We start from the raw sequence: 111,126 nt of genomic DNA, 5'->3' as shown, positions 1-111,126 counted from the left end.
TTCGCGTCCTACGCCTACTGGTACTTCAAGCTCTACGGCCACGAGAACGTCAAGCTCCTCGACGGCGGCCGCAAGAAGTGGGAGCTGGACGCCCGCGAGCTGGTCGAGGAGGTCCCGGAGCGCACCGAGACCACCTACAAGGCCAAGCCGCAGAACACCGCGATCCGTGCCTTCCGCGACGACGTCGTGGCGGCCATCGGCTCGCAGAACCTCGTCGACGTCCGTTCGCCCGACGAGTTCAGTGGCAAGCTGCTCGCGCCGGCCCACCTGCCGCAGGAGCAGTCGCAGCGTCCGGGTCACGTCCCGTCCGCCCGCAACATCCCGTGGTCGAAGAACGCCAACGACGACGGCACCTTCAAGTCGGACGACGAGCTCAAGGAGCTCTACGCCGCGGAGCAGGTCGACCTCGCCAAGGACACCATCGCGTACTGCCGCATCGGCGAGCGCTCGGCCCTGACCTGGTTCGTCCTGCACGAGCTGCTCGGTGTCGAGAACGTCAAGAACTACGACGGCTCCTGGACCGAGTACGGCAGCCTCGTCGGCGTCCCGATCGAGCTCGGCGCCAACAAGTAAGACCCGGCAGGACCCGGCAACACCCTCAGACCGACCTTTCAGGACCCATCCTCAGGAGTACGACATGTGTGGAGCGAAGGCCGGCGGCCCGGACCCCTCGACGATCAAGCCCGGTGAGACCACGATCCAGGGTCAGGTGACCAAGGACGGCGAGCCCGTGGTCGGCTACGTCCGCCTGCTCGACTCGACCGGCGAGTTCACCGCGGAGGTCCCCACCTCCGCCACCGGACAGTTCCGCTTCTACGCGGCGGAGGGCACCTGGACCGTCCGCGCCCTCGTCCCCGGCGCCACCGCCGACCGCACGGTCGTCGCCCAGCAGGGCGGCCTGGCCGAGGTCGCGATCGCGGTCTGAGCAGAGCACCGACACGACGGCCGAGGGCCGCGCCTCCGGATCATCCCCGGAGGGCGCGGCCCTCGGCCGTTCCCTTCCTGACGTGTCCCTCGCACTGCTTGGCGGGCTTCGCTCGGGGCGCCGCGTCGGACTCCCCGCCCGCCGGGCCTGCCAGGGGAGCGAGGCAGTGTTCTCCGCCGTGGCGCCGGACCGGGCGTGCCGACCTACCCTGGATTCATGCTGGCCCGTCGCCGCCGCGTCTACTTCGTCATGATGGGGATCTGCATCGGTCTCTTCGTCCTGGCGTGGGGGGTGGTGCGCATCTGGTCGGTCCCCGCCGCCGTGGGGATGTGCCTGGTGGCCATGGTCATCCCGCCCGTCGCCGCGATGGTCGCCAACCGCCGGGGGCCCGACGACCGCTGGTGGGACGACCCCTCCGGCGATCCGCAGTCCGACGAGTGGTGGGACGAGCTGGACGGGAAGAAGCGGCCGAGGTCCTGAGCGGGTGGGGTTCGGCAGCGCCCTGAGGGGGCGCGGGGCCGTATCCGATACGCGGCTCCGCCGCGCGGGCGCGGCCGGCCACGACGGCGCCGCAGTCGACAGACTTCATGTCCCCCGGACTTCATGTCGCCGCACCTCCGGCGGAGCGCTCAGTCCGCCCGCGCGCTCGCCGTGTTCGCGGCGCCGATGCGCTGGGTGAGGAAGAGGGCCGCGCGGTCCAGCGCCTCGTCGGCCTCGTCGAGGACGCCGGCGTACGCCTGGAACACGTGCGGCACGTCGGCGGTGACGTCGAGGACGACGTCCACTCCGGCGGCTCGCGCCCGTTCGGCCATGCGGGTGGAGTCGTCGAGGAGGACTTCGTTGGTGCCTGCCTGGAGCAGCAGGGGCGGCAGGCCGGTCGGGTCGGCGAAGACGGCCGGGCTGAGCAGCGGGTGGCGAGGATCCTGCCCCGCCAGGTACATGGCCCCGGTGTGTTCCAGGGCCTCCCGTGTGAGGAACGGGTCGGCACCGGCCTTGGTCTCCATGCTCTCGCCGGTCCGGGTGGCGTCGAGTCCGGGCGAGAACGCCACGATCGCCGCCGGCATCGGGAGGCCCGCGTCACGGGCGGCGAGGCAGGTGGTGAGGGACAGGCCACCTCCGGCGGAGTCCCCGGCGAACGCCACACCCGACGGGTCCGCGCCGCTGTCGAGCAGGGCGCGGTAGGCGCTCAGCCCGTCCTCGACGGCGGCCGGGAACGGGTGCTCGGGGGCCAGCCGGTAGTCCAGCGAGAGGGCCCTGAAGCCGGTTCTGGCCACGAGATTGCCCGTCAGTGACAGCGCGGTCTCGGGGGAGCCGAACACGAAGCTCCCGCCGTGGAAGTACAGGAGCGTCCCGGCCCGTCGCCCCGCGGCGGGTTCGACGAGCAGCGCGGGGCGCGGGCCCAGCGTCGTGGCCGTGGTGCGGATCCCCTCCGGGACGATCATTTCGGCCATCAGCGCCCTGAACCCGGCCCGGATCCCCTCGACCGACGGGTCCCCGGCGGGATGCGGCTGCCGCAGCCTCGCGTCGAGCAGCGCACGTTGTTCCTTGCTCATCCCTGCTCCCCTCCGAAGTACATGCCGCTACACTATATGCCATGGCATATAGATGGGGTGACGACAGTACCGGCCTCCTGGGGCTCTTCGACGACCTCGTGCGGTGCGAGACGCGTCTGTACAACGCCCTCAACGACCGTCTCCGGGAGCGGCACGGGATCGTCACGTCACAGTTCGAGGTGCTGCGTCACGTGCGGGACCACCCCGGGTCCCGGGTGGGGGACATCGCCGCCGCGTTCGCCATCGGCATCGGGGCGACCAGCAAGGGCGTCGACCGCCTGGAGAAACGTGGCTGGGTCGTCCGGCAGGCCAATCCCTCGGACCGCAGGTCGTCACTGCTGGCGCTCACCGAGGACGGCACGACGCTCGTCGGCGCGGCGGAGGCCACCGCCGGCGAGCGGCTCGCCGAACTGCTCGCGGAGACCTTCGGGGAGTACCCGCTGCCGGCCGTCGCGCAGGCCCTGTCGAACCTCCGCTCCGCACTGGAACGCGACGACGTCGGCACCCCCACCGGCTGACCCGCGCCCCGGCGCGCACTAGTACACGAGCGCCTGGGTCCCGTCCGTCATCGCCTCCTGGACGAAGACCTGGGCGCCCGCGATGCGTACGCCCTCGATGACGTCCTTCTCCGTGATGTCGCGGCGGGCCGCGCACTGGGTGCAGAGGGTGACGCGGCCGCCCGCGAGGAGGGAGTCGAGGAGGTCCGGCAGGGGGGCCGCGTGCGGGAGTTCGAACTCGGCGGCGCGGCCCGGCAGGGCGAACCACGCGGACTCGCCGGTCAGCCACAGCGACACCTCGACGCCACTGGCCACGGCCACCGCCGCCACCGTGAACGCCTGCGAGCACCGCTCAGGGGCGTCCGCCCCCGCCGTCACCTTGATCACCAGCTTCTTCGCCATGCCGGAAGCGTAACCACCGCCCGGGTCAGTATCCGATCGCCTCCCGGACCAGCAGCACGGTTCCGCGCCCCGGACGGGGCTCCGCGTTGATGACGAGCAGGCGGCTGACGGCGCTGGGCGACCCGTACACCGCCCGGGCGCGGGCGTCCTCCAGCGGGAGGGCGTGCTCCTCGACGCGGCGCAGCGCCGTGCCCAGATCGGGCACCACCTTCTGCGTGCCGACGATCCAGACCGCCTGAGCGGCCCCGCCCGCGTTGGCGGGGAGCCGGCTGCCACTGCCCGGGGCGAGCACGAGCGAGCCGGTCTCGGTGACCGCGGCGACGCTGTTGACGACCGCATCGGGGACGGTGAGCAGCCTGCGGATCTCGTCGGCGCCGGTGGCCCGGTCGATGGCCAGGACGCGCGGTCTGATGGCGTCGTACCGGTCGCCGGTGTTGACGGCGTCGTCGATGCCGGACAGCCGGAGCGTCTCGCTGGCTCCGGTGGGCACGCCGGCGCCCGCGGGGATCAGGTCACGGACACGGGCGCGCGCGGCCGCCGCGTCGTCCAGGATCTCGGCGGCGAAGCCGTTGGCACGCAGCGCGGCGGCCGCCCGCTCCGGTCGTTCGGCCGACGCCGGGTCGGCGAAGGAGGCGGCGGGGGCGGCGGGGGCAGCGGCAGGGGCCGTTCGGGGTGCGGCGCCCGCCGGCGGGGAGGTGTCGAGGTACCTGACCTCGTACACCCGCTCGGCGAACTTCCAGCCCTCCCCGGTGCGCTGGTAACGGCCGTGGTGGACGGCGTAGTTGAGCCCCTGGCGGCCGTCGAGAGTGCGCGTGAGCTCCTGGATGTGGGCGCGGCCGGTCACCGTGTCGCCGTCGAGCACGATCGTGCCGGGACGGGTGTTCTGCACGAAGAAGTCCCACCGGCTCTGCAACCGCTCGCCCCCGGTGATGATCTCCTCGCGGCCGATCTGCTCGGCGGGGATGTCCGGCATGCGCAGCGTGCCGACCGGGGTGAACGGCGAGGCCAGGCGAGGCCGGTCGCGCATCATGGGTCACGGCCGGTGCTCCGCGCGCTGGTGCTTGCGCAGCAGCACGTTCGCGTCGGTGGCCGCGCTGTGGTCGTCGGCGGCCCACGCGGTCTCCCGGCGGCCGTCGAGATCCGTGCACTCCGTGCAGCCGGGGACGGGCCGGGGCGGGCGGCTCAGGTCGCCGGGGGGCGTCGGTAAGGCCCACATGCTGCGGTCGTTCGCCGCGCGGACGCCCGCGCTGATCCGCTCTCTGTCGGTAGCGGGGCGTAGCGCCGCCGGATCGGCCTGCCACTCTCTGCCGCCTCCGACGGGACGCAGTATCGCGTACGGCCCCGACCGGTCCCGGTACTCGCCGACCTGGTCGGTGGCGGTGTCGTAGAGCAGCGTTCCCGGCTCCATGGCATTCGCTCCTTTCATCCAACATCTATACGAAATGCGCGAGTTGGACTACTCTGCGTATTGAGGCTGCTACGAGGACGGCCAGGAAGTGGGGGCGGCGCGCCGATGAGGGGCGGTTCTTCCCCGTCTGGCGGCGCTGATTCCGCAAAGTCCACGGGGAATCGGGGAGGGCTGCGGTGCCGCGGAGGCGGGTGGTGCCGGGGCGGAGCCAGGAGCCCGGGCAGCGGTTCGCGGAGGAGTCGCGGTTGCTGAGGGCGGAGAAGGAGTTGGCGGTTGGGGATCCGCCGCAGTTCAAGCCGCCGAGCGCCCGAGCATCACGCTTCAGGTGTTGCCGTTCAGCGCGGGACCCCACGGCCTGATGAACACCTCGGTGAAGTTGCTGCGATTGCCGGATGGCCGTGCGGTCGCCTGCACCGAGAACGACGTGCGTGGTGAACTGGTGGTGGAAAACGCCTCAGTTGAGCTGCTGCTGCGTAGGTGAGATGCGCTGCGCGACCTGGCGCTGTCACCGGCAGGGTCGCGCAGGTGCAGCCTGCTGATGCCGGAGAAATGGCCGTGCCGGCCGTCGACCTGAGTGGCGTCACCTGGCGCGAGAGCACCCCTCCCTCGTCCCCGTCCGTGACAGCAAGGCCCCCTCGCACGGAGCGCGCCTCCTCGGAGCGCCCGCCTGAGGGACCTTCGTCGTGGCGGTCAAGGCGGACGGGGTCCGAGACGCCGTCCGCCGGCCTGCCGGGCGCCGAGTCGCCGCGCCCTCCTGAACCCGTCAGGAGTTCTTGAGGTACTCGGCCAGCTTGCCGATGAGGCGGGCCGCGTCGTCCAGGCCGCGGGCCGTGTCGCCGAGGTCGCCGGCGAGCAGTTTTGCCGGGGCCTGTCCCGCTTCCGGCTCCTCCTGTCCGCCGGGGACGGTCGTGCCCCGGTATCCGACCGGCGCGTCCCCGCGCGGTGCGCGGTAGCCGGTGAAGTCGGCGGCGCGCGCCGGACCGGCGGCCGGGGCCGCGTGGGCGAGGAACTGGACCCGGGAGAGCTGGATCTGGTCGGAGCCGTGGTTCTCGGTGATGCTCAGGCGATAGCGGGCGTAGGGCGCGGGGGAGGCGACGGAGTACTCCTTCGTCTCGTGGCGCTCCCGGAAGCGTTCGCCGGTGCGGGAGTCGACGGTCGTCCAGTGACCGCCGTCGTGCGAGCCCTGCAGCAGCCAGCCCTCCGGATCCCGGTCGGGCGCGTCGTTCGCCGAGGTCAGCCGGTATCCGGCGACGGCGACGGGGTGGTCGAAGGTGAACTCCAGCTCGGCGGTGTCGTCGTTCGCCAGCCACTTGCTGCGGGACTTGCTGAGCAGGTTCTCCGCGACCTCGCCCACCATCTCGAACTCGTCGCTCGCCTCGACCCCGGTCACCGCGCGGGTGATGTCGCGCAGTTCCCCCGCGGCCTCCTGCACGGCCGGCGCGCCGCCGGAGCTCAGCACGACCGAGGCGGTGGTGCCCCGCCGGTCGGTCCAGGTCACCCGTTCCACGGGCGCCCCGCCGTCGTCCAGCAGCAGCCGCAGCTCGCCGGAGGGGGACCAGGTGCCGTCGATCCCGTCCTCGGTGGAGAACCGGTGCAGGGGCGCTCCTGCCGTGCCCTCGGGGTAGGCCCAGCGGTCGGCGAGCGTGCCGCGGTACTCGGTGACCGCGCCGTCGGCGGTCCTGCGGTGGCCCAGGAAACCGGACAGGTCCGCGCGCAGCCCGATCGCCGCCTCCGCCCCGTCCGTCCCGCGCCAGGAGAGGTGGGCGGGCAGGGCCCGCTCGCCGCCGTCGATGTGGAAGAGCAGCCGGGGAGCGGTCTGCCAGACGGTGGAGCCGGCGGTGCGCACCTCGGTGCCGAAGGCGACGACGGACCGCCTGGCCGACCGGGCCGCCAGGGCGCGCTCCGAGCGGTCCCGGTCGTGCGCGGGGGCCACGGTGACCGCCCGGAGCCGCAGCAGCCCTTCCGCGCCCTCCGGGTTGCGCACCTCCAGCAGGTTGTCGCCCGTGGTGAGGAGTTCCCCCGGCACACCGAGCACGGTGACCTGCGGGTCGCTGTGCTCCCCGGCTCCCGGTATCGCCAACTGCTCCGCGAGGGATTTGCCGTTGAGCAGGACGTCCATCGGGGCGCTCGCACCCAGCACGGTCACCGCCACGACGGCCTCCGCGATCTCCTCCCGCTCGTCCACCGTGAAGTCCAGCCTGATGTGGCCGCCGGCACCCAGCGCGAGGTGCGAGGGGGCGATGCCACAACGGTGGTGGGCGACCACGGCGTTCGACAACTGGGCCGGGTCGGTGGAGAAGTCGGCGAATACGGGTTCCATGCGTGTCCCTACGTCGTTCGGGGCATGCCGGTCCTGCCGGCAGCGACATGCGCGGCCTGACGGCCGGCGACACCGCAGAACATAGTGGGGGCCACTGACAACGGCCCCTGGAACCAACAGACTTGGGAATACACCGCCGCGCCGCCCGGGCCGGACGGCGGTGCGGTACCGGTCCCCGTCCGGCCCGCGGCGGTGTCCTGATCGTGATTAATCCTTGTACAACTCATTGAGCTGACCATGAGTCTCCTGTGGCGCGCGGATCAAGGAATCCGCGCTCCCGTTGTGCACAGGGGGACGAAATGGACGCATCAGAAACACCGCCGGAACCCCGGCCGGAAACGCCGCCGGGGACGCCGCAGGCCACCCCGCCGGAAACGCTTCCGCAAGCCATGCCCGGAAGCGGGCGAAAGAGGCGCCGTACCGCCGCGCTGATCGCCGGTGCCGCCGTGCTCGGTGTCGTGGCCGGTACCTGTGCCGGTTATCTCGTCCAGGCCGATCGCGAGCCCACCGCGCTGCCGCCGCTCTCCCAGCCGTCGCTCACCCAGGCGAAGGGTGCCGCACCGGAGCCGCTGTCGGCCGCCCAGGACCGGAAGGTCAAGGTCGACGGCGATCTGCGCAAGCTGTTGCTGAAGAAGCCGCGCGGGGCGCGCAAGGGGCTGGTCGAGGCGGGCGAGAACGGGTGGATGGACCTCGCCGAGTACGCGGACACGTTCAAGTACCCGGCCGGTGCCTTCCGGAGGCTGACCGAGGACGACGAGTTCCGCCGGGCCGCCGTCACCGACTGGCGTGAGGGCAGCACGTACAGCGTGCAGATCCAGCTGATCCAGTTCCGCCAGGAGGAGAAGGGCACGGAGGCCGCCGACGCGGCGAGCGACGGCTACTACTACGCCCAGCCGTCGGACGACTACGACACCCAGAGCTGGCCGATACCCGGCACCGGCGACGGCATGGCGTACGTCCACCCCAAGCCCGACACCTCCTACGGCGTGAGCCTGTACACGGCGGAGGCGCACGCGTGGCGCGGGGACATCGAGATGCAGGTCTGGATCTACGACACGAAGCCGATCCCGAAGGCGAAGGTGCTGGACCTGGCGAAGCGGCAGATGGAGCAGCTGTGAGCGAGAACCCGAAAACCACCGAAAACCCCGAGCCGACGCCCGCCGCCCGGGCGGCTGCCGAGCCGGCGGCTGTCGAGCCGACGCCCGTTGAGGCTGTTGAGCCGACCTCCGCTGAGTCGATGTCTGTCGAGTCGGCGGCTGCCGAGCCGACCTCCGCCGAGCGGACGCCCGCTGCCCCGGCGGCTGTTGAGCCGGCGCCCGCTGAGCCGACGGCTGCCGAGCCGATGCCCGCTGAGCCGGCGCCCGCTGAGCCGACGGCTGCCGAGTCGACGCCCGTCGAGTCGGCGGCTGCCGAGCCGACGCCTGTCGAGCTGGCGGCTGTCGAGCCGACCTCCGCCGAGTCGACGCCCGCTGAGTCGACCCCCGCTGAGTCGACCCCCGCCGCCCCGGCAGCCGTCGACCCCGGCCCCGTGGTTCCCGTCGTCCCCGTCGACCCCGCTCCGAAGCGCCCGCGCGACCCCCGCCGTGTCGCCGGCCTCGTCGCCTCCGGCGTTCTCGCCGTGGCCGTGCTCGCCGCCGGTGCCGTCACCGTCGTCACCGTGCACGACGCCGACCGCGACCCCGGCGCCCCGGTCTGGAGCCTTCCGAAGGCCGACAAGGAGACGAAGGCGGCCGCGGCCACCGGTCTCCAGGGGATGCTGCTGCCCTACAAGGCCGACACGTACGGGCGGGGCCCGGACATGGCCGAGTTCGGGTCGGACGCCGCGCTGACCGGTGCGCAGGCGACCCTGCTGCGCAAGGAGTCGATCAAGGACCTGCCGCGTTCGCAGCGGCGGGAGCTGGAGCGGCGGATCGACCGCGACCCGGTCAAGGGCATGGCGATGCGCAGCTACGTGAGCACGGACACGGCACTCGGCGCCCCCTACACGATGGAGATCGTGCTGGCGCGGATGGGCAACCAGCGGACCGTCCGCTCCATGGCGGGCGCCCAGAAGGAGCTCTTCGACGTGCTCAAGGTGTTCCGCAAGGGCCCGGAGATCGAGGGCTACAAGAACTCGACCGCGTGCTTCCTGACACCGGCCGACAAGGACGTGAAGCTCGACACGATGTTCTGCTCCGGGTACGTCGGCGACATCCTGGTCACCGCGACCGCCACCGCGGCCAAGCCGCTGGACAAGCAGAGCGCGGCGGACATGCTCCGCGCACAGCTCGACCGCATCAAGGAGCCGGGGGCGGCCGTATGACCATGGAAGCGAACCAGCAGCCGGAGCCCGTCGTCGTCGCCGACGCCCCCGGGACCGGTGAGACCGGTGAGACCGGCGTCGAGCCCCCTCAGCAGGGGCACAAGGACCGGCGGCTGCTGCGGGCCGCGCTCCGCTGGGGCTGCGCGGTGGCCGTCTTCGCCGTCGTCGGCTGCGGGACGGCGTACGGCATCACCCGCCTCGACCGCACCGACGTCCCCGGTCTCGCCACCCACTCCGACGGCCGCTGGGCGTACCCCGTGCTCGTGAAGCCCCCGCTGCCCTCCGGCAGCCCCGGCCCGAACGACGACGCCCGCAACCCGGCCGGCGCCCACTACGCCGACCTGCGCGCACTCGTGCTGCCCGCGCCGAAGGGCGCCACCGCCGACGCGTCGCTCAAGGGGACGGACGGCTGGCTGCCGACGAAGACGTTCCTCAAGGAGTTCGCGCTCGCGCCGGACCGTGCGGACGTGGCCCAGCGGCTCACCGACAACGGCCTGCGGCACATCACGGCCCGCGGCTGGACCACCGCCGACGGCACGCACACCCGCGTCTACCTGATGCAGTTCGACACCGGGGCGGTCGCGGACCACGTCTTCGGCGACGAGCTCACGGTGAACGCGGCGCCGATCTACCGGGTCCGCGGCGGCGACGCGTACGAGATGGACGACTCCCTCCCGAAGGCGGCCCAGGTGCCGGACGTGGACACGGTCCCGGTCCGCGAGACCAGGCCGTACGGTGCCGAGCAGGTCCGCGTGGCCTATCTCGCCTCCGGGGACACCGTCGCCGTGATCGTCCAGTCGAGGAAGGGCAGCGCGCTCGCCGTCCCCTTCGACCAGACGGTGACGCTGCAGGGCGAGCTGCTGAGCTGACCCCGTGCAGGCGTACCTCGCCAAGAGGGCCGGGTCCGGGCCGCGTAAGCTGGGGCCCGGCTCTTGTACGTCCGCCTGTCCTCGCTCAAGGAGCACCCGTGGAAGCCTTCTACGAAACCCTGCTGGTCCTGGTCTGCGTCGGCGTCGTCGCCTTCGCCTGGCTGACCGTGAAGAAGCTGTACCAGGGCCAGCGCTGACCCCGGTCCGAGTCTAGGAACCGCCACTCATGATCGAGATTCCGTCCGACCTGCACAAGGACCTGGTCCCGCTCGCCTTCCTGCTCGGCAGCTGGGCCGGCGCGGGTGTCCACGACTTCCCGGGCTCGGAGAAGTGCAACTTCGGCCAGGAGGTCACCTTCAGCCACGACGGGCGGGACTTCCTGGAGTACCACTCCCAGACCTGGGTGCTGGACCACGACGGGAACAAGGTCCGCGCGCTGGAGACCGAGCACGGCTTCTGGCGCATCGAGGCCGACCGCAAGGTCGAGGTCACCATGGTCCGCGACGACGGCGTGATCGAGATCTGGTACGGCGAGATGGCCGACAAGAAGCCCCAGATCGACCTGGTCACCGACGCCGTGGCCCGTACGGCCGCCTCCGCTCCCTACAGCGGCGGCAAGCGCCTGTACGGCTACGTCAAGAGCGACCTCATGTGGGTCGGCGAGAAGCAGACCCCCGAGGTCGAGCTGCGTCCCTACATGTCCGCGCACCTGAAGAAGGTCGTCACCCCGGAGGACGTCGAACGCTGGGCCAAGGCCCTCCCCGACGACCTGCCGGACGACGGGATCGCGTTCTTCAAATAGTTCTGGATTTCGGAAGTAGTCCTAGACTTTCGGTGTGGTGAGCACCGACTGGAAGAGCGACCTCAGGCAGCGCGGCTATCGGCTGACGCCGCAGCGGCAACTCGTGCTCGAAGCCGTGGACACCCTTGAGCACGCGACCCCCGACGACATCCTCGGTGAGGTGAGGAAGACGGCGTCGGGGGTCAACATCTCCACGGTCTACCGGACCCTGGAGCTCCTGGAGGAGCTGGGGCTGGTCAGCCACGCCCATCTCGGGCACGGCGCGCCGACGTATCACCTCGCCGACCGGCACCACCACATCCACCTGGTCTGCCGCGACTGCGAGAACGTGATCGAGGCGGACGTGGCGGTGGCCGCGGAGTTCACGGCCAAGCTGCGCCGGGAGTTCGGCTTCGAGACGGACATGAAGCACTTCGCGATCTTCGGGCGGTGCAAGGACTGCACGCTGAAGAGAGCCAGGGCCGCATCCGTCCAGACTTCAATTACCGAGTCGTAGGCTTACGTACATGAAGAGCCCCCTGCTGTCTCTGTCCGGCGCGGTGCCCGCCGAGGGTGTGGACGAAGGCGTCGCCGCGCACTACGGCGACCTCTTCCGCGAGCAGCGTGCCCTCGCCGGCGGCGCCGGTTTCGTCGACCTCTCCCACCGGGGGGTGGTGGCCGTCACCGGTGAGGACCGCCTCAGCTGGCTGCACCTGCTCCTCACTCAGCACGTCAGCGAACTGCCCGTCGGCGAGGCCACCGAGGCGCTGATCCTCTCCGCGCACGGCCACATCGAGCACGCGCTGTACCTGGTCGACGACGGCACGACCGTCTGGGCCCACGTCGAGCCGGGCACCCAGGAGGCGCTGATCGCCTACCTGGAGTCGATGAAGTTCTTCTACCGGGTGGAGGTCGCCGACCGCACCGCCGACTTCGCCGTCGTCCACCTGCCCGCCGGCTCCATCGCCGAGACCCCGGAGGGTGTCGTCGTACGCGAGACGGCGTACGGCCGCGATCTCTTCCTGCCCCGCGCCGACCTGGAGCCGTACGCCGCGAAGGCGGGCCCGGCCGCCGGGCTGCTCGCCTACGAGGCGCTGCGCGTCGAGCACCACCGGCCCCGGCTCGGCTTCGAGACCGACCACCGGACCATCCCGCACGAGCTGGGCTGGATCGGCACCGCCGTCCACCTCCAGAAGGGCTGCTACCGGGGCCAGGAGACGGTGGCCCGGGTGCAGAACCTCGGCAAGCCGCCGCGCCGCCTGGTCTTCCTCCACCTGGACGGCAGCGAGGTGCACCTGCCGCCGCACGGCACCGAGATCCGCGTGGCCGACGAGGGCGCGGACGGCCGGAAGATCGGCGTCGTGACGACGTCGGTGCGCCACTTCGAACTGGGGCCGGTGGCCCTGGCGGTGATCAAGCGCAACGTGCCGGCGGACGCCCGGCTGGTCGCGGGGGAGACCGCCGCGGCACAGGAAGTGATCGTCGAGCCGTAGCCCGGCCGCGGGGCCCGGTCCACAGGCTGTGGATCTCCGTGAGCCCGCCGCGGGATATGCCGTTGGCACGCCGAGTTGGCAACGGACGGCAGCCACTTGGCCACGGTGTGCACGTGTTCGACTCGGTCGGCGGCGGCGCCCTCGCGGGGAGCCGCCGTGCCACCTCAGGAGGAGTTCACATCTCCAGCAGGACGGTGAACGGGCCGTCGTTCGTCAGCGACACCCGCATCCGCGCCCCGAACCGCCCGGTCGCCACGGTCGCCCCGAGCGACCGCAACTGCGCGACCACCTCGTCCACCAGAGGCTCGGCCACCTCGCCGGGCGCCGCCGCGTTCCAGGTCGGCCGCCGGCCCTTGCGCGCGTCGCCGTACAGCGTGAACTGGCTGATGACGAGCAGCGGCGCGTCGACGTCACTGCACGACCTCTCGTCCGCCAGCATGCGGATCGACCAGAGTTTCCGGGCGAGTTGGGCCGCCTTCTCCTTCGTGTCGTCGTGGGTCACGCCGACGAGCACGCACAGCCCCTCGCCCTCGATCGCGCCCACCGTCTCGCCGTCCACGACGACGCTCGCGCCGTCCACCCGCTGTACCACCGCTCGCATGCGCACCATCATGCCCTGTGGTCCTGTGGCTTCACAGGGGCCCATTATTGATCCTTAACGGCCCAACCAGGGCCGTTCGGGGGCACTCGGTCACATTGCGGCCACTTGGGGTGGCACCATGCTTCCACACGCCGGTCGAGGGGACGGTAGAGGCGTATGAGCACACCCAGTACCGGGCAACTGGAGGCGCAGGGCACGCCGAGCGTGCAGAGCCTGCCCCGGCCGCCCGCACAGCGCGGCGAGGACATCCCGCTGCCCGCGGAACCACCGGAGTACGACCTGACCCGCCTGAGCCTGGCCGAACTGCGCGTGCTGCGCCGGGACGCGCAGCGCGACGAGGCCGACCTGAGCTATGTACGACGGCTGTTGCAGGGCCGTATCGACATCCTGCGGGCGGAACTGGCCCGCCGCTCCCCGGCGGGCGCGGCCTCCGTCGTGGACCGCCTCCCGGAGATCCTCACGGACGCCCCGGCCCGCCATCGCTCCTCCGCCCGCCACGTCACCCTGGGCACCCCGCACAACGAGGAGTACGGCAGGCTGGCCGCCGACATGCTGTCCGAGGTCGAACTCTCCGACCTGGAGGCCCGCACGGACACCGAACTGACGACGGCGATGGGCCGCCTCGTGCGCTACGAACAGGAGGTGTCGAGGCGCAGGCAGAGCCTTCAGCGGACGGCGGACGACTCCAGCGGGGAGATCACCCGCCGCTACCGGGAAGGCGAAGCACAGGTCGACGATCTGCTGACCTGAGGGCGGCTGCCGGGGCGCGCGGGGCTGTATGAGGATGCGGCTCCGCCGCGTGGGCGGGCTCGGCCCTCACGCACCCGCGGCCGAAAATCAATCGGCACCGCCCGTGAAACACACCTACCGTGCTGTCATGACCAACCCCGTCGAAGTCCGCGCCATCACCGAATCCGAGTTCCAGGACTGGCACCGGGCCCTGGCCACCGGCTTCCTCCAGCCCCCCACCCTTTCCGCCGGCCAACTCGACGCCCGCCGACAGCAGTTCGTCGCGGGCAGACTTCTCGGCGCCTTCGACGGCCCCCGCTGCGTGGCGACGTTCCGCTCCTTCGAGCAGGAGCTGACCGCCGTCGGCGGAGCGACCGTCCCCGCCGACGCCGTCACGAACGTCACCGTGACCGCCACCCACCGCCGCCGCGGCCTGCTCACCCGCATGATGAGCCAGGACCTGGCCGCGGCGAAGGAGCGCGGGGACGTGGTCGCGACCCTGATCGCCGCCGAGTACCCGATCTACGGCCGCTACGGCTTCGGCCCGGCGACCACGGTGACGGAGTGGACGATCGAGGTCCCGCGAGCCGGCCTGGACCCGCGCTGGTCGGGTCCCGAGGACGGCGGCCGCATCGACCTCGTCGACGGCGAGGACATCCGCAAGCTCGGCCCCGACCTGCACGAACGCGTCCGCCGCAGCACCGCGGGCGCGGTCAGCCGCAGGGACCTGTGGTGGCAGTCGCGCACCGGGGCGGTCCGCTTCGACGAGGAGTGGAAGGAGCCCTACTTCGCGGTGTACCGCTCGGCGGCCGGCGAGGTGGAGGGCATGGTGTCCTACGAGTCGGACGACAACTGGCAGGGCAAGCAGCCGTACAACACCGCCGACGTGCACTGGCTGCTCGGCGCCGGACCGGCGGCCGAGCGCGCGCTGTGGCACTACCTGTGCTCGATCGACTGGATCACCCGGGTGAAGAGCGGCTGGCGGTCGCCGGACGACCTGCTGCCGTACTACCTGCCCGACCCGCGCGCCGCGCGGATCACCACCCAGGCGGACTGGCTGTGGGTGCGGATCCTGGACGTCGTACGGGCCCTGGAGGCGCGGACCTACGACGTGGCGGGGTCGCTGGTCCTCGAAGTGGCGGACCGGCAGGGGCTGGCCGGCGGCCGGTTCCGGCTGGACGCCTCCCCCGATGGGGCGTCCTGCACCCCGACCACCGACACCCCCGACCTCGCGCTCGACATCGCCGAGCTGGCGAGTGTCTGGCTCGGTGACCAGTCCGTGGCGCGGTTGCACGCCCTGGGACGGGTCCAGGAAGAGCGAGTGGGCGCCGCCCGGGAGGCCGACGCCCTGCTGCGCGCGTCCGGGCGGCCTTGGTGCCCGGACATCTTCTGAGGCGGGCCTCCTTCCTCCCGGGGACGGGTGCCTGAATCACCTGTGTTCACTTGTGGCTGTGCGGTTCTGTGCTGCTCATCCGTAGCGAGCTGTGAAGTTGTGGCTGTGCGGGTCTGCCTGTGTTCGGTTGTCGGTGTTCAGTTGTGACTGTGCTGGCTGTGCCGGCTGTGCTGACGGCACTGGTCGTGCGCCCCGGCAGCCGGCCTGATCGACCGGGCTCCCGGCTCCCCTCCGGAAGGGAACCCGGACGGCCAACCGCCGAGGAAGTATGACCATGTTGCATGAGTTGGTGACCAACTCCACAGTACTTATCTCCACTTGGATGCGGCTCATAACCACCTTCCCGTGAACTGCCGGAAGATGGCGGGAAGTTGTACTGTTTGTCCGTGGACCCGGAACTCGCCTCCGTCAATGGACGGAAGAGGTCACAGCGGCCTCAGGCGTCACACCACAAGGTGGCCGACGAACTGCGCACCCGGATCAGGTCCGGGGAGCTGCGGCCGGGTCAGCGCATGCCCACGCAGGCCAAACTGGCCGACGAGTTCGGCGTCGAGCGCGGGGCGGTACGGCAGGCACTGCGCATCCTTCAGTCGGAGCACCTGCTCACCAACGTCTCGAAGGGCGCTCCGGCGACGGTGGCAACAGGTCCGGGCCCGGCGCGGCTGGCCGTGGGTCCGCAGGTGCCCCCGCAGCCGACCATGGTGGCCCTCACCCCCCGGATAGAGGCGGCCTTCGCGGCCTCGCACGTGCGGATCGACGCGCTCTGCCTGACCTCGGTCTCGCTCAACCTCGCGCTCGGCGGGCCGCTGCGGCTCATCCACGCGGGGCGCCTGGAACCGGCCAAGATCGACGTCCGGGTGCTGCTGCCGAGCCGGAACATCGACCTCGCGTTCCCGACGGCTGTCGCGGCCGACGCCTCGGCCGAGGACGCGGTGCACGACCGCTGGCTGGCCCAGCGCAACGCGCAGGGCCAGGTGCTGCGGCACAACCTGCTGGCGCTGCGCGCCACGCACGGCATCGACGTGCACGTCACCTTCCGGGCCCTGCCGTTCACCCCGCCGGTCAAGCTGTACCTGCTCAACGGGGCGGAGGCGCTGTTCGCGTACTACACGCTGGGGCGCCACGAGCGGGAGATCGACCACGAGCACCTGCAGACGTACGACGCCGAGGGCACGCGGTCGATGCTCTTCGCCTTCGAACAGGGCGCGGGGCTGCGGGACACCACGTTCGTGGACCAGTCCACCCGGTGGTTCGACGCCCTGTGGGAGACGATCAGTTCCGAGCTGCAGCTGACGTCCTAGGCAGCCCGTCGGTCTTCACAGGGCGGGCCCGGCGAGCAGCAGGGCGAGCAGGACGGCGCCGGCGGAGCTGAACGCCGGGTTCTTGGCCTTGATGCCCACGGTGAGCAGCAGCAGACCGATAATGCCAGTGGCACCGTACTTCGACTGGACGATCTGTTCGAAGCCGACGACGAAGGCGGCGGCGAGGAGAGCGAGGGCGGCGGGCATGGTGGTTCCCCCCATCAGTCGGGAAGCAAGGCTTCCGCCAACTTAACCAAGTTGGTAACCAACTCTGATTAAGTTGTCCCCAGTTGGCTGCTACTTATAAACAACCTTCAAACAACTCCCGTTAGATGGATCAAAGTTATAGCGTTTGGTCGTGACTCAGGAGAACGTGGCAGTGAACGCCGGCAGCACACCTCAGGAGATCGCCGACACCCTGCGGGAGCGCATCCGCTCGGGCGACCTCAAGGTGGGCGACCGCCTGCCCACCCAGGCCGAGCTGGCCGAGGAGTTCGGCGTGGAGCGGGGGACCGTGCGCCAGGCCGTGCGGGTACTCCAGGACGACGGTTTCCTCGTCGACGTCGGCAAGGGCAGCCCGCCGCGCATCGCCGAGCCGCGGCCCCAGGCGCTCGACGAGCCCCAGCCGACGATGGTCGGCCTCGGCCCCCGCATGACGGAGGCGTTCGGCGCCGCGCACGTCCGCATCGACGCGGCCTGCCTCACCGCCCAGAGCCTGCTGCCGGCGCTCGCCGAGCCGCTGCGCATGATCCACGAGGGCCGGATCCGCCCCGAGCGCATCGACGTCCGCGTCCTGCTCCCCAGCCGGGACATCCCGCTCGCCTTCCCGACGGCGGTCGACGGCGACGACGCCGCGGTCCACAACCGCTGGCTCGGTATGCGCAACGCCCAGGGCCAGGTCCTCCAGTACAACCTCCAGGGCCTGCGCTCCACCCACAAGATCGACGTGAACGTCACCTTCCGGGCCCTCCCGTTCACCCCGCCGATCAAGCTGTACCTGCTCAACGGCGCGGAAGCGCTGTTCGCCTACTACACGGTCACCCGCCGCGAGGAGCAGACGGAGGACGGGCCGCTCGACATGTACGACGCCGTCGGCTCGGAGTCCCTCCTCTTCTCCTTCGAGAAGAGCGCCGGGCACCGCGACGCCGCGTTCGTGGAGCAGTCGCAGAAGTGGTTCAACGCCCTCTGGGAAACCATCACGACGGACCTGACACTCTTCTAGTGACTTCTGATACGACGCAGACTGAACCGGCGGCAGCCAAGAGCGAGAACGCGACCGAAGAACTCACGGAACTGGTCAGAAGCGCCCGTTTCGTCCTCTGGGACTTCGACGGGCCGATCTGCCGGCTGTTCGCGGGACACTCGGCGGCGGGCGTGGCCGGCGAACTGGTCGACTGGCTGGCGAGCCGGGGCCTGCACGGCCTGGTCACGGACACCGAGCGGGACTCCCTCGACCCGCACCTCGTCCTGCGCGCCGTGGACCGCCGGCACCCCGGCAGCGACCTGGTCGCGGAGCTGGAGGAACGTCTCACCAAGGAGGAGCTACGGGCCACGTCGACGGCGATGCCCACGGCGTTCGCGGACATCCTCATCCAGACGTGGCGAGCGCGGGGCGCCCGCATGGCGGTCACCACCAACAACTCCCCCCGGGTGGTCCGCGCCTACCTCGACGACCGCGGCCTGACCCCCTGCTTCGCCCCGCACATCTACGGCCGCACCCGGGACCTGCACCGCCTCAAGCCCGACCCGCACTGCCTCAACCGCGCCCTCAACGCGATGGGCGCCGCCCCCGGCGCGGCCCTGATGATCGGCGACTCGCCCTCGGACTTCCAGGCCGCCCGGACGGCCGGGGTCCCGTTTCTGGGCTACGCGCGTAACGAACGGAAAGCCAGGCTTTTGACCGCGGCCGGCGCGGTGCACGTGGTGGGGTCCCTGTGGCCGCTGCTGGAGATGCTCCGGCATCAGGCGGCACCGGGCGGGTCCGGTGGGTGACGGGCGGTCGGCGGGCGGCGCGCCTGCGGCGCCGGGGCCGTGTTTGCGTGGCGGCTGGGAGAGGAACGTTCGCTGCATGGCGGCCAGGCAGGTACGCAACGGTGGTGGCAAGGCGTTCCAGCAGGTTGCGGAGGCGCTGCGGACCCGGATGGTCGACGGAACGTACCAGTTGGGTGCCGAACTGCCCGCACAGGGCAGGCTCGCCCGGGAATTCGGGGTGTCCCGTGACACCGTGCAGCGGGTGGTGCGGGAACTGGGCAACGAGGGGTGGATCGAATCCCGTCAGGGCAGCCCGGCGCGGGTCGTCAAGGTCCAGCGCGTGCAGTCCACCACGGCCAAGGCCAGCAGGTCACGGCAGGTGATGATGGTGGGGCCGCTGATCAGCGAGGCCTTCGAGCAGTCCGAAGTCTCGCTGGACGTCTTCACGTTCACCTCGGAGTCCCTCGACACCCACATCCGGCTCCAGGCCGAGCGGATCCGGGCCGGCGCCATCGCCCCGGGCAGTATCACCGTACGGCTGCTGCTGCCCGACCCCGGGCTCGACCTGCCGTACCCCGTGATCAGGCAGGACAAGGAAGATCCGCGCCTGCGGGAGCGGCTGCGCGCCATCACCGACCGGCATACGGAATCGCTCCGTACCGCCCTGCGGGACCTGCGGGCCGAGCGGTTCGTGCCGTCCGTCGACGTGCAGATCAGGCATGTGCGGCTGGTGCCGACCTTCAAGCTCTACGTCATCAACAGGACAGAGGTGCTGCACGCCCTCTACGAGGTCATCGAACGGCCCATCATCCTGGACACCGGCGAGGAGATCGACGCACTCGACGTGCTGGGACTGGGCGCGATGCTGACGCACCACATCGAGGACACCGACCCGAACGCGCCGGGATCTGTCTTCGTCCAAGGGATGCGGTCCTGGTTCGAGTCGGTGTGGAACCTGCTCGCCGAGTAGCTCTGCGGGGACCAAAGGTAAGGGACAAGCCTGGTGCGCTAGCATGCCCGCATTGTGTGAGCAACCGCTCCGGTTCCTACGTATGAGAAGGCCAAGCACACCGTTCTCAGAACGACCCGACGCAGCGGGGTACCAAACCCACCCGTTGTGGCTACTCGATTGCGCCTCTGGTCGTGCGGGCAGTCAGCCGCGTTTACCGTTTGCCGTACTTTCCAGCCAGCGCTAGCAATCCCGGAGCGGCCAGTGGGCGCATCTTCTGTTCCCTCTATTTCCTTTGAGGGACGCGCCAAACCCGGCGCAGGTCATGCGCTTTACCAGCACATCACGCTTCTTGCCATGAAACATGGCAAAAAACGCAGCGGATACCACAACAGGATCTACGTCCTGCCGTTGGCCGGTCCCATGGCGCAGCTGCTGGGCCGTGAGTCCGGCGCGTCGGTGATGGTGCGCATGAGGCGTGCCGACGCGCTGCCCGTGGTGATCAGGACCTGGCAGAACGAGGCGGACATCCTCCGGGCCGTCAGGACCGCGCTGCCGAAAGTGCCGGAGTGCCTCTTCGAGGGAAACGGGTCCGCCCTCCACAGCTATGTGGAGGGAGTGCCGCTGTCCAGCGTCTGTGGCAACGGCAAGCCCCTGGACAGACTGCTCATCGAGGAGATCGCCGAGCTCCTCGCGCTGGTGACCCAGGTGCGCCGGGGTACGCTGCCGGGCTTGCCGGCCTCCTGGCCCAGCAACGGCCAGGGGTTTCTGCAGACGCTGGCGCACTGCGCGGACCAGCAGATCCGGCGGGCCAACCTGCAGGCCTTCGGCGGGCTGTTCGCGGCGCTGGGTATCCCGGAGGACGCACTCACCCGGTTCGCGGAGCGGGTGCCGGTGATGGCGCGGCGGCCGTACAGCCTGCTCCACGCGGACCTGCACCGGGACAACCTGATTGTCCCCTACGGCGGTCACCCCTCACTCGTCTGCGTCGACTGGGAACTTGCCACCTACGGTGACCCCCTCCACGACCTGGCGACCCACCTGGTGCGCATGCAGTACCCGGGCGACCAGTGGTCCGAGGTGATCGAGGCCTGGGTCCGGGCCATGGAAGGGATCCGGCCCGGAGCCGTCAACGGCGTGCACAAGGACCTGCACCACTACGTCGCCTTCGAGCAGGCGCAGTCCGTCTATCCGGACGTGATGCGGGCCGCGGCATCCCTGGACGAATCGTTCGACCAGAAGGGCCTGGACGAGGCCACGGCCGCGGTGAGCCGTGCGCTGCGCGCGGCCCAGGCGCCGCTGGGGTTGCGGAGCCTGCCCGGCGAAGCCGAGATCGAGCGCGTTCTGTTCCGGTGGCGGATTTCCCGGGGAGGGGCACGCGAGGGGCTTTTCTCCAGTTTCGTCACCGTGCCCTGGGCACCGGACAAACGTGTTCCCGAACGCCGGGACTTTCCTTATCTGGCTGTGCAGGGAGCGCTGCATGCCGAGGGCGCCGCCCCGGCCGGCCGGGTGTTCAAGGGAACCGGTCACCTGAATTCCGTGGTGCGGGTCCCCGGAATCGAATTTCCTGTCGTGGTGCGGCGCAAGGTGAAAAAGGTATTCCGTCGCGAACGCAGCTTTCTCAGTGAGCATGCCGTGCTCAGGGCCATCGAGTCCTCGGGGGTTTCGGTAGCGGCACCGAGAGTCCTGGCCCTCGGTGAGAGTTACCCGGAGAAGTACGAGAAAGACCGCTTTGCCATTCACACCTACGAAGGGCCGCTCGACATCGACCGGCCGCCCAACCATCCGGTGCACGGCCTGCTGCCGCACGAGGCGGATCGGCTCATCGACCAACTCGGCGCGCTGAAGGACGTCGACTACGCCAACCTGGACCCGGCCGCCGGCGTGGCGGGCTACAGCTTCTACAGCTATCTGAGCGACCAACTCGTCCTGCTGGTGGAGAACCTGCCCAAGCAGTCGCAGCAACTCGCCAGGCAACTCGGCCTGCCGGACGCCTCACGGCTGCAGCAGATACTGGCCAGGCACCAGGTGACTGATCGCAGACCGATCCTCCTGCACGGTGACCTGAACCCCTGGAACCTGGTGCGTCGGGACGACGCCATGGCGCTGACCATCATCGACTGGGAGATGGCGGTCGTCGGCGACCCCCTGTACGACCTGGTGCGGCACATGCATCTCACCCCGACCCGGCCGGAGATCAGGGACCGGATGTTCCACCGCTGGGAGCGTTTGCTGCCGGACGCCTACACCACCGCCTGGCGGCAGGACTGGAGGGTCTACCGGTGGATCGAGATCATCCGTTCCGCCTATGTGGACCTGGACCGGCTGGTCACCGGAGTGAGCCTGGACGCCCCCAACGTCCGCCGGGCCGTGGACTCGTACGCCATGACGCTGGCTGCGGCCAAGGCCTCCCTGGGCCTGCCCACCCGGGCGACGGCGAACCCCCATCTTGCTCGTGCTCTGGCTTAGCGGGAACATGAGTGCTCCGAATACCCGTTTGCCCATGGGGCTGCACGGCCGGCCGGGCAGCGCTGCGCGGAGGGGGCGTGCATGTCCGGGCGGAGCGGTGGTTCGGCGGGTGAGGACGGGGTATCGCGGCTGAGGCGTTTTCAGGAACGCGTCGAACCGGTGGTGACCCGTGTCCTGCTGCTCGGCATCTTCGTCACCGGCCTCACGGCCCAGTTCGTGAAGCCGGTCGGTGATGCCCTGGAGGGCAAGGCCTATCTCGGCGGTGCCCTGCTGAGCCTGGTCGGCTATGTCCTGTACGACCAGATGAAGGAACTGAACTCGTCGGTCCGGGATCCAGCCCGGGCACTCGTGAACTCCAGTCAGCTGGGCGGCTTCGTCAGTGAGGCCTTCGAGGCGCGAAGAGTGGAGATCAGCTTTCTCGGCTACACCGGGGAGACGCTGTACCACACCCTGTATCACCGTCTGGAAGACCTCTTCGACCATCCCGGCCCCACCCGCAGGGTGCTGATCCGCATGCTGGTCCCGGACTTCGGCCAGTCGATGACGGTTCCGTCCAGGGTGGGGGAGAGGGATGCGCCCGTGGACGACCCCGACTTCCGCAAGCGCATGGAGCAGCGGTGCCGTGAGTACGACGGCATACTCTCCGAGCTCGCGGAACGGCTCACGGCCGCCGGCCGGGTGCATGTCGAGTGCGAGTACCGCCTCTATCCCGGTATCCCGCGCGACAAGATCTGCATCTTCAACCGGCAACAGGTGCTGCACGGGCTGTACGACCTGTCCGTGCGGATGCGGCTGCACCACATGGGCGACGAGTACTACGACCCCAAGGGCTACCGGACCGACCTGAACGTGTGGTCCCGGGAGGGCGCGGCAGAGGCGGCCGTGGCGACCTGGACCAAACACTTCGACGATCTGTGGCGCCTGGCGAAGCGCCCGCACTGGCGACAGGGGACCTCGGTCTGACCGCCGCTGCGTAGGCTCGCCCCATGGGTGAGATGGGCCTGCGTGAGCGCAAGAAGCGGCGGATGTACGAGGACGTGTCGGACATCGCCGTGCGGCTGTTCCTGGCGAAGGGGTTCGACGCGGTGTCGGTGGCCGAGGTGGCCGCCGCGGCCGGGATCTCCAAGCCGACGCTGTTCCGGTACTTCCCGGCCAAGGAGGACCTGGTCCTGCACCGGATCGCCGACCACGAGACGGAGGCGGCCCGGCTGGTCGCGGGCGCCGGGTCGCCCGTCGGCGTGCTGCGGGCGCACTTCCTCGACGGGCTGCGGCGGGGCGACCCGATCACCGGGCTCAACGACCACCCCCAGGTGCTCGCCTTCCACACCCTGCTCAACAGCACCCCGACCCTGGTCGCCCGCCAGCACGCCTACCTGGAGCGGTCGGAGGCCGCGCTCGCCGAGGCCCTCGGCGGCACCCTGGACGCCAGGCTCGCCGCCGGCCAGATCATCGCCGTACAGCGGATCCTCGCGCAGGACAACTGGCGGCGGATCGCGGCCGGGGAGCGGGCCGAGGACGTGCGGGAGGACGCGGTGCGGGCGGCGGAGCGGGCGTTCGGACGGCTGGAGCGGGCCCTGACGGACCACTGATGAGTACGGGTTAAAAAATTAACCTGGTTACGAGTTTTCGCCTACGCTGTCTCCATGCAGCAGGAACTCGACCGTGAACGCGCCTACCACGACACCTGCCGAGCCGCCCTCGCCCGCATGGTCGAAGGCGCCGTCGAGCACGTCGTCACCGGCGAGGACGTCTCCGCGTCCGGTGCCGACGCCGAGGTGCTCGGGTACCGGCTGCGCAGCCGGGCCAAGGAGATGCGCGAGCTGCCTGAGGGGCCCCTGTTCTTCGGCAAGCTCGACTTCGAGGCAGGCGAGCACGCCGGGCAGAGCTACCGCGTCGGCCGCCTCCGCATCAGCGAGGAGCCGACCGCCCCGCCCCTCGTCGTCGACTGGCGCGCCCCCGTCTCCCGCGCCTTCTACCAGGCCGGCCCCGACGACCCGCAGGGCGTGGCGGTACGGCGGCGGTTCGGCTGGGCGCCCGGCAGCCGCGGCGACTCCGCCGACCTGACGGGGCTGGAGGACGAGCATCTGGGCAAGGGGGAGTCCGGGACCGGGAGCACCCTGCTCACCCGCGAGATCGAACGGCCGCGCGTCGGCCCCATGCGGGACATCGCCGCCACCATCCAGCCCGACCAGGACGACCTGGTCCGCGCCGGTCTCACCGACTCCGTCTGCGTCCAGGGCGCCCCGGGCACCGGCAAGACCGCCGTCGGCCTGCACCGCGCCGCCTACCTCCTCTACACCCACCCGCAGCGCATCCGCCGCTCCGGCCTCCTGATCCTCGGCCCCAACCGCACCTTCCTCTCCTACATCTCCGAGGTCCTCCCGGCCCTGGGCGAGACCGGCGTCCGGCAGACGACCCTGCCGGAGGAGATCGGCCGCCACCCCGTCACCGCTACCGACCCCGACCGCACCGCCGCGCTCAAGCACGACCCGCGGATGGCCGAGGTCCTGCGCCGCGCCCTGTACGCCCGCGTCCGCACGGACGCCGTCACCCCCCTCTCGCTCTCCGACGGCACCTACACCTGGCGGGTGCCCGCCGCCGCGCTCACGGAGATCGTCGCGGGGGTGCGGGACGAGGAACCGCCGTACGCCGTCGGTCGGGAGCGGGTGCGGGGGCGGGCGATGCGGGCCGTACAGCTCCAGGCCGAACGGCGGGCGGGCCCGCAGCCCGCCGCCTGGACCCGGCGTCTGGAACGCTCCCGGGCGATGAGCGGCTACCTCGACACCGTGTGGCCGAAGGTGCGCCCGGAGGAGGTGGTGGCCGAACTCCTCACGGACGGCGAGGCGCTGGCGGCGGCCGCCGCGGGGCTGCTGACCCCCGGCGAACAGCGGGACCTGCGCTGGGCCCGCCCGCCCCGCTCGTACCGGTCCGCCCGCTGGTCGGCCGCCGACCTGGTCCTCCTCGACGAGGTCGCGGGCCTCGTCGACCACCCCGAGGGCTACGGCCACATCGTCGTGGACGAGGCCCAGGACCTGTCTCCCATGGAGTGCAGGGCGATCGCCCGCCGCGCGGTCTTCGGCTCCCTCACCGTCCTCGGCGACCTCGCCCAGGCCACCACGCCCTGGGCGGCGCGGAGCTGGGACGCCGCACTGGGCCATCTGGGCAAGCCGGACGCGGCCGTCGTCCCGCTCACCACCGGTTTCCGTGTCCCGGCGGCGGTCGTGGCCCTGACCAACCGGCTGCTGCGCCGCCTGGGCACGGACGTACCGCCGGCCAGGTCCTACCGCGGCGACGGGGAGGTGCGGATCCGCCCGGCGGACGACGTGCGCGCGGCGACGGTCACCGCGGTCCGGGAGGCGCTGGCCCACGAGGGATCGGTGGGGGTGGTGGCGGCGGACGCGCAGGTGACCGCCGTACGCGAGGCGCTGACGGCCGCGGGCCTCGAACCGGCGGGACCGGACGAACCGGGCGCGCGGGTGGCCGTGGTCCCGGCGAGCGTGGTCAAGGGCCTGGAGTACGACCACGTGGTGGCCGTGGAACCGGCGGCGGTGGCGGAGGGGGAGGAACGAGGGCTGCACAGGCTGTACGTGGTCCTGACACGGGCGGTGTCGAGACTGGACGTGGTGCATGCGAGGCCGTTGCCGTTCTGAGAAGTCCGCGATCCTGTCCCGCGGTGCTTCTCTTCCTGGACATCGTCGGCACCCTCATCCCCTTCGGTGCCCCCGCCGACCGCCCCTACCCCGTGTACGACACCGGCGTCGCCCCGGCCCATCCGCTGCTGAACCGTGTCGACCCCGCCCTCGGCCCCCGCCTGTAGTCCCTCCGCCGCGACCTCGCCTGGGCCACCACCCGGATGGACGACGCCAACACCTGCGTCGCCCCCTGACTGGGCCCGCCCCGCGCTCCAGCTCGCGGGCCTGTGCCACGCGTGCTACGGCACCGACGGCTTCCCCACCGTCCTGCGGCCCCTGGACCGCCGCGCCGAACTCGCGGCCGTGATCGGCACGGAGGCCGAGGAGATCGTGTATCTCTACGCCTCGTGCGACCGCAAGGCCACCTACCCGGCCCTCGCCGACCCCGACGCGACCTTCCACGACCGCTTCACCGGCCGTGCCGACGTTCCCGCGCCGCGGCTGCGCCGGGACTTCGCCGAGCTCTCCGCCGCCAACGAACTCGATCTCGCCCGCATCGACCCGTCCTTCCGCGAGAAGTGGGGAGCCGAACTCCTCGCCCTGTTCACCCGCTCGCGCTCCCTGCTGAGCCGGCCCGCCTGGTCCGGCTGCCGCGCCGTTCTCGCTCCGGCGCCCCACCGTCGGCAGGACTGAGAGCAGGGGGACCAGGCGCTTCCGGGACAAGGCGCTTCCGGGACAAGGCGCCTCCGGGGCAGGGCACGGCAGGGCAGGGCTCATGGGCCGGCCGGCGCTGCGCGGGGACGGGACGGTGCGGAGGAGCGGCGCAGTTCCGCCGTGGTGGCGGCCACCCAGGCGACCGCGCCGAGGCACAGCAGGCCGCCGCTGACGAGGGCTGTCGTGCCCGAGGTCGCGTCTGCGACGAGGCCGCCGCGCATGTTGCCGATGTCGGGTCCGGCCTGTCCGACGATCTGTTCGGCGGCGCTGACCCGGCCGAGCAGTTCGTCCGGGGTGTGCGTCTGGACGACGGTGCTCCGGGAGACGACGGAGACGGTGTCGGCGGCGCCGGCCAGCACGAGGCAGCCCATTCCGCCCCATGGGCCGGGCGCCATGCCGAACAGGGTCAACGCCGCGCCCCAGGCGGCGGATCCGCAGAGCATGACCAGGCCGGGGCGGGGGAGCCGGGTGAAGGTTCCGGAGAAGACCGACGCCACGACGCCGCCGACGGCGACAGCCGTGAGGAACAGCCCGAGGGTGCGGGGGTCGTCGCCGAACCGTTCGGCGTTGAGCAGGGGGAACAGGCTGACGGGCATCGACAGTACGGTGGCGGCCAGGTCGGTGAGCAGGGCCCCGCGGATGGCAGGAGTGCGGCCCAGGAAGGCCAGGCCGTCCAGCACTCCGCGCAGGCCGGGCCGCGCGGTGGCCTCCTGGCGGGGCAGCTTCGGCAGACCGAACGCCCCGTAGAGCGCGGCGACGAAGGTCAGGGCGTCGATCAGGTAGCAGGCGCCGATCCCCGGTCCGCCCGCGAGCAGTCCGCTCAGCGCGGGACCGAGCAGCAGGGCGCCCTGGAAGGCGACGCGCCGCAGCGCCAGGCCCGCGGCCAGCTGGTGCGCGGGCAGCAGGTGCGGGATGAAGGTGCGCGACGCCGGGCCGCCGCCCGCGCCGAAGCAGGACTGGAGCGCGACCAGTCCCAGCACGCCGGCCGCGGGAACATGTCCGAGAAAGCCCTGCAGTGCCAGCAGGAGCGAACACACGGCCTGTCCACCGGTGGTGAGCAGGTAGAACTTCCGCCGGTCCACTCGGTCGACGAGCGATCCGGCGAACAGCCCGAGTGCGACGAGGGGGATCGCCTGGGCGAGCCCGACGGCACCAGTCCACGTGGTGCTTTCCGTCATCCGCCAGATCTGGAACATCACCGCGACGAGTGTCATCTGGCTGCCGAAACCCGACAGCGTCTGGCCGGTCCACAGCCGCCGGAACGGTGGTGACGACCGTAACGGGGCCACGTCGATCAGTGCGCGGCGCATTCCCCTGCGCATCCCCCTGCTCATTCCCATGCGGGATCCTCGGCCAGTTTCCCGGCGATCCGGTCGTGGAAGCTCCTGCGCGCCAGAGCCTGCTCGATGTCGGTGACGACCCGGGAGAGCGGGTAGGGAATCTCCTCCTCCAGTTCGGCGACGGCGGCCTCGGTGGCCCGCCATTCCGCCGCCAGGCGACCGATGACACCGCGGGCCCTGTCGGTGAGCGTCACCTTTCTGGTGCGCGCATCGTCGCCCACGACGGTCTCGACCCAGCCTGCCTTGCGCATCGCGGCGACCTTCTGACTGAGCGCCGAATGCGTGCGCTGAACCGACTCGGCGAGTTCCGCGATGGTCATGGGGCCGTGCGAGTGGAGCCGGAGCAGCTCCATGACGAAGCTGGGCTTGAGCCCGTCGATCCGCTGTTCGGAGTAGAGCCGGGCGATGTCGGCGTCCATGGACGCCTGGAGCAGGCGCAGGGGCCGCCAGAGGCTCTGCTGGGAGGGGTCGAGTGCGTCGGGGTCGGCCATGAGCCGCATCGTAACAGTGGTTATATAAGTGCTGTTACTTTTCCGTGCCGCCGCGCGGGTATGACGCGGCACACTTTTGCAAGCAGGTGCTTGCAATTGTTAGCGAGGGTGGGGCAGGGTGGAGGTATGGCATCGCTGAACGTCGGCAATCTCGGTGAGTATCTGCGTGAACAGCGGCGCAACGCGCAGCTGTCGCTCAGGCAGCTCGCCGATGCCGCCGGGGTGTCCAATCCGTACCTGAGCCAGATCGAGCGCGGGCTGCGCAAGCCGAGCGCGGAGGTGTTGCAGCAGGTCGCCAAGGCCCTGCGGATCTCCGCCGAGACGCTGTACGTCCGCGCCGGAATCCTCGACGCCGAGCGGGATCTGAACGAGGTGGAGACCCGTGCGGTCATCCTCGCCGACCCCACCCTGGACGAGCGGCAGAAGCAGGTGCTGCTGCAGATCTACGAGTCGTTCAGGAAAGAGAACGGCTTCGGGCCGGGCCTGGAGCGCGCGAGTGGCACGGACACCGTCGGCGCCGAGAACCACGACGGCGACGGCGGCCCCGGCGGCAGTGGGACCGGCGACAGCGAGACCGATCCGCGGCGGACGGCCGGATGAGCCGGCCAAGCGCGCCGGCCGCCGCGCCGCGGACCACAAAACCCTCAGCCGAACTTTAATACGGGAGGACCATCACCATGGCCATCGCCGACGACCTGCGCAAGACCCTCAGCGACCCGACTCCGCTCTACTTCGCCGCCGGCACCGCCGACCTGGCCCTCCAGCAGGCCAAGAAGGTCCCAGGCCTGGTCGAGCAGCTGCGCGCCGAGGCCCCGGCCCGCATCGAGGCGGTCCGCAACACCGACCCGAAGGCCGTCCAGGAGAAGGCCGCCGCCCGCGCCAAGGAGGCCGGAGCCAAGGCCAAGGAGGCCCAGGTCAGCCTCCAGTCCAAGGTCAACGACTTCATCGTCTCCCTCGACGGCGACCTCAAGAAGCTCGGCGAGTCCGCCCAGGACTTCGCGCTGCGCCAGGTCGGCGTGGCCGCCGAGTACGCCGTCAAGGCCCGCGAGACCTACGAGAAGGTCGCCGAGCACGGCGAGCAGGCCGTGAAGGTCTGGCGCGGCGAGGCCGCCGACGAGATCGAGGACCTGGCCATCGCCGTCGAGGGCAAGCCCGAGCCGGTCACGGTCAAGGCGGACGAGAAGAAGGCGGACGAGCCGAAGGCCGCCGAGGCCAAGCCGGCCGCGGTGAAGAAGGCCCCGGCCGCCAAGAAGACCCCGGCCCCCCGCAAGGCCACCCCGGTCAAGAAGACCACCCCGCCGGCCAAGTAACCGGCGCCCGCGTCAGCGGAACGTACGGGCCGGGCACCTTGGGGGTGCCCGGCCCGTTCTACGGGTACGGTGGCCGCGTAGGGATCGGGAGAGAACGGGTGGTGGCAGCATGCTGATGCTGGGGTTCGCGGGGTTCCTGGGACTGTTGAAGATCGTCCTGATGGCCCTGGCCGCGTTCGGGCTGGTCGACGCCGTGTTCCGGCGCGAGGACGCCTTCCGCGCGGCCGACAAGCAGAACAAGATGTTCTGGCTGATCATCCTGGCCATCGCCCTGGTCGTCAGCTACCTCTTCTCGATCCTCTCCATCCTGCCGATCGCGGGCGTGGTGGCGAGCATCGTCTACATCGTCGACGTCCGCCCCGCGGTCAAGCAGGTGTCGGGCGGTGGCGGCGGCTGGCGAGGCCGCCGCGGCGGCAGCAGCAGCGACGGCCCGTACGGCCCGTACAACGGCGGCCGCTGATCCCTTTCAAGGGGCGCCCGCCGAGGCGCCCCGTCAGGGGCGCGGGGCTGTCCTGATAAGCGGCTCCGCCGCGTGGGCGCGACAGGCCGCGCCCTGCCCGCCCCCGGCGCACTGCACCCCCGCAACGGCGCGTTGCCGGTCAAACCCCCCGATCCAGCAGCACAACGGCCACGTCGTCCGTCAGCTCGCCCCCGTTGAGCTGCCGCACCTCATTGACGGCCGCGCGCAGCAACGCCTCCCCGGTCAGGCCGGAGGCCAGCTGCCGTCGGACCATCTCGACCATTCCCTCCTGCCCCAGCCGCTCGCCGCCCGAGCCCACCCGGCCCTCGATCAGCCCGTCGGTGTAGAGCATCAGGCTCCACTCGGAGCCCAGCTCCACCTGCATCCGCGGCCACCGGGCCCCCTTCAGCAGCCCCAGCGCCGGCCCGTTGTTCTCGTACGGCAGCAGTTGGGCCGGCCGTCCGGGCCGGGCGACCAGCGGCGCCGGATGCCCGGCCAGGCACAGCCCGGCCTGACGCCCGTCCGGCGCTATGTCGACGGTGCAGAGCGTCGCGAAGATCTCCTCGTCGGCGCGCTCGTGCTCCAGCACCTCCTGAAGCGTGGACAGCAGCTCGTCGCCGCACAGCCCCGCCAGGGTCAGCGCCCGCCAGGCGATCCGCAGCTCCACGCCGAGCGCGGCCTCGTCCGGGCCGTGCCCGCAGACGTCGCCGATCATCGCGTGCACGGTCCCGTCGGGCGTGCGCACGGTGTCGTAGAAGTCACCGCCGAGCAGCGCCCGGGAGCGGCCGGGGCGGTAGCGGGCGGCGAAGCGCAGCGAGGAGCCCTCCAGCAGGGGCGTGGGCAGCAGGCCCCGCTCCAGACGGCGGTTCTCCTGCGCCCGCAGCCGCCCCTCCGCGAGCTTGCGCTCGGTCGTCAGGGAGCGTTTGCGCTCGACGGCGTACCGGATGGCGCGGCTCAGCAGCCGTCCGTCCAGCTCGTCGCGGAAGAGGTAGTCCTGCGCGCCGACGCGCACGGCCTCGGTGCCGCGCTCGGCGTCACCGGAGGCGGTGAGCGCCAGCACGGCGTGCCGGGGCGCGAGCTCCAGCACGTGCTTGAGCACGGCCAGCTCGCCCCCCGTCTCCTTGTCGCCCGGCGCCGGGAGCGCCAGGTCCAGCAGGATGCAGTGGACGTCGTCGGTCAGCAGCCGCTCGGCCTCGGTGAGGTTGCGGGCGGTGCGGACGCGGATCGAGTTGCCGGACGCGTCCCGCAACTCGGGCAGGACCGGTGAACCGGCCGGATCGTCCTCGATCAGCAGCAGGGTGAGAGTGGTGCCGCCGGTGTTCGGGGTGACGGCTTCCGTGCGGTTGGCCTCTTCCTTGAGGGGGCCGCCGCCCTGTGCGGGCACGGCGGCCGGCGCCTGACCACTCTCCACGGCCGGGATCGCTCTCTGCCGCGGTACGGGTACGGGCATCGTGTCGGGTTCCTTCCCTCCCCCCGAGGGCATGGCGGGGCGAGGGACCTCGACCCACCCGACGGGGACCATAGCGGTACTGGCCGCCGCAACGGAATGGGGTGGGCCACGTCGCCCTGTCTCAGGCCACCGGCATATGCCGCGTGCCGTACCGCAGTTGGGTAAGAGGGTCGTGTGAAGGGAATGACGAAGGTCACGTGCCGCCGGAGTTTGATGGGGCGTTGGCGTGCACTGAGTCACATGACTCAGCTCACGAAAGGGGCATCACACCTAAAGTGCCCGGCGGTGCTCAGGCGTCCGGCCGTACCACCCCGAGGATCGGCATCGATCCCGCTCCGCCGACCGACACCGTCCGTCCCGGGCGCGGGGCCTGGATGATCGCGCCGTCCCCGATGTACATCGCGACATGACTGGCGTCGTCGAAGTAGATGATCAGGTCGCCGGGCCGCATGTCCTTGACGTCGACGTGCTTGAGCTGCTTCCACTGCTCCTCGGAGGTGCGCGGAATCGGCTTCCCGGCGCTCGCCCAGGCCTGCGAGGTCAGCCCGGAGCAGTCGTACGAGTCCGGGCCCTCGGCGCCCCACACGTACGGCTTGCCGAGCTGGGCGGTGGCGAACGCGACCGCCTTCTTGCCCGCCGCGGACGCCTTGCTGTGGATCTCGTCGAGTATCCCGGTGCCCAGCCAGGCGGTCTGCTGCTTGTAGGCGGCCTCCCGCTCCAGCTCGGCGAGCCGCTCCTTCTGCTTCTTCTCCAGCTTCGACTGGAGCTGCTCGGCGGCGGCGATCCGCTGCTGGATCTTCTTCTTCGCGGCGGCCTTCGCCTTGCGGCCGGCCTCCAGTCTGTTCCACTGGTCGGCCGCGTCCGCCGCGTACTGCGTCAAGTCCTGCTGGGTCTGGGTCAGTTCCCTGATCAGGGCCTTGGTGGCGCGCTCGCCCTGGAGCACCCGCCCGGCCCCGTCCAGGAACTCGGAGGGGTCGTCGCTCAGCATCAGCTGGGCGGTGTCCGGCAGCCCGCCGGTGCGGTACTGGGCGGCGGCCGCCCGGCCCGCCCGCTCCTTCAACGCGTCGAGCTTCTGCTGCCCCTTGACGATCTTCTGCGCCAGGTCGACGATCTCGGCGGACTGCTTCCGCGCCGCCTCCTCGGCGGCGTTGTACGCGTCGGTGGCGACGGCCGCGTCGTGATAGAGCGCGTCCAGCTTCTCGCGTACGGCCTCAAGGTCCTTGTCCGGAGTGAGGGTCGCGGAGGTGCCGGTCGAGGCCGAGGCCGAGGCCGAGGCGGTGGGGGAGGGGGGCGGGGCGGGCGCCGCGAACGCCGTGCCGGGTGCAGCCAGCACCGTCACCGTGCAGACCACGGTCACCGCCGTCGCCAGGATCCCGCTCCCGCCGGCCCGGACGGTGCGCTTGTCCGGTCCCATGACGCGCCCCCCAAAAAAATCTGATTAATCGTCAGTAACTTACGGCACGTGGAGGATCGTGCCATGGCGCGCCGTAAAGCGACAGAGGTAGTGGCAGGTGGGTTCCTCCCCGGTTTCCCCCCGAGCATGACGATCTCCCCGCCTTTGTGACGTACGACTCATCGAGATCGTTCCCACCCCGTCCCATCAGGCCTTCGGCGCCAAAGCCCGCCACGCCACCGTCACTTCGCCCTGCCGCCAGCGCGTCGCCGAGTCCGTCACCGGCCAGTCGGCCGTCAGGTCCCGCACCGCCCGGATCCACCGCTGCCGGGCGCCGTACGACGCGTAGGGCGCGGCCGCCGCCCACGCGCGGTCGAAGTCCCGCAGGAACGCGTGCACCGGCTCGCCCGGCACATTGCGGTGGATCAACGCCTTCGGCAGCCGCTCGGCGAGGTCCGAGGGCCGTTCCAGGGAGCCGAGCCGGGTCGCGAAGGTCACCGTCCGGGGGCCCTGCGCCCCGAGCGCCACCCATACGTGCCGCCGCCCGATCTCGTCACAGGTCCCCTCCACCAGCAGCCCGCCGGGTGCGAGCCGTCCGCACAGCCGCCGCCACACCTCGGCGACCTCGCCCTCGTCGTACTGCCGCAGCACGTTGGCCGCGCGGATGAGCGACGGCCGCGTGGGAACGGGGATCTCGAACCCGCCGTGCCGGAAGGTGAGCCCCTCCCGCTCGTACGGCCTGGCCGCGGCGACCCGCGCGGGCTCGATCTCGACCCCGACGACACGCGCGCGTGGCGCGACGCCGCGCAGCCGGCCGAGCAACTCGACGGCGGTCCAGGGGGCGGCGCCGTACCCCAGGTCGACGGCGACGGGGTCGTCCGCGCGTCGCAGCTCGGCCCCGTGCGTGACGGCGATCCAGCGGTCCATGCGGCGCAGCCGGTTGGGGTTGGTGGTCCCGCGCGTCACCGTTCCCACGGGGCGGGAGGCGGCGCGGGCTGTCATGTCTAAGAGGGTAGACAGTGACGCGCCCTGCACTGACGCGCCCCGTCCTCGAACGGTTGAGCGACTCTAGGCAATGTGTCGGTAAAGTCAACCGTCCCCGGAATGGGAACCCGGCCCTCCGCTGTTGCACACCCAGAGGACCCTCGACGTCCTCCCGAAGGCATGCCCGCATCAAGGAGGACCGCCACGTGAGCCAGTACATCAGCAGGCTCGCTCGCCACTCCCCGTCGGCCGCCGCCCGGCTCCGCCGGCCCCGCAGGCCCCGCCGCGTCGCCATGCTCTCCGTGCACACCTCGCCGCTCCACCAGCCCGGCACCGGCGACGCCGGCGGCATGAACGTCTACATCGTGGAGCTCGCGCAGCGCCTCGCCGCGATCGACATCGACGTCGAGATCTTCACCCGGGCCACCTCCGGCGGCCTCCCGCCCGTCGTCGAGCTCGCCCCCGGCGTCCTCGTCCGGCACGTCGACGCCGGCCCCTACGAGGGCCTCGCCAAGGAGGACCTCCCCGCCCAGCTGTGCGCCTTCACGCACGGCGTGATGCAGGCCTGGGCCGGCCACCGCCCCGGCTACTACGACCTCGTCCACTCGCACTACTGGCTCTCCGGCCACGTCGGCTGGCTCGCCGCCCAGCGCTGGGGCGTCCCGCTCGTGCACGCCATGCACACCATGGCCAAGGTCAAGAACGCCAACCTGGCCGACGGCGACACCCCCGAGCCCGCCGCCCGGGTCATCGGCGAGACCCAGATCGTCGCCGCGGCCGACCGCCTCATCGCCAACACCTCCGAAGAGGCCGGCGAACTCGTCCGCCACTACAGCGCCGACCCCGCCAAGGTCGCCGTCGTCCACCCCGGCGTGAACCTCGACCGGTTCTGCCCGGCGGACGGACGGCAGGCGGCCCGCGCCCGCCTCGGCCTCCCGCAGGACGCCCTGATCCCGCTCTTCGCGGGCCGCATCCAGCCCCTCAAGGCCCCCGACGTGCTGCTGCGCGCCGTGGCCGTCCTCCTCGACGAACGCCCCGAACTCCGCTCCCGGATCGTCGTGCCGATCGTCGGCGGCCCCAGCGGCAGCGGTCTCGCCAAGCCGGAGGGCCTGCAGAAGCTGGCCGCGCGGCTCGGCGTCGCGGACGTCGTACGATTCCGCCCTCCCGTCGGCCAGGAGCAGCTCGCGGACTGGTTCCGGGCCGCCTCCGTCCTGGTCATGCCGTCCTACAGCGAGTCCTTCGGCCTGGTGGCGATAGAGGCCCAGGCGGCCGGCACGCCCGTGCTCGCCGCCTCCGTCGGCGGTCTGCCCGTGGCCGTACGGGACGGCGAGACCGGCTTCCTGGTGGACGGTCACCATCCGGCCGACTACGCGCGCGTGCTGCGCCGTTTCGCCGACGACGCGTCTTTGGCGGACCGTTTCGGCAGCGCGGCCGCCCGACACGCCCAGTCTTTCGGCTGGGACACGGCCGCCGCCGCCACCGCCGACGTCTACCTGGCCGCGACCCAGTCCCACCGCCGTCGCGTACGCTCGGCCCATGGGTGATGTCGACAAGGCCGCGCAGGTCATCGAGGGTGTCCTCAAGGACGCCGAACTGGAGTGGGAGAGCCCCGAGTCCGGCACCTACGTCGTGCAGCTCCCCGGCACCCGCAAGCTGAAGACGACCGTCTCCCTCCGCGTCGGCCGCCACTCCCTCTCCCTGAACGCCTTCGTCATCCGGCACCCCGACGAGAACGAGCCGGCCGTCCACCGCTGGCTCCTGGAGCGGAACCTCAAGCTGTACGGCGTGAGTTACGCCGTCGACCGCCTCGGCGACATCTACGTCACCGGGAGGCTCTCGGTCGCCTCCGTCACCGACGAGGAGATCGACCGCCTCCTCGGCCAGGTCCTGGAGGCCGCGGACGGCGCCTTCAACACACTCCTGGAGCTGGGCTTCGCCTCCGCGATCCGCAAGGAGTACGCGTGGCGGGTGGCGCGCGGCGAGTCGACCCGAAACCTGGATGCGTTCACGCACCTGATCGAACGTCCTGCCGACTGACTCCGGGACCGGCCGGCGCCGGGCTTCGGGGCCCAGGGGCGAGACGCTCCAGAGGGGCGCGAACTGCCGTCCGTCTGCCTGCTGTTAACCTGCCGCGACCCCGTGTCTTAACGGGGCCTTACCTTTCTTCTCCCGTCACTGAGAGGTTGTGTATGCGCGCAGGCAGATCGTCCGGCTCGGCGGTGGTGCTCGCGGGGGCGCTGGCCCTGGGAGCCCTCGCGGCACCGTCCGCGGCGGCGGCCGACACCGGGATCACGGTGACCAGGATGGTCGTGAACGAGGGCAAACCCATCGTGGTGGGCACCACCGCGAAGGTGAAGCCCGGCTTCACCTTCCGCATGACCTGGCCGTCCGGCGTCAAGCTCGCCGACGCACAGGTGCTCCCGTTCCTCTACCACGACACCACGGCCGCCAAGGGCGCCGCGGACGGCGGTATCTACTTCGACTCGGTGGGCTGCGGCGACAACGGCTCCCAGCCCGCCGACTGCGGCGGCGAGTTCTCCATCGAGCCGCGCTACACCCTGGACTCCGACAACGACGCGACGACCTGGAAGATCGCGGCCGGCGCGAAGATCTGGGGCTCGGACGACAAACTCAAGAGCCAGGAGATCCTGACCGGCCTCGGCACCGTGCAGGTCCTGCGCGCGGCCAAGGTCACCGCCAACGCCGCCCCGGAGCCCGTCGCCAAGGGCGGGACGCTCACCGTGAAGGGCGCGATCACGCGCGCGGACTGGGTGAAGCACAGGTACGTCGGCTTCGGCGGCAAGGCGGCCAGGCTGCAGTTCCGCAAGAAGGGCAGCAGCACGTACACGACGCTGAAGACGGTGCGGGCCGACTCGGCCGGTGCCCTGAAGACCACGGTCAAGGCGGCCGCCGACGGCTACTACCGGTGGACCTTCGGCGCCACGGCCACCACCGGCGGCGCGACCTCCGCCGGCGACTACGTCGACGTCAGCTGACGTACCGCGCGCTGTCGCGATAGCGCCCCGGGGTCACCCCCACCAGCTTCCGGAAGTGCCGGGTGAGATGGGCCTGGTCGTAGAAGCCGGTGGCGGTGGCCGTCTCGCCGGGCGGCACGCCGTCGAGCAGCAGCCGGCGGGCCCGGCCGACCCGGCGGGACATCAGGTACTGGTGCGGGGCGATGCCGTACGCGCCGCTGAACGCCCGTACCAGGTGGGCGGGATGGGCGTGCAGCAGCCGCGCCGCCTCCTCCAGGGCGAGCCCGTCGGCGACCCGCTCGTCGAGGAGTCCGCGCAGGGCACGGGCGAGGGACGGGTCAGCGGGCTCCTGGACCGCGAGCCGGGGACGGAGCAGGCCCCGCAGCCGCTCGCCGATCAGGGCGAGCCGGCTCTCCGCCTCCCACTCGTCGCCGGGGCGGGCGAGTGCGGAGTGCAGCAGGCCGACCCGCTGCCGCAGCAGGGGGTCACGCAGGTCGGGCCCGTCGACGGCGGCTCCGATCAGATCGTCCCCGAGCAGGGTCCCGTCCAGGTAGACCACGCGCTTGCGGAAGCCGTCCGCGGTGGCGGGGGAGCCGTTGTGCGGCACGTGCGGCGGCAGCAGGGTCACGGTGTCGGCGGGGGTGCCGTGCTCGTGCCGGTCGAGGTCGTACCGTACGGCGCCGTCGTCCACGATGAGCAGCGTCCAGGCGTCATGGACGTGCATCGGGTACGCGTACTCGGTGAAACGGGCGTGGAAGACCTCGGTGACGCCCGGGACGCGGGGGCGCCAGGCGGTGACTTCCTGTGTGACGGACTGCCGGGCGGCCATGCAAAGAACGTACAAGACGAGGCCGTACGACGCCCGGCAGTCTCAAGGCATGAGTTCCACGACCCCTCTGAACACCGCCCCGGCCCCGGCCCCCGTCCGTTTCGACACGAAGATCGCCGTGCTGCTGCGCGCGGACCTGGAGCCCTGGCAGCGCCTGAACGTCACCGCGTTCCTGGTCAGCGGCCTGGGCGCGACGCTCCCCGAGGTGGTCGGGGAGCCGTACGAGGACGCGGACGGGGTCGCCTACCTGCCGATGTTCCGGCAGCCGGTGCTGGTCTTCGAGGGCGAGAAGGAGACCCTGAAGGCCGCGCACGAGCGTGCGCTGAGCCGCGCCCTGCCCCGCGCCGTCTTCACCGCCGACCTCTTCTCCACCGGCAACGACCGCGACAACCGCGCGGCGGTGCGCGCGGTGCCCACGGCGGAACTCGACCTGGTGGGGCTCTCGGTGTACGGGCCGCGGAACGCGGTGGACAAGGTGCTGAAGGGGGCGCGCATGCATCCGTGACCCGCCCTGTCGGCGGATCCTGTCGGCCGATCCTGTCGGCCAACGGGTGGATTCCCTTGGCGTGACCGGGTGATGCGATCATCGCAATTGCCGGGGTTCGGTGTGAATGTCGTATGTGACTGTCATGCGATACATCAGATTCTGCGGTGCGGCCGCAGCCGCCGCGGCGATCGCCACGGGCCTGACGAGCGGACCGGCGAATGCCGCGGGCCCGGACCGTGTTCCGTGCAGCGGGACGGCGCTGGCCCTCGCCATCACCAACGCGCGGAACGGTGAGACCCTTGATCTCCGCGGCGACTGCACCTACCACCTGATGGCTGCGCTGCCGGCCGTCGCCCAGAACCTCACGATCCGGGGCAACGGCGCGACGATCGTGCGCGACGGGGCGACCACCCCCGCGTTCCGGATTTTCGACGTCAGCTCGGGCGGCGACCTGCGTCTGAAGGACCTCACTGTCCGCGGTGGGTATCTCCCCACCGGGAACGGCGCCGGAATCCACGTCAACAGCGGCGGCGGGCTCAGGCTGGCGAAGGTCGCCGTACTCGACAACACCGCCACGGACAACGGCGGCGGCATCGCGGTGGAGGCGGGCGGCTCGGCGGAGATCAGAAGCAGCTATGTGGCGTTCAACAACGCGGGCGACGGCGGTGGCCTCTACACCGCCGGCTCCGTGACCACCGAGAGCTCCGAGTTCGCCCGCAACCACGCCCGGCTCGCCGGCGGCGCGATCTATCAGGCCGGGGGCATGACCTTCGTCGGCATGAGCCTGGTCCGGCGGAACACCGCGGCCGGGGTCTCCGGCGGCGGCGTCTACGTCGACGGCGGCACGACGGAGATCGACGACAGCAAGGTCATGAACAACACCGACACGGGCAACAGAGGCGGCGGGATCTACAACAACGCGAACCTGAAGCTGGTGAAGTCCAAGGTCAGCGGCAACGTCGTCGGAGGCACGGCGGGCCGGGGCGGTGGCATCTACAACACGGGCACGGGGGTCCTCTTCCTGAAAGGCACCGAGGTCTCCCGTAACAGCGCGAACGGCAACAACGCGAGCGCCACCAGCGTCTCCGTGGGCGGCGGCATCTACAACGACGGCGGATCCGTCACCCTCGACCACAGCACCGTCCGCGACAACGCCTCCACGTCGGCGCCCGGCGGTGTCTTCACCACCAACCGGGTCTCGGTGACGGACTCGAAGGTCGTCCACAACATCCCGACCAACTGCTCGGTGGGCCTGGTACCGGGCTGCACGGACTGACGCCGTCCGCCGGAGAGCCCCTGCCCTCCGTCGTACGAGGGCAGGAGCTGTCCGCGGGGCGCCGCCCGGCGCTTCCCGGACCCCGGACCCCGGACCCCGGTCCCTTCAGGCCCGCACCCCCGCCTCCGCACCCGCCGAAGCCGCGGCCGCGGGCCGTTCCGCCGGCAGCCGCCGCATCAGCAGCCCGTACCCCAGAGCCGCCGCCGTCCCCACGACCGCGCACACCCCCCACAGCCACCGCGCCCCGAACCGGTCGATGACGACGCCGGACAGCAGCGGCGCGATGAGCGCGGCGGCGGACCAGGACAGCGTGTACATCCCCTGGTACCTGCCCCGCCCCTGCACCGGCGAGAGCCGCACCACCAGCCCCGTCTGGGTCGGCGCGTTGACGATCTCGGCCAGCGTCCACACGCAGACGGTGAGCGCGAACACCCCGACCGACCCGGCGAGCGCGGTGAGCCCGAAACCGTACCCCGCGAGCAGGGACGAGACGACCAGCAGGGACCGCGGATCCCGGTGCTGGATGACCCGGGTCACCGGAATCTGCAGCACCACGATGAGGATCCCGTTCACGGCGATGGACATGCCGTAGTCGGCGGGCGAGAACCCGGCCTCGCCCATCGCCACCGGCAGCCCCACCGACCCCTGCTGGAAGATCAGCGCGACGAGGAACGACAGCCCGACGACGCCCATGTACCGCCCGTCGCGCACCACGGTCAGCAGGCTGACCTCGCCACCCTTGCCGCCCGCCGCGGCGGCACGCGCCGGCCGCGACTCGGGCACCCTGGCGAAGACGAGGACGGCGCAGGCGGCGGTCATCGCCGCCTCGATCAGGAACCCGGCGCGGTAGCTGACCTCGGCGATGAACCCGGCGCCCATGGAGGACACGGCGAACCCCAGATTGACCGCCCAGTAGTTGAGCGAGAAGGCCCGCACCCGGTCCTCGGGCCGCACGATGTCGGCCATCATGGCCTGCACGGCCGGCCGGGAGGCGTTGGAGGCCACGCCGACCAGGAAGGCGACGGCGGCGATGGCGACGGGATCGCGCACGAACCCGAGCAGCGCGACGGCCGCGGCGGTGGAGCCCTGGGCGACGAGCAGGGTGGGCCGCCGCCCCAGCCGGTCGGCCATCACCCCGCCCCCCAGGGAGGACACGACCCCGCCCAGCCCGTGCAGGGAGGCGACGAGCCCGGCGTACGACGCGCTGTACCCGCGGTCCAGGGTCAGATACAGGGCCATGTACGTGGCCACGAAGGCACCCAGCCGGTTGACGAGGGTGCTGGTCCACAGCCACCAGAACTCCCTGGGCAGACCGGACACGGTCTCCCGGACGGCGCGTCGCAGGGCGGCGGACGACATGGTTCTCCCGGAGCAGGCGTGAGCGACAGAGATGTAAGTGACACAAGGCGTGAGGGCAACTTACATACCTGCTGCTCGCCTGAGCCAGTCAATTAACAGATGCAGGCGACTGTCCGCCCCCTGGGACGCCCCACGGGCGCCCGCCCTCCGCCCCGAACACGTGGATTACGCTCTGACCCATGGCCGACGCACCGTACAAGCTGATCCTCCTCCGCCACGGCGAGAGCGAGTGGAACGCGAAGAACCTGTTCACCGGCTGGGTGGACGTCAACCTCAACGAGAAGGGCGAGAAGGAGGCAGTCCGCGGCGGTGAGCTCCTGAAGGATGCCGACCTGCTCCCGGACGTGGTCCACACGTCCCTCCAGAAGCGAGCGATCCGCACGGCGCAGCTCGCCCTCGAAGCCGCCGACCGCCACTGGATCCCGGTCCACCGCAGCTGGCGCCTGAACGAGCGCCACTACGGCGCCCTCCAGGGCAAGGACAAGGCGGCCACGCTGGCCGAGTTCGGCGAGGAGCAGTTCATGCTCTGGCGCCGCTCGTACGACACCCCGCCCCCGCCGCTCGCCGACGACTCCGAGTTCTCCCAGTCCGCGGACCCGCGCTACGCCGCCATCCCCCCGGAGCTGCGCCCCCGCACGGAGTGCCTCAAGGACGTCGTCAACCGCATGCTCCCGTACTGGTACGACGGCATCGTCCCCGACCTCCTGGCCGGCCGCACGGTCCTGATCGCCGCCCACGGCAACAGCCTGCGCGCCCTCGTCAAGCACCTGGACGACATCTCGGACGCCGACATCGCCGGTCTCAACATCCCCACGGGCATCCCCCTCGCCTACGAACTGGACGCCGACTTCAAGCCGGTGACCCCCGGCGGCCAGTACCTCGACCCGGCCGCGGCAGCCGCGGCCATCGAGGCGGTCAAGAACCAGGGCAAGAAGAAGTAACCCTGCCCGAGAAGCCCCCTCCCCGCGGGTTCTCCACGGGTGGGGGGCTTGTTGCTGTGCCGGGGCCGCCTCTGGGCTCTCAGCCGATCAGGGGCGGGGTCCGCGGGAGTTTCCGGCGCCGACGACGCTGAGTGCCGCGCAGCAGGTGGCGAGGACGAGGCGAGCGGCTGGCGGTCGCCGGTCAGAGAGTCTGCCGCGTGGATCAACTGCGCCGTGCCAAGGGCCGGCGCGGCCCACCCGGCGAGGGTGCCGGCGGTCAGTTCGGGGGCGGTTGGCGGCGGTGCCCGACAGGTTGCCCGAAGCCGAAGCCGAAGTCGAAGCCGTGGTCGTCGACGTGGTCGTCGATGTGGCCGTGCAGGCGTGCGAAGCGCAGGAGTTCGCGGACGATGCCCGCGTTGCCCATGGCCCAGCCGGTCTGTGGTTCGAGGGCGGTGGGAGTGGCCCGGTGTTCGACGTTGGACCAGCGGGCACCCTCGCCGTCGCGGATCGCGCGGGCGGTGAGGTCCGTGACGAGGACGTGGGCGAAGTCGTACGCGTCCTGTTGCCCGGCTTGCTCGGCGATCCGGTCGCAGGCCAGGGCGAGGACGCCCGCGGTGCCGCAGCACCGGCCGTTGTTGTCCCAGAAGCCGGGGCGCAGCCGCTGGGGCAGGCCGGAGTGGGTGACCGTGTGCCAGCAGCGGTCGGCGAGGGCGGCCCAGGCCGGGTCGGCGGTGACGTCCCGCAGCAGCCGGAAGACCTGTGCGTCCCCGGTCGGGCCGTGGCACCAGCCGTAGCTGAACGGCTCGATCAGCTCGGGCCGGAACTGCGGGGTGGAGTGCCGCACCAGGAAGCCCTCCGGCCCCGCTTCGTCGCGCGCGACGACGTCCGCGGCCCCGGCCAGGGCCAGTTCGACCAGGTCCGCCCGCCCGGTGGCGTCGCCGACGCGGGCCAGCGCGAGGACGATGCCGAGTGTGCCGTGCGAGATGTGGTGCAGACGGGCCTCGACACCCGTGCGGTGGGGCCAGTGGACGCCGGCCGGAGTCTGCTCCGCCGTGCGGAGATAGGGCTCCACGGCGAGGACGGCCAGTTCGGGGTCGCCGGACAGCAGTGCGCCGAGGCCGATTCCCGCGTTCCCGCCCATCAGCTCGAACAGTTCGCCCCAGCGGGTGCCGTCGAAGCGTGCCCGCACGAGGTGCAGCGCGCGGTCGGCGGCGGCTCCGGCGGCCGTGTCGCCGAGTTCCTCGTGCACGGTCCGCAGGACGAGCGCGATTCCGGTACGGCCGAAGTAGAGGGAGTCGTCGTCGACGCCGTCGACGAAGTCCGCGAGGCTGCGGGCCGCGCGCAGGGCGGCGTCGGCGTGGGAGTCGTCGCCGAAGTGCCGCCATGCCTCCAGGAGTACGGGGACGATCCCGGCCGTACCGCTGTAGAGGTTCGGGTTGAGGCTGTCGTCCGAGGGCCTCGTCGCCCAGGCGAGGCCGCCCCCGGCCGTCGCGCGCGCCAGCCCGGTCAACCACCGCAGCCCGTCCACCGCGAGTCCCTCGACCTCGTCGACCCTTCCCGATGCTGTCGTCATGGCGCCACTCTCGCAGGACCTCCCGGGCGTGCCGAGGACCGGGGGGAGGGTGGACGAGCCGTGTCCAGGATGGTGGGCGAAGCCGAGCCCGTTTGCCGAACCGGCAAACGGGCTCGGCCTGTCGGCGCGTGGATTCGCATGATCTGTGGAGGGGCGGCAGATCGGCGAACGTGAAGGACGGGGAGGACGTATGGCGGCGCGGCATCGGGTGGTTCTTGCGGGCGGACGGCGGATTCATCTCGTCGAGGAGGGCCGGTCCCCTCGTGCTGCTCGTGCACGGGTTTCCCGAGTGCTGGTACTCGTGGCGGTATCAGTTGCCGGTGCTCGCGGCGGCGGGATATCGCGCTGTTGCCATCGAGGCCGCTGCCCGGGTGGCACCGCGACTGGGAGGATCTCGCCGCCTACGACGGCGCCCCGGTCACCCAGCCGTCCCTGTTCGTCGGCGGCGGTCTCGACGCCTCCACGACCTGGCCGGCCGACGCCATCGAGGCGTACCCGGTCACCCTCCCGGGTCTGGTCTCCTCCCACCTCCTCGACGGCTGTGGGCACTGGATCCAGCAGGGACGGCCCGACGAGGTCAACCGGCTGCTCGTCGACTGGCTCGCCGGGCTGCCCGCCACCCGAACGTCACTCTGAGCTCACCAGATGGACAGCGGGACCTGGTGGATCTCGTCCGCCGGATGGCCCGAGCGTTCGTGGACGCGCTTGACCGCGTCGGCCGAGGGGGCGTCGGAGAGGCAGTAGACGTTGCCGGAGTCAGGGTCGGCCCAGGCCCGTTCGAAGTGGACGCCCTCGTCCTTCTCGACGGCGAGGTCGGCCTCGTGGGCCTCCCTGAGCTGGTCGGCGGTGATGCCCTTCATCCCGTGGTGTACGTCCATGAACTGCGGCATGGCTGCCACCTCCTGTCTCCCCCCGCGACCCGCCCCGTCCGGTTCCGGTTCCCTTTCCATGCTGCGCCCGTCCGTGCCGCTTCGCGCGCCGCTCCGCACCGGCACGAAGGGCCCCCGACCGGAGTCGGGGGCCCTTCGCCGTACCTGAGGTGCTGAGGCGTTCGGTCAGCCGCACTGGCAGGGGCTGCCCGACTGGCAGCCGCAGCCGCAGCCCGAACCGCAGCCGCAGGCGCCGATGACCAGAAGGTTCTTGATCTCGGCGGGCTGGTCGCTCTCGCGCTCCTGCGTGGGGTCGGGCGTGGTGCTGGGGGATTCGGCCATGGATCCCTCCCGTAGGTCCCTGGATGCCCTGGAGGTAGGGCCTTGCCCATTCCATGCCCGTTTCTCCGGGCGCATCAACGGCGCACGGCGGCGCACTGGGGTGCCCCGCGCCCGTCCCGCACCCCGCGTGCCCCGCCCGGCCGGGCGGTTACGCCCCCTCGGTGCCCGTCACCGGCTGGATGTCGGGCTGCAGGTCGTCCGCGTGCTCGCCGGTGACCAGGAAGACGACGCGCTTGGCGACGGCGACCGCGTGGTCGGCGTACCGCTCGTAGTAGCGGCCGAGGAGGGTCACGTCGACGGCGGTCTCGATGCCGTGCTTCCAGCGGTCGTCCAGCAGGTGCTGGAAGATCGTGCGGTGCAGCAGGTCCATCTCGTCGTCGTCCTGCTCCAGTTGCAGGGCCAGGTCGACGTCCTTGGTGATGATCACCTCGGCGGCCTTGGCCATCAGGCGCTGCGCGAGCTGCCCCATCTCCAGGACGGTCGCGTGCAGGTCGTGGGGGATGGCGTTCGCCGGGTAGCGCAGCCGGGCCAGCTTCGCCACGTGCTGGGCCAGGTCGCCGGAGCGCTCCAGGTCGGCGGACATGCGCAGCGAGGTGACGACGATCCGCAGGTCGGTCGCCACCGGCTGCTGGCGCGCGAGCAGGGCTATCGCGCGCGCCTCCAGGTCGTGGTGGAGCTCGTCCACCTTCTGGTCGGCCTCGATGACGCTCTCGGCGAGCTTGAGGTCGGCGTCGAGGATCGCCGTCGTGGCGCGCCCGATCGCCGATCCGACCAGCCGGGCCATGTCGACCAGGCTGTCGCCGATCGAGTCGAGTTCCTCGTGGTACGCGTCCCGCATGGGTTCCCTCTCCTACGTCTGTTCCCGGGGCTCCGTGAGCCGGGGCCCGTGGCCGAAAGCAGCTGCGAACCCCCACGCTTCCACGTTCCGGTCTCAACGCGACCGTTTCTGCCACCCCAAATGAACCAATACTGGCTCCAAGGTGAACTCTGGGCGACGAGTGTTCGAGCCGACACCTCGTGGGCTGTGGGGATGTCGTACCCCCTGCTTAACCTGTTTGCATGGACGTGAACGCGGCGGTCGCCGCAGCGGCAGCGATCGCCGGGGTTCTTACCGGTGTCATCGCCATGCTGGCGTTCCGCTGGAGCGAACGCGACCAGAAACGACCGACCAGGACCTCTGTGCCGACCGACCCCGTACTGCCCCCGGGCGTGGACACCGTACTGAGCGTGCTGCGCTCCTCCGCGGTCGTCCTCGACGAGTCCGACGCGGTGGTCAAGGCGAGCTCGGCGGCGTACGCCCTCGGACTCGTGCGCGGCGGCAAACTCGCCATCGAGCCGATGCTCGGGATGGCCCGGGACACCCGGCGCGACGGCGAGATACGACAGGTCGAGCTGGACCTCCCGAGGCGGGGGACCGGGCGGGGTGAGGCCCTGGCCGTCTCCGCCCGGGTGGCGCCCCTCGGCTCCCGGCTCGTGCTGCTCCTCGTCGAGGACCTCACCGAGGCCCGTCGCATCGAGGCGGTACGCCGTGACTTCGTGGCGAATGTCAGCCACGAGCTGAAGACCCCGGTCGGCGCGCTCTCCCTGCTCTCCGAGGCCGTCATGGACGCCTCGGACGACCCGGAGGCCGTGCAGCGCTTCGCCGGTCGCATGCAGATCGAGGCCACGCGCCTGACCAACCTGGTCCAGGAGCTGATCGATCTGTCGAGAGTGCAGAACGACGATCCGCTGGAGGACGCGGAGCCGGTCCGGGTCGACGAGCTGGTCGCCGAGGCGATCGACCGGTGCCGGCACCAGGCCGGCGCCAAGCAGATCACCATGGCCGCCGGCGGCACCGCCGACCTGCGTGTCTGGGGCCACCGCGGCCAGCTGGCCGCCGCCCTCGGCAACCTCGTCGAGAACGCCGTGAACTACTCGCCGGCCCGCACCCGGGTGGGGATAGCCGCCCGCCGGGTCGGCATGCCGGGCGGCGACATGATCGAGCTTGCCGTGACCGACCAGGGCATCGGCATCTCCGACAAGGACAAGGAGCGCATCTTCGAGCGCTTCTACCGCGTCGACCCGGCCCGCTCGCGGGCCACCGGTGGCACCGGTCTCGGTCTCGCCATCGTCAAGCACGTGGTCGCCTCGCACGGCGGGGAGGTCACGGTGTGGAGCGCCGAGAACCAGGGCTCCACGTTCACCCTCAGGCTGCCGGAGGCGGGCGTGGCCCGCGACCGCGCGTCGCAGCACCCCGACCCCGACCTCGACGACGAGGCCGGTACCACCGAGTCATCCCCGTACGAACCGCTTCCCGCCCCGGAGGTCCTTCCGTGACCCGAGTGCTCGTCGTCGAGGACGAGGAGTCCTTCTCCGACGCCCTGTCGTACATGCTCCGCAAAGAGGGCTTCGAGGTCGCCGTGGCGGCCACGGGCCCCGACGGACTCGACGAGTTCGAGCGCAACGGCGCCGACCTCGTCCTCCTCGACCTGATGCTGCCGGGGCTGCCCGGCACGGAGGTCTGCCGCCAGCTGCGCGGCCGGTCCAACGTCCCCGTCATCATGGTGACGGCCAAGGACAGCGAGATCGACAAGGTCGTCGGGCTCGAAATAGGAGCCGATGACTACGTCACCAAGCCCTTCTCCTCGCGCGAGCTGGTAGCCCGGATCCGGGCCGTCCTGCGCCGCCGCGGCGAGCCGGAGGAGGTCACCCCGGCCGCCCTCGAAGCGGGCCCGGTCCGCATGGACGTCGACCGCCACGTGGTGACGGTCTCCGGCTCCAAGGTCGACCTCCCCCTCAAGGAGTTCGACCTCCTGGAGATGCTCCTGCGCAACGCCGGCCGCGTCCTCACCCGCATGCAGCTCATCGACCGCGTCTGGGGTGCCGACTACGTCGGCGACACCAAGACCCTCGACGTCCACGTCAAGCGCCTCCGCGCCAAGATCGAGCCGGACCCGGGCGCGCCGCGTTACCTGGTGACGGTCCGCGGTCTCGGGTACAAGTTCGAGCCGTAAGCCGCCGGCCTGGGTTTACGGCGGTACGGCCGACGTGTGGTGCGCCGGCCGTACCGCGGATGTACGGCACTGCCGTATGACGAAGGGCGGCCCCCCTCGGGGGTACCGCCCTTCTGGCGTCGTCGGTACGACCGCTCAGCCCGCGTTCGTCGACGCGGAGGCCGAGTCCGTCGGGGTGGCCGAGGCGCTCGCGGACCCCTTGTTCTTCTTGCCCGTCTTGGTGCTCCCGCTCGCCGTGGAGCCGGCGGCCGGGGAGCCGGCGGCGGCCGACGAGGAGGCGGACGCGGAGGCCGAGGCCGACGGCACCGCGCTCGGGCCCCAGCCCGTGAAGTAGCTCTCGGCCGGCACGACGAACGCGCGCAGGCTCACGTCACCGGTCTTGCTGAAGGTGAACGTGATCTTCTGCGCGTTGCCGTCGCGGACCGCCTCGCGGCTGCTGGCGAGCACCGCGGAGGCGTTGCCGTTGCCGCCCAGGATCAGCCGGCCGCCCGCCTGGATGGTCAGCGGCTGGGACTTGGTGGCGTGCAGCTCGGCGGTCATGCCGGTGCCGGCGACGACGATCGACTGCAACGTCTCCGGCACGGTGCCGGTGTTGAAGATGGTCGCGGCGATCACGGCCGGCCCGGTCGACGTGAGGTCGGGCTGGGTGATCACGATCGCGTTCTGGACCTTGATGGCACCGACACTCGTCGCCGCGTTGTCCGGCTTGATCTGTAGCGTCTGGGAGTCGTTGCCGGCGCCGCAGGCGGCGAGCGCGGCGACGGAGAAGGCGATGGTGGCGGCGGCGAGGGCGCCGCGTCGAAGGCTGCTGCTCACGGCGGCGGCAACTCCTTGAACGCGCGGGCGGCCCCCTTGTAAAGCCGCCCTAAGTGTCTGTCAGCGGCCTTAGGTTACCGAGCCGTTCCCGCGCCGCCGCACCCGACCCTCCCCAAGCCCCTCGCTTCCCTCAAGCAGGGGTACCCACGGGCATCCACAAGTGCCCCTTCGGTCGCTTTGGAGCGACGCTCGTCCCGCATTCACATAACCCGCCCGCAACACCACGCGCAAAATTTCCGTGAAGGAATGCGCGACCTGCGGGAAAATTGATCACACACTGCTTCAGGTGCGGCTTCGCGCACCGTTCAGTCGGCCCCGTGATCAATTCTGGAAACATCCGGGATCCGGCTCCGGCAACCGAACGGAGTAGCGGAAGTCGTACGCTTGGAACCGGACATATGTGGATGTTCGGCCACCCGGGCGAGCCTCCGGATGTGTGTAACGTGCGCGTTTCACCTCGCCCGGAGAGCCGCTCCCACCTGCGAATACCTGCTTCCCGGAGGCCCGCGAAGCACGTTCCTGTTGCTGTTGTCAAGCCCCGAGATATGCCCTGACCTGCGAAAACGCCATTCAGAACCGCCGGTTTCCGTGTTACCCTGGATAGCCACGGAAGGGGTACCTGTCACATGACGTTCAAGGTTGGCGACACCGTGGTCTATCCCCATCACGGGGCCGCGCTGATCGAGGCCATCGAAACTCGCCAGATCAAAGGCGTGGACAAGACCTACTTGGTGCTGAAGGTCGCCCAGGGTGACCTGACGGTACGTGTGCCAGCGGACAATGCGGAGTTCGTCGGCGTGCGTGATGTGGTCGGTCAGGACGGGCTGGACCGGGTCTTCGAGGTGCTGCGCGCGCCGTACGCCGAGGAGCCCACGAACTGGTCCCGTCGTTACAAGGCAAACCTGGAGAAGCTCGCCTCCGGCGATGTCATCAAGGTCGCGGAAGTCGTGCGTGACCTGTGGCGTCGTGAGCGCGAGCGCGGACTCTCCGCAGGTGAGAAGCGGATGCTCGCCAAGGCCCGCCAGATCCTGGTGAGCGAGCTCGCCCTCGCGGAGAACACGAACGAGGACAAGGCCGAGGCCCTGCTCGACGAGGTCCTCGCGTCCTGACGCAGACGCAGTCCAGCTCAGCACGCTGAAGCTCCGCACACCCGAATGCCGCGGTGCCCGATGACACTCACTGTCGCCGGGCGCTGCGGCATGTGTGCGTACGTCCTCGGGGAACCCCCGATACTAGGCGTGCCGGGCCCGGGCTGCTGGCTCGACCAGTGTCACGGAAGGGTCCGGTCAAGGCGTCGCGCCCGGCACTTCCCAGGCCATACCCACGCCGCCCCCGCACACAAACCTGACAGGAACCGATGTCTGACGATTCGCGTCCTTCGCGTCCGGAACCGCGCACGGCGGCCGTGATTCCCGCCGCCGGCCGGGGCGTACGGCTCGGTCCGGGCGCCCCCAAGGCGCTGCGCACGCTGAACGGCACGCCCATGCTCATCCACGCCGTGCGCGCCCTCGCCGCCTCCCGCGCGGTCTCCCTGGTCGTCGTCGTGGCCCCACCCGACGGCGCGCCCGAGGTCAAGTCCCTCCTCGACGTTCACGCGCTTCCCGACCGCACCGACTTCCTCGTCGTCCCCGGCGGCGAGTCCCGCCAGGAGTCGGTCAGGCTCGGCCTGGACGCGCTGCCCCCCGACTACGACATCGTCCTGGTCCACGACGCGGCCCGCCCCCTGGTCCCCGTCGACACGGTCGACGCGGTGATCCAGGCGGTCCGCGACGGCGCCCCGGCGGTCGTCCCCGCCCTCCCGCTCGCCGACACGGTCAAGGAGGTCGAGCCGGCCGCCGTCCCCGGCGACCCCGAGCCGGTGCTGGCCACCCCCGAGCGCGCCCGCCTGCGCGCCGTCCAGACGCCCCAGGGCTTCGACCGCAGGACGCTGGTCCGCGCCCACGAGACGGTCACCGGCAACGTCACCGACGACGCCGGCATGGTCGAGCAGCTCGGCGAACAGGTCGTGGTCGTCCCCGGCCACGAGGAGGCCTTCAAGGTCACCCGGCCCCTCGACCTGGTCCTCGCGGAGGCGGTCCTGGCCCGCAGGAGGCTCAACGATGGCTTCTGAGGTGATCCTCCCCCGGGTGGGCATCGGCACCGACATCCACGCCTTCGAGGAGGGCCGCGACCTGTGGTGCGCGGGCCTGAAGTGGGAAGGCGAGGGCCCGGGCCTGGCCGGCCACTCGGACGCGGACGTCGTCGCGCACGCGGCGTGCAACGCGTTGTTCTCCGCGGCGGGGCTGGGCGACCTGGGGCAGCACTTCGGCACGGGGCGGCCGGAATGGTCGGGCGCGTCCGGGGTGACCCTGCTGACGGAGGCGGCCCGGATCGTCCGGGCCGCGGGATTCCTGATCGGGAATATCGCCGTACAGGTCGTGGGCCCGCGCCCGAAGATCGGAAAGCGCCGCGACGAGGCCGAGAAGATCCTTTCGAATGCGGCGGGCGCCCCGGTTTCGGTTTCGGGGGCCACGACGGACGGTCTGGGATTTCCCGGCCGAGGAGAGGGCCTTATGGCGGTCGCGACGGCGTTGGTCGTCAAACAGGGCTGACCGGTCCCGCTCAAGGGGCGCGCAGAACCACGCGAGAAGCCACGGCGCACTCGCGGCCGATCACGGCGCTCCGCATACCGGTGCCATCCACCACCCTCGGCCCACTACCCTAGGTCCCGTGACTATTCGCCTGTACGACACCAACGCCCGGCAGATCCGTGACTTCACCCCGCTCATCCCGGGCTGTGTCTCGATCTACCTCTGTGGTGCCACCGTGCAGGCGGCCCCCCACATCGGGCACATCCGCTCCGGTCTGAACTTCGACATCATGCGCCGCTGGTTCGAATACCGCGGCTACCAGGTGACGTTCATCCGGAACGTCACGGACATCGACGACAAGATCATCACCAAGTCCGCCGACCAGGGCCGCCCCTGGTGGGCGATCGGCTACGAGAACGAGCGCGCGTTCGACGACGGCTACACCGCGCTCGGCTGCCTCCCGCCGACGTACGAGCCCCGCGCGACGGGACACGTGCCGGAGATGATCGAGATGATGCGCGGGCTGATCGAGCGCGGACACGCCTACGAGGCCGACGGCAACGTCTACTTCGACGTGCGCTCCTACCCGGACTACCTCCAGCTCTCCAACCAGGAGCTGGACAACCTCCGCCAGCCCGAGGGCGAGGGCGAGACCGGCAAGCGGGACCAGCGGGACTTCGCGCTGTGGAAGTCCGCGAAGCCGGGCGAGCCCAGCTGGGAGACGCCGTGGGGGCGCGGCCGGCCCGGCTGGCACCTGGAGTGCTCGGCGATGGCCCACAAGTACCTCGGCGAGGCCTTCGACATCCACGGCGGCGGCCTCGACCTGATCTTCCCGCACCACGAGAACGAGATCGCCCAGGCCAAGGCGTTCGGCGACGACTTCGCCCGGTACTGGGTGCACAACGCCTGGGTCACCATGAGCGGCGAGAAGATGTCGAAGTCCCTCGGGAACTCGGTGCTCGTCTCGGAGATGGTCAAGCACTGGCGCCCGATCGTGCTGCGCTACTACCTCGGCACCCCGCACTACCGCTCGATGATCGAGTACAGCGAGGAGTCGCTGCGCGAGGCCGAGGCCGCGTTCGCGCGGATCGACGGGTTCGTGCAGCGCGTGGTGGAGCTGGCCGGGGGAACCGTCGAGCCCTCGCCCGAGGTCCCGCCCGCGTTCGCCGAGGCGATGGACGACGACCTGGGCGTCCCGCAGGCGCTCGCGGTCGTGCACACCACCGTCCGCCAAGGCAACTCCGCCCTCGCCGCCGACGACAAGGAAGCGGCCGTCGCCCGCCTCGCCGAGGTCCGTGCCATGCTCGGCGTCCTCGGCCTCGACCCGCTGGACGCGCACTGGTCCGGCGAGGCCGAGAAGGGCGAGGACCTGCACACCGTGGTCGACACCCTCGTACGCCTCGTCCTCGACCAGCGCGAGTCCGCCCGCGCCCGCAAGGACTGGGCGACCGCCGACGCCATCCGCGACCAGCTGGGCCGGTCCGGCCTCGCGATCGAGGACAGCCCGTCCGGCCCGCGCTGGACCCTCAAGGCCTAGCACCCCAGCCAGCAAGATCGACTGTGCCGCCCGGCCCCCCGGGCGGCACACTGCATAAGACGTACGTACGAAACGAAGCTCACGGAGACGGGTAACTCATGGCAGCCAACAACCGCCGCATGTCCGGCAAGAAGGGCGCGCAGGTCGGCAGTGGCGGCCAGCGGCGCCGGGGCCTGGAGGGCAAGGGGCCGACCCCGCCCGCCGAGATGCGCAAGGGGCACAAGAAGAACCGCATCGCCACGGCCAAGGCCAAGCAGACCCAGCGCCGTCCGGTGGTACGCGGCCGGGGCGGCAGGGGCACGTCCGAGATGGTCGTCGGCCGCAACCCGGTGGTCGAGGCGCTGCGCGAGGGCGTGCCGGCCTCCACCCTCTACGTCCAGCAGTTCATCGACAACGACGAGCGGGTCCGTGAGGCGTTGCAGCTCGCGGCCGAGCGCGGCGGCATCAACCTCATGGAGGCGCCGCGCCCCGAGCTGGACCGCATGACGAACGGCCTCAACCACCAGGGCCTGGTCCTCCAGGTCCCGCCGTACGAGTACGCGCACCCCGAGGACCTGTCCGAGGCGGCCTACGACGAGGGCGAGGACCCGCTGATCGTCGCCCTGGACGGGGTCACCGACCCGCGCAACCTGGGCGCGGTCGTCCGCTCGGTCTCCGCCTTCGGCGGCCACGGCGTGGTCGTCCCCGAGCGGCGCGCGGCCGGCATGACCGCCGGTGCCTGGAAGACGTCGGCCGGTACGGCGGCCCGTACGCCCGTCGCCCGCGCCACGAACCTGACCCGGGCCCTGGAGTCGTACAAGAAGGCCGGCATCGTGGTCGTCGGCCTCGCCGCGGACGGCGAGCACGAGATCGGCGACCTGGAGGCCCTCGGCGGACCCGTCGTCATCGTCGTCGGCAGCGAGGGCAAGGGCCTGTCCCGGCTGGTCGGCGAAACCTGCGACTTCCGGGTCCGGATCCCGATGCCGGGTGGTGCCGAGTCGCTCAACGCGGGTGTGGCCGCGGGGATCGTGCTGTACGAGGCGGCTCGGCAGCGGAGCTGAACAGACGTCCGTGACCGCACCCGCGCGGAGTAATTCCGGCGTCCAGGACATCCTTGACGGGGTCCGGACACATCCGGCCGGTCAAGGCAGTGTCCTAACCCGACGTCACTCGGTTAGTTGTGTGTGGACACCAGAACACCCCGCACACCCACGGGGGACCGCTCGCCGGGATTCCGCTCCGGATTCGTTTCCGGGCCCGACGACGCTCCCGCGCTGAGCATGGTGAAGGTGCCGAGCGATCCGGCGCAGGTCATCGTCAACAACGCGAGCTTCCGCGTGCAGCTGGGCGTATCGACACGGCGTACCCAGTCCCCCCGGGTCGCACGGCACTTGAGCGCCACCGAGGACACCGCGCGCATCCCGGTCGTCGGCACGGCGGGCAGAGCGGGAGCGGTGCCCGGCCGTCGCCGCCCGGTCGTCTGGAGCGGCAGGTCCGCGCCCGACGACACCGGCGCCCACCGGCTGCTCCAGGCCGTCCGGGGCGGCAGCGTCCGGCACACCGAGGAGGCCGCCGAACCGGCAGGCGCGACCCAGGTCATCCCACGCGTCGACGACGGCTACGACGCCGTCGGACAGACCGTCGAGACGCCGATGGTCGGCCACCCGCGCTCCCCGGCCTCCGGCGAGAACCGCCTGCTCCCGAACATGCCGCCGGTGGGCAGCGCCTACGACGACCTGACCTACGGCGACCCGGCCCACGACGAACCGGCCTACGCCGACGACGAGTTCGAGGACTTCGGGGAACCGCGGTCGGCCCGGCGGTCCGGCGACGGCGACCCGGCCCGGCACGCCTACTACCCGGGCCGAAGGATGAACCTGGGCATGGTTCTGCTCCCGCTGCGCATCTTCCTCGGGTTCATCTCCGTCTACGCCGGCATGGGCAAGCTCTGCGACCCCGTCTACTTCGACGGCGGCAAGCGCGGCTCCATGGTCAAGTGGCTCAACACCCTGCACCCCTGGGAAGTAGCCGAGCCGCTGCGCCAGTTCGCCCTCCAGCACCCGGTCGGCTCCGGCCTGGTGATCGCCTTCCTCCAGGTGATCGTCGGCGTCCTGACCGTCCTCGGCTGCTGGCAGCGGGTCGCCGCGGTCGTCGGCGCGCTGCTCTCCGCCGCGCTCATCGTCACCGTCAGCTGGAAGACCGTCCCGGCGTACGACGCCCCCGACATCATCTACCTCGCCGCCTGGTCGCCGCTGATCACCGCCGGCGCCCCCGTCTACTCCGTGGACGGCCGCCTCGCGGGCAGCGCCTGGCGACGCCTCGGCCCCCGTTCCGACATCTGGGACCTGCGCGCCTACGTGCTCCGCCGGGGCGCCCTGATCACGGCCGTCACCGTCGGCTTGACCCTGCTCGTCGGCTCGCTCCTGGGCGGCGCGGTCCGCGACTCCAGCCGCGTGGTCGTCCCCGGTCCCGGCGAGGCGCCCCGCAACAACCTCCCCGGCGACGCGCTGCCCGGCGAGTCGGCCGAGCCCCGCCACCAGACCCCGTCGGCCTCCACGGCTCCCTCCGGGGGCGCCACGTCGAGCCCCTCGCAGTCGGCGACCACCCCCGGCGCCGACGACAGCACGAGCGGCGCCAGCACCACGACCCCCAGCGAGACCCAGGGCACCACCGGCCAGGCCCCGCCCCAGCACACCGCCCCCGCACCGACCACAGCGGGCCCCACCTCAGGCGGCACCGCGACCGGCGGCACCTCCTCGACGACCGGCGGCACCGGCAACCACACCGGCAGCACCGGCGGCGGCGCCACCTCCTCGGGCCAGCCAGGCCTGGTAGGCGGCCTCCTCGGCTGACAGCCCCCCCCACGACGATGGGCCCCACACCTCACGGCAAGGGGCCCACCGCCATACCAGAAAAGAAACGCCACCACACCCCACCAAAAGGGGCGCGGGGAACTGCGCGCTCAGGCCCCACGCACCGGCGGCGGACGACGGCGGCCCGCCCCCCCCAAAGGGGCGCGGGGAACTGCGCGCTCAGGCCCCACACACCCGCAGTGGACGACGGCGGCCCGCCCCCCCTCGGCCTACCGCCCCAGCGAGGCCAGTTCCTTCGCCGCCTCGGACAGATCCTTCGCCGTGTCGATCGCCCGCCAGTACGCCCCCTGCGGAATGGGGAACCCGGCCAGCTGCCGGCTCCGGGCCAGATGCGGGAACGTGGTCCGTTCGTGGTCCCCACGCTCGGGCAGCATCGCGGCGAACTCGGGAGAGAAGACGTAGACACCCGCGTTGATCTCGAACGTGGACGGCGGTGCCTCGATGAAGTCCGTGATGTGACCAAAGCCGTCCGTCTTCACGGCCCCCCACGGGATCCGTGGCCGCGCCAGCGCCAGCGTCGCCACCGCGTCCCGCTCCGTGTGGAAGTCGGCCATGTCGCGCAGCGAGAACCGCGTCCAGATGTCGCCGTTCGTGGCGTACCAGGGCCGGTCGGTGTGCGGGAGATGCGCGGCCGCGTACTTGAGGCCGCCGCCCCGCCCGAGCGGCTCGGTCTCCACCACCGTCGTGACGGACAGCGGCAGGTCGGCCGTCGCCAGCCACTTCTGCAGGACCTCGGCGAGATGGCCGCAGGAGATCACCACGTCCGTGACGCCCTCCTCGGCGAGCCAGGTCAACTGGTGGCCGATGATCGGCGTGCCCGTACCCGGGATCTCGACCATCGGCTTGGGCCGGTCGTCGGTGTACGGACGAAGCCGTGAGCCCTGGCCACCGGCCAGGACCACGGCTTGAGTGGGGCGCAACGCGGCGTTCGGATGGGTCATGCCCGAACTGTACGACGCGCCCCGTGGTCGGCTACCCGCCGCGGGTGGCCCCTTAAGGAGCCGTTACCCATTTCCCAACCGGCGTGAGAGCTTGCTAACTGTGCGCGGCCAGCACGCCGGACGCGAAGGACGTGTCGCAGACCGGGCGGGCGTACGACTGGGCGCGCGAGGCGCCGTAGATGCGGACCGCGGCCCGGCCCAGGGCGCGGGCGATGGACGTGCAGTGCCGCGCCAGCGCCGGGTGGCCGTTCACCGCCTGCTGGAGGTGGGTGAGGACCTGGCCGGGGTTCTTGTCCTGGAGCTCGGTCATCAACTGGTCGCGCAGCACGTCCTGCGGGGCCTGGGAGAGGGCCTTGGAGGAGACGTGCGCGTCGGTCACGTCGGTCGCGGTGAGCACCGAGCTCCGCGGGGACCCGGTCCAGTCGACGCGGGTGACCGCGAGGGTCCCGGAGAGCACCAGGACGACGGGCAGGACGAGGGCGAGGGTGTGGCCGATCCGGCGGGCAGGGCCGCCCCGGTGGCCGCGTCGCGTCTGAGGGGTGGTGGAGTGCTTCACGCGTGTGAGGGTAGCGCGTGGTGATGATTTGGCGACATTTAGTCACCGGTTCGGGGGATGGGAAAGTGCCGTGTTCCGGGTACGGGGTTGACGCACACTGCTCGAAAACCACCCGCTTGCCAGGGTGAACCGGGCAACGGAAAGGGCCCCGCAGCAGGTCGCGGGGCCCTTTCCGTCAACCTGGGTGAATTCACCCTGGCCGGAGGTTTCTCTGCTTGATCGCTCAGTCGGAGAGACGCTCGCCCGTGGACGTCGAGAACACGTGGGTCTCGCCCGGCCGCGGCACGACGTGCAGCGTGGCGCCCTTCTCCGGGACCGCGCGGCCGCTGACGCGGACGACCAGGTCCTTGAGCTCGTCGCCGACCTTGGCGCTGCCGTAGACGTAGCCGTCGGCGCCGAGCTCCTCGACGACGTTCACGGAGACCGCGAGACCGGCCGGCGCGTCCTCGGTGTCCTTGGAGAGGGCGGAGGCGGCCTCGCCGTTGTGCTCGACGATGTCGAAGTGCTCGGGACGGACGCCGACGGTCACCGTGCGGTCACCCTTGTCGGCGGCGGCCTGAAGGGCCTCACGGTTGACCGGCACCACGCTGTTGCCGAACTTCACGCCGCCGTCGGTGATCGGGACCTCGACCAGGTTCATGGCGGGGGAGCCGATGAAGCCGGCGACGAAGAGGTTGGCCGGGCGGTCGTACATGTTGCGCGGCGAGTCGACCTGCTGGAGCAGACCGTCCTTGAGGACCGCGACCCGGTCGCCCATCGTCATGGCCTCGACCTGGTCGTGGGTGACGTAGACGGTGGTGATGCCGAGACGGCGCTGAAGCGACGCGATCTGCGTACGGGTCGAGACACGGAGCTTGGCGTCCAGGTTGGACAGCGGCTCGTCCATGAGGAAGACCTGCGGCTCACGGACGATGGCGCGGCCCATCGCGACACGCTGGCGCTGACCACCGGAGAGCGCCTTCGGCTTGCGGTCCAGGTACTCGGTGAGGTCGAGGATCTTCGCGGCCTCCTCGACCTTCTGCCGGATCTCCGCCTTGTTGACGCCGGCGATCTTGAGCGCGAAGCCCATGTTGTCGGCGACCGTCATGTGCGGGTAGAGGGCGTAGTTCTGGAACACCATGGCGATGTCCCGGTCCTTGGGCGGCAGGTGCGTGACGTCGCGGTCACCGATGCGGATGGCGCCGGCGTTGACGTCCTCCAGGCCCGCGAGCATCCGCAGCGAGGTGGACTTTCCGCAACCCGACGGGCCGACCAGGACGAGGAACTCGCCGTCCTCGATCGCGATGTCGAGGCCGTCGACGGCGGGCTTGGTGGAACCCGGGTAGATCCGGGTCGCCTTGTCGAACGTGACAGTGGCCATGGCTCAGAGGCCCCCTTCTACCGGCAGGAACGTGCCGGACGATCCGTTGTAGGAAGGTGGTTGGTGTAGTCCACTCGGTGTAGCCCACGCGAGTGAACTGGATCAGGACGGTACCTGGCGTTCACCCGGTATGTCAGTACCTGGAGCCCTGTGAACTTCACGGAAATTTTCGACAGGCCCCTCCCGGGACGTGGGTACACTGCACTGGCACGTCAGCGCCACGCGCGCGTGCAGGCCTCCTTAGCTCAGCTGGCCAGAGCAACGCACTTGTAATGCGTAGGTCGTCGGTTCGAATCCGACAGGGGGCTCCACCAGCATGGATGACCCGCCGCCTGGCTCGTGAGCCGGCGGCGCCGCTGTCTGTCCACGAGTTGTCACCCTGAGTAAGGGGGCGGCGCGGAGGGGCGGTCAGGGAACGATGTAGTTCGCGGCGCGGAACAGTTCGTACCACTCGGCGCGGGTCAGCGGGACGTCCGATCCGAGGGCGGCGTCCGTGACGCGCTGCGGTGTGGTGGTACCGATGACGACCTGCATCCGGGCGGGGTGCCGGGTGATCCAGGCGGTCGCGATGGCGAGGGCGGGCACACCGTACTTCGCCGCCAGGCGGTCGATGACGGCGTTGAGTTCGGGGTGGCGCTCCGAGCCGAGGAACGGTCCGTCGAAGAATCCGGCCTGGAACGGCGACCAGGCCTGCACGGTGATGTCGTGCAGGCGGCAGTAGTCCAGGAGTCCGTCGTCGCGGCTGACCGACTGGTCCAGGCCCTGCATGTTGGCCGCGACGCCCTGCGCGACGAGCGGAGCGTGTGTGATCGACAGCTGGAGCTGGTTGACCACCAGCGGCTGAGCGACGTGGCGCTTCAGCAGGTCGATCTGGCGGGGCGTGTGGTTCGAGACGCCGAAGGCCCGCACCTTGCCCGCCGTCGCGAGCTCGTCGAACGCCCGCGCCACTTCCTCGGGTTCGACCAGCGCGTCGGGGCGGTGCAGGAGCAGGATGTCGAGGTGGTCGGTGCCAAGAGCCTTGAGCGAACCGTCCACCGACTCGACGATGTGTTCGTAGGAGAAGTCGAAGTACGGGCCTTCGCGGACGATGCCCGCCTTCGACTGGATGATCAGCTTCTCGCGCTGCGAGGCGCTCAGCTGCATGGCCTCGGCGAAACGGCGCTCGCAGCCGTGCAGTTCGCTGCCGTACACGTCGGCGTGGTCGAGGAAGGTGATGCCGGCGTCCATCGCGGCGGCGAGGAGTTCTCGTACCTCCGCGTCGCTCTTGTCCTGTATGCGCATCAGGCCGAGCACGATGTTCGGGACGACCATCTCGGTGCCGGGCAGCTTGAAGGTTTTCACGGTGGGTTCCTTGTCCGTAAGCGGTGTGCGGTGCCGGTACCGGGCGTCTCAGGCCGCCGACAGGCGGGAGATCTGCTCGGGGGTCAGCGTGACGTCGGTGGCGGCGGCCGAGTCGCGGATGCTCTCGGGACGAGAGGCCCCGGGGATCGGCACCACCACGGGTGCGAGGGCGAGCTCCCAGGCCAGGGTCACCCGGTAGACGCTGACGCCCACCTCGTCAGCGACCTCTCGGAAGACGGCGTGCTGTGCCGAGAGCGCGGGCGCGTTGGCAATGCCGCCCAGCGGGCTCCAGGGCAGGAACGCGATGCCGAGTCCGGCGCAGTGCTCCAGCTCGCCCTGGCTTGAGCGGAACCTGGGCGAGAACTGGTTCTGGACCGAGGCGAGCCGGCCGCCCAGGATCTCGTTCGCCTCGTCGATCTGGTGCACGGTCGCGTTCGAGATGCCCGCCATGAGGATCACGCCCTCGTCGAGCAGGTCCCGGATCGCACCGACGGAATCGGCGTACGGGACGCGCGGGTCGGGGCGGTGGAACTGGTAGAGGCCGATCGCCTCGACGCCCAGGCGTCTGGCCGACTCCTTGGCGGCCTGCTTGAGGTGGGCCGGATCGCCGTTCACGGTCCAACTGCCGTCGCCCGGCCGCAGGTGACCGCCCTTCGTCGCGACGAGCACGTCGCCCGCTCCGGGGCCGTACTCGCGCAGCGCCCGGGCGATGAGCTCCTCGTTGTGTCCGACCTCGCCGGCGTCGCGGTGATACGCGTCCGCGGTGTCGATGAGCGTGACACCGGCGTCGAGCGCGGCGTGGATCGTCGCGATCGACCTGCCGGCGTCGGGCCGGCCCTCGATGGACATCGGCATGCCGCCGAGCCCGATCGCCGACACCGTCCGCCCGCCGATCGTGCGTTGCTTCATCGAACGTCTCCTCCGGATGTGGAAGACAGAAGACAGGTGGCCGAGGCCTTCTCGTACGAAGTCGTCTCGCGCGCGGTCGTCTCGCGCGGGGTCTTCGCTCGCTGAAGGCCTGCCTGGGCGAGCCTAGGAACCGATGATTCACAAGTCCAACAGTCGCTCTTCATGACATTCAGAAGCGGGATGGATGAATGGAGTGGGGGTCAGCCGTTGCCGGGTGAGGTGACAGCCATGCCGCTGTCCTGGCCGGGGCCGAGAGACGCTTCCGTGATGTCCAGTCCGTCGTCTCCGTCCCCCCGGCGTGAGAAACGGGCGCGGAACGTCATGGCGCTGACGTCCGCCCGCAGCTGGGCGGTGGCCCCGTTCTCGGAGTCCCATCGCAGGACCATGACGGGCCCGTCCGTGGTGCAGGTGAAGTTCCCGGTGAAGGCGGGGTGACCGTTCCTGGCGCGCAGCACGTCCAGCAGAGTGCTCACCACCGGCCGCTTCAGCGCTTCGTCCACTTCGTGGGCCGTGTAGTGGTGGCGGTTGACGTCCCGGCCCACCCCGGTGCGGCTGAGCAGGTCGAGATCGTTGCTGCCGGCCATGAGGCCGACGTAGTAGATCTGGGGGATGCCCGGGACGAAGAGCTGGAGCAGACGGGCCAGCAGATGGGCCCGGTCGTTCCGGCCGAGCGCGTCGTAGAAGGTGCAGTTGACCTGGTACAGGTCGAGGTTCGAGGCGGCGGCACCGGTGGCCAGTCGGCTCGATCCTCCGCTGTTGGCGTGGATGGTCTCGACCAGGTTGTCGATCTGCTCGGCGGACAGGAGGCCGGGTCTGCCGGGGGCGAGCTGGGAGGGGCCGATGTCGATGACGCCGATGCCGTCGTGCGTGTCGAGCACGGTCACCGCGTTCTCCGGACGGATCCGCAGCCACGCGGCAAGCGGTCCGGTGTCCCCTGTCATGAGGGTGTGCAGGACCAGAGGGGGCAGCGCGAAGTCGTACACGAGATCCACCCGGCGTGCGATCTCGATCTGCTGTGTGTGGTGGCCGTGCACCTCGACGAGGATGTGTGCACCCTGCTCGTGGGCCAAGGACGCCAGGCGGTCCATGACGGCGTATGCCTCGTCGGTCATGAAGCAGTCCGTGCCGGCCCTTTTGCCGACGTAGCCGGCGGCGTCCAGACGTACCATCCGCACGCCGGCGGAGGTGAGGGAGGACAGCACCCGGGCCAGGTAGGCCTCTCCCAGAGGGTGCGCGGCGTTGAGGTCTATCTGTTCGGGCGTGAACGTGGTCCACACCAGCCTCTGCCGTCCTCCCAGAGTCATGGGGGTGAACGGCAGTCCGGGCCGCGGCCGGTAGATGCGTGTCAGGTCCTCTTCCGTGGCACCGTCGGGGAAGACCGCGTCATACGTGAGGAACATCGGTGCCCAGTCGGAGTCCTCACCGCGCTGGACGACGTCGCGGAACGCTTCCGACCGGGCCGATACGTGGTTGACGATGGCATCCGCCATCACCGTGTGGTGCGCGGCCAGATCGGTGATGTCCTGCCAGTCGCCCAGGCGGGAGTCGACGCTCGTGTGGTCGACGGGGTCGAAGCCCGCGTCGGCGCCGTCGTAGGGAACGAAGAACGGAAGGACGTGGAGCCCGGCGAAGGCGCCCTGGAACGGGCCGTCCATCAGGTGGCGCACACCTTGCAGGGAGCCGCCGAAGCGGTCCGCGTAGGTGATGAGCTGGGGGCCCGTTGCGGACCAGGCGTCCGGGGTCGCGGGGCCTGCGCTGGTCATGCGGTCTACCTTTCGGGCTGGTGTGGGGGCGGCCACTGGTTCAGGTCTGGGGGGTGGCTCGCGCATGACGTCGGCGGGCGGGGGCGGGCAGGTCCGGCGTTCGGAGGTCGGACAGGCGGGGCCAGCCGCACCCGCGGGCCGACGCCGGCGGACAGGCGGGGGGTGGGAGCCGCGCGGGGGTCGTACGGAGCTGCGGTGAGGGTCTTCTGCGGCGTTCGCGGAACGCCGTGGTCATCCCTTGACAGCTCCTTGCAGGAGAGCCGTGACGAAGTGCCGCTGGAAGACCACGAAGACGAGGACCGCCGGAAGCATGATCAGCAGCGAACCGGCGGACAGGAGCACCACGTTGGTGCCGTAGTGCCCCTGGAAGGCGCCGAGGGCTCCGGCGACGGTCCGTTTCGCGGGATCGTCGATCAGGGCGATGGCGAGGAGGAACTGGTTCCACGTCCACAGGAACAGCAGGATCGCCAGGGAGGAGATGGCCGGTCTGGCCAGCGGGAGGTGGACGCGGCGGAAGACGGTCCACGGTCCTGCCCCGTCCACCGACGCCGCCTCGGTGAGCTCTTTCGGCAGGGACAGGTAGAAGGTGCGCATCCAGAGCACGCTGAAGGGCATGAACAGCCCCATGAGCGGGAGGATGAGCGCCCATCGCGTGTTCAGCAGCCCCATCGACTCCACCTGGTAGTACAGCGGTGTGATCAGCGACTCGGTGGGAACGGTGAGGCCCAGCAGCAGGAGACCGAAGACGACGCGGGCGCCGGGGAATCCCAGCACGGCCAGTCCGTAGCCGGCCGCGGCGGCGAGGGCCAGGGCGACAGGGACGACGCCCAGCACGATGAGGAGGCTGGAGCCCAGCAGGGGCATCAGATCGGCTGCGTGGAAGGCGTCGACGAAGTTGTGCCAGTGCGGGTGGGACGGCCAGCTGATGCCGTGGGGCGTGGTGTTCTGCGGCGCCAGTGCCGTGGTGAACAGTGACAGGAACGGGATGGCCGTCGCCGCCATGAACAGCACGAGCATGACCCGCCCGGCGATGAGCTGAGGAAGGCGATGGTTCATTCTGCGCCTCGGGAGATGCGTTGCAGGGGGGTGACGACGAGGAGGACGAGCGCCATGAGGACGATGGCGGTGGCCGACGCCAGCCCGACGTCCCGCTGGGTGAACGCGAGTTGGAAGATCTGTAGGCCGGGGACGAGTGTCTGGGTGCCGGGGCCGCCCTGCGTGGTCACGTAGACGATGTCGAAACTGGCGAGGGCGGCGATCACCGTGACGGTGACGCAGACGCCGATCTCGCGGCGAAGGCCGGGAAGGGTGACGGCCATGAACTCCTGGACAGGGCCGGCGCCGTCGATCCTGGCCGCGTCGTACAGGGTGGGGTCGATCTTGTTGATGCCCGTTATCAGGAGCAGCGTGCACAGCCCCAGGGAGACCCACGAGCCGATGAGGCCGACGGCGGTGAAGGCCCAGGTGAAGTCCCCGAGCCAGGCCCTTGACCAGCTGCCCAGACCGATCGTCCGCAGGAACTGGTTCAGCACTCCGTCGCTGGAGTAGACCCAGCTCCACGCCAGTGCGGCGGCCACCAGGGGAATGACCTGCGGTACGAACAGCACCACGCGCGCCGTCTTGGCCAGCGGCCCGTTCGGCAGGCCGTGCAGCAGGGCCGCGGTGACCAGCCCCAGGCACACGGGGATCACGGTGAAGAAAAGGATCAGCTCGAAGGCGTGGAGGATCGGCGTCAGCTGATCGGAGGACGTCAGGACCTGACGGTAGTTGTCGAATCCGACGAAGCGGGCGGCTCCGATGCCGTTCCAGTCGTAGAGGGAGTACTGCGCCGACACCACCAGCGGGCGCAGGACGAACACCGCGTACGGCACCAGTGCCGGCAGCACGAAGAGCAGTCCCACCCAGCGCCGCGCCCAGGGCCGGGATCCCGGCCGACGGGACGCCGGGTTCCGTCGGCCGGAAGCGGCGGTGCGGTCGGAGAGAAGCGTCACTGCGACAGCTCCTTCTCGTAATCGGCCTGGAGCTTCTTCGCGAAACCCGCTCCGGTTTCGCGGCCGGTGATGAGTTTCTGCAGTTCCGGCTTGATGGTGTTGGCGTAGATGCCGGCCGTCGCGTTCGCGGTGAAGTCAACGGCGACACCCTTGCGGGCGAGATCGTTCGTGGCTTGCAGCGTCTGCGCGACCACGGATCCCTTGGCGACGGCCGGAAGTGCCAGGTCCGTGGGGCCGCCGGGCGAGGAACCGGTGACATCGACAATGATCTTGCGTGCCCTGCTGTCGGTGTGGACCCAGTTCAGGAAGAAGGCCACCGTCGCGGTGTTCTTCGACTTCGTCGGGATCGCGTACGTGGCGGGCGCGCTCATGGCGACCAGGCGGCCGCCGGCCGAGGCGGGCGGCGCGAGGAAGAAACCGACGTTCTTGCCCATCGACTTCGCGAGGTTCTGCGATTCCCAGTCGCCGTTGAACATGAAAAGGCCCCCGCCCTTCTCGAACCGGGACATCATGTCGGTGTAGGTCAGGGCGTTGGCGTCCGAGGTGAAGTAGCCCTTCGCGCCCCAGGAGGCGATGGTGCCGGCGGCCTTGACCGTGGCCGGAGTGTTCAGATCGGCTCCGGGCCGGTCGAACACCCAGTCCGCGATCTTCGAGGGGTCCTCGTACTGGTTGAGCAGCGCCTGGAACGGGAAGTTGATGCCGCCGATGTCATTGAATTGCACGATCGGCTGAACCCCGGCCTTCTTCGCCTTGGCCAGCAGACTTTCCAGTTCCGCCACCGTGCTGGGCGGATTCGTCATGCCGATCTTGGCGGCGAGGGTCTTGTTGTAGAAGATTCCGGTGACGTTGTAGCCGATTCCCAGCGCGTACAGCGGTCCGCTGCCGCGGACACCCTTGTCGCTGACCCGCATCTGGTCGATCAGGCCGCTGGAATACTTGTCCCAGCCGTATGCCTGGGCATATCCGTCCAGGTCGGCCAGCAGGCCGTCCTTGACGGACGCGACGATCGTCGGAATGCGGATCAGGTCGGGCGCGTCACTGCTCGCCATGACCCGCGGAGCGTTCTGGGTGATGACAGCGAACTGGTCCTGGCGGATCTTGATCTTGATGTTCGGGTACTGCTTCTGGAATTCCTCTGCGAGCTTCACCGGCAGCGGGAAGCCCGTCTCGACGTAGAAGTTCAGGGTGACGGGCCCCTTCGGCGCCGCCGTGTCGACCGCCTTGCCCGCCGTGCTCCCGGCGGCGGCCCCGCCCGACGAGCTTCCGGGAGCGCTACAGGCGGCGGTCAGAGCCATGCCTGCGGCAGCGGACAGCACCCGTCGACGAGATATCCCGGACGTCTGCTGCCGCTTGGGAGAATCGAATCGGGACATGGCGACTCCTTCTGGCGTGTACGGAACGGCACTTGTCAGTGCGGGGGAGTTTTCAGATCAAGGGGGCGCCAGTGAGTTCGCGGGGTTGTCCGTGCCCGGTGAACGAGGGAGGCGATTTCCCGGCCGGATGGATCGATCGATCAACCGACGCGCCGTCTCGCACTGGCGGTTGCGGCCGAGAACGGCGGCAACGGTATGTGAGGTCAGGTACCGCGTGGACCGTGGGACCGCGAGGGCAGGTGGCGGTACCGTGCGAAGAGGTCAGAGGGGGAATGCGTGGCGGTGCCGCGCTGTCCCCGACGTGGTGCGACCCGGTCGGGGTGGCGGGCGCCGCGGGAGTCGCGCCAGGGATGCGCCCGGCGCACTCGTGGAGAACGGCCACGTGAGAGCCGTTGCACCGGGTGCTGCGACACCTGCGGTCCGTGTCGCAAGAGGTCGAGCACGGCAGTCTCCGCAGGCTCCGGCGTACGGGCTACGACGGCGCCACCACGCGGGGCGGGGCAGTGGTGTCGCGTAGTTCGAGCCTGGTCGGCATTTGCATGTGGTCCGCCACCTTCGCGTCGGGGTTGTCGAGCCGGCTCAGGAGCAGCCGGGCCGCTTCTGCGCCTTGGTCGGCGACAGGCTGCGCGATGGTCGTGAGACCGACCACCGCCGACAGTTCGTGATCGTCGAAGCCGATGAGCGAGATGTCGTCGGGCACCCTGAGCCGGTGCAGCCGCAGGGCGCGCAACGCTCCCATCGCCATCTCGTCGGACTGGGCGAACACGGCTGTGGGAGGGTTGGTGACCGCCAGCAGCCTGCTCATGGCCCGCTCACCTCCCTCGACCGTGTATTCACCGTCCACTTCCAGCTGGGCGTCGTAGGTGATGCCGCTTTCGCCCAGCACGTTCAGATAGGCGAGCCGACGCTGGACGGGGGTCGTCCAGTGCAGCGGCCCGCTGCTGCCGGCGATCATGCCGATCCTGCGGTGCCCCAGGTTGACGAGATGCCGGACGGCCGCCTCCGCCCCGGCCCGGTCGTCGATGCCCACCACCGTGAAGCCGGGGCGGGCCGCACCGACGACCGCGGCCAGCGGCACGTCCAGTGACCGCAGAGCGGCGGCTTCGTCCTCGTCGGGGATGAGGAGCGAGAGAACGGCGTCCACTCGCTTGCGCACCGGGAGCTTGGTGAAGAAGCGCTTGCGCACGTCCGGCGAGCCGAGGTTGTAGAGCAGGACGTCGTACCCGGCGGCGCTGAGAACCTGCTCCGCCGCGTCGAGCACGGTGCCGAAGAACCATCGTCCGAGGTACGGGGCGACCACCCCGACCGTGTACGTCCGCCCGCTGGCGAGACTCGATGCCGAGCGTGATGCCACGTAGCCGAGAGAGGCCGCGGTCTCCGCGATCCGTGCCCGGACCTCGTCGGAGACACCGGTCTGACCTCGCAGTGCACGCGACACCGTGGAGGGCGAGACACCCACCGCCTGCGCGACATCGGTGAGACTGACGGTCATGTGGTGCCTTCCGCTTGCGCTGTTCGCGGACGTCTGAGGGGCGGACGACCAGAACGTAAGCCAGCTCCTCGTCGTGCGCAAGCGCTTGAGCTGAACTTTCTCAGGGGATCTTTGGCCCTGAGGCTCGCGCTGGAACGCAAAGAACGCATGCGCTTGCGTAGACGCATCGCGTGGGAGGGCCAACGCCCGTGCGTGAGCGGTGTTTTCGCGGCTCTCGGGGCCGGCCGCAGGCAGTGCCGTGGACGCGGACCACGGGACCGTCCGGGCCCGGACGGTCCCTTTTCCCCTCGTGCGGTGGGGTGGTGGGGCGCGTCTCCGGACCCGGACGGTGTGACCTCGGGCTCAGCCGGTGACCGTCTTCGTCGGCTTGCTGGTCGCCGTGCCGTCCTTGTGGCCGGTGCGGTGGGCGGTCACCTTCACGGTGATCTTCTTGCCCTTCTGGGCCGCCTTCAGGGTCAGCGTGGACCTGGTGGCACCGCTGATCGCCTTGCCGTTCGCGTACCACTGGTACGCGTACGAGGTCGCCGCGGGGCTCCAGGTGCCGTGCGCCGCCGTCAGCTTCTTCCCGACCCTGGCCGTGCCGCCGACGGTCGGCGCCCTGGTCGCCTTCGGCGCGTCCCCCTTGGCGACCGTCACCGCGGCCGAGGTCGCCGTCCCGCTGAGCCAGCCGCTCTTCGCGGCCGTCACGGTCACGGTGAGCTTCTTGCCGAGGAGGGCGGCCGGGACGGTGTACGACGCGGCGGTCGCCCCGGAGATCGCCCTGCCGTCGGCCTGCCACTGGTACGTGTACGTGCCCGGGGCCGCCGACCAGCTCCCGGTCGTGGCCGTGACCTTGGCGTCGACCTCGGCCGTGCCGGTGATCTTCGGGGCGGCCGTGCCGGTCAGCTGGGGCTGGGTCACCGTGAAGGTGCCGCGCGGGTACTCGCAGCACGTGGTGAACACGCTGGCGTTCCAGGTGCCGGCCGCCGCACCCGTCAGGTCCAGGGTGGCCGTCACGGAGCGGTTGTCGGCGGCGACCGAGTCGGCCTTCGCGGAGACGGTCCGGCCGGCCAGGCTCAGCCGGACCTCGGTGTCCGGGCCGAGGGCGGTGCCGGTGACCGTCACCTTGACCTTGGCGCCGCTCACCCCGGTGGCCGGGCTGATCCCCGTGACGCTCACCTTGTCGGGCCCGCAGAGGGTGGACCGGCAGGCCAGCCGGGCGCTGTAGGCGGTGCCGGACGCGGTCTCGGGCAGGCTGAGCACGAACACCGTCGGGGTGGCCGCCGAGGACGAGCCGAGCACGGCGCAGTCGTAGCCCGCGCCGTCCGAGCCGATGGAGTAGGTGCAGCCGTTGCGCCAGGTCGCCGGGTTGTACAGCGTCGGTACGGCCGTGGCGGTCGCGCCGGTGGTGTCCTCGACGGCGGCCGAGAAACGGTCCAGGCCGGCCGTCGGCAGCACCGCGCAGACCGCGCTGTGCGCCTCGTCGAGGGTGCCGGTGACCGGGCCGTAGCCGTACGACACCGACGGGACCCGGGTGCACTCCGGCGCGGGGCCGTCGGCGGTCGCGATGCGCAGGGCGTCCAGGTGGTACTCGGGCGCGGCCTGAAGGGAGACCGGGGTCTGCACCAGGACCTGGTGGGTGGTGGAGCCGGTCACCGCGCAGGCGCTGTTGCGGAAGGAGCACTCGGTCCTGCCGTCGCCGCCGATCACCGCGATGTTCGCCGTGCCCAGGGCGTCCCGCACGTTGACGTGGACGACATCGGTGGGAGCGTCGGTGGTGACCTGGTGGCAGTCCAGGGTGCCGGGTCCGCCGTACGCGGCGGTCAGGGACGGGCCGCCGACCCTGGTCGCCGCGGTCTTCGCGCAGCCCGCCGTCGAGGCGCTCGCGCTGACGTCGCGCCGGGTCAGCGTGTACATGGCGGTCTGGTCCCGGCCGGTGACGAGCACGGTGTGGGCCAGGCCCGGGGTGAGCCCGCACACCGTCCAGCCGTTGGTGGTGGCGGACCGGTCGCAGACCTTCTTGCCAGTGGCGTCCAGCACCGAGAACTGCGCCGGTACGCCGCCCGAGGTGGCGATCAGCTGGAAGACCTCGGCGCCGGTGTGGGCGTCGGCGGGAATGGTCAGGCACTGCGAGAAGACGCCGTCGCCGGTGGTGAGGGCGGCCTTCGCGCCGTCGGCCGTGAAGCTGCCGGCGGGCAGCACCGGGCAGCCGCCGGCCGCGTCGGTGCGGTGGAAGGCGATCGTGTACGGGCCGACCGCGTCCGCTCCGGAGTCCTCGGTGTGCACCAGGGCCCGGTAGGGGGCCGTACCGGTCAGCGCGCAGTCGCCGCCCGCCAGCTGTGTCGCGGTGCACTGCTCGGTGCCGGCGGCGTCGAAGACCTGCACGTCGACGTCGACACCGGAGACGGCGAGCGGGGTGAGCGCGGCGATGCGGGCGCCCTGCGGCGCGTCCAGCGTCAGGCAGTCGTACTCGCCGACCGTGCTCAGCTCGCCCCGGTACACGCCGGTCCCGGTGGCCACGCATCCGGCGTCGGAGGCGCGGTCGAGGACGACGAGGTCGTCATGGATCTCCTGGAAGGCGTACGAGTCGTCCAGGACGGCGGTGTAGGTGCCCGCGCCCGGCAGCCGGCAGGGGTCGGTCTCCCGGCAGGCGATCTTCCCGGCCGCGTCGAACACGAGGGCGGGGTCCGCGGAGTCCTCGTCGACCGCGTGGACCAGGAGGGCGGCAGCCTTGTCGACGGTGAAGGTGAAGCAGGGGTCGGCGCCGAAGTCCAGGTCCGTGAGCTTCCCGAAGGGGCGTACGGACGCGGTCCGGCAGCCCTGCGGGTCGGACAGGGAACGCACCTTGACCGTGTACTCGGCGGGGAAGTCCGCGCTGGTCACCTGGGAGATCACCCGGTAGGGGCCGGTGCCGGGCAGCACACAGCTGAGGGTGTCCTCGTCGTCCGCGGTGATCCGCGGGCAGATCCGGGCGCCGCTCGCGTCGGTGATCCAGGCGACCATGCCGCCGTAGAGCTTGGTGTCCCGGGAGAGCAGGACGCGTTCGCCGGGGCTGCCCTCGAAGGCCTGGCAGTCGGCCTCCAGCGGGCTCGCCGAGGTCCGGGTGACCGTGGGCAGGTCCCAGCCGGTGCCGGTGGAGTCGAAGCAGCCCGGCGTGTCCGAGCCGAGCGGGACGACGGTGACCTGCGCGTCCTCGGGGTCGGCCCAGCCGTTGTTGACGACCGTGACGGTGTAGCTGCCGGCCGCGGGCACCTGGCAGCGGCCCTGCTCGGAGAACTGCTCGTCGTAGCAGTCCACCGGGGTGCCGTCCGCGGCGGACATCTCGGTGTACGCGTTGTTGTGGCTGTCGTCCAGCGACACCAGGTACAGGCCCGCCGCCGGGGCGGTCACGGTGAAGCAGGCGCTCTCCCGGGCCGGGACGGTCGCCCTGCCGACGGCGTCGCCCGGGTCGCCGAAGGGGGCGAGGGCCAGCGGCGCGCACACCGGGTCGTCGGCGCGGGCGGACCCGGCGCCGGTGAGGGTGAGCAGCGAGGTGAGCAGGGACACGACGAGGACCGTCACGGCGGTGAGCCGCCCGGGTCTCGCCGATGTGCCGGAACCGGTGCCGGGCACGGAATGCGCCATCAATTCCCCCCTGGAATAAGAACGTTGAGGCAATGGTGGCGATGGTCGCACACAGGTGTGACACAGCCTCAACGAGTTTCCGGGGGCGCCCGCGCGGGGGGTGGCCTCAGTGCCGCCCGGCCACCCGGTCCGCGATTCGGGCCAGCCGGGAGGAGGCGGTGCTCGGGTGGCGGCGCTCGCGCTGGTCGGCGGCGCGGTAGGTGGCGTACATGCCCTGGACGCCGAGCCAGCGCAGCGGCTCCGGCTCCCACTTGCGGACCTTGTGGTCGACCCAGGGGAGTTCGGTCAGGTCGGTGCGCCCGGCCTGCCCGGAGTCGAGTTGCACGAGGTCCCGGAGGGTCCGGGCCGCGAGGTTGGTGGTGGCGACCCCGGAGCCGACGTAGCCGCCCGCCCAGCCGAGCCCCGTCGCACGGTCCAGGGTGACGGTCGCGCACCAGTCCCGCGGCACCCCGAGCACCCCGGACCAGGCGTGCTCGACCGCGACACCGGCCAGCGACGGGAAGAACCGCACGAGGATCTCCCGCAGCGCCTCGATCGTCGCCTCCTGTGTGCGGCCGTCGTTGTCCGTCCGCGACCCGAACCGGTACGGCACGCCGCGCCCGCCGAGCGCGATCCGCCCGTCGGCCGTGCGCTGCGCGTACATGTACGCGTGCGCCATGTCGCCCAGGGTCTCCCGGCCCTCCCAGCCCACCGACGCCCACTGCTCCGCCGTCAGCGGCTCGGTGGCGATCATCGAGGAGTTCATCGGCAGCCAGGTCCGCTTCTGGCCCCTGAGGTTCGCGGTGAAGCCCTCGGTGCAGCGCAGGACGTAGGGGGCCCGGACCGTGCCGTAGGGGGTGACGGCGTGCCCCGGCCGGATCTCGGTCACCGGGGTCGACTCGTGGATCCGCACCCCCAGTGCCTCCGCCGCCGCCACCAGCCCCTTCACCAGTTTCACGGGGTGCAGCCGGGCGCCGTGCGGGGTCCAGGTGCCGCCCACCGCGTCGGCGACCCGGATCCGCTCCCGGGTCTCCCCGGCGCCGTACAGCTCGCGGTCCTTCTCGCCGTACGACAGCTCGTGCTGGTGGAAGGCCTTCAGGCGGGCCAGCTGGGCCGGGGTGGTGGCGACCTCCAGCACCCCGCCCTTGTGCAGATCGGCGTCGATGCCCTCGGCCGCGGCGACCGCCACGACCTCGTCGACGGTGTCGTTCATCGCCTTCTGCAGGCGTACGGCGGCCTCGCGGCCGTGCAGCGCGGCGTACCGGTCGCGGCCGGCGATGCCGTTGTAGAGCCAGCCGCCGTTGCGGCCGGAGGCGCCGTAGCCGCAGAACTTCTGCTCCAGGAGGGTGACCCGGAGGAAGGGAGCGGCCTTCTTCAGGTAGTACGCGGTCCACAGGCCGGTGTATCCGCCGCCCACGATCACCACGTCCGCCGACGCGTCACCGGCGAGCGGCTCCCGCACCGCGGGGAGGCCGTCGTCCGCGTACCAGAAGGAGATGCCGCCGTTGACGACACCGCTTGCCGAACTGCTTGCCGAGCTGGTCATGACCTGGACGCTAACCCCTGAGACCGGCCAGTGTCTCCTTCGGATTCCATGCTTTTCCGCGCCCCCTGACCAGCGGATAGCAGCCGAGACCGATCAGCGCGGCGACGAAATGTCCCAGGTCGGTGAAGGCGGGCGACTCGGTCAGCGGCAGCCCGTAGACGAGCAGCACGGCCGCGAGGTACGGATACCGCCAGGGCGTCACGATCCGGTACGCGAGCGCCGCGATCACCCCGGCCAGCGCGTAACTCACCCCGATGTCGAGGGTGTTGACGGCGGAGTGCGGGGCGATGCCGTCGTGGATCCCCTTCAGCAGCGCGCCCTCGCTGATCAGGGTGGCCAGGACGTGCGCGGTCGCGCACACCGCCAGCCAGCGCGCCGTACCCAGCCGGCGTTCCGCCGGCGCGTGGAAGACGGTGTACAGGAAGGCGTACGGCACCCAGTGCCCGCCGTCGATCCACATCGCGCTGGCCACCAGCACCCGCACCGGGTTGCCCGACAGCTCGCGGATGTTGGTGGACCGCTGCCGCAGGAACTGCTGCTCGAACTCCGGCGACATGTAGTGCAGCGCGACGGTGGTCACGAAGAGAATCGCCAGCCAGATGTACGTACCGGGGGCGCTGCGGACGTACGCCCACACCGCGCCGCCGAGTCCCCGGAAAAATCGCATGAGGCGATTCATGCACGGCCGTAACGTCGGGTGAGTGATTGACATTCCGGACGAACTGATCAACTGGCACGACCGCAGCGCCGGAGCGGCGGGCCACGCCTTCGTCACCGCGCTGCCGGGCCGGGCAGCGCGGTTCCTCGCAGGTCGCGGCGATTGTCAGTGGGGGCCTGCACTATGGGGGCATGGCGAGGACAGGGGCCGGTGGGGCCGGTGGCGGCAAGGTGAAGGGTGCGCGGCGGCCGGAGGTGCGGTTGCCTGGCCTGGAGCCGTGGGGCGGGGGTGAGCTGGAGCCGGACGGGGATTACGACGGGCAGGAGTTCCGGGGGGCGGACTTCGCCGGTCAGGACGGAGCGGGCGCCCGCTTCATGGACTGCGCGCTGACGGACTGCGCCTTCGACGAGACGGGGCTGCGGCACGCGCGCGTGCTGGACTCCGTCCTCACCGGGGCGAGAGGCGTCGGCACCGACCTGGCCGAGGCGACCCTGCGCGATGTCGAGCTGGTCGACGCCCGGCTGGGCGGTACCCAGCTGCACGGTGCCGTCCTGGAGCGCGTGGTGATCCGCGGCGGCAAGATCGACTACCTCAACCTGCGTACCGCGAAAGTCAGAGACGTGGTCTTCGAGAGCTGCGTCCTGGTGGAACCGGACTTCGGTGACGCCGTGCTGGAGCGGGTGGAGTTCGTCGACTGCACGGTGAAGGGGGCGGACTTCAGGGGGGTGACGATGAAGGACGTCGATCTGCGGGGCGCCGCCTCGCTGGAGATCGCGAGCGGGGTGGAGCGACTGGCCGGGGCGGTGATCAGCATGTCCCAACTGCTGGACCTGGCACCGGTGCTGGCGGCGCAGCTGGGGATCCGCGTGGAGGGGTGACCGACCTCGGGGACAGCGCCCCGTACCAGGGGCGCGGGACCGTGTGGACGTGCGGCCGCCGCCGTGGGGACGTGACCGCCGCGTGGGCGTGACCAGCCCGCGCCGACCAGCCCCCGCCGGCCCGCAGTCGCGAACCGGCCGGAGCGCTCCGGCCGGGGCGCTCAGGCCGGGGGTGTGGGCGCGGCCTTCTTCCGCAGGCCCAGGTGGTCGTCCGGATCCTGAAGGCTCGTCCGCTGGGCGGCCAGCATGCGGCGGACCACCGGTTCCGGCATGCGGACCACCACCGGCCGGGGGAGGGTCAGCTCCCGTACGGCGGTGCCGGTGCGGCCCGAGCGCACGCGGTTGGTCACCCTCGCCACCACCCGCACGTCCAGCGTGAACTGCACCAGGACCGACGCCGACTTGGGCTTGTGCAGCGGCATCGAACCGGACGCGTTCACCGCCGCGTCGGCCGCCCCGCCCGCCCCACCGGCGTTGCCCATCAGCTGGTTGAGGCGGAACTCGTCGGCGTTGAGCAGCCCCGCGCCCGCCAGCCCGCGCGCCGACCGGCCCTGGTCGGCGGAGCTCAGGCCGTCCGTCTGGGTGGGCCTGGGCGCGTCCAGATGGCTCTGCCCCACCGTCTCGAAGGTCATCTTGTCGCCGACGCCCAGCACCCGCCCGTCCCGCAGCCGTGCGTGCAGGGACGCCCGCAGGTCCTGGCCCTCCACCCCCGTGGCGTGCACCGGCGGCAGCTCCGCCCCGGCCGAGGTCAGCAGCGGCAGCGCCGCGATCAGCCACTCGGTGGAGACGGCCTCCCGCAGGGTGTAGGCGGCGGCCTGGCCCGTGGTCCGGAAGCGGTCACCGCCCCCGGCCTCCCGGACCGCCGACCCGACCAGCTCCCGTATCTGCGGGGCCCCTTGGAAGCCGTTCACCTGCGCCTCCATCGGCAGCCGCACACCCGCGGAGCGCCAGGTGCCGAGGGCGGCCGGGCGGCCGTCCCCCGGGCCGGGAGGGGGCGCCACCGGCTGGTGGCGGGGCGCGGTCAGCCTTGCGAGGGCGGCGAGGTCCTTCTCCAGGACGCGGTGGGTCAGCGCCTGGCGGCCCAGTGAGACCAGCGCGATCCGGCGGCCGCCCTTGTGCAGTTCGAGGGTCGCCTCGATCGGCACCCGCATCCGCGACGACTTCGCGGTCTTGGCCTCCGCGACCGTCTTCATGCCGAGCTGGCCGCGGCTCGCCGTGCCGGAGCGCCGCGAGGCGCCCGAGCCGACGCCGAGGCCGGCCGCACCGCCCGTGCTCTTCAACTGCCCGGCCCCGCCGTCCGGTTTGCCGGAGCCGGCCAGGATCCCCTCCACGCCGGTCGTCACGCCCTCGTCGTGGGAGGCGGCCTGCTGGGCGACGGCCGCGGTGATGTACTCCATGTCCCGGCCGTCGTCCGCCGTACCGTCGTACGCGCCGTCGCCCAACCGGTTGACCTTGAACACCGCCCAGTACGGGGTCCTGCGGCCGTCGAACAGCTCGACGGTGACCCCGCCGTCCATCGCGCCGGACAGCAGTCCCGCGCTGCCGTCGCGGTCCAGGACGCGCAGCAGCCGTTGCACGTTGTCGTTGCGGTCCGCCAGCTGCTGCCGGGGCAGCAGGTCGTCGGCGAGGCTCTGCTGCCCGCTCTCCGCGAGGCGGGTGCGCAGCCGGGCCAGCAGCGGCACGAAGTTCGGCAGGTTCTCGACCATGCCGAAGCCGAGGGGCAGCGCGCGGGAGAAGGACGGGCCGCCGGTGCGCGACGCTACGGCCGTGGACGCCCCGGCCTTGTCCGCCGTGTTCGTGTCCGTGTGTGTGTCCGTGTGTGTGTCCGTGGCGTGGGTCTTTCCCCGGTTCCCCTCCCGGGCCTCGCGCTCGGCGCCCGCCCCGGAGCTCTCGGCCGGCCGCTGCCCCGGCCGGGACGGCGGCGCCATCAGTCCCGGGTCGGGGTCGAGCTTCAGTTGCCGGCGGATCGGCGCCGGAAGCTGCGCCTCCGTCAGCCAGACCGCCGCCTCGGCCGGCAGGGTGCGGGCGGCCGTCGCCACGTAGGGGCCGCCGCCGGTGACCTTGACCTCGGCGACCATGGTGACCAGCAGGTCGCACTGGACCAGGTAGAGCGGCGCCTTCTTCGGGGTGTGCGCGTTGCGCTCGACCGTGCCGGACAGGGCCGACGACCGGGCGTCGCCCTCGCTCGTGGTGCGGCTCCCGGACAGGCCCTGGCCCACCCGCCACCCTGCGCCGTTCTCCGAGCCGGTCGCGCCGAACTGCCAGGTGCTGGTGGTGCCCTGCCCCTCCTGGCCGGCCGCCTGGTGGCCGCCGAGCACGAAGGTCTCCGTACCGGGACCGGCGCCCCGGTGCACGAACTTCGGGTTGGTCAGCGTGAGCCGGGTGCCCACGGCCCCGTTCAGCGCGGCGAGCCGACGCGGATAGCGCAGGTTCTTCACCACCCACCCGGAGGACGCGGCCTGCCGCAGCGCGGCCGTGATGGCCTGCGGCCCGAACCGCTCCTCGATCGCCAGCCGCGGCGCGAGCCCCTCCGTCTGCAGCGCTGGATCCTCGCGTACGCCCTTGTTGCGGGCGGCGGCCCTGGACAGCAGCTGGAAGGCGAGGTCCCGGACGGCCTGGCCGTCACCGACCGTCTCCACCAGCTGCCAGTCCCGCAACGGCTGCCCGACCGACGGCCGGGGCACGAGGCCGGCCAGGTCGCCGATGCCCTCGGCGGTGACGGCGTGCTCGGGCCGCGGCGCCTGCGCCCGCCGCCCGTCGCGGACCGCGCCCTGCCGCCGCCTGCCCTCGTCGTCGAGGGTGAACTCGGCCGGGGTGACCAGTCGTACGTCCTGCTCGTCCAGGTGCAGGCCCGCCATCGGCCTGGCCTCGGGCGCGTCCTGGCCCGGGGAGCCGGGGGTGAGGGCGCGGCCCAGCTTGCGCTGCCGGGAGGTCATGGTGACGTCGACGTCCAGACGCAGGGCCGCCCCGAAGGTGCTCGCCTTCTCGGAGCCGTTGGTGAGGATGTCCGTGCGCGTGGTGGGGCCGGCCTGGTTGCGGCGGGTGCCCGAGCGGTGCTTCTCGTAGCGGGCCGAGCCGGTCAGGACGCCGGGGACGAGCCTGGCCTGTCCGAGCACCAGACCGCCGATCGAGCGCGAACTGCCGCGTCCGCTCTGCGCGTTGGCGGTGACACCGGAGTGGCTGCGCACCAGCCAGTTGTCGGTGTCGCCGAGGTAGCCGGTCTCGCGGAGCTGCCCTCGGACGCGGATCTGGACGTCGTGGGAGTGCAGGGTGGTCTTGCGGCGCAGCCGTACCCGGATGCCGGTCGAGGTCAGCTGGTCCTTGTTGACCCGCAGGTTGGTCTCCGACAGGGCGGCCATCAGCTCGCGGTGGTTGCGCCGCTGGAGCGCGGCCTCCTCCTTGCTCGGGATCGAGACCACCGCGTCCGTGCCGAAGGCGGGCAGGTAGCCGGCCAGCCGGGGATCGGTCGCGAACAGTTCCTGCACGGCCCGCACCATGGGCCCGGTGTCGAGTTGGCTGAGGGTCACGCTGGAGCCCATGGCGCCGAAGGGCAGGTGCCGTTCGACGTCGACCTCGTTGCCGTTCTCGTCGGTCCGCTTCGGCTTCTCGATGAACTCCCCGGCCTCGGTGCCGGGCGGCAGCGGCAGCCCGAGGGACCGTGCCTCGTCGGCGCGCAGGCTCATCCACACCCGCATCGAGTGCCGGGCGACCCGGCTTCCGGGACGCAGGATCATCTCGGCCGACCGCGGCCCCGTGCCCTCCGCCGTGAACCGGACCGTCGTGAGGTAGAGCACCTTGTCGCCGCGCACCTCGGCGCCCTGACGGCTGGACACGGTCTGCTCGGCCACGGTGAACCGCGCCTTGCGGGCCGCCGCGACCGGCATCGCCGTACCCCGCAGGACGGCCGCGTTGCCGGCCGCCCCGACGCCGATGGCCGGGCCCAGGCCGCCGGTGACGGCGCGGCCCTTGCCCGCGCTCTCGGTGACGGTGTGCTGGGTCTGCTGATGGGTGCGCAGCTGGGTCCCGCCGGTGCCCCAGGCAGGCGACATGCCGGTGATCTCGGCGTGCATGCGGTAGCTGCCCACGGTGCTGCCGTCCTTGGCCTCGAGGTCCTCGCCGGTGACGCCGTCGCGCAGCAGCCGGGGCATGTCCTCCAGGACGGTCGCCGTGGACGTGGCCTCCTGGAGCCGGGCGCGGCCGGGGGCCCCTGCGGCGGTCAGCGAGGGGTGCAGGACGGACGCGACCGCGTCGAAGAGCCCGCCGCCGCCCTGGTGCGGGGCGGCGGTGTCGGTGACGGCGACCGGGGCGAGGGAGTCGGCGAGCGAGACCTGCCGGGCGGTGTCCGCGCCGACGGGCCGCGGGGCGGCGGGCGCCCGGGTGCCGGCCGGGACCAGGTGCTCGGTGGGGACGCGCTGGGTGAGGGTGCCCGAGCCGTGGAAGGTCTGCGCGGTCGCGGCGCCCTGCTTCTTGATCCGTACGCCGTACCGCACCTTGCGCGGCGCCTCGACCGAGCCCTTCTCGCTGCGCAGCACCCGCGGCTCGGCCACGTTGCGCTGACTGCGGGACTCCCGCGAGGACTGCCAGGGCTGGGCGTTCGCCAGTGCGGCACCGCCCATCCACAGCCCCGGCGCGACGGGTGCGAGCCCGAAGGCCATGCCGCCGGCGCCCTTGCTGGATCCACCGCTCGCGGTGGTCGCGACGGTGGTGGCGGTGTTGTGCTGGACGTCGACCTTGGTGTCCTTGCCCTCCGCCTCGTCCACCGCGGCGAGCGGCGCCCCGTCCGGGTCGGGCACGGTGTTCGCGATCAGGTCCCCGGGGTGGAAGACCGGCGGCCGGTCGTCGGCGGCGCGGGAGACGGTGACGGTGACGTCGTACCACTCCTTGCCGCCCTTGCCCTTGACCGCGAAGGCGCGGCCCTGCCCGTAGAACGACTCGGGGCGGCCGGCGAGCTCGGCGCCGATGTCGGCGACCGTGCCCTCGCCGTGCCCGACGACGGCGGCCACCGCGTTCCTTACGAACTCGTGCCCGGTCAGCCCGTACGCCGTGGACAGCCCGGCGGCCTGGAAGTCCATCAGGTAGGGCGGCAGGACGAGGCCGGGATCGGTGCGTTCCTCCGGGATGGGGGCCACGGGCGCCACCGGCCGGCTCCGTACCGCCGGCGGCCGGGCGACACCCTTGCCCTTCGCGTCCCGCAGCGCCCGCGTGGCGGCCGCGTTCCCCGCGGTCCCCTGGAGGGCCAGCAGCGAGTTCTCCGTGGGCCCGACGGGCTTTGAGGAGCCGGCCGGACTCGCGGTGACCGGTGCCCGCGAGGCCCTGGAAGAGGCGTCTTTTCCGCTGTCGCCTGGCTGTCGCTGCGTCCGCACGGAGTCAACGTATGGGGGGCCGGGACCTGCGGAAACGGCTCCGCCGACTCCCGACTCACTTGTCACCCCAGCCTCGGCGACCCGTCAACTCCAGTACACCTGAAGGTCGTTCAGTCGCCCGGGACGGCGTCCGCCCGGGACGGCGTCCGCCCGGGACGGCGTCCGCCCGGGCGGCTACGACACCCTCGGGAAGCGGGCCTGGAGCGTCCAGATCGCCGGGTTGTCGGCCAGCTCCTCGTGCATGTCGGTGAGGTCGGCGATCAGGTCGTGCAGGAAGTCCCGCGCCTCCCGGCGCAGTTCGGCATGGGAGAAGGTGAGGGGCGGCTCCTCGGCCGGCATCCAGTCCGCCTCGATGTCCACCCAGCCGAAGCGGCGCTCGAAGAGCATGCGGTCGGTGGACTCGGTGAAGTCGAGTTCCGCGTGCTGGGGCCGGGCGGCCCGCGACCCCGCCGGGTCGCGGTCGATCCGCTCCACGATGTCGCACAGCGCCCACGCGAAGTCGAGCACCGGCACCCATCCCCAGGCTGTGGACAGTTCCCGGTCCGCCTTCGTGTCCGCGAGGTAGACGTCCCCGCAGAACAGATCGTGGCGCAACGCGTGGACGTCCACACGCCGGTAGTCCGTCTGGGGCGGGTCCGGGAAACGGTTGGAGAGGGCGTAGCCGATGTCGAGCACGTGCCGATGGTGTCACGGCCCCCTACGATCACGAGCGTGCCCCGATCGACCAAGAGCGTGCACCGATCGACCGCGAGCATTCCTCGATCGACCGAGAGTGTTCCCCGAGCGACCATGAGTGTTCCCCGGTACCGGCTGGTGCTCCCGTCAGCCCTGCTCTGCCTCGCGCTGGCCGCGTGCGACGGCGGAGTCCACGGCACCCCGGGCGGCGCGGGCGTCCGCGACCCGTACTTCCCGAAGGCGGGCGACGGCGGCTACGACGTCGGCCACTACGGCCTGACCCTCGCCTACGACCCCGGCACCCGCCGCCTCACCGGCACCGCCGTCATCACCGCCCGCGCCACCCAGGACCTGACCGCCTTCGACCTGGACCTGAAGGGCCTGGACGTCGACGACGTCACCGTGGGGGCCAGGCAGGCCCGCTGGAACCGCGCCGGCCAGGAGCTGACCGTCCGTCCGCACGACGACCTGAAAAAGGGGAAGACCTTCACCACCACCGTGCGCTACTCGGGCCGGCCGGAGACGCTCACCGACCCCGACGGCTCCAAGGAGGGCTGGCTGCGCACCGCCGACGGCGCGCTGGCCCTCGGCGAACCCGTCGGCTCGATGGCCTGGTTCCCCGGCAACGACCACCCCTCCGACAAGGCCTCGTACGACATCACGATCACTGTCCCCCAAGGCCTCCAGGCCGTCTCCAACGGCGAGCCGCGCGGCGAGACGACGAAGAACGGCCTGACCACCTACGTCTGGCACACCGCCGAGCCGATGGCGAGCTACCTCGCCACGGTCGCCGTGGGCCACTACACGGTCAGCCGCTCCACCCTCCCCGACGGCCTGCCGGTGTACACGGCCGTCGACCCGACCCAGGCGAAGGCGAGCCGCGCGGTACTGGCGAAGCTCCCCGAGATCATGCAGTGGGAGCGGCGCAACCTCGGCCCCTACCCCTTCTCCTCCACCGGCGCGATCATCGACCGCCCGGGGGACGCCGGGTACGCGCTGGAGACCCAGAACCGGCCCGTCTTCCCCGGCGCCCCGGACACCGACACCCTCGTCCACGAACTCGCCCACCAGTGGTACGGCGACTCCGTCACCCCGCGGACGTGGCGGGACATGTGGCTCAACGAGGGCTTCGCCACCTACGTCGAGTGGCTGTGGGAGGAGGACCACGGCGGGCGGACCGTCCAGCAGACCTTCGACAAGGTCTACGCCACCCGCGCGGACGACGCGACCCTCTGGGGTTTCCCGCCCGCGGATCCGCCGAGCGCCGCGTACATCTCGGAGCGGCCGGTGTACGAGCGGGGCGCGATGGTTCTGCAGAAGATCCGGCAGACGGTCGGCGACGACAGCTTCCGCGACATCATCCAGGGCTGGGCGGCCGCCCACCGCCACGGCAACGCGGACACCGCCGAGTTCACCGCGTACGTGGAGAAGAAGGCACCGGGCAAGGACTTCACCGCGATCTGGAAGGACTGGCTGTACGGCGACGGAAAGCCGCCCCGGCCCTAGTAGTGCTTCGTTAGGTTCTGGCTCTGGTTCTGCGTGTGGTGAGGGGGCGGCCGCAGGTGGTGCAGGTGCCGGTCCAGCACCTCAGCAGGTTCTGGAGTGCGTCCAGGATCTGGTAGAGGGTCAGGCTGGCGTGTGTGCTTTTGGGTCGAGCCGCCGCAGGGTGAGGAATGCCTGGGCGGCGGTGACGAGGGTGACATGGTGGTGCCGGCCGCGCCAGGTGCGGCCCTCGAAGTGGTCGAGTCCGAGGCCGTGCTTGAGCTCGCGGTAGTCGTGTTCGATGCGCCAGCGCATCTTGGCCCACCGCACCAGGTCAGCGGCCGGGGTGGTGGCGGGAAGGTTCGATATCCAGTAGTCCGTCCCGTTCAGGGCCAGGACATAGGCCCGAGGCACTCTGCCTGTGGCAGGGCGTCCCGCTCATCGGGCTGCCCGGCCCGCACGCCGAGTCCGCGCGGACGCTTCTGGAGGAACGGCGGCTGGCCGCCCTGGAGACACGGCTGCGCATCGAACTCCACGCGCCGCACCCCCGTCGACGAACTCGGCATCGAACCCGCCCAGTCCCTGCGCGCCCTGTACGCCGGACTCCTCACGGACGACTCCGGACCGGCACGAGCCCTCACACTGGAAGCGCCGGACTACCGCGGTGTCCTGGCCGACCGGCGCGTTCTGATCGTGCTGGACAACGCCCTCGACACCGAGCAGGTGGGGCCGCTGCCCGCCACCCCCGGCTGGGCACGACGGATGCGAACGGGGCATGGTTCAGCTCGAACCCGGTCGGCAACGGCAGGAGGCTCACCTCCGCCGGTCCGGTACGCCGACTGGCGGTCATTCGAGCCGTCTTGCCGGGTGGCGTGACCGGTTCCGACAGTGCGAAATCAGTCCGGCGACGTCACGGGTAACTAGTTACAAAAAAGTACCTGGTTGCAAAAAGTGCCGGAGAAGTCATGATCGAGGAAGGGGCCGGTCACCGGGTCCGCGACGACGTATGAGGAGCTCACATGCCGAAGAAGATCGAACAGTTGGCTTTCGGTGGACCCGAAGTTCTGCAGCTGGCCGAGATGGAGCGGCCCGAACCGCAGGCGCTCGGCCCGGACGAGGTGCTGGTTCGGGTGACAGCGGCGGGAGTGAACCCGATCGACGCCAAAACCCGCGGGGGCAGGGGGGTGTCCGGCGGAATGGGAGCGCTGCCCATCACCGTGGGCTGGGATCTCGCCGGCACCGTCGAGGCCGTGGGATCCGGAGTCTCGGTTCTGGCCACGGGTGACCGGGTCTTCGGGATGAGCAGGTTCCCGGGCCAGGCGGCGGCCTACGCGCAGTACGCCGTCGTGCCCGCCGTCGATCTGGCCGGCATCCCCGCCGTGCTGTCCGACAAGGAGGCCGCGGCTCTTCCGCTCGCCGGGCTCACCGCGTGGCAGCAGCTGGTCGACGTCGCACAGGTGCAGGCGGGCCAGCGAGTCCTCGTCCAGGGCGCCGGCGGCGGTGTCGGGCACCTCGCCGTACAGATCGCCCGGCACCTCGGCGCCTACGTCATCGCCACCGCCGGCGCGGGCAAGGCCGACTGGCTGACCAAGCTGGGTGCGAACGAAGTCATCGACTACCGGACCGGCGACTTCGTCGAGGTACTGCGCTCGAACCCCGTCGACGTGGTCATCGACAACATCTGCGGCGCAGTAGGACGTCGTTCTGTCGAGGTCGTGAAGCCCGGCGGAATCCTGGTCGAGCTCACCGGGGTCGACCCGGCAACCCGGGCGGCCGCGGACGAGGCCGGTGTGCGGGCGCAGTACCAAGCTGTCCACACGGACGCCGGGCACCTGGCGGAGCTCGCCGAGCTGGCCGGCAGCGGCAAGCTGTCGGTGACGGTCTCCCGGGTCTTCCCTCTGGAGCAAGCCGCCGAGGCGCATCGGGCGATCGAAGAAGGGCACACCCAGGGCAAGATCGTCCTCACGACGTGGTGATCGATGCGGTCCCGGGGCCCCCGGGACTGCCCACGCACCGACCCCTGATCAACGCCGGGCGTCGCAGTGCGCTTCCGCCCACTCGCGGAGCATGGCCAGAGGAACAGTTGCCGTGCGGCCGATGTCGGTGAGGTCGTACTCGACCGCCAGTGGCCGTTCGATGACGGTCCGGGTGATCAAGTCTTCCGACTCCAGGTCGCGCAGCTTTTCGGTGAGCACCTTCTGGCTGATCTTGCCGAGCCGCCGACGCAGTTCGCCGAAGCGGAGCGGCCCTTGCTCCAGCGCGCCGAGGATCAGGACCGCCCATCGACTGGTGACGAGGTTCAGCAGGTCGCGCGAAGGACAGGTCTCCGAGTAGACGTCGGACACGGTCCCCTCGTCGCTGAGATGCTCAAGGACTGCCACATGGACCTCGCTCGAAGGCTATTTGAGGAACCAGCTGACAAAAACATACTACTGCTGACTTGCTGGAAGGTCTTTTGACGGTCTGGCGGGGGGAGAGGAGAGTGAGGGGCCGGGCCGTGTCGTTGTCCGCCAGACCTGTGGCGTGGGCAGGGACGCGCGAGCCGGCGTGATCTGGCGGTTCAGGTCGGGTGGGCAGACCGGCAATCTCCACCTGGCCGGCGACCGGAAGCGCCGGCCGTCGGCGTTCGTCCTGACCGCGGGGCAGACCGCGGACAGCCCACAGTTCATCCCCGCGCTCAAGAGAGTGCGGGTCCGGCCGCGGGCTCGCCGCCTTCGCGCCTCGATGATCTGGATCAGAGACCTCACCCGGGCCGTCCCTTGATCACGACTCGATGCGCGCTCTACCCTGCGCCCGTGCCCAGTTCCTTGCGCAGCACGGCACACGGGCGCCCCTGCTGCCGGTCCGGACGACGGCCGATCACCTCGTACCCGAGCGCGCTCCAGAACGCGAGTCCCTTCGGGTTGTTCTCCAGCACGGCGAGCCGCACGGCGTCCCGGCCCGCCTCCCGGAACCGCTGCTCGACCTCCCCCGCGATCCGCCGCCCGTACCCCTTCCAGTGCTCCCCCGCGTCCACCATCAGCAGCCCGATCCACGGATCGGGGTCGGCCGGATCCGGATGCCGCGCCAGCGTGACGACCACTCCGACCAGCAGCCCTTCGGCCCGCGCCAGCAGCACCTCCACGTCCGGATTCGCCAACTCGTCGGCCAGCTCCGCGGCCACCTGCTCCGGCCGGATGTCGTCCGGGTCCGGGAAGTCGCCGCTCAGCGCCTGGAACTCCCGGTTGGAGGCATACAGAGCGGTGAGCTCGGAGAGGACCGGGGCCGGGATGTCGTGGTCGGGGGTGAGGGGGACGGCGGCGAGGATCATATCGGCCAACCTATCCGGAGGGCTCGCACCGCGGGGCCGGGCGGCCGCGTGCGGGCAGCGCGTCGGGACGCGGCGGGATCGTCTCCCTGGAGCGCGCGTCTGCGTTCACGCCAGCTGTCGGTCGCAGTCGCACCCGCTCAGTGCTGCTCGCCCGTCCTGTCCCCGTAGAGCGGCAGGTTGTCGGTCGTGATGGTCCAGTCGCCGATGGTGACGTCCTCGCCGTAGACGAAGTCCTTGCGGGTCGCGTAGCGCGGGCCGTCCGGGGTGGGGTGGATGTCGGTGAGGACGGCGCCGGTGCCGGTGCGGGGGTCGAAGATCGCGTAGATCGGGATGCCGATCAGGGGGTAGTCGCGGATCTTGCCGATCCAGTCGTTGTCGGGATTGGAACGGGAGACCACCTCGACGGCGGCGTGGATCGTCCTGGGGTCGAACGTCCCTGGGGTCTCCATGTCGGCCTCGGCGATCACCATCACGTCGGGGCGCCGCATGATGCCTTCGGGCTCGCCTTCGACATCGGGCTCACCTGTGTGGGCCACGATTTCTTCCGGCATCACCTTTTCCAGGCGTTTGCGAAGGCGCAGCACGGTGAGCTCGTGAGGCCCGATGGGCGACATCATGTCGTGGACGATTCCTTCTTTGGTGACTTCGAACTTGCCCGGCAGTGTGTCGTCCATGGACTGAACGAAGTCCCGCATGGCCCGGTACCTGTGGGAGTCCCTGTGGCCTGCGTTGTCGGGTGCGATGGTCATGGCGCTCGCTCCTCGTCGTCTGTGCCCAGGGGCAAGGATCGTCGCTTTCATGCTAGGTCTCCTCCGGGAGATCGGATCGGCAGTCCCGGCAGCGGCCGGGCGCTGGGGCACGGAAGGGGCGGTCGCAGCCGTCGCAGGTCTGGAACGGGTGTCTGGGCTGCGGGGCCGGTGGGGCCGGGGGCCGGAACGGGGGTGGGGGTGGAAGCTGTGCGGCCAGGCGGTGGGCCAGGAAGGCGGCTGGGCGGATCAGGGGTTCGTTCGGCAGGTTCCCGGTGAGGGCGTGGCGTACGGCGGTGGGGGCGATGTCGCGTTCCAGCCAGGCGGCGACGCCCGGGGCGAGGTGTTCGGCGTCGGTGGCGGAGAGGAGAAGGCGGGGGTCGCGGCGGCGGAGGCCGGCGAGGATGTCGAGGGCTGTGTGGAGCAGGACGGGGGAGGCGCTCGAAGGCGCTGGGGTACGGCGGGGAGGCGCTTGCGGGGAGGTGGCTTGTCGGTGGCGGCCGTGGTGCGTCGGGTGGCCTTGTAGGGGGTCTCGGCCGGGGCGGTCCGGTGCCCCGGCCTGTTGCAGGAGACCGTGCGGGTGACGATCCGCCCGTCGGGGATCCGCTCCCGCTCGCGCCGCAGATAGCCCTCGGCCTCCAGTTCCCGCAGGGCGGCACCGATACGGTCCCTCCCCTCCGGGACGCGGGCCGCCAGGCTCTTGATGTCGACCCGGGCGCCCTTGGGGAGGGACTGGATGTGCACGCCGAGCCCGATCGCGAGCGCCGAGAGAGTGGGGTGCTGGGCGAGGTGGTTGCCGATCACCACGAAGTGGGAGGTGTGGCGCGCGTTGTCATGGATGACCCCGCCTGACCCCCGGTTCGGGTGCTTCTTGGCGGCAACGCGGGACTCGGCACAGGAGGGCGCGCTAGGGTTTTTGGTATCCATCGGGAAGGTTCGGCTTCCTAGGTGGTCAGGCCCTCGCACTGGGATTGCCGTCCCGGCGAGGGCCGAAGTTTTTCTGCGGTTGGTGCGCTGAGCGTAGGGCACGCAACCCGTCCCAAAGCCAGCCGAGTTGGGCATATTCACTCGGGGGAGTGACGCTGCGCGACAGGCGGGAGGGGTGGGGTTTGGTCGGGTTCTTTCTCCCTGATTCGTTCCTTGAGTGGTGACGTCCCAAGGGACCGAAGCCCGCGTTTCCGGGCTACGGCGACACCCCGATCTCGGCCCACACCGTCTTGCGCGGCGACAGCCCAGGTGCCACCCCCCACTTGTCGGCGAGCGCCTCCACGAGGACCAGGCCCCGGCCCGACTCGGCCTCAGGTGTGAGGGGTTGGGCTTGCGGCAGGCGGTCGCCGCGGGTGTCCGTGACCTCGATCCGCAGGGTGTCCCCGACGACGTACAGCAGGAGCCCGAAGTCGCGTCCCGACACCCGCCCGTGCGTCGCCGCGTTCGCCGCCAGCTCGGCCACGATCTGCCGCGCCGGATCCAACGGCAGCCCCCATGCCCGCAGTTGCTCGGCGGCCAGCAGACGGGCCAGGCGGGCACCACGCGGCGTGGGCGAGAACCGCAGGCTCATGTTGCGGACGGGGGTGGAGATTTCATCGTTCACGTCACTCAGAGTGGCCGGGCCTGCATACCGTGAACAGTGACGAAGCCCTTGCGTACGGTGACTGTCCGGTGCTTGTCCGGTGCTGTCGTGGCTGTCGGGACCGTTCGTACGGGTACGGGCGTCCGCTGGTACGGGCGTACGGCAAAAGGGGCGTGGGATGAGCGTGGACGACGGCGAGGTGACCGAGCCGGGCTGGGAGGTCGACCCGGACGACGACTGGGGCGTGGCGGTCATCGCCACCGTGGGGCGTCAGCTGAAGCTGCGGCGCGAGGCGGTGGGGATGCGGGCCGCCGAGTTCGGGGAGGCGGTCGGCTATGGGGAAGACATGGTCTACAAGGTGGAGGGCGGCAAGCGGATCCCCCGCCAGGAGTACCTGAACCGGGCGGACGAGGTCCTGGGCGCGGGTGGGCTGATCTCGGCGACCTGGGAGGACGTGAAGAAGGTCCGGTATCCGAAGAAGGTGCGGGAGCTTGCCAAGTTGGAGGGGCAGGCGGTTGAGATCGGGGTGTATGAGTGCAACATCATCGCCGGGCTGCTTCAAACACCTGAGCATGCGCGAGCCGTGATCTCGGCGGCCCAGCCGCCCTACTCGCCAGATGACGTAGAGCGCATGGTGACGGCCCGTCTGGCTCGGCAGTCGGTTTTCGAACGCGACCCGGCTCCGTCCATCCACTTTGTGCTGGAAGAGGCGCCTCTGCGACGGCAGGTTGGGGGCACAATGGTGTGGCGACAGCAGCTCCAACGTCTGCTGGAGGCAGGGCGGTTGCACCACGTCACACTTCAGGTCATGCCGACCAACACGGATGCGCATCCAGGGCTGGACGGCAGGATCGAGTTGCTGAAGTTCCCGGACGGCACGGCCGTCGGACGCGCCGATGGTGCGTTCAGCGGGCGACCGACCACCGATCCGAAACAGCTCCGCCTCATCGAGCTGCAATATGGCACCATCCGGGCGCAGGCTCTCCCTCCGCGGGAGTCGCAGGCCTTTATTGAGCAACTGCTGGGAGAGACATGATCCGCAAGGCCTCCTCCGGGGAACCCACCGACCTGGTGTGGTTCAAGAGCAGCTACAGCGGCGGCACCAACGGCGAGTCCTGCGTAGAAGTCGCCCTGACCTGGTTCAAGAGCACCTACAGCAGCGGCCCCGACGGCGAATCCTGCCTCGAAATAGCCCCCACCCCCACCACCATCCACATCCGCGACTCCAAGTACACGCATACGCCCGCCACCCCCGGCCCCCGGCTCGCCCTCGCCCCCTCCGCCTGGGCGGCCTTCGTGCCGTACGCGTCCGCGCGCTGAGCAGGCGCGCCGGAGCCCCCGGCCGCAACCCACGGCCAGGGGCTCCCGCACAGCGCAGCGTGCCGCGTCCGTCAGACGTTGACGCCGAAGTCCTGGGCGATGCCGACCAGGCCCGAGGCGTAGCCCTGGCCGACCGCGCGGAACTTCCACTCGGCGCCGTTGCGGTACAGCTCGCCGAAGACCATGGCCGTCTCCGTCGCCGCGTCCTCGGAGAGGTCGTAGCGGGCGATCTCGGCGCCGCCGGCCTGGTTGACGATGCGGATGTAGGCGTTGCGGACCTGGCCGAAGTTCTGGCCGCGGTTTTCGGCGTCGTAGATCGAGACCGGGAAGACGATCTTGTCGATGTCGGCCGGCAGGGCGGCCAGGTTGACGTTGATCGCCTCGTCGTCGCCGGCGCCCTCGCCCGTGCGGTTGTCGCCGGTGTGGACGATGGTGTTGTCGGGGGTGTTCTTGTTGTTGAAGAAGACGAAGTGGGCGTCGGAGTAGACCTTGCCCTGCCCGTTGACCGCGATGGCCGAGGCGTCCAGGTCGAAGTCCGTGCCGGTGGTGGTGCGGACGTCCCAGCCGAGGCCCACGGTGACGGCGGTCAGGCCCGGAGCCTCCTTGGTGAGCGAGACGTTGCCACCCTTGGACAGGCTTACAGCCATGGTTTGGGAGTCCTTTCCCTCGTTTGCGTACGGCGGTACGACGTACGGGCCTGAAGCTACAGGTACCCGTATGAACGCCACGAGGGGTACCGAAGGTTCCAGCTCCCTTTACTTTCTTTACCGAACACCGGATGAACGTTATTCGCGTGACGTGCGCCGGTCGGGCGCGCGACCATGGGGGCATGTCCGGTCCTTACGTCATCCGCGGCTCCGTCTCGCTTCCCGAGGCCGAGCTCCACTGGCGTTTCTCCCGTTCGTCCGGGCCCGGCGGGCAGCACGTCAACACCAGTGACTCGCAGGTGGAGCTGCGCTTCGACCTCGCGAACACCGAGGCGCTGCCGCCGGTGTGGAAGGAGCGGGCGCTTCAGCGGCTGGCGGGGCGGCTCGTCGACGGGGTGGTCGTCGTACGGGCGTCCGAGCACCGTTCGCAGTGGCGCAACCGCGAGACCGCCGCCGTACGCCTCGCCGCGCTCCTCGCGGAGGCCAGCGCGCCGCCGCCCAAGCCGCGCAGGCCGACCCGCATCCCGCGCGGGATCAACGAGCGCCGGCTGCGGGAGAAGAAGCAGCGCTCGGACACCAAGCGGGGGCGCACCGGCCGCGACTGGTCGTAAAGCCGTCGCTGCGGCCTTCCCATCGAGGTCTCGGAAGACGTGGTGGTGCGGCCGATCTCCCTGGCATGCGCAGTCGGGAACGAGGATCCGTGCGTGGCATGCGGCGACGAGGCCACCGGGCCCGCCCGCGGACTGCTCGCTGCCGGAATCCGGAACCGCGACGGCGGACGAGACCGGGGACGCCTCGCCAACAGCGTCTGAGCTGCTGAAATCCTGCCAGGTGGCTGGTTCGTGGCCGCACCGCGACGACTGCCCGGAGAACCGGACGGGCATCAGGCGGACCATCCCCACCTTGGTCATGGCCTTGCCGGTCGCCGCCGGCCGTTCGCGATCGCGGTCGGACAACGGTTTCCGGGCCGGCCGGTCGGAACCTCGCTCCGCCGTCCGGCTGATCCGTGGGGTGAGACAGAAACGCTTACGGAGTCCGTTGGATGTGGCTACTATCTGCCACCAGTCGCCGGACTTTGGCGATTTTTTCCTCATGGATGCACCGAACGGTGGGGGGAGTGTCCCTAAGGTGACCGGATTTGGCGGGTTTGGTGGCAGGCGAACCAGGAGCATGGCCGCCGAGAACCAGCCATCGCATGGTGCTGTGCCGACGTCAGCCGGCTTTCTCTCACGGCCGGTCGGGTCGGGCGGCAGCTCCCGTCGACTGCCCCTGCGTACCGTTCTGATCATCCTCGTGCTCGTACCGAGCCTCGCGCTCGCGGCCCTGTGGGGCCTGAGCACGTACCAGCTGGCCACCCGCTGGCAGTCGGAGAAGACCCAGAGCGACCTGAGCGCCGCGTTGGGCCGGCCGTCGGCCGTCCTCTTCCAGTCCCTCGAAGATGAGCGGCGGCTCACCGCGGAGGCGCAGGCCGACCCCGGCACCGCCACCCGTGGCAAGCTGGTCGCCGCGCGCGCGGCGACCGACAAGGCGGTGACCGGCTTCCGCTCGGTGGCGGACGAGGACACCTCGCACGGGCAGCAGGGGCTCGGCACGGCCCTGTCCGGCACCGTGCGCGATCTCGGCCGGCTCGCCGCGCAGCGCCGGGCGGTGGACACCGGGTCGGCCGGTCAACAGGCGGCGTTCGACTACTACAGCGGCACCATCGACTCGCTGATCACCGTCTTCACCGCGCTCGGCCACCGGAGCAACGCCGATGTGGCCTTGCTGGCGACCCCCTTGGTCGACCTCTACGGCGCCGCCGACAGGATCGGGCGCGAGGACGCTCTGCTCGGCCGCGACTGGAAGACCGGGCATCTGAAGGTCGACGAATACGACGTTTTCGTCGATGCCGTCGGCGCTCAGGAGTACCTGCTCCGGCGGGTCGCCCTCGGCCTCACCGGTGCCGAACGCGACGCGTACACAAAGATGACGTCGGCCAAGTCATGGAAGACCCAGCAGAACCTGGAGGAGCAGGTCATCGTCGCCGGCCCCCACCACTCGCAGGGTGAGCTGGTGCTCGGCCAGATCCACACCCAGTGGCGTGCCGCGGTGGACGCCAACCAGCCGCTGCAACTGAATCTGGTCCTGGCCCGGGTCGCGCACCTCGACAAGGTCTCCGCCGACAGCGTCAGCCAGCTCCAGTGGACCCTGATCACCGTCAGCGCCATCGGCCTGCTCGCCGTGATCCTGGTCGTCCTCACCACTTGGCGTCTCACCGTCCTCCTGCGCCGGCGCATCTACGCCCTGCGCGAGGAAGCCGTGGAACTCCAGCAGCGGCTGCCCGACGTGGTGTCCCGGCTGGAGCGCGGCGAGAACGTCGACGTGGACCGCGAGGTCCGGCTGGTCGAGCCCACCCCCGACGAGCTCGGCGAGCTCGGGCGGGCCCTGAACGCGGCCAGCCGCAGCGCCGTGGCCACCGCGGTGCGGCAGGCCGAACAGCACCGCGGCTTCGAGCGGCTGCTCCAGCGGATCGCCCGGCGCACCCAGATCCTCATCGGCCTCCAGCTGCGCAAGCTGGACGAGCTGGAACGCACGCACGAGGACCCCGAGGTGCTGGAGGGGCTGTTCGACCTGGACCACCTCACCGCCCGGCTCCGCCGTTACGAGGAGAACCTGGTCATCCTCGGTGGCGGCCAGCCGCAGCGCCGCTGGCGCAAGCCGGTGCGGCTGCTCGACGTGCTGCGCGCCGCGCAGGGCGAGGTGCAGGACTACCGCCGGATCTCGATCGACGTCGAGGACGAGCCGTGGGTGTCCGAGCGGGCGGTGGGCTCTCTGGTGCACATCCTGGCGGAGCTGATGGAGAACGCCGCCGCCTTCTCCAAGCCGCCGACCCCGGTCGAGGTGCGGGCCGCGAGGGTCGGCCGGGGCGTGGCGGTCGAGATCGAGGACCGCGGCCTGGGCATGGAGCCGGAGCACTACGCCGCCGCCAACGCGCTGATGGAGGCGCCGCCGCAGCTCGACGTGATGACCCAGGCCGACGACGTACGGCTCGGCCTGTACGTGGTCGCCCGGCTGTCGGCGGGCCTGGGCCTGCGGGTGGAGTTGCGGCCGTCCGCCTTCGGCGGCACCCGGGTGGTCGTGCTGCTGCCGGAACAGGTGGTGGTGGAACAGCCCGGCACGGCGCCCCAGCCGGTCGCACAGCCCCCGGAGGCCCTGCCCCACCTGCCCGGTCCGCGGCGGCAGCCGCACGACGCCGGTACCGGTCTGCGGGCGCCGTACGAGGGCGGGCGGCTGCCCACCCGCGCCAAGGGACACGCGATGGCGAACGTCACCGCCGCCGTTCCCCGGCCGCCGGACGAGAACGAGGCATCCCCGTCCTCGTCCCCGTCCCCGGCGACCGCGGCGCGGCCGCTGCCCCAGCGGGTCCGCCAGGCCAGCCTGGCGCCCGAACTCCAGATCCCGGCGAAACCGGCGGATCGGGCGGAGCAGGCGGAACTGGCGGAACTGTACGAGCCGGATCTCTGGACGGCGGTCCCTGACCGGGCCGGCCGGTCCGGGGCCACGATCGGCGTGTTCCAGCGGCAGTCCCGGTTGGCCCGCGGCGGGGGCGACCCGGACGACGGCACCGGTGACAGCGGCGGTAGCGCCACCGGCTACGACATCGGCCGCGGCTACGGCTACGGCAGCGGCGACAACGACACCAGCGGCAACCACGACGGCAGCGGTGACGGTACCGGCCCCGGCGAAGGCAAGGGCAAGGGCCGTGGCGACGGCCATGGCCAAGGGCCCGCCTCGCCCGACCGGCCCGGCTCTTCTAGGACGGATGATCAAGAATGACGCAGCGAACGACGGCCACTGACGTGGATCTGGACTGGCTTCTGGACGGGCTGGTCGACCAGGTCGCGGGCACCCGGCACGCCATCGTGCTGTCGGACGACGGCCTGGTGATGAGCCGTTCGCGGACCATCGAACGCTCGGACGCGGAGCGGCTCGCCGCGATCGCCACCGGCCAGCAGAGCCTCGCCCGCGGCGCCGGGCAGCTCTTCGGCGGCGGCCCGGTGCACCAGGTCATCGTCGAGATGGCCGGCCTGTGGCTGTTCGTGATCTCCGCCGGACGCGGCACCCACCTGGCGGTGACCGCCTCCCAGGAGGTCGACGCCGAGCTGATGAGTGTCGCGATGCACACCCTGGTGCAGCAGGTCGGCCAGCGACTGGGCACCGACGCGCGTACTCCGCCGTCCGATGACGCGGGGAGAGCCGGATGAGGCACTGGACCGAGGGGTTCGACGACGGTGACGCCGACGAGCAACTGGTCCGTCCGTACACGATCACCAGCGGGCGCACGACCCCCGAGCGATCGGATCTGACGCTGGTCACCCTGGTGGGGACGCTGCCCGAGGTCTCCACACAGGCGGCGCTCGCGGTGCGCAGGATGCAGCCGGAGCACCGCACGATCCTCGGGCTCTGCCGGGACCCCAAGGCAGTGGTGGAAGTCGCCGCCAAGCTGGGCCTCCCGGTGTCGTTGACCAAGATCCTCATCGGCGATCTGGTCGACTCCGGTTATATGTGGGCCCGTTCGCCGCAGCCGCTCAGCCGGGCCGGCGGCCCTTCCGACATGACGATCCTCGAGGCGGTGAGAGATGGACTACGCAAGCTCTGAGCACGCGTCGGGCCACGTGCCCGACCATGTGTCCGGCCGCGCCGCGGACCACACGGCGGGCCGTACGGACACCGCTCCGCTCGCGGTGAAGATCCTGGTCGCCGGCGGGTTCGGCGTCGGCAAGACGACCCTGGTCGGCGCGGTGAGCGAGGTCGCCCCGCTGCACACCGAGGAGTACCTGACCCGGGCCGGCGTCGGCGTGGACGACCTGGAGGGGGTGGACAGCAAGTTCACCACCACCGTCGCGCTGGACTTCGGGCGGATCACCATCAGCGACGACCTGGTGGTGTACCTGTTCGGCACCCCCGGCCAGGAGCGCTTCTGGTTCATGTGGAACGACCTGGTCAACGGGGCGATGGGCGCGGTGGTCCTGGTCGACACCCGGCGGCTGGAGGTGAGCTTCGCCTCGATCGACTTCTTCGAGAGCCGCGGCATCCCCTTCGTCGTCGGCGTCAACTGCTTCCACGGGGTCCGCGACCGGACCGCGGAGGAGATCCGCGCGGCGCTCGCCCTCGACCCCCAGGTGCCGCTGGTGCTCTGCGACGCCCGCGACCGGGGGGACGGCCGCGATGTGCTGCTGGCGCTCGTCGACCACTTGATGGCCGGTCAGGCGGCCACGTCCGGGTAGGCACGTCCTGAGACCGAGTGAGCGGCCGAGCACCGCCCTGGCCCGCGCGGGTGGACACGGGGCACCTGGGCCGCCCACCCGGCGGTAGCCGCACAAGCAGTACAGCCCCGTGCCCCTTCGGGACGTCGCCGAGCCGCAGCGGCAGCGGCAGCGCCGTCGCCGAGGAAGGCCGTCAGAAAGCCGACCGTGCGGTCTCCGCGGACGATCAGGCGTGCCCAGGCGACCCCCGCCGGACGGACGTTCGCCTCGGCGACGGACTCGGCGACCGGCTTGACGTTGTGTTCCTGGTCGGGTCGGACCCGAATGCGGAGTGCCGCCGTCGAATTCGCGGTGGGCACTTCTTCGAGGCGGAGCGGAGAAGACATCCGCGCACTCTAGGAAGGGCCGTTCACCAACTGCCCACGGAATTCACGAAACCGACCGTGCGGTCTCATCCCAACTGTCGATACCGGCCCCGGAAATACATCAGCGGTCCGCCTTCCGTGCTCGGCAGTTCCGCGGTGAGGACGCGCCCGATGACGAGGGTGTGGTCGCCGGCCGGCACCCGCTGTTCGGTGCGGCACTCCAGGGTCGCGAGGGCGCCGCCGACGAGCGGGGCGCCGCTGGCCTCGCCGCGGACGTAGGGGATGTCCTCGAAGAGCAGGCGGTCGCTGATGCGGCCCTTCATCGCGAAGCGGCCGGCGATGTGCCGCTGGCTCTCGGTGAGCACGGAGACCGCCCACCGCGGCTGTTCGTCGAGCAGGTCGTCCATCCGGGAGCCTTCGCGCAGGCTGACCAGCACCAACGGCGGGTCGAGGGACACCGACATGAACGCGGTGGCGGTCATGCCGACGTCCTCACCGGTCGGCGCCAGCGGGTCGTCCGGGTCCAGCGGCGGCTCCTGTGCGGTCACCAGGACCACCCCGGCGGCCAGCCGGGCCATGGCGGCCTTGAACGCTTCGTTGCTCACCCCCACAGCATGCCCGGTGGCTTCTGCGGCGGCGGGGGCGGGAGTCTTCAGCACGCCGGAAACGCTAGTCTCGGACCCGGCGCCGCCGCATCGGCCATCGGCCCGAGCCCGGTCCTAGGACCAAGGGCGGGGCATGGACGACGTGAAGGGTCGTAACGTGCATCATGTGCGCACCCCCACAAAGGCTGCGTTCAGTAAGCGCACAGGGAAAACGCAGAAACTCCACGCAATTGTTCACGTTCTCCTGTGACTTGAGTCACAAGGGACGGTAATTGTTGACCCTGTGTACCGAGTGGGCAGCGCGCTGTGATTCAGTGGCTGGGAAAAGTAGCGCCGAAGCAGACCCTTGATTCGCTGCGAGGTCTCGGGGGGAGGGCGAGCATGGAGACCGAGTCGGAGCCCTACGTCCGTCTTGCGTCCCTGCGACAGCTGCACCAGGTCATGGCCGACATGAACACGGCCCGTAGCCTGGCGGACACACTGCAGACCGTCGCGGACGGTGTGATCAACGCTCTGGGCTACGAGATGGCCTGCGTCAACCTCGTACGCCCCGACGGTGACCTCGTGGTCGCCGCCTTCTCCGGCAACTCCGCCGCCGAGGCCCTGATCACCGGCCGGGTCGGCTCCCGGGAGTCCTGGGAGCGGCGGCTGGGCATGGGCGAGAAGTGGGGCGACCTCGTCTTCATACCGCACACCGAGGGCTGGGTCCTCGACGACGACGACGTCCCGCAGTGGTACACCGACGGCCCCGCCCCCCGGTTCGAGGACGAGTGGCACCCCTCCGACCGGCTCTTCGCCCCGATGTACACGCCCGGCATATCGGGCAGCTCCTGCGGCGAACTGCTCGGCGTGATCTCCGTCGACCGCCCGCGCAACGGCCGCCACCCCGGCGCCTGGGGCCGCGAGGCCCTTCAGATGTACGCCTTCCAGGCCGCGATCGCGATCAGCAACGCACGGCTGCGCGCGAACATGCAGCGGGCACTGGTCAGGCTGGAGCGCGACCAGCAGGCGCTGCGGGCCAGCGAGGAGAGCTTCCGGCAGGCCTTCGAGTACGCCCCCTCCGGCATGGCGATAGCCGAGATGGGCGGCGACCAGCACGGCCGGATACTGCGCAGCAACGACGCCCTGTGCCGCCTCCTGGGCCGCCCCGCCGCCGCGATGCGCCGCTACTCCTTCTCCGACCTGGTCCACCCCGAGGACATCGGCACCCTGCTCCGCACCTCCGCGGAAGGCGGCCGCGCCGAACTCCGCCTCGGCCGCCGCGACGGCACCTACGTCTGGGTCTCGCTCCGGAACTCCGTCGTCGCGGACGCCGCCGACGGCCCCCGCTTCCTCCTCACCCACGTCGAGGACATAGAGGAACGCAAGCGCCGCGAGCTCCAGCTCGCCCACCGCGCCTCCCACGACTCCCTCACCGGCCTGCCGAACTCCGCCGAGCTGCGCTCCCGGCTCTCCGCCCGGCTCTGCCGGCGCGCCGACTCCGGCGTCGGCCTGGAGTCCCTGGACGCGGCCTACGGCCACCCCGCCCACGACGCCAACGGCCACGGCTTCGACTTCGCCGGCACGTCGCCTTCGGCGTCGTACGACGGCGGGTACGACCACCACGTGCACACCGTCGCCCCCGAGGAGGGCCGCGACGACGGCGCCAAGGGGCTCGCGGTGCTCTTCTGCGACCTCGACGGCTTCAAGTCCATCAACGACCGCTTCGGTCACAACGCGGGCGACGCGGTCCTCATCGAGGTCGCCAGGCGGCTCGGCAGGGCGGTCCGCGACGGCGACACGGTGGCCCGCCTCGGCGGCGACGAGTTCGTGATCCTCGCCGACGGCCTCGGCAAGGCCGACGCCCAGGACCTGGCCGTACGCCTGCGCAACGAGATCATCCAGCCGATCCGCGCGGAGGGCCGGGCCGTCCGGGTGGGCGCCAGCTTCGGCATCGGATGGGCGCACTGCGGCATGACGGCGGACGAAGTCCTGAAATCCGCCGACGAGCGGATGTACGTAGAGAAACGATCTCGTCCCAAAGCACATCGCCGTGCCGGATGATCCGCAGGTCATCGCGCTGATGCGGTGTGAGTCACCCGTTTGGCTCAGCTGGACCGGGTAGGCTCGACTCTCAATACCTGTACCGCATCCGCCCGCACCTGTTGAGGAGTACCTAGGGATGACGCCCGGCAACAACGGCGCGAGCACGCCCGAGGACGACGACCCGTTCGGCTACCTGTACGCCGATGGTCAGGCCAGAGGGGCCCAGCCGCCGTCCGGCTCCGGTGGCTACGGCTACCCGCATCAGGTCAGCAGGGTGCGCTCGGTCGGCGAGCGGACGTACGGCGGCCAGCAGCAGGCCCCGCAGTCGCCGTACGGCGGCCAGACCGTCCCCCAGCAGCAGCCCGGGGGCGGCTACGGCCAGCAGCCGAACGCGGCCTACCAGGCCCCGGAGACCTTCCCCGGCGGCCCGCCGCCCACCCGCCAGGCCCCGCCGAACCCCGGCCGCGGCCGGGGCCCGAACACCAAGGGCCTCCTCATCGGCGCGATCGCTGTCGTCGCCGCGGTCGTCATAGGCATCAGCGTCGCGATGATGAACGGCAACGGGGACGACAACAAGGCCGGCAGCGGAGCCTCCACCACCCCGGCCCAGTCCCAGAGCGCGTCGCCTTCGCCGTCGAGCACGAGCTCGGTGTCGGCCACGGGCGACATCCCGCCGATCGACGCGAAGGCACTCCGCCTCGACGGCGGCGCGACCCTGGCCTCGGACGTCAAGGGCGCGAAGGCCGAGGGCGGCATCTACGTCACGAACCTCAACCAGACGGGCGCCGGCGTCACCTGGACGGTCAACGGCATCCCGTCGGCAGGCACCTACACCGTCTTCGCGCACTACAGCGCCATCACGGACGGGAGCATGACGCTCACCATCAACGGCAAGGCGTTCGGCAGCAAGATGGGTCTGAAGAACTACACGCACCAGAGCGACCCGACCAAGGCCTGGACGACCACCTACTCCTGGCCGACCCTCACCAAGGGCACCAACACGATCTCCCTGTCCTGCCAGAGCGGCGACAGCTGCGACGTCCTGCTGGACCAGCTTTGGCTGAAGCAGGGGCAGGTCACCAAGTAGCCCACGGATTACGGCTGACCACTCACGCCGCGGTGGGGTCACCCGTCACCGTGACCCGCCCCACCAGCTCTTCGTAGGCCGCGCGGTCGAACTCGCCCGCCGCCTGGGCTCGTACCGTCGCCGCCGACAGGGCTGCCGCGCGGGCCAGTCGGTCCGGCCAGGGGAGTTGTTCGATCAGGCCGGAGAGCAGGCCGGCGACCGCGGAGTCGCCCGCTCCGGTCGGGTTGCCGTGTTCGCGGGCGGGTGGGACGGCGCGCCAGCGGCCGTCGGGGGTGAGAGCCAGCAGGCCCTGTACGCCCAGGGAGGCGACCACCGTGCGGGCGCCCCGTCGGCGGGCGTCCTGGGTGGCGCGGGTCGGGTCGTGGGAGCCGGTGAGTTCGGCCAGTTCGTCGGTGTTCGGCTTGACCAGGTCCGGGCGGGCGGCCACTCCGCGTCGCAGTGGCTCTCCGCTGGTGTCGAGGAGGACGGGGACACCGGCAGCGCGAGCGGCCTTTGTCAGTCCGGCGTACGCCCCCACCGGCACCCCCGGCGGCAGGCTGCCGCACAGCGCCACCGCCGAGGCGGCGGGCAGCAGTTCCTCGTAGTGGTCGAGGAAGGCACCCCACTCGGCGGGGGCTATCTGCGGGCCCGGCTCGTTCAACTGGGTCGTGTCGCCGGTGAGTTCGTCCACCACCGCGACCGTGCGGCGAGTCGCCCCGGCGACCGGCAGCAGCGCGTCCCGCACACCCCGGGTGTCCGCGAGGTGCTCCCGTACCGACTGTCCGGTGGCCCCGCCCACGAACCCGGTCACCGTCGTCTCGTGCCCCAGCGCGGCCAGCACCCGGGCCACGTTCACGCCCTTGCCGCCCGGCCGTTCGGCCACGTCGGAGACGCGGTGCGAGGTGTGCGGGCGCAGTGCCCCGACCCGGTAGGTGATGTCGAGAGCAGTGTTCAGTGTGACCGTGAGGATCACCGGGCGGCCTCCCTCGCATGTGTCGTGCCCGTGCCGTCGCCCGGGGGCCTCGATCATGCCAAAGAGGCGGCGACCCGGCCTAGGTCGCCGTCTCTCAAGCCATGGTCATGATCAGGGAAGTTCGGGCACGACCACCCAAGCGCCCTTCCGCATCACGCCCTTCAGCGTGAAGTCCGCGTCCAGCACGAGCAGGTCCGCGTCCTTGCCGGGCTCCAGGGAGCCGACGCGGTCGTAGCAACCCAGCAGCCGGGCCGGGTTGGCGGACAGCGCGGCGACGGCGTGCTCGACGGGCAGCCCGTCGACCGTCACCGCCCGCCGCAGCGCGCGGTCCAGCGTCAGCGTGGAGCCGGCGATCGAACCGCCCTCCACCAGCCGGGCCACCCCGTCGGTGACCTCGACCTCCAGGGGGCCGAGGAGGTAGCGGCCGTCGCCGCTGCCTGCCGCGTCCATGGCGTCCGTGATGAAGGCGACCCGGTCCGGACCCGCGTGGTGGAAGGCCAGTTGCAGGGCGGCGGGGTGGAGATGGGTGCCGTCGTTGATGAGCTCGACCGTGATCCGCTCGTCCTCCAGGAGGGCGGCGATCGGGCCGGGGGCGCGGTGGCCGAGCTGCGGCATCGCGTTGAAGAGGTGGGTGGCGACCGTGGCGCCCGCCTCGATCGCCTCCACCGTCTGCTCGTACGTCGCGTCCGTGTGGCCGACGGCGGCGATCACGCCGTGCTCCGCGAGGAGCCGTACCGACTCGATGCCGCCGGGGAGTTCGGTGGCGAGGGTGACCATCCGGGCCTGCCCGCGCGCCGCGTCGACCAGCTTGCGGACCTCCGCCGGGTCCGGGTCCCGCAGCAGCGCCTCGGAGTGGGCGCCCTTGCGGCACGGGGAGATGAACGGGCCCTCGAAGTGGATGCCGGCGATCTCGCCCTGCTCGGCGAGCTCGGAGAGGAGACCGGCCTGGCGGACGAGGACGTCCATGTCGTCGGTCACGGTGGACGTGACGAGGGTGGTGGTGCCGTGCGCGCGGTGCGTGCGGACGCCGGTGAGGATCTCCTCCGCCGTGCCCGAGCTGAAGGAGGCTCCGCCGCCGCCGTGGTTGTGGATGTCCACGAAGCCTGGGAGGAGCCAGTGGCCGGTGAGGTCGAGGAGGGGGGCGTCCGCCGGGGCGGCGGCGGCGAGTTTCGTGCCGTCGACGACCAGGCGTCCCTTGTCGACCACTCCGGTTGGGAGAACTACATGGGCACCGTCGAGGACCAGGCCGTTCGATCCCGGCTGCGGGAGTGTTGTGGCTGGTCGCGCAGTTCCCCGCGCCCCTTTCGGGGCGCTGTAGTGCGGCTCGGTCGCGGGCATCAGGGGGTTACCTCCGCAGTCGTCGTGGTCAACAGGTCCTGGGCGAGCAGGCCCGCCCCCAGGCAGCCCGCCGTGTCTCCCAGCTCGGCCGGGACGATCGCCGGGAGCTTCTGGAACGTCACCCGGCGCTCCACCGCCTCCCGCAGCGGCTCGAACAGGACGCTTCCGGCCTCCGCGAGACCACCGCCGATGATGAGCACCCGTGGGTCGAGCAGGGTGACGGCCGTGACCAGGCCGTCCGCCAGGGCCCCCACCGCCTCCCCCCACACCCGGACGGCGTTCGGGTCGCCGGACGCGACGGCCTTGGCGCAGTCGGCCGCGTCGGCGGCCGGGTCGCCGCAGGCCCGCGCCCAGGCCTCGCTCACGGCGGCCGCCGACGCGTACCGCTCCAGGCAGCCGCGCTGCCCGCACGGGCAGGGGGCACCCCGCGGTCGTACGACGACGTGGCCGATCTCGCCCGCGAAGCCGTGCGCGCCCGACTCCACCCGGCCGTCCAGGCCGAAGCCGCCCGCGATCCCGGTGCCGAGGGCCACGAAGAAGAAGCGGTCCGCGCCCCGGCCCGCGCCCAGCCGGCCCTCGGCCAGGCCGCCGGTGCGCACGTCGTGGCCGAGGGCGACCGGGATGCCGAGGCGGTCGGCGAGGAGGGCGCGCAGCGGGACGTCGCGCCAGCCGAGGTTGGCCGCGTAGACCGCGACGCCGGCGGGCTCGTCCACGATTCCCGGCACGGCGAGGCCGGCCGCGGCGGCCGGCTCGCCGAGGTGCTGCTCGCCGTACGCCCGCAGGTCGGCGGCGAAGTCGAGGATGGCGGTGACGACGGCGTCGGGGCCGCGCTCCCGGCCGGTCGCGCGGCGGTCCTGGTGGAGCAGCTCGCCGTCCGGGCCGATCAGCGCGGCCTTCATTCCGGTGCCGCCCACGTCCAGGGCGATGACATGTCTCACGGGAACAGTGTGGCCCGCCGACCCGCAAGAGGTCTAGTCCACTTGCATGGTGTAGACCTTATAGGTCAGACATATTGAACGACGAGACAACTGGACAGGGGCGGTACACGTGCGGCGGCGCAGGGCAGGAATGATCGCGGTGGTGTCCGCAACGGGCATGACGGCGCTCCTCGGTGGGTGCGGGACGACGGGATCCTCGGACGTCACCCTCAGACTCGTCGCCGCCGACTACGGGGACTCCGCCGCCAACAGCTCCCAGAAGTACTGGGACAAGCTGGCCAAGGCGTACGAGGCCCAGCACTCGGGCGTGAAGGTCGACGTCACCGTCTACTCGTGGAACGACGTCGACCGCAAGGTCAAGGACATGGTCGACGCCGGGCACGCCCCCGACCTGGCGCAGATCGGCTCGTACGCCGACTACGCGGCCGCCGGCAAGCTGTACGAGGCCGGTGACCTGCTCTCCATCCCGGTCCAGGCCGACTTCCCCTCCCAGCTCGCCGAGGCGGGCCAGTGGAAGCACGCGCAGTACGGCATCCCCTTCGCCGCGTCCACGCGCGTCCTCTTCTACAACAAGACCCTCTTCGCCCACGCCGGCATCACCACCCCGCCCACCACCTGGGACGAGCTCGCGGCCGACGCGAGGGCGCTCAAGGCGGACGGCGTGAAGTACCCGTACGCGCTGCCGCTCGGTCCCGAGGAGGCGCAGGCGGAGACCATGCAGTGGCTGCTCAGCGGCGGCAGCGGCTACACCGACGACACCGGCACGTACACGATCAACTCCGCGCAGAACATCGACACCTTGACCTGGCTCAAGGACGAGCTGGTCGGCAAGGGCCTGACCGGCCCGGTGGCCCCCGGCAACCTGAACCGCGCGACCGCGTTCGCCGCCTTCGCCGACGGCCAGGTCGGCATGCTCAACGGCCACCCCACGCTCATCAACCAGGCCGAGAAGAAGGGCGTGAAGTTCGGCACGGTCCCGATGCCCGCCCGGGCCGGGCAGAGCACCGGCACCGCGTCCTTGGGCGTCGCCGACTGGATGGCGGCCTTCAGGCAGAACGGCCACGCCCGGCAGGTGGGCGAGTTCCTCGACTACGTCTACAGCGAGAAGAACGTCCTCGCGTTCTCCCGCGAGTACGGCCTGCTGCCCGTCACCACGTCCGCGTCCCAGGCGATGACCGACTCCGCACGGGCCCAGGACAAGCAGCTGCGACCCTTCCTGGAACAGCTCCCGACCTCCGAGCTCTACCCGGCGGGCAAGACGTCCTGGGCCGCCGTCAGCGCCGACATCAAGGAGCAGATCGGTACGGCGGTGAGCCCGGCGGGCAACCCGACCAGCATCCTCACCCGGCTCCAGGCCGAGGCCGCGACGGCCGACAGCCGTACGGCCGGGGGCGGCTGAGCGCTACGGTTCTCGGCATGGACCGGCACGAACTGGGCATGCGCGAGCAGGCCATCCTCGCTCTCGAACGCCGGGGCTTCGCGAGCCCCGGGGCGAAGGAACGCGCGATCCGTGAGGAGCTGGACCTGGCGCCGGTGCGCTATTACCAGCTCCTGAACGCGCTGCTGGACGACGAGCGGGCACTGGCCCATGATCCGGTGACGGTGAACCGGCTGCGGCGGGTGCGGGAGGCGCGCCGCTCGGAACGCTGAGCCGGGGGGTTCTCCGCCCCCGCCGCCCCTACCCGTCCCGTCCTCCAGGGGGCTGCGCCCCCTTAGGCCCCCCATCGGTCGGATTGGATCTGCGGGCCGGTGGGGGCTGGTCGCGCAGTTCCCCGCGCCCCTTACGGGGCGCTGGTCTGGCCCCCTGGCGGGGTGCTGGTCTGGCCCCCTGGCGGGGTGGTGGTCTGGCCCCCTGGCGGGGTGGTGGTCTGGCCCCTTACGGGGCGCTGCTGCGGCACCCCGACGGGATAGTGTCGGGTTCATGGGAACCCACATCACGGAACCCCTCCCGACGCCTCGTACCCCCGCCGGTCGTGACGGGCTTGCCGCGGTGGTCTCGCGGCCCGGGGCCGCGCTCGTCGGCCTCGACTTCGACGGCACGCTCGCTCCGATCGTCGCCGACCCCGAGCAGGCCCGGGCCCACCCGGACGCCGTACCGGTCCTGGCCGCGCTCGCCCCGAAGGTGGCCGCCGTCGCCGTCATCACCGGCCGCCCGGCCGAGGTCGCCGTCCGCTACGGCGGCTTCGCCGGCGTACCCGGCCTGGAGCACCTCGTCGTCCTGGGCCACTACGGCGCCGAACGCTGGGACGCGGCGACCGGCGAGATCACCGCCCCGCCCCCGCACCCCGGCATCGCTGCCGTCCGCGCCGAACTCCCCGCCCTCCTCGACCGCGTCGGCGCCTCGCACGGCACCTGGATCGAGGAGAAGGGCCGGGCGATCGCGGTCCACACCCGCCGCGCCCCCGACCCCCAGGCCACCTTCGAAACCCTCCGCGCCCCCCTCACCGAGCTCGCCACCCAGCACGCCCTGATCGTCGAACCGGGCCGCCTGGTCCTGGAACTCCGCCCTCCGGGCATGGACAAGGGGGCGGCGCTGCGCGAGTTCGCGCGGCAGATCGGCGCGGGCTCGGTCCTCTACGCGGGCGACGACCTGGGCGACATCCCGGCCTACGCCGCCGTGGAGAAACTCCGCACGGAAGGTGTCCCCGGCCTGCTGGTATGCAGCGGCAGCGAGGAGGTCACAGAGCTGGCAGACCGCGCGGACGTGGTGACGGACGGCCCGGAGGGAGTCGTAAGACTGCTGAGAAGCCTGGCCGCCCTGAGCGCCCCGTAAGGGGCGCGGGGAACTGCGCGACCAGCCCCCACCGGCCTGCAGATCCAATCCGACCGATGGGGGGCCGAAGGGGGCGCAGCCCCCTGGAGGACGGGACGGGTAGGGGCGGCGGGGGCGAACATCACCCGCCCAACGCCCCCAGCTGCTCAAGAAACCACCGCGCCGGAGGCAACGCCGTAGCCGCCTCGGCCAGCCTCTTGCAGCGCTCCGCCCGCTCCTCCACCGGCATGGCCAGCGCCCGCGCCAACGCATCGGCCGTCCCCCCGATGTCGTACGGGTTCACCACGACCGCGTCCTCGCCCAGCTCCTCGTACGCCCCCGCCTCCCGCGACAGCACCAGCACGCACCCCTCGTCCGAGACCACCGGGATCTCCTTCGCCACGAGGTTCATGCCGTCGCGGATCGGGTTCACCAGGGCCACGTCAGCCAGCCGGTAGGCCGCCAGCGAGCGGGCGAAGTCGTCCTTCACATGCAGCAGCACCGGCGTCCAGCCCGCCGTCCCGTACGCGGCGTTGATCTCGTCCGCCACCCGCCGCACCTCGGCCGTGTAGTCCCGGTAGACGGCGAGGTCCTGCCGCGAGGGATACGCGAACGCGACATGCACCACCCGCTCCCGCCACTCGGGGTGGTCGTCGAGCAGCTGCCGGTACGCCAGCAGCCCCCGCACGATGTTCTTCGACAGCTCCGTCCGGTCGACGCGGACGATGGTCTTGCGGCCCTCGCCGCCGATCTCCGCGCGCAGCGCCCGCATTCGCTCGTCGACGTCCGGCTCGTGCGCCCGCCTGCGCAGGAAGTCCGCGTCGGCCCCCAGGCCGTGCACCCCGATCCGGGTCTCCTCCAAGGAGGGGATCCCCGGCCCCAGCACCGCGTGACAGCAGGCGACGAACGCGTCCGCCCAGCGCCGCGTCAGGAACGCCGCGTGGTCGGCGCCCAGGATCCCGCTCAGCAGCTCCGCCGCGATGTCGTCGGGCAGCAGCCGGAAGTAGTCCGGCGGCGCCCAGGGGGTGTGGGAGAAGTGGCCGATGCGGAGGTCCGGGCGCAGCCGGCGCAGCATCCGCGGGGCCAGGGCCAGGTGGTAGTCCTGGATGACCACCACCGCGCCCTCGCCCGCCTCCTGCGCCAGCGCCTCGGCGAAGGCGCGGTTGTAGGCCTGGTACGAACCCCACTGCCGCCGGAACTCCGCGTCGAAGACGGGCTCCAGCGGGGTCTGGTAGAGCATGTGGTGGACGAACCACAGCACCGAGTTCGCGATGCCGTTGTACGCGTCGGAGAACACGTCCGCGTCGATGTCGAGCATCCGGACCTGCTGCCCGCCGGTGTCCCCGGCCGGCAGCCGGCCGCCCTCGGCCCGCCGCACCGCCTCCCGGTCGCCGTCGCTCAGCGCCGCGCACACCCACACCGCGTTCGCGTCCGGCCCGATGGCCGACAGGCCCGAGACCAGCCCGCCGCCGCCCCGTCTGGCGTGCAGCGAGCCGCCCGCGTCGTCGGGGCGCAGCTCGTACGAGACCGGTCCGCGGTTCGAGGCGACCAGCACCTCGGCACCGCCGGTGGAAGCCATGGGAGAAGCCATAGGCCTGAACCTAGCCCCGCCCGTAAACGCTCAAACGTACGGGCATGCCCGACGCGCCGCCGTATACGGCCGTACGGCGAAGTCACGCCACCCGGCGCTCGGCGTACTCCGTGATCTCCACCATCGGCGGCCGTTCCTCCGTGTCCACGGAGTAGGTGCGCGGTTCGAAGCCGTCCTCGCCTCGTTCGAACTGGGTGAGGGAGGGGCGGATCAGGTGGCCGCGGGCGAGCCGCAGCTGGGCCGTGCGGTAGATCGCGGCGGACATCCGGCCGAGGGCCTGGCCGTCCTGGTGGCGGTGTTTGCGGACGCCCACGTCGACCTGCGCCAGCGCGTCGAGCCCCACCAGGTGCAGGGCGTCGACCAGCATGCCCAGCTCCACGCCGTAGCCGACCGGGAAGGGGAGCTGTTCCAGCAGGGAGCGGCGGGCCGCGTACTCGCCGCCCAGCGGCTGGACGAAACCGGCCAGCTGGGGCCAGTGCATGTTCAGCAGCGGGCGGGCCATCAGTTCGGTGACCCGGCCGCCCTGTCCGGCGGCGCCGCCGAGCGGGCGGTCGTACATCGCCTTGACCAGGTCCACGTCCGGGTCGGTCAGCAGCGGGCCGACGATTCCGGTGACGAAGTCGGAGGAGAAGTCCCGCAGGTCGGCGTCGATGAAGCAGACGACGTCCCCGGTGGTGACCAGGAGGGAGCGCCAGAGGACCTCGCCCTTGCCGGGGACGGCGGGGAGGCGGGGCAGGATCGCGTCGCGGTGCACGACGCGGGCGCCGGCCGCCGCGGCGACGGCCGCCGTGCGGTCGGTGGAGCCGGAGTCGACGACCACGATCTCGTCGACGAGCGGCACCTGCTGCATGAGGTCGTGGCGGATGATCGCGACGATGTCGCCGACGGTCTCCTCCTCGTTCAGAGCGGGCAGCACGACGCTGACCGTCTGCCCGGAGGACCGCTTGGCGGCCATCACCTTGTGCAGCGGACGTTCGGTCACGGACCAGGAGCGGGTGGCCAGCCAGCGCTCGACTTCTTCCAGCACGGTCAGCGGCTCCTCACTGTCACGGCCACACGACGACGTGTGATCCATCTCGCGGTACGGACGACTCTCTCAACTGTCCTGGCCTTCGGTTACAGTCTTGAACAACGCCGATGACCATCGCATGTCCTGGGGTCACCCGGCGTTGACAACCGCATACAGCTCATCCAGAGGGGCAGAGGGAAACGGCCCGATGAAGCCCCGGCAACCCTCCAGTCGGTACTCGTAGATCGCCGATCAGTGTCGATCGCTCGCGAGGCTCCCGGCTAGGGAAGGTGCCAAATCCGTCTCACGGCGAGATGCGTCGTGAGGAAGATGAGGAGAAAGGGCCTCGCCTCACATGGCTGTGCAGACTGTTGCAAGCACCACGGATTCCACCGTCGACCTCGGTCCCGCCGCGGCCCTCAGCTGCCGCGAGTGCGGTCACCGGGTTCCGCTCGGCCCGGTGTTCGCCTGCGAGGAGTGTTTCGGCCCGCTGGAGATCGCGTACGACTTCTCGGCCTACGACACCGAGGAGCTCCGCAAGCGCATCGAGGCGGGTCCCGCGAACATCTGGCGCTACGCGCCGCTGCTGCCCGTCCCCGCGGACGTGGCGACCAAGCCGAACATCAACCCTGGCTGGACCAAGCTCGTCCAGGCCGACAACCTGGCCCGTGAGCTCGGGGTGACCGGCGGGCTGTACGTGAAGGACGACTCCGGCAACCCGACGCACTCCTTCAAGGACCGCGTCGTCGCCCAGGCCGTGGAGGCCGCCCGCGCCTTCGGCTACACCACCCTCTCCTGCTCCTCCACCGGCAACCTGGCCGGCGCGGTCGGTGCCGCCGCCGCCCGGGCCGGCCTGCGCTCCTGTGTGTTCATCCCGCACGACCTGGAGCAGGGCAAGGTCGTCATGGCCGCGATCTACGGCGGCGAGCTCATCGGCATCGAGGGCAACTACGACGACGTGAACCGTTTCTGCTCCGAGCTGATCGGTGACCCGGCCGGCGAGGGCTGGGGCTTCGTCAACGTCAACCTGCGGCCGTACTACGCGGAGGGCTCCAAGACCCTGGCGTACGAGATCTGCGAGCAGCTCGGCTGGCGGATCCCGGACCAGCTGGTCATCCCGATCGCCTCCGGCTCGCAGCTCACGAAGATCGACAAGGGGCTTCAGGAGCTGATCAAGCTCGGGCTCGTCGAGGACAGGCCCTACAAGATCTTCGGTGCGCAGGCCGAGGGGTGCTCGCCGGTGTCGGTGGCCTACAAGGCGGGCCACGACGTGGTGCGGCCGCAGAAGCCGAACACCATCGCCAAGTCCCTCGCCATCGGCAACCCGGCCGACGGCCCGTACGTCCTCGACATCGCGCGCCGCACCGGCGGTGCCGTCGAGGACGTCACCGACGAGCAGGTCGTCGATGCCATCAAGCTGCTTGCGCGGACCGAGGGAATCTTCGCGGAAACCGCCGGCGGGGTGACGGTTGGAGTCACCAAAAAGCTCATCGAGAATGGGTTGATTGATCCGGCGAAGTCGGTCGTTGTACTCAACACCGGTGATGGGCTGAAGACGCTGGACGCGGTTGCGGGAACCGGGCTCACCGCCACCATTCGCCCGAATCTGGAGTCTTTCCGTGAGGCCGGGCTCGCCTGAGTCCCCTGAGAAATAGGGCGTTGCCCCAGACCGGAGGTAAAAACGTGAGCGTCACCGTTCGCATCCCCACCATCCTGCGCACCTACACGGGTGGCCAGGCCGAAGTCACCGCCGAAGGGACCACCCTCGGTGAGGTCATCTCCGACCTGGAGAAGAACCACACCGGGATCTCGGCACGCGTCCTCGACGACCAGGGCAAGCTGCGCCGGTTCGTCAACGTGTACGTCAACGACGACGACGTACGGTTCGAGCAGGGCCTGGAGACCGCCACCCCGGACGGGGCCGGCGTCTCCATCATCCCGGCCGTCGCCGGCGGCTGACCTGCCGACCTGCTTGACAGGCTGATCGAATGACCGAACATTACCTTCGGTAACAGGCGTCACCGAGCGTTCACCCGATTGCCCCCTCCGTGAGAGAAGCGGAGGGGGCAATTCTGTGTGGTTGAGCGCGGTACAGTTGGGGAACACGGTCCCGATCTCCAGGTCACGGACCCCGTATTCGATACCGCAGGCCCGCCAAGAAGTAGCCAAAGTGTGCGGGTTATATGCGGCTTTTGTGGCCTTTATGGGGCCCGACTTGCCCTGAATTCGGCCGAATTCTCGCTACATTCCGGACCCCTTCCATCCAGAATTCTCGTCCGATTGACCTGTTGCAGACGGCAGTTGGACAGATACATTCAGCCGCGGTCGACGCGTTCCGGCGCACGCCCCCAACCAATGGGGGGTGAGGTCTGACCCGGATCCGCGAAGTGTGGATCTGTGCAAGGGCCAGTAATAGGGGAGTTAGGCATGGCTCAGGGCACCGTCAAGTGGTTCAACGCGGAGAAGGGGTACGGCTTCATCGCGGTCGACGGTGGTGCGGATGTTTTCGTCCACTACAGCGCGATTCAGATGGACGGCTACCGCACCCTGGAAGAGGGTCAGCGGGTCGATTTCGAGATCTCGCAGGGCCAGAAGGGGCCGCAGGCGGACATGGTCCGGCTGGCGACCAGCTGAAGCACGCGCCGACTGACTGCAGCGACGTTCTTCTGTTTTTCTGCTGAGGGGCTCGCATCCACTGGGTGCGAGCCCCTCGGTGTGCCCGGGTCCGTGCCCCGCCGGCCCGGAGATCCGGCTCCGGCGCGCCCGGAGGTCCCGCCGGACCGGGAGGGGCGCTTGCTCCCGCCCGCCGCCCGACCGTCACCCCTCATCGAGCTCGCTTCGCGGGCGCGCCTTGCACTCGGGCATGCCGAGTGCTAATCATTGGCGTTAGCACTCTGAAGGTGAGAGTGACAAAGAAGGACCGGGTCGGTGAGGCCCGCAGGCCGGGTGGGGCAAGGAACCCACGGGTCGGCGAGCCGTCCGTCGCGGGCGCGGGCGCGGTCCGGAAGACTCACCCCCAGTCCTGGAGGGACCACTTCACATGGCCAAGATCATCGCGTTCGACGAGGAGGCGCGGCGCGGCCTTGAGCGCGGTATGAACCAGCTCGCCGACGCCGTCAAGGTCACCCTCGGCCCCAAGGGCCGCAACGTCGTCCTTGAGAAGAAGTGGGGCGCCCCCACGATCACCAACGATGGCGTGTCCATCGCCAAGGAGATCGAGCTGGAGGACCCGTACGAGAAGATCGGCGCCGAGCTGGTCAAGGAAGTCGCCAAGAAGACGGACGACGTCGCCGGTGACGGTACGACCACCGCGACCGTGCTCGCCCAGGCCCTGGTCCGCGAGGGCCTGCGCAACGTGGCCGCCGGTGCCAACCCGATGGCCCTGAAGCGCGGTATCGAGAAGGCCGTCGAGGCGGTCTCCGGTGCCCTGCTGGAGCAGGCGAAGGACGTCGAGACCAAGGAGCAGATCGCCTCCACGGCCTCCATCTCCGCCGCCGACACCCAGATCGGCGAGCTCATCGCCGAGGCCATGGACAAGGTCGGCAAGGAAGGCGTCATCACCGTCGAGGAGTCCCAGACCTTCGGTCTGGAGCTGGAGCTCACCGAGGGTATGCGCTTCGACAAGGGCTACATCTCGGCGTACTTCGCCACCGACATGGAGCGTATGGAGGCGTCCCTCGACGACCCGTACATCCTGATCGCCAACTCGAAGATCGGCTCCGTCAAGGACCTGCTCCCGCTCCTGGAGAAGGTCATGCAGTCGGGTAAGCCGCTGCTGATCATCGCCGAGGACGTCGAGGGCGAGGCCCTGTCGACCCTGGTCGTCAACAAGATCCGCGGCACCTTCAAGTCCGTCGCCGTCAAGGCCCCGGGCTTCGGCGACCGCCGCAAGGCGATGCTGAACGACATCGCCATCCTCACCGGTGGCGAGGTCATCTCCGAGGAGGTCGGTCTCAAGCTGGAGAACACGACCCTCGACCTGCTGGGCCGCGCCCGCAAGGTGGTCATCACCAAGGACGAGACCACCATCGTCGACGGCGCCGGCTCCACCGAGCAGGTCCAGGGCCGGGTCAACCAGATCCGCGCCGAGATCGAGCAGTCCGACTCGGACTACGACCGCGAGAAGCTCCAGGAGCGCCTGGCCAAGCTCGCCGGTGGCGTCGCCGTCATCAAGGCCGGTGCCGCGACCGAGGTCGAGCTCAAGGAGCGCAAGCACCGCATCGAGGACGCCGTGCGCAACGCCAAGGCGGCCGTCGAGGAGGGCATCGTCGCCGGTGGTGGCGTGGCCCTGCTTCAGGCCTCCTCGGTCTTCGACAAGCTGGAGCTGGAGGGTGACGAGGCGACCGGCGCGCAGGCCGTGAAGCTCGCCCTCGAGGCCCCGCTGAAGCAGATCGCCGTGAACGCCGGCCTCGAAGGCGGCGTCGTGGTGGAGAAGGTCCGCAACCTCACCCCGGGTCACGGCCTCAACGCCGCGACCGGTGAGTACGTCGACCTGGTCGCCGAGGGCATCATCGACCCGGCGAAGGTGACGCGCTCCGCGCTTCAGAACGCCGCCTCCATCGCCGCGCTGTTCCTCACCA

103 protein-coding genes, 1 tRNA gene, 7 pseudogenes and 1 riboswitch (2 of these 112 running past the window's edge) are annotated in these 111,126 nt (G+C 71.0%); of the genes and pseudogenes, 63 read left to right on the top strand and 48 right to left on the bottom strand.

From position 1 onward, the window contains the following. The 3 genes from AB0P24_RS08730 to AB0P24_RS08720 form a co-directional block, all read left to right on the top strand. Positions 1-573, top strand: the 3' portion of a protein-coding gene (locus AB0P24_RS08730) for a sulfurtransferase (protein ID WP_365791601.1). 267 nt of this gene lie to the left of the window's left edge; the window shows 573 of its 840 coding nt (coding positions 268-840); its start codon lies beyond the left edge, outside the window; its stop codon occupies positions 571-573. 64 nt (positions 574-637) lie between these two features. Then, the gene (locus AB0P24_RS08725; RefSeq protein WP_093501297.1) at positions 638-925 is read left to right on the top strand and encodes a DUF1416 domain-containing protein; all 288 of its coding nucleotides are present in this window, start codon (positions 638-640) and stop codon (positions 923-925) included. 216 nt (positions 926-1,141) lie between these two features. Beyond that, the gene (locus AB0P24_RS08720; RefSeq protein WP_181808654.1) at positions 1,142-1,405 is read left to right on the top strand and encodes a DUF3099 domain-containing protein; all 264 of its coding nucleotides are present in this window, start codon (positions 1,142-1,144) and stop codon (positions 1,403-1,405) included. A 149-nt stretch (positions 1,406-1,554) separates the two neighbouring features. Here the strand turns inward: AB0P24_RS08720 and AB0P24_RS08715 are convergent, their stop codons facing one another. Beyond that, positions 1,555-2,478, bottom strand: coding sequence for an alpha/beta hydrolase (locus AB0P24_RS08715; protein ID WP_365791598.1), 924 nt, complete (start codon positions 2,476-2,478; stop codon positions 1,555-1,557). 41 nt (positions 2,479-2,519) lie between these two features. Here AB0P24_RS08715 and AB0P24_RS08710 point away from each other — a divergent pair, with 41 nt between their 5' ends. Next, positions 2,520-2,996 carry a MarR family transcriptional regulator gene (locus AB0P24_RS08710; protein ID WP_365791596.1) on the top strand — a complete coding sequence of 159 codons (477 nt, stop codon included), beginning with the start codon at positions 2,520-2,522 and terminating at the stop codon, positions 2,994-2,996. Positions 2,997-3,014: 18 nt separating this feature from the next. Here the strand turns inward: AB0P24_RS08710 and AB0P24_RS08705 are convergent, their stop codons facing one another. From AB0P24_RS08705 to AB0P24_RS08695, 3 genes are read right to left on the bottom strand one after another with little or no spacing between them, the layout of a single operon-like run. Further along, entirely contained in the window at positions 3,015-3,377 is a 363-nt protein-coding gene (locus AB0P24_RS08705) for a DsrE family protein (RefSeq protein WP_181809119.1), read from the bottom strand. A 25-nt stretch (positions 3,378-3,402) separates the two neighbouring features. Further along, positions 3,403-4,404 carry an LUD domain-containing protein gene (locus AB0P24_RS08700; protein WP_365791594.1) on the bottom strand — a complete coding sequence of 334 codons (1,002 nt, stop codon included), beginning with the start codon at positions 4,402-4,404 and terminating at the stop codon, positions 3,403-3,405. A gap of 6 nt (positions 4,405-4,410) precedes the next feature. Further along, positions 4,411-4,785, bottom strand: coding sequence for a hypothetical protein (locus AB0P24_RS08695; protein ID WP_365791592.1), 375 nt, complete (start codon positions 4,783-4,785; stop codon positions 4,411-4,413). A gap of 325 nt (positions 4,786-5,110) precedes the next feature. Between AB0P24_RS08695 and AB0P24_RS08690 the strand changes: the two genes are divergently transcribed. Then, positions 5,111-5,266 (top strand): hypothetical protein, encoded by a 156-nt coding sequence (locus AB0P24_RS08690; RefSeq protein ID WP_365791590.1) that lies wholly within the window; start codon positions 5,111-5,113, stop codon positions 5,264-5,266. Positions 5,267-5,548: 282 nt separating this feature from the next. On the opposite strand, the gene AB0P24_RS08685 is transcribed toward AB0P24_RS08690, so the two are convergent. Beyond that, positions 5,549-7,105 carry an alpha-1,2-mannosidase gene (locus AB0P24_RS08685; protein ID WP_365791588.1) on the bottom strand — a complete coding sequence of 519 codons (1,557 nt, stop codon included), beginning with the start codon at positions 7,103-7,105 and terminating at the stop codon, positions 5,549-5,551. Positions 7,106-7,494: 389 nt separating this feature from the next. Here AB0P24_RS08685 and AB0P24_RS08680 point away from each other — a divergent pair, with 389 nt between their 5' ends. The 6 genes from AB0P24_RS08680 to AB0P24_RS08655 all read left to right on the top strand — a co-directional run bounded on the left by AB0P24_RS08680 (position 7,495) and on the right by AB0P24_RS08655 (position 12,550). Continuing rightward, the gene (locus tag AB0P24_RS08680) at positions 7,495-8,223 is read left to right on the top strand and encodes a hypothetical protein (RefSeq protein ID WP_365791586.1); all 729 of its coding nucleotides are present in this window, start codon (positions 7,495-7,497) and stop codon (positions 8,221-8,223) included. Positions 8,224-8,342: 119 nt separating this feature from the next. Then, the gene (locus AB0P24_RS08675; protein ID WP_365791584.1) at positions 8,343-9,407 is read left to right on the top strand and encodes a hypothetical protein; all 1,065 of its coding nucleotides are present in this window, start codon (positions 8,343-8,345) and stop codon (positions 9,405-9,407) included. After that, entirely contained in the window at positions 9,404-10,276 is an 873-nt protein-coding gene (locus AB0P24_RS08670; protein ID WP_365791582.1) for a hypothetical protein, read from the top strand. Before AB0P24_RS08675 ends, AB0P24_RS08670 begins: the two co-directional genes overlap by 4 nt. Before the next feature lie 226 nt (positions 10,277-10,502). Next, complete coding sequence (locus tag AB0P24_RS08665; protein WP_365791580.1) at positions 10,503-11,078, top strand: FABP family protein; 576 nt, start codon at positions 10,503-10,505, stop codon at positions 11,076-11,078. Between the two features lie 34 nt (positions 11,079-11,112). After that, positions 11,113-11,574 (top strand): Fur family transcriptional regulator, encoded by a 462-nt coding sequence (locus tag AB0P24_RS08660; protein WP_365791578.1) that lies wholly within the window; start codon positions 11,113-11,115, stop codon positions 11,572-11,574. Positions 11,575-11,584: 10 nt separating this feature from the next. Then, positions 11,585-12,550, top strand: a complete 966-nt coding sequence (locus AB0P24_RS08655; RefSeq protein WP_365791576.1) for a folate-binding protein — start codon at positions 11,585-11,587, stop codon at positions 12,548-12,550. A gap of 175 nt (positions 12,551-12,725) precedes the next feature. Here AB0P24_RS08655 and dtd read toward each other — a convergent pair whose 3' ends face one another. Beyond that, entirely contained in the window at positions 12,726-13,151 is a 426-nt protein-coding gene (gene dtd / locus AB0P24_RS08650) for a D-aminoacyl-tRNA deacylase (RefSeq protein WP_181802398.1), read from the bottom strand. A 156-nt stretch (positions 13,152-13,307) separates the two neighbouring features. Here dtd and AB0P24_RS08645 point away from each other — a divergent pair, with 156 nt between their 5' ends. The 3 genes from AB0P24_RS08645 (at position 13,308) to AB0P24_RS08635 (ending at position 16,574) form a co-directional block, all read left to right on the top strand. Further along, positions 13,308-13,901 carry an aerial mycelium formation protein gene (locus tag AB0P24_RS08645; protein WP_365791574.1) on the top strand — a complete coding sequence of 198 codons (594 nt, stop codon included), beginning with the start codon at positions 13,308-13,310 and terminating at the stop codon, positions 13,899-13,901. A gap of 127 nt (positions 13,902-14,028) precedes the next feature. Beyond that, positions 14,029-15,273 (top strand): GNAT family N-acetyltransferase, encoded by a 1,245-nt coding sequence (locus tag AB0P24_RS08640; protein ID WP_365791572.1) that lies wholly within the window; start codon positions 14,029-14,031, stop codon positions 15,271-15,273. A 380-nt stretch (positions 15,274-15,653) separates the two neighbouring features. Then, entirely contained in the window at positions 15,654-16,574 is a 921-nt protein-coding gene (locus tag AB0P24_RS08635; protein ID WP_365791570.1) for a GntR family transcriptional regulator, read from the top strand. Positions 16,575-16,589: 15 nt separating this feature from the next. Here AB0P24_RS08635 and AB0P24_RS08630 read toward each other — a convergent pair whose 3' ends face one another. Further along, positions 16,590-16,781, bottom strand: coding sequence for a hypothetical protein (locus tag AB0P24_RS08630; RefSeq protein WP_365791568.1), 192 nt, complete (start codon positions 16,779-16,781; stop codon positions 16,590-16,592). A gap of 145 nt (positions 16,782-16,926) precedes the next feature. On the opposite strand from AB0P24_RS08630, the gene AB0P24_RS08625 reads away from it, so the two are divergent. From AB0P24_RS08625 to AB0P24_RS08585, 9 genes and pseudogenes are all read left to right on the top strand, one after another. Continuing rightward, complete coding sequence (locus AB0P24_RS08625) at positions 16,927-17,796, top strand: GntR family transcriptional regulator (protein ID WP_365791566.1); 870 nt, start codon at positions 16,927-16,929, stop codon at positions 17,794-17,796. After that, the gene (locus AB0P24_RS08620) at positions 17,796-18,566 is read left to right on the top strand and encodes an HAD family hydrolase (RefSeq protein ID WP_365791564.1); all 771 of its coding nucleotides are present in this window, start codon (positions 17,796-17,798) and stop codon (positions 18,564-18,566) included. Before AB0P24_RS08625 ends, AB0P24_RS08620 begins: the two co-directional genes overlap by 1 nt. A gap of 76 nt (positions 18,567-18,642) precedes the next feature. Continuing rightward, positions 18,643-19,515 (top strand): winged helix-turn-helix domain-containing protein, encoded by an 873-nt coding sequence (locus AB0P24_RS08615; protein ID WP_365791562.1) that lies wholly within the window; start codon positions 18,643-18,645, stop codon positions 19,513-19,515. Positions 19,516-19,851: 336 nt separating this feature from the next. Beyond that, positions 19,852-21,963, top strand: coding sequence for an aminoglycoside phosphotransferase family protein (locus tag AB0P24_RS08610; protein WP_365791732.1), 2,112 nt, complete (start codon positions 19,852-19,854; stop codon positions 21,961-21,963). A gap of 159 nt (positions 21,964-22,122) precedes the next feature. Further along, the gene (locus tag AB0P24_RS08605) at positions 22,123-22,926 is read left to right on the top strand and encodes a hypothetical protein (RefSeq protein ID WP_365791560.1); all 804 of its coding nucleotides are present in this window, start codon (positions 22,123-22,125) and stop codon (positions 22,924-22,926) included. Between the two features lie 23 nt (positions 22,927-22,949). Then, positions 22,950-23,552 (top strand): TetR family transcriptional regulator, encoded by a 603-nt coding sequence (locus tag AB0P24_RS08600; RefSeq protein ID WP_365791558.1) that lies wholly within the window; start codon positions 22,950-22,952, stop codon positions 23,550-23,552. A gap of 54 nt (positions 23,553-23,606) precedes the next feature. Beyond that, positions 23,607-25,613, top strand: coding sequence for an AAA family ATPase (locus AB0P24_RS08595; protein ID WP_365791556.1), 2,007 nt, complete (start codon positions 23,607-23,609; stop codon positions 25,611-25,613). 23 nt (positions 25,614-25,636) lie between these two features. Further along, positions 25,637-25,780 (top strand): hypothetical protein, encoded by a 144-nt coding sequence (locus AB0P24_RS08590; RefSeq protein ID WP_365791554.1) that lies wholly within the window; start codon positions 25,637-25,639, stop codon positions 25,778-25,780. Between the two features lie 70 nt (positions 25,781-25,850). Continuing rightward, a pseudogene (locus AB0P24_RS08585) lies at positions 25,851-26,288 on the top strand (DUF6817 domain-containing protein); the annotation flags it as partial. 80 nt (positions 26,289-26,368) lie between these two features. On the opposite strand, the gene AB0P24_RS08580 reads toward AB0P24_RS08585, so the two are convergent. Further along, a complete protein-coding gene (locus tag AB0P24_RS08580; RefSeq protein WP_365791730.1) occupies positions 26,369-27,619 on the bottom strand; it encodes an MFS transporter in 1,251 nt (416 codons plus the stop codon). A 20-nt stretch (positions 27,620-27,639) separates the two neighbouring features. After that, positions 27,640-28,068, bottom strand: coding sequence for a MarR family transcriptional regulator (locus AB0P24_RS08575; protein ID WP_365791728.1), 429 nt, complete (start codon positions 28,066-28,068; stop codon positions 27,640-27,642). A 198-nt stretch (positions 28,069-28,266) separates the two neighbouring features. Between AB0P24_RS08575 and AB0P24_RS08570 the strand changes: the two genes are divergently transcribed. The 3 genes from AB0P24_RS08570 to AB0P24_RS08560 all read left to right on the top strand — a co-directional run bounded on the left by AB0P24_RS08570 (position 28,267) and on the right by AB0P24_RS08560 (position 29,910). After that, the gene (locus AB0P24_RS08570; RefSeq protein WP_365791552.1) at positions 28,267-28,740 is read left to right on the top strand and encodes a helix-turn-helix transcriptional regulator; all 474 of its coding nucleotides are present in this window, start codon (positions 28,267-28,269) and stop codon (positions 28,738-28,740) included. Between the two features lie 77 nt (positions 28,741-28,817). Further along, a complete protein-coding gene (locus AB0P24_RS08565; RefSeq protein WP_365791550.1) occupies positions 28,818-29,450 on the top strand; it encodes a hypothetical protein in 633 nt (210 codons plus the stop codon). A 109-nt stretch (positions 29,451-29,559) separates the two neighbouring features. Further along, positions 29,560-29,910, top strand: coding sequence for a DUF2516 family protein (locus AB0P24_RS08560; RefSeq protein ID WP_365791548.1), 351 nt, complete (start codon positions 29,560-29,562; stop codon positions 29,908-29,910). A 139-nt stretch (positions 29,911-30,049) separates the two neighbouring features. Here AB0P24_RS08560 and AB0P24_RS08555 read toward each other — a convergent pair whose 3' ends face one another. The 3 genes from AB0P24_RS08555 to AB0P24_RS08545 all read right to left on the bottom strand — a co-directional run bounded on the left by AB0P24_RS08555 (position 30,050) and on the right by AB0P24_RS08545 (position 33,755). Then, positions 30,050-31,360, bottom strand: a complete 1,311-nt coding sequence (locus tag AB0P24_RS08555) for a SpoIIE family protein phosphatase (RefSeq protein ID WP_365791546.1) — start codon at positions 31,358-31,360, stop codon at positions 30,050-30,052. A gap of 289 nt (positions 31,361-31,649) precedes the next feature. Next, entirely contained in the window at positions 31,650-32,774 is a 1,125-nt protein-coding gene (locus AB0P24_RS08550) for an NlpC/P60 family protein (RefSeq protein ID WP_365791544.1), read from the bottom strand. A 186-nt stretch (positions 32,775-32,960) separates the two neighbouring features. After that, positions 32,961-33,755, bottom strand: coding sequence for a class I SAM-dependent methyltransferase (locus AB0P24_RS08545; protein ID WP_365791542.1), 795 nt, complete (start codon positions 33,753-33,755; stop codon positions 32,961-32,963). A 188-nt stretch (positions 33,756-33,943) separates the two neighbouring features. On the opposite strand from AB0P24_RS08545, the gene mshA reads away from it, so the two are divergent. The 3 genes from mshA to AB0P24_RS08530 all read left to right on the top strand — a co-directional run bounded on the left by mshA (position 33,944) and on the right by AB0P24_RS08530 (position 36,733). After that, entirely contained in the window at positions 33,944-35,281 is a 1,338-nt protein-coding gene (mshA, locus tag AB0P24_RS08540; protein WP_365791540.1) for a D-inositol-3-phosphate glycosyltransferase, read from the top strand. Further along, positions 35,274-35,774 carry a YbjN domain-containing protein gene (locus tag AB0P24_RS08535; protein WP_365791538.1) on the top strand — a complete coding sequence of 167 codons (501 nt, stop codon included), beginning with the start codon at positions 35,274-35,276 and terminating at the stop codon, positions 35,772-35,774. The genes mshA and AB0P24_RS08535 overlap by 8 nt, the downstream gene beginning before the upstream one ends. Before the next feature lie 152 nt (positions 35,775-35,926). Next, positions 35,927-36,733 carry a hypothetical protein gene (locus AB0P24_RS08530; RefSeq protein WP_365791536.1) on the top strand — a complete coding sequence of 269 codons (807 nt, stop codon included), beginning with the start codon at positions 35,927-35,929 and terminating at the stop codon, positions 36,731-36,733. Here AB0P24_RS08530 and AB0P24_RS08525 read toward each other — a convergent pair. Further along, positions 36,726-37,541 carry an AraC family transcriptional regulator gene (locus AB0P24_RS08525; RefSeq protein WP_365791534.1) on the bottom strand — a complete coding sequence of 272 codons (816 nt, stop codon included), beginning with the start codon at positions 37,539-37,541 and terminating at the stop codon, positions 36,726-36,728. The genes AB0P24_RS08530 and AB0P24_RS08525 overlap by 8 nt on opposite strands. Positions 37,542-37,590: 49 nt before the next feature. On the opposite strand from AB0P24_RS08525, the gene AB0P24_RS08520 reads away from it, so the two are divergent. Continuing rightward, positions 37,591-38,046 (top strand): DUF2000 domain-containing protein, encoded by a 456-nt coding sequence (locus AB0P24_RS08520; RefSeq protein WP_365791532.1) that lies wholly within the window; start codon positions 37,591-37,593, stop codon positions 38,044-38,046. A gap of 124 nt (positions 38,047-38,170) precedes the next feature. After that, on the top strand, positions 38,171-39,304 hold the full coding sequence (locus AB0P24_RS08515) for a hypothetical protein (RefSeq protein WP_365791530.1): 1,134 nt from the start codon (positions 38,171-38,173) through the stop codon (positions 39,302-39,304). Positions 39,305-39,409: 105 nt separating this feature from the next. Here AB0P24_RS08515 and AB0P24_RS08510 read toward each other — a convergent pair whose 3' ends face one another. Beyond that, positions 39,410-40,663, bottom strand: a complete 1,254-nt coding sequence (locus tag AB0P24_RS08510; RefSeq protein ID WP_365791528.1) for an MFS transporter — start codon at positions 40,661-40,663, stop codon at positions 39,410-39,412. Between the two features lie 179 nt (positions 40,664-40,842). Between AB0P24_RS08510 and AB0P24_RS08505 the strand changes: the two genes are divergently transcribed. Then, on the top strand, positions 40,843-41,604 hold the full coding sequence (locus AB0P24_RS08505; RefSeq protein WP_234545340.1) for a phosphoglyceromutase: 762 nt from the start codon (positions 40,843-40,845) through the stop codon (positions 41,602-41,604). A 256-nt stretch (positions 41,605-41,860) separates the two neighbouring features. Here the strand turns inward: AB0P24_RS08505 and AB0P24_RS08500 are convergent, their stop codons facing one another. Beyond that, a complete protein-coding gene (locus tag AB0P24_RS08500) occupies positions 41,861-43,156 on the bottom strand; it encodes a lanthionine synthetase LanC family protein (RefSeq protein ID WP_365791526.1) in 1,296 nt (431 codons plus the stop codon). Positions 43,157-43,346: 190 nt separating this feature from the next. Between AB0P24_RS08500 and AB0P24_RS08495 the strand changes: the two are divergent. After that, positions 43,347-43,792: pseudogene (locus tag AB0P24_RS08495) on the top strand (hypothetical protein). Positions 43,793-43,794: 2 nt separating this feature from the next. On the opposite strand, the gene AB0P24_RS08490 reads toward AB0P24_RS08495, so the two are convergent. The 3 genes from AB0P24_RS08490 to phoU form a co-directional block, all read right to left on the bottom strand. Then, positions 43,795-44,046 carry an SCO4226 family nickel-binding protein gene (locus AB0P24_RS08490; RefSeq protein WP_365791524.1) on the bottom strand — a complete coding sequence of 84 codons (252 nt, stop codon included), beginning with the start codon at positions 44,044-44,046 and terminating at the stop codon, positions 43,795-43,797. 165 nt (positions 44,047-44,211) lie between these two features. Further along, positions 44,212-44,367, bottom strand: coding sequence for a hypothetical protein (locus AB0P24_RS08485; RefSeq protein WP_181801025.1), 156 nt, complete (start codon positions 44,365-44,367; stop codon positions 44,212-44,214). A gap of 148 nt (positions 44,368-44,515) precedes the next feature. After that, positions 44,516-45,205, bottom strand: coding sequence for a phosphate signaling complex protein PhoU (gene phoU / locus AB0P24_RS08480; RefSeq protein WP_365791522.1), 690 nt, complete (start codon positions 45,203-45,205; stop codon positions 44,516-44,518). Between the two features lie 221 nt (positions 45,206-45,426). Between phoU and AB0P24_RS08475 the strand changes: the two genes are divergently transcribed. Then, a complete protein-coding gene (locus AB0P24_RS08475; RefSeq protein WP_365791520.1) occupies positions 45,427-46,683 on the top strand; it encodes an ATP-binding protein in 1,257 nt (418 codons plus the stop codon). Beyond that, on the top strand, positions 46,680-47,360 hold the full coding sequence (locus AB0P24_RS08470; protein ID WP_010358452.1) for a response regulator transcription factor: 681 nt from the start codon (positions 46,680-46,682) through the stop codon (positions 47,358-47,360). The genes AB0P24_RS08475 and AB0P24_RS08470 overlap by 4 nt, the downstream gene beginning before the upstream one ends. 135 nt (positions 47,361-47,495) lie before the next feature. Here the strand turns inward: AB0P24_RS08470 and AB0P24_RS08465 are convergent, their stop codons facing one another. Then, positions 47,496-48,176 carry a DUF461 domain-containing protein gene (locus AB0P24_RS08465; RefSeq protein ID WP_365791518.1) on the bottom strand — a complete coding sequence of 227 codons (681 nt, stop codon included), beginning with the start codon at positions 48,174-48,176 and terminating at the stop codon, positions 47,496-47,498. A gap of 626 nt (positions 48,177-48,802) precedes the next feature. Between AB0P24_RS08465 and AB0P24_RS08460 the strand changes: the two genes are divergently transcribed. The 6 genes from AB0P24_RS08460 (at position 48,803) to AB0P24_RS08435 (ending at position 55,114) form a co-directional block, all read left to right on the top strand. Then, positions 48,803-49,285 (top strand): CarD family transcriptional regulator, encoded by a 483-nt coding sequence (locus tag AB0P24_RS08460; RefSeq protein WP_003953493.1) that lies wholly within the window; start codon positions 48,803-48,805, stop codon positions 49,283-49,285. A 248-nt stretch (positions 49,286-49,533) separates the two neighbouring features. Continuing rightward, entirely contained in the window at positions 49,534-50,286 is a 753-nt protein-coding gene (ispD, locus tag AB0P24_RS08455; protein WP_365791516.1) for a 2-C-methyl-D-erythritol 4-phosphate cytidylyltransferase, read from the top strand. Further along, positions 50,276-50,767, top strand: a complete 492-nt coding sequence (gene ispF, locus AB0P24_RS08450; protein WP_365791514.1) for a 2-C-methyl-D-erythritol 2,4-cyclodiphosphate synthase — start codon at positions 50,276-50,278, stop codon at positions 50,765-50,767. Before ispD ends, ispF begins: the two co-directional genes overlap by 11 nt. A 118-nt stretch (positions 50,768-50,885) precedes the next feature. Next, a complete protein-coding gene (cysS, locus tag AB0P24_RS08445) occupies positions 50,886-52,283 on the top strand; it encodes a cysteine--tRNA ligase (protein WP_365791512.1) in 1,398 nt (465 codons plus the stop codon). Positions 52,284-52,381: 98 nt separating this feature from the next. After that, positions 52,382-53,323: a 23S rRNA (guanosine(2251)-2'-O)-methyltransferase RlmB gene (gene rlmB, locus AB0P24_RS08440; protein ID WP_365791510.1), complete on the top strand. Its 942-nt coding sequence runs from the start codon at positions 52,382-52,384 to the stop codon at positions 53,321-53,323. Positions 53,324-53,446: 123 nt separating this feature from the next. Beyond that, the gene (locus AB0P24_RS08435) at positions 53,447-55,114 is read left to right on the top strand and encodes a DoxX family protein (protein WP_365791508.1); all 1,668 of its coding nucleotides are present in this window, start codon (positions 53,447-53,449) and stop codon (positions 55,112-55,114) included. Between the two features lie 230 nt (positions 55,115-55,344). On the opposite strand, the gene AB0P24_RS08430 is transcribed toward AB0P24_RS08435, so the two are convergent. From AB0P24_RS08430 to ugpC, 3 genes are all read right to left on the bottom strand, one after another. Next, positions 55,345-56,076: a nucleotidyltransferase family protein gene (locus tag AB0P24_RS08430; RefSeq protein ID WP_365791506.1), complete on the bottom strand. Its 732-nt coding sequence runs from the start codon at positions 56,074-56,076 to the stop codon at positions 55,345-55,347. 94 nt (positions 56,077-56,170) lie between these two features. Further along, positions 56,171-56,632, bottom strand: a complete 462-nt coding sequence (locus AB0P24_RS08425; protein WP_365791504.1) for a hypothetical protein — start codon at positions 56,630-56,632, stop codon at positions 56,171-56,173. Between the two features lie 223 nt (positions 56,633-56,855). Next, positions 56,856-57,992: a sn-glycerol-3-phosphate ABC transporter ATP-binding protein UgpC gene (gene ugpC, locus AB0P24_RS08420; RefSeq protein ID WP_365791503.1), complete on the bottom strand. Its 1,137-nt coding sequence runs from the start codon at positions 57,990-57,992 to the stop codon at positions 56,856-56,858. A 234-nt stretch (positions 57,993-58,226) separates the two neighbouring features. Between ugpC and AB0P24_RS08415 the strand changes: the two genes are divergently transcribed. Next, positions 58,227-58,303: transfer RNA gene (locus AB0P24_RS08415), tRNA-Thr, on the top strand. A 97-nt stretch (positions 58,304-58,400) separates the two neighbouring features. Here AB0P24_RS08415 and AB0P24_RS08410 read toward each other — a convergent pair. The 10 genes from AB0P24_RS08410 to AB0P24_RS08365 form a co-directional block, all read right to left on the bottom strand. Then, on the bottom strand, positions 58,401-59,333 hold the full coding sequence (locus AB0P24_RS08410; protein ID WP_365791501.1) for an aldo/keto reductase: 933 nt from the start codon (positions 59,331-59,333) through the stop codon (positions 58,401-58,403). 48 nt (positions 59,334-59,381) lie between these two features. Beyond that, positions 59,382-60,242, bottom strand: coding sequence for an aldo/keto reductase (locus AB0P24_RS08405; protein WP_365791499.1), 861 nt, complete (start codon positions 60,240-60,242; stop codon positions 59,382-59,384). Between the two features lie 200 nt (positions 60,243-60,442). Continuing rightward, positions 60,443-62,005 carry a sucrose phosphorylase gene (gene gtfA, locus AB0P24_RS08400; protein ID WP_365791497.1) on the bottom strand — a complete coding sequence of 521 codons (1,563 nt, stop codon included), beginning with the start codon at positions 62,003-62,005 and terminating at the stop codon, positions 60,443-60,445. 231 nt (positions 62,006-62,236) lie between these two features. Next, positions 62,237-63,061 carry a carbohydrate ABC transporter permease gene (locus tag AB0P24_RS08395; protein WP_365791495.1) on the bottom strand — a complete coding sequence of 275 codons (825 nt, stop codon included), beginning with the start codon at positions 63,059-63,061 and terminating at the stop codon, positions 62,237-62,239. Beyond that, entirely contained in the window at positions 63,058-63,996 is a 939-nt protein-coding gene (locus AB0P24_RS08390; RefSeq protein WP_365791493.1) for a sugar ABC transporter permease, read from the bottom strand. The genes AB0P24_RS08395 and AB0P24_RS08390 overlap by 4 nt, the downstream gene beginning before the upstream one ends. Beyond that, positions 63,993-65,369: an extracellular solute-binding protein gene (locus AB0P24_RS08385; RefSeq protein WP_365791491.1), complete on the bottom strand. Its 1,377-nt coding sequence runs from the start codon at positions 65,367-65,369 to the stop codon at positions 63,993-63,995. Before AB0P24_RS08385 ends, AB0P24_RS08390 begins: the two co-directional genes overlap by 4 nt. 472 nt (positions 65,370-65,841) lie before the next feature. Beyond that, the gene (locus tag AB0P24_RS08380) at positions 65,842-66,942 is read right to left on the bottom strand and encodes a LacI family DNA-binding transcriptional regulator (protein ID WP_365791489.1); all 1,101 of its coding nucleotides are present in this window, start codon (positions 66,940-66,942) and stop codon (positions 65,842-65,844) included. 261 nt (positions 66,943-67,203) lie between these two features. Continuing rightward, on the bottom strand, positions 67,204-70,464 hold the full coding sequence (locus tag AB0P24_RS08375; protein ID WP_365791487.1) for a Tat pathway signal protein: 3,261 nt from the start codon (positions 70,462-70,464) through the stop codon (positions 67,204-67,206). A 106-nt stretch (positions 70,465-70,570) separates the two neighbouring features. Then, positions 70,571-71,989: an FAD-dependent oxidoreductase gene (locus tag AB0P24_RS08370; protein ID WP_365791485.1), complete on the bottom strand. Its 1,419-nt coding sequence runs from the start codon at positions 71,987-71,989 to the stop codon at positions 70,571-70,573. A gap of 10 nt (positions 71,990-71,999) precedes the next feature. Further along, positions 72,000-72,656: a rhomboid-like protein gene (locus AB0P24_RS08365; protein WP_365791483.1), complete on the bottom strand. Its 657-nt coding sequence runs from the start codon at positions 72,654-72,656 to the stop codon at positions 72,000-72,002. Between the two features lie 182 nt (positions 72,657-72,838). On the opposite strand from AB0P24_RS08365, the gene AB0P24_RS08360 reads away from it, so the two are divergent. After that, positions 72,839-73,525 carry a pentapeptide repeat-containing protein gene (locus AB0P24_RS08360; RefSeq protein ID WP_365791481.1) on the top strand — a complete coding sequence of 229 codons (687 nt, stop codon included), beginning with the start codon at positions 72,839-72,841 and terminating at the stop codon, positions 73,523-73,525. A 161-nt stretch (positions 73,526-73,686) separates the two neighbouring features. On the opposite strand, the gene AB0P24_RS08355 is transcribed toward AB0P24_RS08360, so the two are convergent. Next, complete coding sequence (locus AB0P24_RS08355) at positions 73,687-78,888, bottom strand: hypothetical protein (RefSeq protein WP_365791479.1); 5,202 nt, start codon at positions 78,886-78,888, stop codon at positions 73,687-73,689. A gap of 174 nt (positions 78,889-79,062) precedes the next feature. After that, the gene (locus AB0P24_RS08350; protein ID WP_365791477.1) at positions 79,063-79,563 is read right to left on the bottom strand and encodes a hypothetical protein; all 501 of its coding nucleotides are present in this window, start codon (positions 79,561-79,563) and stop codon (positions 79,063-79,065) included. Positions 79,564-79,677: 114 nt separating this feature from the next. On the opposite strand from AB0P24_RS08350, the gene AB0P24_RS08345 reads away from it, so the two are divergent. Further along, the gene (locus tag AB0P24_RS08345) at positions 79,678-81,069 is read left to right on the top strand and encodes a M1 family metallopeptidase (RefSeq protein ID WP_365791475.1); all 1,392 of its coding nucleotides are present in this window, start codon (positions 79,678-79,680) and stop codon (positions 81,067-81,069) included. A 120-nt stretch (positions 81,070-81,189) separates the two neighbouring features. Here AB0P24_RS08345 and AB0P24_RS08340 read toward each other — a convergent pair. Then, a pseudogene (locus AB0P24_RS08340) lies at positions 81,190-81,420 on the bottom strand (transposase); the annotation flags it as partial. On the opposite strand from AB0P24_RS08340, the pseudogene AB0P24_RS08335 reads away from it, so the two are divergent. Together AB0P24_RS08335 and AB0P24_RS08330 are read left to right on the top strand one after the other, a co-directional pair. Next, a pseudogene (locus tag AB0P24_RS08335) lies at positions 81,411-81,599 on the top strand (BTAD domain-containing putative transcriptional regulator); the annotation flags it as partial. The pseudogenes AB0P24_RS08340 and AB0P24_RS08335 sit on opposite strands and share 10 nt — an antisense overlap. A 465-nt stretch (positions 81,600-82,064) precedes the next feature. Then, complete coding sequence (locus AB0P24_RS08330) at positions 82,065-83,021, top strand: NADP-dependent oxidoreductase (protein WP_365791473.1); 957 nt, start codon at positions 82,065-82,067, stop codon at positions 83,019-83,021. Positions 83,022-83,069: 48 nt separating this feature from the next. Here AB0P24_RS08330 and AB0P24_RS08325 read toward each other — a convergent pair whose 3' ends face one another. After that, entirely contained in the window at positions 83,070-83,426 is a 357-nt protein-coding gene (locus AB0P24_RS08325; protein ID WP_365791471.1) for a helix-turn-helix domain-containing protein, read from the bottom strand. A 181-nt stretch (positions 83,427-83,607) separates the two neighbouring features. On the opposite strand from AB0P24_RS08325, the pseudogene AB0P24_RS08320 reads away from it, so the two are divergent. After that, positions 83,608-83,742, top strand: a pseudogene (locus tag AB0P24_RS08320) (IS5/IS1182 family transposase); the annotation flags it as partial. Between the two features lie 85 nt (positions 83,743-83,827). Here AB0P24_RS08320 and AB0P24_RS08315 read toward each other — a convergent pair. The 4 genes and pseudogenes from AB0P24_RS08315 to AB0P24_RS08300 all read right to left on the bottom strand — a co-directional run bounded on the left by AB0P24_RS08315 (position 83,828) and on the right by AB0P24_RS08300 (position 86,659). Then, entirely contained in the window at positions 83,828-84,355 is a 528-nt protein-coding gene (locus AB0P24_RS08315; RefSeq protein WP_365791469.1) for a GNAT family N-acetyltransferase, read from the bottom strand. Positions 84,356-84,492: 137 nt separating this feature from the next. Then, positions 84,493-85,104, bottom strand: coding sequence for a Uma2 family endonuclease (locus AB0P24_RS08310; RefSeq protein WP_365791467.1), 612 nt, complete (start codon positions 85,102-85,104; stop codon positions 84,493-84,495). 52 nt (positions 85,105-85,156) lie between these two features. Further along, positions 85,157-86,028: pseudogene (locus AB0P24_RS08305) on the bottom strand (helix-turn-helix domain-containing protein). Positions 86,029-86,284: 256 nt separating this feature from the next. Next, on the bottom strand, positions 86,285-86,659 hold the full coding sequence (locus AB0P24_RS08300) for an ATP-binding protein (protein WP_365791726.1): 375 nt from the start codon (positions 86,657-86,659) through the stop codon (positions 86,285-86,287). A gap of 190 nt (positions 86,660-86,849) precedes the next feature. On the opposite strand from AB0P24_RS08300, the gene AB0P24_RS08295 reads away from it, so the two are divergent. Both AB0P24_RS08295 and AB0P24_RS08290 read left to right on the top strand, forming a co-directional pair. After that, positions 86,850-87,707, top strand: coding sequence for a helix-turn-helix transcriptional regulator (locus AB0P24_RS08295; RefSeq protein WP_365791465.1), 858 nt, complete (start codon positions 86,850-86,852; stop codon positions 87,705-87,707). Beyond that, a complete protein-coding gene (locus AB0P24_RS08290) occupies positions 87,704-87,991 on the top strand; it encodes a DUF397 domain-containing protein (RefSeq protein WP_365791463.1) in 288 nt (95 codons plus the stop codon). The genes AB0P24_RS08295 and AB0P24_RS08290 overlap by 4 nt, the downstream gene beginning before the upstream one ends. Before the next feature lie 71 nt (positions 87,992-88,062). Here the strand turns inward: AB0P24_RS08290 and AB0P24_RS08285 are convergent, their stop codons facing one another. After that, on the bottom strand, positions 88,063-88,638 hold the full coding sequence (locus tag AB0P24_RS08285) for a TerD family protein (RefSeq protein ID WP_234542527.1): 576 nt from the start codon (positions 88,636-88,638) through the stop codon (positions 88,063-88,065). A 182-nt stretch (positions 88,639-88,820) separates the two neighbouring features. Between AB0P24_RS08285 and arfB the strand changes: the two genes are divergently transcribed. The 5 genes from arfB (at position 88,821) to AB0P24_RS08260 (ending at position 93,905) form a co-directional block, all read left to right on the top strand. Beyond that, on the top strand, positions 88,821-89,249 hold the full coding sequence (arfB, locus tag AB0P24_RS08280; RefSeq protein WP_365791461.1) for an alternative ribosome rescue aminoacyl-tRNA hydrolase ArfB: 429 nt from the start codon (positions 88,821-88,823) through the stop codon (positions 89,247-89,249). Between the two features lie 682 nt (positions 89,250-89,931). Continuing rightward, positions 89,932-92,454 (top strand): nitrate- and nitrite sensing domain-containing protein, encoded by a 2,523-nt coding sequence (locus AB0P24_RS08275; protein WP_365791459.1) that lies wholly within the window; start codon positions 89,932-89,934, stop codon positions 92,452-92,454. After that, positions 92,451-92,882 carry a roadblock/LC7 domain-containing protein gene (locus tag AB0P24_RS08270; protein WP_365791457.1) on the top strand — a complete coding sequence of 144 codons (432 nt, stop codon included), beginning with the start codon at positions 92,451-92,453 and terminating at the stop codon, positions 92,880-92,882. Before AB0P24_RS08275 ends, AB0P24_RS08270 begins: the two co-directional genes overlap by 4 nt. Further along, positions 92,879-93,277 (top strand): DUF742 domain-containing protein, encoded by a 399-nt coding sequence (locus AB0P24_RS08265; protein ID WP_365791455.1) that lies wholly within the window; start codon positions 92,879-92,881, stop codon positions 93,275-93,277. The genes AB0P24_RS08270 and AB0P24_RS08265 overlap by 4 nt, the downstream gene beginning before the upstream one ends. Next, complete coding sequence (locus tag AB0P24_RS08260; protein ID WP_365791453.1) at positions 93,258-93,905, top strand: ATP/GTP-binding protein; 648 nt, start codon at positions 93,258-93,260, stop codon at positions 93,903-93,905. The genes AB0P24_RS08265 and AB0P24_RS08260 overlap by 20 nt, the downstream gene beginning before the upstream one ends. Positions 93,906-94,066: 161 nt before the next feature. Here AB0P24_RS08260 and AB0P24_RS08255 read toward each other — a convergent pair. After that, positions 94,067-94,270: pseudogene (locus tag AB0P24_RS08255) on the bottom strand (GNAT family N-acetyltransferase); the annotation flags it as partial. A 65-nt stretch (positions 94,271-94,335) separates the two neighbouring features. Beyond that, on the bottom strand, positions 94,336-94,854 hold the full coding sequence (locus tag AB0P24_RS08250; protein ID WP_365791451.1) for a flavin reductase family protein: 519 nt from the start codon (positions 94,852-94,854) through the stop codon (positions 94,336-94,338). Between the two features lie 381 nt (positions 94,855-95,235). On the opposite strand from AB0P24_RS08250, the gene cdgB reads away from it, so the two are divergent. Both cdgB and AB0P24_RS08240 read left to right on the top strand, forming a co-directional pair. Further along, positions 95,236-96,897, top strand: coding sequence for a diguanylate cyclase CdgB (gene cdgB / locus AB0P24_RS08245; RefSeq protein WP_365791449.1), 1,662 nt, complete (start codon positions 95,236-95,238; stop codon positions 96,895-96,897). Positions 96,898-97,015: 118 nt separating this feature from the next. Continuing rightward, positions 97,016-97,966: a carbohydrate-binding protein gene (locus AB0P24_RS08240; RefSeq protein WP_365791447.1), complete on the top strand. Its 951-nt coding sequence runs from the start codon at positions 97,016-97,018 to the stop codon at positions 97,964-97,966. Between the two features lie 22 nt (positions 97,967-97,988). Here AB0P24_RS08240 and AB0P24_RS08235 read toward each other — a convergent pair whose 3' ends face one another. The 3 genes from AB0P24_RS08235 to AB0P24_RS08225 form a co-directional block, all read right to left on the bottom strand. Then, positions 97,989-98,918: a 1-phosphofructokinase family hexose kinase gene (locus AB0P24_RS08235; RefSeq protein ID WP_365791445.1), complete on the bottom strand. Its 930-nt coding sequence runs from the start codon at positions 98,916-98,918 to the stop codon at positions 97,989-97,991. A 111-nt stretch (positions 98,919-99,029) separates the two neighbouring features. Further along, complete coding sequence (nagA, locus tag AB0P24_RS08230) at positions 99,030-100,256, bottom strand: N-acetylglucosamine-6-phosphate deacetylase (protein WP_365791443.1); 1,227 nt, start codon at positions 100,254-100,256, stop codon at positions 99,030-99,032. After that, the gene (locus AB0P24_RS08225) at positions 100,256-101,194 is read right to left on the bottom strand and encodes an ROK family protein (RefSeq protein ID WP_365791441.1); all 939 of its coding nucleotides are present in this window, start codon (positions 101,192-101,194) and stop codon (positions 100,256-100,258) included. Before AB0P24_RS08225 ends, nagA begins: the two co-directional genes overlap by 1 nt. Positions 101,195-101,324: 130 nt before the next feature. Here AB0P24_RS08225 and AB0P24_RS08220 point away from each other — a divergent pair, with 130 nt between their 5' ends. From AB0P24_RS08220 to otsB, 3 genes are all read left to right on the top strand, one after another. Next, positions 101,325-102,593 (top strand): extracellular solute-binding protein, encoded by a 1,269-nt coding sequence (locus tag AB0P24_RS08220; RefSeq protein ID WP_365791724.1) that lies wholly within the window; start codon positions 101,325-101,327, stop codon positions 102,591-102,593. A gap of 17 nt (positions 102,594-102,610) precedes the next feature. Further along, positions 102,611-102,844: a DUF3263 domain-containing protein gene (locus AB0P24_RS08215; RefSeq protein ID WP_365791439.1), complete on the top strand. Its 234-nt coding sequence runs from the start codon at positions 102,611-102,613 to the stop codon at positions 102,842-102,844. 271 nt (positions 102,845-103,115) lie between these two features. Continuing rightward, a complete protein-coding gene (gene otsB / locus AB0P24_RS08210) occupies positions 103,116-103,967 on the top strand; it encodes a trehalose-phosphatase (RefSeq protein ID WP_365791435.1) in 852 nt (283 codons plus the stop codon). Between the two features lie 121 nt (positions 103,968-104,088). Here the strand turns inward: otsB and AB0P24_RS08205 are convergent, their stop codons facing one another. Then, a complete protein-coding gene (locus AB0P24_RS08205) occupies positions 104,089-105,525 on the bottom strand; it encodes a trehalose-6-phosphate synthase (protein ID WP_365791433.1) in 1,437 nt (478 codons plus the stop codon). A 94-nt stretch (positions 105,526-105,619) separates the two neighbouring features. Next, positions 105,620-106,564 carry a glucosyl-3-phosphoglycerate synthase gene (locus AB0P24_RS08200; protein ID WP_365791431.1) on the bottom strand — a complete coding sequence of 315 codons (945 nt, stop codon included), beginning with the start codon at positions 106,562-106,564 and terminating at the stop codon, positions 105,620-105,622. Positions 106,565-106,721: 157 nt separating this feature from the next. After that, positions 106,722-106,883: riboswitch (SAM riboswitch) on the top strand. Between the two features lie 18 nt (positions 106,884-106,901). Here AB0P24_RS08200 and thrC point away from each other — a divergent pair. From thrC to groL, 4 genes are all read left to right on the top strand, one after another. Next, positions 106,902-108,185, top strand: a complete 1,284-nt coding sequence (gene thrC / locus AB0P24_RS08195) for a threonine synthase (RefSeq protein WP_365791429.1) — start codon at positions 106,902-106,904, stop codon at positions 108,183-108,185. Between the two features lie 44 nt (positions 108,186-108,229). Beyond that, positions 108,230-108,505 (top strand): MoaD/ThiS family protein, encoded by a 276-nt coding sequence (locus tag AB0P24_RS08190; protein WP_181803350.1) that lies wholly within the window; start codon positions 108,230-108,232, stop codon positions 108,503-108,505. A 468-nt stretch (positions 108,506-108,973) separates the two neighbouring features. After that, on the top strand, positions 108,974-109,180 hold the full coding sequence (locus AB0P24_RS08185; RefSeq protein WP_019057200.1) for a cold-shock protein: 207 nt from the start codon (positions 108,974-108,976) through the stop codon (positions 109,178-109,180). A gap of 406 nt (positions 109,181-109,586) precedes the next feature. Next, on the top strand, positions 109,587-111,126 hold the 5' portion of the coding sequence (gene groL / locus AB0P24_RS08180) for a chaperonin GroEL (RefSeq protein WP_365791426.1). It continues 83 nt past the right edge of the window; the window shows 1,540 of its 1,623 coding nt (coding positions 1-1,540); the start codon lies at positions 109,587-109,589; its stop codon lies beyond the right edge, outside the window.

This window comes from Streptomyces sp. NPDC086519, from assembly GCF_040686075.1.
GTDB lineage: Bacteria > Actinomycetota > Actinomycetes > Streptomycetales > Streptomycetaceae > Streptomyces > Streptomyces shenzhenensis.
This window is presented reverse-complemented; position numbering and strand designations above follow the sequence as displayed.

Bases quoted from the DNA above. Each gene is read 5' to 3' on its own strand.
- AB0P24_RS08705 (WP_181809119.1), bottom strand. From the start codon at position 3,377: ATGGCGAAGAAGCTGGTGATCAAGGTGACGGCGGGGGCGGACGCCCCT.
- AB0P24_RS08490 (WP_365791524.1), bottom strand. From the start codon at position 44,046: ATGCCGCAGTTCATGGACGTACACCACGGGATGAAGGGCATCACCGCC.
- AB0P24_RS08485 (WP_181801025.1), bottom strand. From the start codon at position 44,367: ATGGCCGAATCCCCCAGCACCACGCCCGACCCCACGCAGGAGCGCGAG.
- AB0P24_RS08285 (WP_234542527.1), bottom strand. From the start codon at position 88,638: ATGGCTGTAAGCCTGTCCAAGGGTGGCAACGTCTCGCTCACCAAGGAG.
- AB0P24_RS08220 (WP_365791724.1), top strand. From the start codon at position 101,325: ATGATCGCGGTGGTGTCCGCAACGGGCATGACGGCGCTCCTCGGTGGG.
- AB0P24_RS08670 (WP_365791582.1), top strand. From the start codon at position 9,404: ATGACCATGGAAGCGAACCAGCAGCCGGAGCCCGTCGTCGTCGCCGAC.
- AB0P24_RS08370 (WP_365791485.1), bottom strand. From the start codon at position 71,989: ATGACCAGCTCGGCAAGCAGTTCGGCAAGCGGTGTCGTCAACGGCGGC.
- AB0P24_RS08505 (WP_234545340.1), top strand. From the start codon at position 40,843: ATGGCCGACGCACCGTACAAGCTGATCCTCCTCCGCCACGGCGAGAGC.
- AB0P24_RS08205 (WP_365791433.1), bottom strand. From the start codon at position 105,525: ATGGCTTCCACCGGCGGTGCCGAGGTGCTGGTCGCCTCGAACCGCGGA.
- AB0P24_RS08580 (WP_365791730.1), bottom strand. From the start codon at position 27,619: ATGCGCCGCGCACTGATCGACGTGGCCCCGTTACGGTCGTCACCACCG.
- AB0P24_RS08695 (WP_365791592.1), bottom strand. From the start codon at position 4,785: ATGGAGCCGGGAACGCTGCTCTACGACACCGCCACCGACCAGGTCGGC.
- AB0P24_RS08240 (WP_365791447.1), top strand. From the start codon at position 97,016: ATGACGCCCGGCAACAACGGCGCGAGCACGCCCGAGGACGACGACCCG.
- AB0P24_RS08290 (WP_365791463.1), top strand. From the start codon at position 87,704: ATGATCCGCAAGGCCTCCTCCGGGGAACCCACCGACCTGGTGTGGTTC.
- AB0P24_RS08715 (WP_365791598.1), bottom strand. From the start codon at position 2,478: ATGAGCAAGGAACAACGTGCGCTGCTCGACGCGAGGCTGCGGCAGCCG.
- AB0P24_RS08655 (WP_365791576.1), top strand. From the start codon at position 11,585: ATGAAGAGCCCCCTGCTGTCTCTGTCCGGCGCGGTGCCCGCCGAGGGT.
- phoU (WP_365791522.1), bottom strand. From the start codon at position 45,205: ATGCGGGACGCGTACCACGAGGAACTCGACTCGATCGGCGACAGCCTG.
- AB0P24_RS08595 (WP_365791556.1), top strand. From the start codon at position 23,607: ATGCAGCAGGAACTCGACCGTGAACGCGCCTACCACGACACCTGCCGA.
- AB0P24_RS08265 (WP_365791455.1), top strand. From the start codon at position 92,879: ATGAGGCACTGGACCGAGGGGTTCGACGACGGTGACGCCGACGAGCAA.
- AB0P24_RS08520 (WP_365791532.1), top strand. From the start codon at position 37,591: ATGAGTTCCACGACCCCTCTGAACACCGCCCCGGCCCCGGCCCCCGTC.
- cdgB (WP_365791449.1), top strand. From the start codon at position 95,236: ATGGAGACCGAGTCGGAGCCCTACGTCCGTCTTGCGTCCCTGCGACAG.
- AB0P24_RS08640 (WP_365791572.1), top strand. From the start codon at position 14,029: ATGACCAACCCCGTCGAAGTCCGCGCCATCACCGAATCCGAGTTCCAG.
- AB0P24_RS08270 (WP_365791457.1), top strand. From the start codon at position 92,451: ATGACGCAGCGAACGACGGCCACTGACGTGGATCTGGACTGGCTTCTG.
- AB0P24_RS08570 (WP_365791552.1), top strand. From the start codon at position 28,267: ATGGCATCGCTGAACGTCGGCAATCTCGGTGAGTATCTGCGTGAACAG.
- arfB (WP_365791461.1), top strand. From the start codon at position 88,821: ATGTCCGGTCCTTACGTCATCCGCGGCTCCGTCTCGCTTCCCGAGGCC.
- AB0P24_RS08405 (WP_365791499.1), bottom strand. From the start codon at position 60,242: ATGAAGCAACGCACGATCGGCGGGCGGACGGTGTCGGCGATCGGGCTC.
- AB0P24_RS08500 (WP_365791526.1), bottom strand. From the start codon at position 43,156: ATGACGACAGCATCGGGAAGGGTCGACGAGGTCGAGGGACTCGCGGTG.
- AB0P24_RS08565 (WP_365791550.1), top strand. From the start codon at position 28,818: ATGGCCATCGCCGACGACCTGCGCAAGACCCTCAGCGACCCGACTCCG.
- AB0P24_RS08360 (WP_365791481.1), top strand. From the start codon at position 72,839: ATGGCGAGGACAGGGGCCGGTGGGGCCGGTGGCGGCAAGGTGAAGGGT.
- rlmB (WP_365791510.1), top strand. From the start codon at position 52,382: ATGGCAGCCAACAACCGCCGCATGTCCGGCAAGAAGGGCGCGCAGGTC.
- AB0P24_RS08365 (WP_365791483.1), bottom strand. From the start codon at position 72,656: ATGCGATTTTTCCGGGGACTCGGCGGCGCGGTGTGGGCGTACGTCCGC.
- AB0P24_RS08555 (WP_365791546.1), bottom strand. From the start codon at position 31,360: ATGCCCGTACCCGTACCGCGGCAGAGAGCGATCCCGGCCGTGGAGAGT.
- dtd (WP_181802398.1), bottom strand. From the start codon at position 13,151: ATGCGAGCGGTGGTACAGCGGGTGGACGGCGCGAGCGTCGTCGTGGAC.
- AB0P24_RS08515 (WP_365791530.1), top strand. From the start codon at position 38,171: ATGCGATACATCAGATTCTGCGGTGCGGCCGCAGCCGCCGCGGCGATC.
- AB0P24_RS08615 (WP_365791562.1), top strand. From the start codon at position 18,643: ATGGCGGCCAGGCAGGTACGCAACGGTGGTGGCAAGGCGTTCCAGCAG.
- AB0P24_RS08575 (WP_365791728.1), bottom strand. From the start codon at position 28,068: ATGGACGCCGACATCGCCCGGCTCTACTCCGAACAGCGGATCGACGGG.
- ispF (WP_365791514.1), top strand. From the start codon at position 50,276: ATGGCTTCTGAGGTGATCCTCCCCCGGGTGGGCATCGGCACCGACATC.
- AB0P24_RS08680 (WP_365791586.1), top strand. From the start codon at position 7,495: ATGCCCGGAAGCGGGCGAAAGAGGCGCCGTACCGCCGCGCTGATCGCC.
- AB0P24_RS08665 (WP_365791580.1), top strand. From the start codon at position 10,503: ATGATCGAGATTCCGTCCGACCTGCACAAGGACCTGGTCCCGCTCGCC.
- thrC (WP_365791429.1), top strand. From the start codon at position 106,902: ATGGCTGTGCAGACTGTTGCAAGCACCACGGATTCCACCGTCGACCTC.
- AB0P24_RS08475 (WP_365791520.1), top strand. From the start codon at position 45,427: ATGGACGTGAACGCGGCGGTCGCCGCAGCGGCAGCGATCGCCGGGGTT.
- AB0P24_RS08430 (WP_365791506.1), bottom strand. From the start codon at position 56,076: ATGACCCATCCGAACGCCGCGTTGCGCCCCACTCAAGCCGTGGTCCTG.
- AB0P24_RS08685 (WP_365791588.1), bottom strand. From the start codon at position 7,105: ATGGAACCCGTATTCGCCGACTTCTCCACCGACCCGGCCCAGTTGTCG.
- AB0P24_RS08600 (WP_365791558.1), top strand. From the start codon at position 22,950: ATGGGTGAGATGGGCCTGCGTGAGCGCAAGAAGCGGCGGATGTACGAG.
- ugpC (WP_365791503.1), bottom strand. From the start codon at position 57,992: ATGGCCACTGTCACGTTCGACAAGGCGACCCGGATCTACCCGGGTTCC.
- AB0P24_RS08610 (WP_365791732.1), top strand. From the start codon at position 19,852: ATGAAACATGGCAAAAAACGCAGCGGATACCACAACAGGATCTACGTC.
- AB0P24_RS08700 (WP_365791594.1), bottom strand. From the start codon at position 4,404: ATGCGCGACCGGCCTCGCCTGGCCTCGCCGTTCACCCCGGTCGGCACG.
- AB0P24_RS08510 (WP_365791528.1), bottom strand. From the start codon at position 40,663: ATGTCGTCCGCCGCCCTGCGACGCGCCGTCCGGGAGACCGTGTCCGGT.
- AB0P24_RS08330 (WP_365791473.1), top strand. From the start codon at position 82,065: ATGCCGAAGAAGATCGAACAGTTGGCTTTCGGTGGACCCGAAGTTCTG.
- AB0P24_RS08260 (WP_365791453.1), top strand. From the start codon at position 93,258: ATGGACTACGCAAGCTCTGAGCACGCGTCGGGCCACGTGCCCGACCAT.
- otsB (WP_365791435.1), top strand. From the start codon at position 103,116: ATGGGAACCCACATCACGGAACCCCTCCCGACGCCTCGTACCCCCGCC.
- AB0P24_RS08630 (WP_365791568.1), bottom strand. From the start codon at position 16,781: ATGCCCGCCGCCCTCGCTCTCCTCGCCGCCGCCTTCGTCGTCGGCTTC.
- AB0P24_RS08185 (WP_019057200.1), top strand. From the start codon at position 108,974: ATGGCTCAGGGCACCGTCAAGTGGTTCAACGCGGAGAAGGGGTACGGC.
- AB0P24_RS08720 (WP_181808654.1), top strand. From the start codon at position 1,142: ATGCTGGCCCGTCGCCGCCGCGTCTACTTCGTCATGATGGGGATCTGC.
- AB0P24_RS08315 (WP_365791469.1), bottom strand. From the start codon at position 84,355: ATGATCCTCGCCGCCGTCCCCCTCACCCCCGACCACGACATCCCGGCC.
- AB0P24_RS08395 (WP_365791495.1), bottom strand. From the start codon at position 63,061: ATGAACCATCGCCTTCCTCAGCTCATCGCCGGGCGGGTCATGCTCGTG.
- AB0P24_RS08525 (WP_365791534.1), bottom strand. From the start codon at position 37,541: ATGGCCGCCCGGCAGTCCGTCACACAGGAAGTCACCGCCTGGCGCCCC.
- AB0P24_RS08545 (WP_365791542.1), bottom strand. From the start codon at position 33,755: ATGACAGCCCGCGCCGCCTCCCGCCCCGTGGGAACGGTGACGCGCGGG.
- AB0P24_RS08215 (WP_365791439.1), top strand. From the start codon at position 102,611: ATGGACCGGCACGAACTGGGCATGCGCGAGCAGGCCATCCTCGCTCTC.
- AB0P24_RS08725 (WP_093501297.1), top strand. From the start codon at position 638: ATGTGTGGAGCGAAGGCCGGCGGCCCGGACCCCTCGACGATCAAGCCC.
- AB0P24_RS08345 (WP_365791475.1), top strand. From the start codon at position 79,678: ATGAGTGTTCCCCGGTACCGGCTGGTGCTCCCGTCAGCCCTGCTCTGC.
- AB0P24_RS08550 (WP_365791544.1), bottom strand. From the start codon at position 32,774: ATGGGACCGGACAAGCGCACCGTCCGGGCCGGCGGGAGCGGGATCCTG.
- AB0P24_RS08310 (WP_365791467.1), bottom strand. From the start codon at position 85,104: ATGACCATCGCACCCGACAACGCAGGCCACAGGGACTCCCACAGGTAC.
- nagA (WP_365791443.1), bottom strand. From the start codon at position 100,256: ATGCCCGCGACCGAGCCGCACTACAGCGCCCCGAAAGGGGCGCGGGGA.
- ispD (WP_365791516.1), top strand. From the start codon at position 49,534: ATGTCTGACGATTCGCGTCCTTCGCGTCCGGAACCGCGCACGGCGGCC.
- AB0P24_RS08530 (WP_365791536.1), top strand. From the start codon at position 35,927: ATGCGCGCAGGCAGATCGTCCGGCTCGGCGGTGGTGCTCGCGGGGGCG.
- AB0P24_RS08375 (WP_365791487.1), bottom strand. From the start codon at position 70,464: ATGGCGCATTCCGTGCCCGGCACCGGTTCCGGCACATCGGCGAGACCC.
- AB0P24_RS08300 (WP_365791726.1), bottom strand. From the start codon at position 86,659: ATGAGCCTGCGGTTCTCGCCCACGCCGCGTGGTGCCCGCCTGGCCCGT.
- AB0P24_RS08710 (WP_365791596.1), top strand. From the start codon at position 2,520: ATGGCATATAGATGGGGTGACGACAGTACCGGCCTCCTGGGGCTCTTC.
- AB0P24_RS08295 (WP_365791465.1), top strand. From the start codon at position 86,850: ATGAGCGTGGACGACGGCGAGGTGACCGAGCCGGGCTGGGAGGTCGAC.
- AB0P24_RS08535 (WP_365791538.1), top strand. From the start codon at position 35,274: ATGGGTGATGTCGACAAGGCCGCGCAGGTCATCGAGGGTGTCCTCAAG.
- AB0P24_RS08560 (WP_365791548.1), top strand. From the start codon at position 29,560: ATGCTGATGCTGGGGTTCGCGGGGTTCCTGGGACTGTTGAAGATCGTC.
- gtfA (WP_365791497.1), bottom strand. From the start codon at position 62,005: ATGACCAGCGCAGGCCCCGCGACCCCGGACGCCTGGTCCGCAACGGGC.
- AB0P24_RS08460 (WP_003953493.1), top strand. From the start codon at position 48,803: ATGACGTTCAAGGTTGGCGACACCGTGGTCTATCCCCATCACGGGGCC.
- AB0P24_RS08385 (WP_365791491.1), bottom strand. From the start codon at position 65,369: ATGTCCCGATTCGATTCTCCCAAGCGGCAGCAGACGTCCGGGATATCT.
- AB0P24_RS08645 (WP_365791574.1), top strand. From the start codon at position 13,308: ATGAGCACACCCAGTACCGGGCAACTGGAGGCGCAGGGCACGCCGAGC.
- AB0P24_RS08675 (WP_365791584.1), top strand. From the start codon at position 8,343: ATGTCTGTCGAGTCGGCGGCTGCCGAGCCGACCTCCGCCGAGCGGACG.